107 protein-coding genes and 2 pseudogenes (1 of these 109 cut by a window edge) are annotated in these 115343 nt (G+C 38.6%); 26 read left to right on the top strand and 83 right to left on the bottom strand.

What is annotated here, in order from left to right; translation table 11 throughout:
- The 4 genes in view from DOK79_RS08940 to DOK79_RS08925 are tightly spaced (at most 22 nt apart) and all read right to left on the bottom strand, a layout consistent with a single transcriptional unit that may run on beyond the window.
- Nucleotides 1–82, bottom strand: partial view of a hypothetical protein gene (locus DOK79_RS08940; protein WP_206855545.1) — the 5' end (the start) only. 1433 nt of this gene lie to the left of the window's left edge; 82 of the gene's 1515 nt are visible here — the first part of the coding sequence; its start codon is at nucleotides 80–82; the stop codon falls past the left edge of the window.
- Nucleotides 66–1325 (bottom strand): ATP-binding cassette domain-containing protein, encoded by a 1260-nt coding sequence (locus tag DOK79_RS08935; RefSeq protein WP_206855540.1) that lies wholly within the window; start codon nucleotides 1323–1325, stop codon nucleotides 66–68. Before DOK79_RS08935 ends, DOK79_RS08940 begins: the two co-directional genes overlap by 17 nt.
- A 22-nt stretch (nucleotides 1326–1347) precedes the next feature.
- On the bottom strand, nucleotides 1348–3180 hold the full coding sequence (locus DOK79_RS08930; protein ID WP_206855538.1) for an ABC transporter ATP-binding protein: 1833 nt from the start codon (nucleotides 3178–3180) through the stop codon (nucleotides 1348–1350).
- Nucleotides 3161–4903, bottom strand: a complete 1743-nt coding sequence (locus DOK79_RS08925) for an ABC transporter transmembrane domain-containing protein (protein ID WP_206855536.1) — start codon at nucleotides 4901–4903, stop codon at nucleotides 3161–3163. Before DOK79_RS08925 ends, DOK79_RS08930 begins: the two co-directional genes overlap by 20 nt.
- A 415-nt stretch (nucleotides 4904–5318) precedes the next feature.
- Between DOK79_RS08925 and DOK79_RS08920 the strand changes: the two genes are divergently transcribed.
- Nucleotides 5319–5972: a hypothetical protein gene (locus DOK79_RS08920; protein ID WP_206855534.1), complete on the top strand. Its 654-nt coding sequence runs from the start codon at nucleotides 5319–5321 to the stop codon at nucleotides 5970–5972.
- A gap of 179 nt (nucleotides 5973–6151) precedes the next feature.
- Here the strand turns inward: DOK79_RS08920 and ssb are convergent, their stop codons facing one another.
- The 3 genes from ssb to DOK79_RS08905 are packed head-to-tail and all read right to left on the bottom strand — an operon-like array spanning nucleotide 6152 to nucleotide 8142.
- Nucleotides 6152–6634, bottom strand: a complete 483-nt coding sequence (gene ssb / locus DOK79_RS08915) for a single-stranded DNA-binding protein (RefSeq protein ID WP_206855533.1) — start codon at nucleotides 6632–6634, stop codon at nucleotides 6152–6154.
- 44 nt (nucleotides 6635–6678) lie between these two features.
- Nucleotides 6679–7536, bottom strand: coding sequence for a nucleotidyl transferase AbiEii/AbiGii toxin family protein (locus DOK79_RS08910; RefSeq protein WP_206855531.1), 858 nt, complete (start codon nucleotides 7534–7536; stop codon nucleotides 6679–6681).
- Nucleotides 7537–7548: 12 nt separating this feature from the next.
- Nucleotides 7549–8142 carry a type IV toxin-antitoxin system AbiEi family antitoxin domain-containing protein gene (locus tag DOK79_RS08905; RefSeq protein ID WP_206855529.1) on the bottom strand — a complete coding sequence of 198 codons (594 nt, stop codon included), beginning with the start codon at nucleotides 8140–8142 and terminating at the stop codon, nucleotides 7549–7551.
- Nucleotides 8143–8815: 673 nt separating this feature from the next.
- On the opposite strand from DOK79_RS08905, the gene DOK79_RS08900 reads away from it, so the two are divergent.
- The 4 genes from DOK79_RS08900 (at nucleotide 8816) to DOK79_RS08885 (ending at nucleotide 12028) form a co-directional block, all read left to right on the top strand.
- Nucleotides 8816–9289 carry a YbaK/EbsC family protein gene (locus DOK79_RS08900; protein WP_206855527.1) on the top strand — a complete coding sequence of 158 codons (474 nt, stop codon included), beginning with the start codon at nucleotides 8816–8818 and terminating at the stop codon, nucleotides 9287–9289.
- Between the two features lie 2 nt (nucleotides 9290–9291).
- The gene (locus DOK79_RS08895) at nucleotides 9292–9744 is read left to right on the top strand and encodes a MarR family winged helix-turn-helix transcriptional regulator (protein ID WP_206855524.1); all 453 of its coding nucleotides are present in this window, start codon (nucleotides 9292–9294) and stop codon (nucleotides 9742–9744) included.
- Between the two features lie 481 nt (nucleotides 9745–10225).
- Nucleotides 10226–10900: an ABC transporter ATP-binding protein gene (locus DOK79_RS08890; protein WP_206855521.1), complete on the top strand. Its 675-nt coding sequence runs from the start codon at nucleotides 10226–10228 to the stop codon at nucleotides 10898–10900.
- Nucleotides 10901–10903: 3 nt separating this feature from the next.
- Entirely contained in the window at nucleotides 10904–12028 is a 1125-nt protein-coding gene (locus DOK79_RS08885; RefSeq protein WP_206855518.1) for an ABC transporter permease, read from the top strand.
- Nucleotides 12029–12303: 275 nt separating this feature from the next.
- Here DOK79_RS08885 and DOK79_RS08880 read toward each other — a convergent pair whose 3' ends face one another.
- From DOK79_RS08880 to DOK79_RS08865, 4 genes are all read right to left on the bottom strand, one after another.
- Nucleotides 12304–12900: a hypothetical protein gene (locus DOK79_RS08880; protein ID WP_206855515.1), complete on the bottom strand. Its 597-nt coding sequence runs from the start codon at nucleotides 12898–12900 to the stop codon at nucleotides 12304–12306.
- A 412-nt stretch (nucleotides 12901–13312) separates the two neighbouring features.
- Nucleotides 13313–13690: an LPXTG cell wall anchor domain-containing protein gene (locus tag DOK79_RS08875; RefSeq protein WP_206855513.1), complete on the bottom strand. Its 378-nt coding sequence runs from the start codon at nucleotides 13688–13690 to the stop codon at nucleotides 13313–13315.
- A gap of 37 nt (nucleotides 13691–13727) precedes the next feature.
- Nucleotides 13728–14228, bottom strand: coding sequence for a hypothetical protein (locus tag DOK79_RS08870; RefSeq protein ID WP_206855510.1), 501 nt, complete (start codon nucleotides 14226–14228; stop codon nucleotides 13728–13730).
- A 58-nt stretch (nucleotides 14229–14286) separates the two neighbouring features.
- On the bottom strand, nucleotides 14287–17193 hold the full coding sequence (locus DOK79_RS08865) for a BspA family leucine-rich repeat surface protein (RefSeq protein WP_206855507.1): 2907 nt from the start codon (nucleotides 17191–17193) through the stop codon (nucleotides 14287–14289).
- Between the two features lie 789 nt (nucleotides 17194–17982).
- Here DOK79_RS08865 and DOK79_RS08860 point away from each other — a divergent pair.
- The 4 genes from DOK79_RS08860 (at nucleotide 17983) to DOK79_RS08845 (ending at nucleotide 21022) form a co-directional block, all read left to right on the top strand.
- Complete coding sequence (locus DOK79_RS08860) at nucleotides 17983–18111, top strand: hypothetical protein (RefSeq protein ID WP_277989372.1); 129 nt, start codon at nucleotides 17983–17985, stop codon at nucleotides 18109–18111.
- Between the two features lie 952 nt (nucleotides 18112–19063).
- Nucleotides 19064–19432 carry a GntR family transcriptional regulator gene (locus DOK79_RS08855; RefSeq protein WP_206855505.1) on the top strand — a complete coding sequence of 123 codons (369 nt, stop codon included), beginning with the start codon at nucleotides 19064–19066 and terminating at the stop codon, nucleotides 19430–19432.
- Nucleotides 19429–20283, top strand: a complete 855-nt coding sequence (locus tag DOK79_RS08850) for an ABC transporter ATP-binding protein (RefSeq protein ID WP_206855503.1) — start codon at nucleotides 19429–19431, stop codon at nucleotides 20281–20283. The genes DOK79_RS08855 and DOK79_RS08850 overlap by 4 nt, the downstream gene beginning before the upstream one ends.
- A 4-nt stretch (nucleotides 20284–20287) precedes the next feature.
- Nucleotides 20288–21022, top strand: a complete 735-nt coding sequence (locus DOK79_RS08845) for a hypothetical protein (RefSeq protein WP_206855501.1) — start codon at nucleotides 20288–20290, stop codon at nucleotides 21020–21022.
- A 223-nt stretch (nucleotides 21023–21245) separates the two neighbouring features.
- Here the strand turns inward: DOK79_RS08845 and DOK79_RS08840 are convergent, their stop codons facing one another.
- The 3 genes from DOK79_RS08840 to DOK79_RS08830 are packed head-to-tail and all read right to left on the bottom strand — an operon-like array spanning nucleotide 21246 to nucleotide 25399.
- Nucleotides 21246–22691 (bottom strand): glycoside hydrolase family 1 protein, encoded by a 1446-nt coding sequence (locus DOK79_RS08840; RefSeq protein ID WP_206855500.1) that lies wholly within the window; start codon nucleotides 22689–22691, stop codon nucleotides 21246–21248.
- A gap of 16 nt (nucleotides 22692–22707) precedes the next feature.
- Nucleotides 22708–24552, bottom strand: a complete 1845-nt coding sequence (locus DOK79_RS08835; protein WP_206855499.1) for a beta-glucoside-specific PTS transporter subunit IIABC — start codon at nucleotides 24550–24552, stop codon at nucleotides 22708–22710.
- Between the two features lie 4 nt (nucleotides 24553–24556).
- On the bottom strand, nucleotides 24557–25399 hold the full coding sequence (locus DOK79_RS08830; RefSeq protein WP_206855498.1) for a PRD domain-containing protein: 843 nt from the start codon (nucleotides 25397–25399) through the stop codon (nucleotides 24557–24559).
- Nucleotides 25400–25667: 268 nt separating this feature from the next.
- Between DOK79_RS08830 and DOK79_RS08825 the strand changes: the two genes are divergently transcribed.
- Together DOK79_RS08825 and DOK79_RS08820 are read left to right on the top strand one after the other, a co-directional pair.
- Nucleotides 25668–26462, top strand: coding sequence for a DUF6597 domain-containing transcriptional factor (locus DOK79_RS08825; protein WP_206855496.1), 795 nt, complete (start codon nucleotides 25668–25670; stop codon nucleotides 26460–26462).
- Between the two features lie 97 nt (nucleotides 26463–26559).
- A complete protein-coding gene (locus tag DOK79_RS08820) occupies nucleotides 26560–27066 on the top strand; it encodes a VOC family protein (protein ID WP_206855494.1) in 507 nt (168 codons plus the stop codon).
- Between the two features lie 259 nt (nucleotides 27067–27325).
- Here the strand turns inward: DOK79_RS08820 and DOK79_RS08815 are convergent, their stop codons facing one another.
- The 3 genes from DOK79_RS08815 to DOK79_RS08805 all read right to left on the bottom strand — a co-directional run bounded on the left by DOK79_RS08815 (nucleotide 27326) and on the right by DOK79_RS08805 (nucleotide 30272).
- Nucleotides 27326–27922: a YitT family protein gene (locus tag DOK79_RS08815; protein ID WP_206855492.1), complete on the bottom strand. Its 597-nt coding sequence runs from the start codon at nucleotides 27920–27922 to the stop codon at nucleotides 27326–27328.
- Nucleotides 27923–28309: 387 nt separating this feature from the next.
- A complete protein-coding gene (fghA, locus tag DOK79_RS08810) occupies nucleotides 28310–29152 on the bottom strand; it encodes an S-formylglutathione hydrolase (RefSeq protein WP_206855491.1) in 843 nt (280 codons plus the stop codon).
- Nucleotides 29133–30272: an S-(hydroxymethyl)glutathione dehydrogenase/class III alcohol dehydrogenase gene (locus DOK79_RS08805; RefSeq protein ID WP_206855488.1), complete on the bottom strand. Its 1140-nt coding sequence runs from the start codon at nucleotides 30270–30272 to the stop codon at nucleotides 29133–29135. The genes fghA and DOK79_RS08805 overlap by 20 nt, the downstream gene beginning before the upstream one ends.
- A 204-nt stretch (nucleotides 30273–30476) precedes the next feature.
- On the opposite strand from DOK79_RS08805, the gene DOK79_RS08800 reads away from it, so the two are divergent.
- Complete coding sequence (locus tag DOK79_RS08800; protein ID WP_206855486.1) at nucleotides 30477–30833, top strand: winged helix-turn-helix transcriptional regulator; 357 nt, start codon at nucleotides 30477–30479, stop codon at nucleotides 30831–30833.
- Nucleotides 30834–30982: 149 nt separating this feature from the next.
- Here DOK79_RS08800 and DOK79_RS08795 read toward each other — a convergent pair whose 3' ends face one another.
- Together DOK79_RS08795 and DOK79_RS08790 are read right to left on the bottom strand one after the other, a co-directional pair.
- The gene (locus DOK79_RS08795; protein WP_206855484.1) at nucleotides 30983–31264 is read right to left on the bottom strand and encodes a hypothetical protein; all 282 of its coding nucleotides are present in this window, start codon (nucleotides 31262–31264) and stop codon (nucleotides 30983–30985) included.
- A gap of 400 nt (nucleotides 31265–31664) precedes the next feature.
- Nucleotides 31665–33494, bottom strand: coding sequence for a glucose PTS transporter subunit IIA (locus DOK79_RS08790; protein ID WP_206855482.1), 1830 nt, complete (start codon nucleotides 33492–33494; stop codon nucleotides 31665–31667).
- Nucleotides 33495–34528: 1034 nt separating this feature from the next.
- Here DOK79_RS08790 and DOK79_RS08785 point away from each other — a divergent pair.
- Complete coding sequence (locus DOK79_RS08785; RefSeq protein WP_206855481.1) at nucleotides 34529–35728, top strand: enolase C-terminal domain-like protein; 1200 nt, start codon at nucleotides 34529–34531, stop codon at nucleotides 35726–35728.
- Between the two features lie 122 nt (nucleotides 35729–35850).
- Here the strand turns inward: DOK79_RS08785 and DOK79_RS15495 are convergent, their stop codons facing one another.
- The 8 genes from DOK79_RS15495 to DOK79_RS08755 all read right to left on the bottom strand — a co-directional run bounded on the left by DOK79_RS15495 (nucleotide 35851) and on the right by DOK79_RS08755 (nucleotide 40860).
- Nucleotides 35851–36060: a hypothetical protein gene (locus tag DOK79_RS15495; protein WP_422392100.1), complete on the bottom strand. Its 210-nt coding sequence runs from the start codon at nucleotides 36058–36060 to the stop codon at nucleotides 35851–35853.
- Nucleotides 36045–36188 carry a type II toxin-antitoxin system PemK/MazF family toxin gene (locus DOK79_RS15490; protein WP_206855478.1) on the bottom strand — a complete coding sequence of 48 codons (144 nt, stop codon included), beginning with the start codon at nucleotides 36186–36188 and terminating at the stop codon, nucleotides 36045–36047. The genes DOK79_RS15495 and DOK79_RS15490 overlap by 16 nt, the downstream gene beginning before the upstream one ends.
- Nucleotides 36181–36408 (bottom strand): type II toxin-antitoxin system PemI/MazE family antitoxin, encoded by a 228-nt coding sequence (gene mazE, locus DOK79_RS08780; RefSeq protein ID WP_242542572.1) that lies wholly within the window; start codon nucleotides 36406–36408, stop codon nucleotides 36181–36183. The genes DOK79_RS15490 and mazE overlap by 8 nt, the downstream gene beginning before the upstream one ends.
- 716 nt (nucleotides 36409–37124) lie before the next feature.
- Nucleotides 37125–37832 carry a GntR family transcriptional regulator gene (locus tag DOK79_RS08775; RefSeq protein ID WP_206855475.1) on the bottom strand — a complete coding sequence of 236 codons (708 nt, stop codon included), beginning with the start codon at nucleotides 37830–37832 and terminating at the stop codon, nucleotides 37125–37127.
- A 187-nt stretch (nucleotides 37833–38019) separates the two neighbouring features.
- A complete protein-coding gene (locus DOK79_RS08770) occupies nucleotides 38020–38919 on the bottom strand; it encodes a LysM peptidoglycan-binding domain-containing protein (RefSeq protein ID WP_206855473.1) in 900 nt (299 codons plus the stop codon).
- Between the two features lie 121 nt (nucleotides 38920–39040).
- Complete coding sequence (locus DOK79_RS08765) at nucleotides 39041–39211, bottom strand: hypothetical protein (protein ID WP_206855471.1); 171 nt, start codon at nucleotides 39209–39211, stop codon at nucleotides 39041–39043.
- Nucleotides 39208–39885 (bottom strand): NAD(P)H-dependent oxidoreductase, encoded by a 678-nt coding sequence (locus DOK79_RS08760; protein ID WP_206855467.1) that lies wholly within the window; start codon nucleotides 39883–39885, stop codon nucleotides 39208–39210. The genes DOK79_RS08765 and DOK79_RS08760 overlap by 4 nt, the downstream gene beginning before the upstream one ends.
- Nucleotides 39886–39954: 69 nt before the next feature.
- Nucleotides 39955–40860 carry an AraC family transcriptional regulator gene (locus DOK79_RS08755; protein WP_206855465.1) on the bottom strand — a complete coding sequence of 302 codons (906 nt, stop codon included), beginning with the start codon at nucleotides 40858–40860 and terminating at the stop codon, nucleotides 39955–39957.
- Nucleotides 40861–41098: 238 nt separating this feature from the next.
- On the opposite strand from DOK79_RS08755, the gene DOK79_RS08750 reads away from it, so the two are divergent.
- On the top strand, nucleotides 41099–42136 hold the full coding sequence (locus DOK79_RS08750) for an aldose epimerase family protein (protein WP_206855464.1): 1038 nt from the start codon (nucleotides 41099–41101) through the stop codon (nucleotides 42134–42136).
- Nucleotides 42136–43302: a galactokinase gene (locus DOK79_RS08745; protein ID WP_206855463.1), complete on the top strand. Its 1167-nt coding sequence runs from the start codon at nucleotides 42136–42138 to the stop codon at nucleotides 43300–43302. Before DOK79_RS08750 ends, DOK79_RS08745 begins: the two co-directional genes overlap by 1 nt.
- Nucleotides 43303–43411: 109 nt before the next feature.
- On the opposite strand, the gene DOK79_RS08740 is transcribed toward DOK79_RS08745, so the two are convergent.
- From DOK79_RS08740 to aroF, 10 genes and pseudogenes are all read right to left on the bottom strand, one after another.
- Nucleotides 43412–43738, bottom strand: coding sequence for an arsenic metallochaperone ArsD family protein (locus DOK79_RS08740; RefSeq protein ID WP_206855462.1), 327 nt, complete (start codon nucleotides 43736–43738; stop codon nucleotides 43412–43414).
- Nucleotides 43739–44082: 344 nt separating this feature from the next.
- On the bottom strand, nucleotides 44083–44592 hold the full coding sequence (locus tag DOK79_RS08735; RefSeq protein ID WP_206855461.1) for a type 1 glutamine amidotransferase domain-containing protein: 510 nt from the start codon (nucleotides 44590–44592) through the stop codon (nucleotides 44083–44085).
- Between the two features lie 125 nt (nucleotides 44593–44717).
- Nucleotides 44718–45172 (bottom strand): annotated as a pseudogene (locus tag DOK79_RS08730) (type II toxin-antitoxin system HicB family antitoxin).
- Nucleotides 45173–45463: 291 nt separating this feature from the next.
- On the bottom strand, nucleotides 45464–46330 hold the full coding sequence (gene pheA, locus DOK79_RS08725) for a prephenate dehydratase (RefSeq protein WP_206855460.1): 867 nt from the start codon (nucleotides 46328–46330) through the stop codon (nucleotides 45464–45466).
- Nucleotides 46327–46833: a shikimate kinase gene (locus DOK79_RS08720; protein ID WP_206855459.1), complete on the bottom strand. Its 507-nt coding sequence runs from the start codon at nucleotides 46831–46833 to the stop codon at nucleotides 46327–46329. The genes pheA and DOK79_RS08720 overlap by 4 nt, the downstream gene beginning before the upstream one ends.
- Nucleotides 46833–48116: a 3-phosphoshikimate 1-carboxyvinyltransferase gene (gene aroA, locus DOK79_RS08715; RefSeq protein WP_206855458.1), complete on the bottom strand. Its 1284-nt coding sequence runs from the start codon at nucleotides 48114–48116 to the stop codon at nucleotides 46833–46835. The genes DOK79_RS08720 and aroA overlap by 1 nt, the downstream gene beginning before the upstream one ends.
- 4 nt (nucleotides 48117–48120) lie before the next feature.
- Complete coding sequence (locus tag DOK79_RS08710; protein WP_206855457.1) at nucleotides 48121–49200, bottom strand: prephenate dehydrogenase; 1080 nt, start codon at nucleotides 49198–49200, stop codon at nucleotides 48121–48123.
- 13 nt (nucleotides 49201–49213) lie between these two features.
- A complete protein-coding gene (aroC, locus tag DOK79_RS08705; RefSeq protein WP_206855454.1) occupies nucleotides 49214–50380 on the bottom strand; it encodes a chorismate synthase in 1167 nt (388 codons plus the stop codon).
- Nucleotides 50381–51445 carry a 3-dehydroquinate synthase gene (aroB, locus tag DOK79_RS08700; RefSeq protein WP_206855450.1) on the bottom strand — a complete coding sequence of 355 codons (1065 nt, stop codon included), beginning with the start codon at nucleotides 51443–51445 and terminating at the stop codon, nucleotides 50381–50383.
- 14 nt (nucleotides 51446–51459) lie between these two features.
- Nucleotides 51460–52479, bottom strand: a complete 1020-nt coding sequence (gene aroF, locus DOK79_RS08695) for a 3-deoxy-7-phosphoheptulonate synthase (protein ID WP_206855448.1) — start codon at nucleotides 52477–52479, stop codon at nucleotides 51460–51462.
- A 552-nt stretch (nucleotides 52480–53031) separates the two neighbouring features.
- Here aroF and DOK79_RS08690 point away from each other — a divergent pair.
- The 3 genes from DOK79_RS08690 to DOK79_RS08680 are packed head-to-tail and all read left to right on the top strand — an operon-like array spanning nucleotide 53032 to nucleotide 55151.
- Nucleotides 53032–54423, top strand: a complete 1392-nt coding sequence (locus tag DOK79_RS08690) for a Y-family DNA polymerase (protein WP_206855447.1) — start codon at nucleotides 53032–53034, stop codon at nucleotides 54421–54423.
- Nucleotides 54386–54895, top strand: coding sequence for a hypothetical protein (locus DOK79_RS08685; RefSeq protein WP_206855445.1), 510 nt, complete (start codon nucleotides 54386–54388; stop codon nucleotides 54893–54895). The genes DOK79_RS08690 and DOK79_RS08685 overlap by 38 nt, the downstream gene beginning before the upstream one ends.
- Before the next feature lie 16 nt (nucleotides 54896–54911).
- Entirely contained in the window at nucleotides 54912–55151 is a 240-nt protein-coding gene (locus tag DOK79_RS08680; protein ID WP_206855443.1) for a hypothetical protein, read from the top strand.
- A 118-nt stretch (nucleotides 55152–55269) separates the two neighbouring features.
- Here the strand turns inward: DOK79_RS08680 and DOK79_RS08675 are convergent, their stop codons facing one another.
- The 11 genes from DOK79_RS08675 to DOK79_RS08625 all read right to left on the bottom strand — a co-directional run bounded on the left by DOK79_RS08675 (nucleotide 55270) and on the right by DOK79_RS08625 (nucleotide 69055).
- The gene (locus tag DOK79_RS08675) at nucleotides 55270–56136 is read right to left on the bottom strand and encodes an RsiV family protein (protein WP_206855441.1); all 867 of its coding nucleotides are present in this window, start codon (nucleotides 56134–56136) and stop codon (nucleotides 55270–55272) included.
- Nucleotides 56137–56154: 18 nt separating this feature from the next.
- Nucleotides 56155–56676 (bottom strand): sigma-70 family RNA polymerase sigma factor, encoded by a 522-nt coding sequence (locus tag DOK79_RS08670; protein ID WP_206855439.1) that lies wholly within the window; start codon nucleotides 56674–56676, stop codon nucleotides 56155–56157.
- Between the two features lie 708 nt (nucleotides 56677–57384).
- Nucleotides 57385–57870, bottom strand: coding sequence for a glycosyl-4,4'-diaponeurosporenoate acyltransferase (locus DOK79_RS08665; RefSeq protein ID WP_206855436.1), 486 nt, complete (start codon nucleotides 57868–57870; stop codon nucleotides 57385–57387).
- A gap of 9 nt (nucleotides 57871–57879) precedes the next feature.
- Entirely contained in the window at nucleotides 57880–58959 is a 1080-nt protein-coding gene (locus tag DOK79_RS08660; RefSeq protein ID WP_206855434.1) for a glycosyltransferase, read from the bottom strand.
- Between the two features lie 15 nt (nucleotides 58960–58974).
- Nucleotides 58975–60471 (bottom strand): phytoene desaturase family protein, encoded by a 1497-nt coding sequence (locus tag DOK79_RS08655; protein WP_206855431.1) that lies wholly within the window; start codon nucleotides 60469–60471, stop codon nucleotides 58975–58977.
- 258 nt (nucleotides 60472–60729) lie between these two features.
- Nucleotides 60730–62259 (bottom strand): cardiolipin synthase, encoded by a 1530-nt coding sequence (gene cls, locus DOK79_RS08650; protein WP_206855430.1) that lies wholly within the window; start codon nucleotides 62257–62259, stop codon nucleotides 60730–60732.
- A gap of 349 nt (nucleotides 62260–62608) precedes the next feature.
- Complete coding sequence (locus DOK79_RS08645; protein WP_206855429.1) at nucleotides 62609–64891, bottom strand: WxL domain-containing protein; 2283 nt, start codon at nucleotides 64889–64891, stop codon at nucleotides 62609–62611.
- A 24-nt stretch (nucleotides 64892–64915) separates the two neighbouring features.
- Nucleotides 64916–65968, bottom strand: coding sequence for a DUF916 and DUF3324 domain-containing protein (locus DOK79_RS08640; RefSeq protein WP_206855428.1), 1053 nt, complete (start codon nucleotides 65966–65968; stop codon nucleotides 64916–64918).
- Nucleotides 65969–66074: 106 nt separating this feature from the next.
- Nucleotides 66075–66953, bottom strand: a complete 879-nt coding sequence (locus DOK79_RS08635) for a WxL domain-containing protein (protein ID WP_206855427.1) — start codon at nucleotides 66951–66953, stop codon at nucleotides 66075–66077.
- 4 nt (nucleotides 66954–66957) lie between these two features.
- The gene (locus DOK79_RS08630) at nucleotides 66958–67326 is read right to left on the bottom strand and encodes an LPXTG cell wall anchor domain-containing protein (protein ID WP_206855426.1); all 369 of its coding nucleotides are present in this window, start codon (nucleotides 67324–67326) and stop codon (nucleotides 66958–66960) included.
- Between the two features lie 250 nt (nucleotides 67327–67576).
- On the bottom strand, nucleotides 67577–69055 hold the full coding sequence (locus DOK79_RS08625) for a helix-turn-helix domain-containing protein (protein ID WP_206855425.1): 1479 nt from the start codon (nucleotides 69053–69055) through the stop codon (nucleotides 67577–67579).
- Between the two features lie 804 nt (nucleotides 69056–69859).
- Here DOK79_RS08625 and DOK79_RS08620 point away from each other — a divergent pair.
- On the top strand, nucleotides 69860–71230 hold the full coding sequence (locus DOK79_RS08620; protein ID WP_206855424.1) for an aldehyde dehydrogenase: 1371 nt from the start codon (nucleotides 69860–69862) through the stop codon (nucleotides 71228–71230).
- Between the two features lie 261 nt (nucleotides 71231–71491).
- Here DOK79_RS08620 and DOK79_RS08615 read toward each other — a convergent pair whose 3' ends face one another.
- The 15 genes from DOK79_RS08615 to pfkB form a co-directional block, all read right to left on the bottom strand.
- The gene (locus DOK79_RS08615; protein ID WP_242543259.1) at nucleotides 71492–72253 is read right to left on the bottom strand and encodes a tyrosine-protein phosphatase; all 762 of its coding nucleotides are present in this window, start codon (nucleotides 72251–72253) and stop codon (nucleotides 71492–71494) included.
- Between the two features lie 40 nt (nucleotides 72254–72293).
- Nucleotides 72294–73262 carry a dimethylarginine dimethylaminohydrolase family protein gene (locus DOK79_RS08610; protein ID WP_206855421.1) on the bottom strand — a complete coding sequence of 323 codons (969 nt, stop codon included), beginning with the start codon at nucleotides 73260–73262 and terminating at the stop codon, nucleotides 72294–72296.
- A 33-nt stretch (nucleotides 73263–73295) separates the two neighbouring features.
- A complete protein-coding gene (locus DOK79_RS08605) occupies nucleotides 73296–73580 on the bottom strand; it encodes a hypothetical protein (RefSeq protein WP_206855418.1) in 285 nt (94 codons plus the stop codon).
- Nucleotides 73581–73870: 290 nt separating this feature from the next.
- Nucleotides 73871–75301: a glycoside hydrolase family 1 protein gene (locus DOK79_RS08600; RefSeq protein ID WP_206855415.1), complete on the bottom strand. Its 1431-nt coding sequence runs from the start codon at nucleotides 75299–75301 to the stop codon at nucleotides 73871–73873.
- 177 nt (nucleotides 75302–75478) lie between these two features.
- Nucleotides 75479–75880 carry a PTS sugar transporter subunit IIA gene (locus tag DOK79_RS08595; RefSeq protein WP_206855412.1) on the bottom strand — a complete coding sequence of 134 codons (402 nt, stop codon included), beginning with the start codon at nucleotides 75878–75880 and terminating at the stop codon, nucleotides 75479–75481.
- Between the two features lie 13 nt (nucleotides 75881–75893).
- The gene (locus tag DOK79_RS08590) at nucleotides 75894–76703 is read right to left on the bottom strand and encodes a PTS system mannose/fructose/sorbose family transporter subunit IID (protein ID WP_206855409.1); all 810 of its coding nucleotides are present in this window, start codon (nucleotides 76701–76703) and stop codon (nucleotides 75894–75896) included.
- Nucleotides 76690–77580 (bottom strand): PTS mannose/fructose/sorbose/N-acetylgalactosamine transporter subunit IIC, encoded by an 891-nt coding sequence (locus DOK79_RS08585; protein ID WP_206855406.1) that lies wholly within the window; start codon nucleotides 77578–77580, stop codon nucleotides 76690–76692. Before DOK79_RS08585 ends, DOK79_RS08590 begins: the two co-directional genes overlap by 14 nt.
- A 14-nt stretch (nucleotides 77581–77594) precedes the next feature.
- Nucleotides 77595–78074 carry a PTS system mannose/fructose/N-acetylgalactosamine-transporter subunit IIB gene (locus tag DOK79_RS08580; protein WP_206855402.1) on the bottom strand — a complete coding sequence of 160 codons (480 nt, stop codon included), beginning with the start codon at nucleotides 78072–78074 and terminating at the stop codon, nucleotides 77595–77597.
- Between the two features lie 55 nt (nucleotides 78075–78129).
- A complete protein-coding gene (lacD, locus tag DOK79_RS08575; RefSeq protein ID WP_206855399.1) occupies nucleotides 78130–79110 on the bottom strand; it encodes a tagatose-bisphosphate aldolase in 981 nt (326 codons plus the stop codon).
- A gap of 18 nt (nucleotides 79111–79128) precedes the next feature.
- Entirely contained in the window at nucleotides 79129–80310 is a 1182-nt protein-coding gene (locus DOK79_RS08570; protein WP_206855395.1) for an SIS domain-containing protein, read from the bottom strand.
- A 3-nt stretch (nucleotides 80311–80313) separates the two neighbouring features.
- Nucleotides 80314–81057, bottom strand: a complete 744-nt coding sequence (locus DOK79_RS08565) for a GntR family transcriptional regulator (RefSeq protein ID WP_206855392.1) — start codon at nucleotides 81055–81057, stop codon at nucleotides 80314–80316.
- Nucleotides 81058–81432: 375 nt separating this feature from the next.
- Nucleotides 81433–82416: a tagatose-bisphosphate aldolase gene (lacD, locus tag DOK79_RS08560; protein WP_206855389.1), complete on the bottom strand. Its 984-nt coding sequence runs from the start codon at nucleotides 82414–82416 to the stop codon at nucleotides 81433–81435.
- Complete coding sequence (locus DOK79_RS08555) at nucleotides 82413–82868, bottom strand: fructose PTS transporter subunit IIA (protein ID WP_206855386.1); 456 nt, start codon at nucleotides 82866–82868, stop codon at nucleotides 82413–82415. Before DOK79_RS08555 ends, lacD (DOK79_RS08560) begins: the two co-directional genes overlap by 4 nt.
- A 19-nt stretch (nucleotides 82869–82887) precedes the next feature.
- On the bottom strand, nucleotides 82888–84273 hold the full coding sequence (locus DOK79_RS08550) for a PTS fructose transporter subunit IIC (protein WP_206855383.1): 1386 nt from the start codon (nucleotides 84271–84273) through the stop codon (nucleotides 82888–82890).
- Nucleotides 84273–85205, bottom strand: coding sequence for a 1-phosphofructokinase (gene pfkB, locus DOK79_RS08545; RefSeq protein WP_206855379.1), 933 nt, complete (start codon nucleotides 85203–85205; stop codon nucleotides 84273–84275). The genes DOK79_RS08550 and pfkB overlap by 1 nt, the downstream gene beginning before the upstream one ends.
- Nucleotides 85206–85368: 163 nt before the next feature.
- On the opposite strand from pfkB, the gene DOK79_RS08540 reads away from it, so the two are divergent.
- Nucleotides 85369–86121, top strand: coding sequence for a MurR/RpiR family transcriptional regulator (locus DOK79_RS08540; protein WP_206855377.1), 753 nt, complete (start codon nucleotides 85369–85371; stop codon nucleotides 86119–86121).
- An 89-nt stretch (nucleotides 86122–86210) separates the two neighbouring features.
- Here the strand turns inward: DOK79_RS08540 and DOK79_RS08535 are convergent, their stop codons facing one another.
- The 13 genes from DOK79_RS08535 to lysA form a co-directional block, all read right to left on the bottom strand.
- Nucleotides 86211–87038, bottom strand: coding sequence for a dihydrodipicolinate synthase family protein (locus DOK79_RS08535; protein ID WP_206855375.1), 828 nt, complete (start codon nucleotides 87036–87038; stop codon nucleotides 86211–86213).
- A 322-nt stretch (nucleotides 87039–87360) separates the two neighbouring features.
- Nucleotides 87361–87630, bottom strand: a complete 270-nt coding sequence (locus DOK79_RS08530; RefSeq protein ID WP_206855373.1) for a hypothetical protein — start codon at nucleotides 87628–87630, stop codon at nucleotides 87361–87363.
- Between the two features lie 240 nt (nucleotides 87631–87870).
- On the bottom strand, nucleotides 87871–88152 hold the full coding sequence (locus DOK79_RS08525) for a hypothetical protein (RefSeq protein WP_206855371.1): 282 nt from the start codon (nucleotides 88150–88152) through the stop codon (nucleotides 87871–87873).
- 290 nt (nucleotides 88153–88442) lie between these two features.
- Nucleotides 88443–89822 carry an FAD-dependent oxidoreductase gene (locus DOK79_RS08520; protein ID WP_206855369.1) on the bottom strand — a complete coding sequence of 460 codons (1380 nt, stop codon included), beginning with the start codon at nucleotides 89820–89822 and terminating at the stop codon, nucleotides 88443–88445.
- Between the two features lie 121 nt (nucleotides 89823–89943).
- Entirely contained in the window at nucleotides 89944–91116 is a 1173-nt protein-coding gene (locus DOK79_RS08515) for a pyridoxal phosphate-dependent aminotransferase (protein WP_206855367.1), read from the bottom strand.
- Nucleotides 91117–91151: 35 nt separating this feature from the next.
- Nucleotides 91152–92246: a M20 metallopeptidase family protein gene (locus tag DOK79_RS08510; RefSeq protein WP_206855365.1), complete on the bottom strand. Its 1095-nt coding sequence runs from the start codon at nucleotides 92244–92246 to the stop codon at nucleotides 91152–91154.
- Nucleotides 92206–93555: an aspartate kinase gene (locus DOK79_RS08505; RefSeq protein ID WP_206855363.1), complete on the bottom strand. Its 1350-nt coding sequence runs from the start codon at nucleotides 93553–93555 to the stop codon at nucleotides 92206–92208. The genes DOK79_RS08510 and DOK79_RS08505 overlap by 41 nt, the downstream gene beginning before the upstream one ends.
- Nucleotides 93552–94547, bottom strand: coding sequence for an aspartate-semialdehyde dehydrogenase (locus DOK79_RS08500; protein ID WP_206855360.1), 996 nt, complete (start codon nucleotides 94545–94547; stop codon nucleotides 93552–93554). The genes DOK79_RS08505 and DOK79_RS08500 overlap by 4 nt, the downstream gene beginning before the upstream one ends.
- A 20-nt stretch (nucleotides 94548–94567) precedes the next feature.
- Nucleotides 94568–95263 carry a 2,3,4,5-tetrahydropyridine-2,6-dicarboxylate N-acetyltransferase gene (gene dapD, locus DOK79_RS08495; protein WP_206855344.1) on the bottom strand — a complete coding sequence of 232 codons (696 nt, stop codon included), beginning with the start codon at nucleotides 95261–95263 and terminating at the stop codon, nucleotides 94568–94570.
- 1 nt (nucleotide 95264) lies between these two features.
- Nucleotides 95265–95984: a 4-hydroxy-tetrahydrodipicolinate reductase gene (dapB, locus tag DOK79_RS08490; protein WP_206855339.1), complete on the bottom strand. Its 720-nt coding sequence runs from the start codon at nucleotides 95982–95984 to the stop codon at nucleotides 95265–95267.
- Entirely contained in the window at nucleotides 95981–96862 is an 882-nt protein-coding gene (dapA, locus tag DOK79_RS08485; protein ID WP_206855336.1) for a 4-hydroxy-tetrahydrodipicolinate synthase, read from the bottom strand. Before dapA ends, dapB begins: the two co-directional genes overlap by 4 nt.
- On the bottom strand, nucleotides 96859–97665 hold the full coding sequence (dapF, locus tag DOK79_RS08480) for a diaminopimelate epimerase (protein ID WP_206855333.1): 807 nt from the start codon (nucleotides 97663–97665) through the stop codon (nucleotides 96859–96861). The genes dapA and dapF overlap by 4 nt, the downstream gene beginning before the upstream one ends.
- On the bottom strand, nucleotides 97652–98908 hold the full coding sequence (lysA, locus tag DOK79_RS08475) for a diaminopimelate decarboxylase (RefSeq protein ID WP_206855331.1): 1257 nt from the start codon (nucleotides 98906–98908) through the stop codon (nucleotides 97652–97654). Before lysA ends, dapF begins: the two co-directional genes overlap by 14 nt.
- A 334-nt stretch (nucleotides 98909–99242) precedes the next feature.
- On the opposite strand from lysA, the pseudogene DOK79_RS08470 reads away from it, so the two are divergent.
- Nucleotides 99243–100677, top strand: a pseudogene (locus DOK79_RS08470) (IS1182 family transposase).
- Between the two features lie 65 nt (nucleotides 100678–100742).
- Here the strand turns inward: DOK79_RS08470 and trhA are convergent.
- The 6 genes from trhA to DOK79_RS08440 form a co-directional block, all read right to left on the bottom strand.
- Nucleotides 100743–101384: a PAQR family membrane homeostasis protein TrhA gene (trhA, locus tag DOK79_RS08465; protein ID WP_206856717.1), complete on the bottom strand. Its 642-nt coding sequence runs from the start codon at nucleotides 101382–101384 to the stop codon at nucleotides 100743–100745.
- A 91-nt stretch (nucleotides 101385–101475) separates the two neighbouring features.
- Nucleotides 101476–102321, bottom strand: coding sequence for a class C sortase (locus tag DOK79_RS08460; RefSeq protein ID WP_206856718.1), 846 nt, complete (start codon nucleotides 102319–102321; stop codon nucleotides 101476–101478).
- A 39-nt stretch (nucleotides 102322–102360) separates the two neighbouring features.
- A complete protein-coding gene (locus DOK79_RS08455) occupies nucleotides 102361–104226 on the bottom strand; it encodes a SpaA isopeptide-forming pilin-related protein (RefSeq protein WP_206856720.1) in 1866 nt (621 codons plus the stop codon).
- A complete protein-coding gene (locus DOK79_RS08450; protein WP_206856728.1) occupies nucleotides 104216–105007 on the bottom strand; it encodes a SpaA isopeptide-forming pilin-related protein in 792 nt (263 codons plus the stop codon). The genes DOK79_RS08455 and DOK79_RS08450 overlap by 11 nt, the downstream gene beginning before the upstream one ends.
- A 47-nt stretch (nucleotides 105008–105054) precedes the next feature.
- On the bottom strand, nucleotides 105055–105570 hold the full coding sequence (locus DOK79_RS08445) for a pilin N-terminal domain-containing protein (RefSeq protein WP_206856729.1): 516 nt from the start codon (nucleotides 105568–105570) through the stop codon (nucleotides 105055–105057).
- Nucleotides 105563–109012: a vWA domain-containing protein gene (locus DOK79_RS08440; protein ID WP_206856734.1), complete on the bottom strand. Its 3450-nt coding sequence runs from the start codon at nucleotides 109010–109012 to the stop codon at nucleotides 105563–105565. The genes DOK79_RS08445 and DOK79_RS08440 overlap by 8 nt, the downstream gene beginning before the upstream one ends.
- Before the next feature lie 353 nt (nucleotides 109013–109365).
- Here DOK79_RS08440 and DOK79_RS08435 point away from each other — a divergent pair, with 353 nt between their 5' ends.
- Nucleotides 109366–110862 (top strand): helix-turn-helix domain-containing protein, encoded by a 1497-nt coding sequence (locus DOK79_RS08435; RefSeq protein ID WP_206856735.1) that lies wholly within the window; start codon nucleotides 109366–109368, stop codon nucleotides 110860–110862.
- A 60-nt stretch (nucleotides 110863–110922) separates the two neighbouring features.
- Here DOK79_RS08435 and efp read toward each other — a convergent pair whose 3' ends face one another.
- Complete coding sequence (efp, locus tag DOK79_RS08430; RefSeq protein WP_206856737.1) at nucleotides 110923–111483, bottom strand: elongation factor P; 561 nt, start codon at nucleotides 111481–111483, stop codon at nucleotides 110923–110925.
- A 374-nt stretch (nucleotides 111484–111857) separates the two neighbouring features.
- Between efp and DOK79_RS08425 the strand changes: the two genes are divergently transcribed.
- The 4 genes from DOK79_RS08425 to DOK79_RS08410 all read left to right on the top strand — a co-directional run bounded on the left by DOK79_RS08425 (nucleotide 111858) and on the right by DOK79_RS08410 (nucleotide 115267).
- Nucleotides 111858–112775, top strand: coding sequence for a pyridoxal-phosphate dependent enzyme (locus DOK79_RS08425; RefSeq protein WP_206856740.1), 918 nt, complete (start codon nucleotides 111858–111860; stop codon nucleotides 112773–112775).
- Nucleotides 112776–112823: 48 nt separating this feature from the next.
- Nucleotides 112824–113972: a cystathionine gamma-synthase gene (locus DOK79_RS08420; RefSeq protein WP_206856742.1), complete on the top strand. Its 1149-nt coding sequence runs from the start codon at nucleotides 112824–112826 to the stop codon at nucleotides 113970–113972.
- A 151-nt stretch (nucleotides 113973–114123) separates the two neighbouring features.
- The gene (locus tag DOK79_RS08415; RefSeq protein WP_206856743.1) at nucleotides 114124–114582 is read left to right on the top strand and encodes an S-ribosylhomocysteine lyase; all 459 of its coding nucleotides are present in this window, start codon (nucleotides 114124–114126) and stop codon (nucleotides 114580–114582) included.
- A gap of 214 nt (nucleotides 114583–114796) precedes the next feature.
- Nucleotides 114797–115267 (top strand): glutathione peroxidase, encoded by a 471-nt coding sequence (locus DOK79_RS08410; protein ID WP_206856744.1) that lies wholly within the window; start codon nucleotides 114797–114799, stop codon nucleotides 115265–115267.
- The last annotated feature ends 76 nt before the right edge of the window (nucleotides 115268–115343 follow it).

Below are 115343 nucleotides of genomic sequence, written 5' to 3'. Positions count from 1 at the left end.
AGCCTAAAAATGTCAAAAGCATCATTGGCCAGATACGTTTCATTTGTTCTTTCATTAACGGCGTACTAATTACGGACTTCATCCAATGCCCCCTCTGTTTCGTAGATAAAGATTTCTTCTAGTGTCATTGGTACAAGTTCATAGACCAATGGTTCAAAGCTTTCGATATGTTGAGCGATTTCTTCCTCTTTCCCGCGTACGACTAATAGATCGGTACTGCCAAGCTCTTCCATATAAAGAACCTCTAAGCCGTCATAAGGATAATGATTCATCATAAAGTCTTGTGGAAATGCTACTTGGATCTTATGGGTATTTGCCTTTAGCTCATCCAATTCTCTTTCAATGACCAATTGGCCATTTTTGATGATCCCGATCGTATCACACAAGCCATCCATTTCTCGCATATTATGCGAAGTGATCAACACCGTCATTTCTCGATTCGCTACATCTTCAATGATCATTTTCACTACTTGTTTGCGAACCAATGGATCTAACCCATCGATGGTTTCATCTAACAGCAATACATCTGGCATTGTAGAAATATCAAAAATAAAGCCCACTTGTTTTTGCATGCCTCTTGAGAATGTGTTGATTTTTTTATTTTCATTTAGTTGGAACACTGCGACCAACTCTTGGTAGCGGTCATTATTCCAAGTTTGTTGGTATTTATTTTTAAAGAAACGCTGGAGCATTTTCATTGTATAGTCGGGCAAGAAATACATCTCCTCCGGCATATAACCGATCACCTTTTGATGTGCTTTATCATAGGCTGGTAACCCATCGATCCGAGCAATCCCACTATCCGGCCGCAAAAGCCCAGCTAAGTGCCTAAGTGTGGTTGTTTTACCTGAACCATTCGTTCCTACAAGTCCATAGATCGAACCTTTTTTGACATTCATGGTCAGCCCAGCTAACGCCATCGTATCGTCCATTTTCTTTTTCAACTGTTCTACCTGGATAAATGACTTTTGTCCCATCCCGATAAGTTGCTCGATTTCTTCTTTATTGCCACCATTTTCTAGCAACAATTGTAGATCGGCATGGATTCGACTATACAACGTTTTTATTGGTTCTTGATCCTTTTCTTCAGAGGACGTTCGAACAAACCATTCCGTTCCCCCTTCAGATTCAAAATAGCTCTGATTCTCTAGCTCTAAATAAGCTTTCAATACTGTATTCGGGTTAACCGTCAACATCTTAGCCAACTCAGAGGTACTAGGTACCTCTGAGCCAGGGCTAAGAACCCCTGTATCGATCAAACGCTTAAAATTATCTATTAGTTGATTGTATATTGCTTTACGATTTTTAAAATCGATTTGAAACATAATCGACACCTCCGCTTAATTTCTAAGAAGCAAACTGGCTATTGTAGATTTCACTGTACATACTGCCTTTTTGCAATAACGTTTTATGATCGCCAACTTCGACGACATTCCCTTCCTTCATGACTAAAATCACATCTGCGTTTTTGATCGTTGAAAGGCGATGCGCAATCACGAAGCTGGTTTTTCCTTTCATCAGATTATCCATTGCTTTTTGGATTTCTAATTCTGTTCTCGTATCGATACTCGACGTTGCTTCATCTAATAAAAGCATTGGCGGATTGGTCAATATCGCTCGTGCAATACATAGAAGCTGTTTTTCTCCTTGAGATAAAGACGCATTCTCATCATTCATGACCGTATCGTAGCCGTTTGGCAACGTGCGGATAAAGTGATCGGCACGTGCCATTCTTGCTGCATTCACGATCTCAGACTTCGAGGCACGATGACGCCCATAAGCAATATTCTCGCTGACTGTTCCTTCAAACATCCATGAATCTTGCAGAACCATGCCAAATAGTGAACGTAAATAATGACGACTCATTTTTTTGACGTCCACACCATCGACTTTGATTGCTCCTGCATTGGTTTCATAAAAGCGCATCAATAGGTTGATCATTGTTGTTTTCCCAGCTCCAGTTGGGCCAACGATTGCCACCTTTTGTCCAGCCTTCACTTCAAAATCGACACCATCCATCAATAGTTCTTTTCCATAGCCAAATTGGACATTTTCAAAAGAAATATTTCCTTTTGGTGCTTTGATTCTTCTGTTTGTTTGCGTATCTTCTTCCATTTCCTCTTCATCGATAATCTCAAACACTCGTTCCGCAGAAGCAATGGCAGATTGTAGCGAGTTGAATAAATACGAAGCTTCAGTCAAAGGCTCTTGAGACATTTGGATATACTGGAAAAACGATAAGATTTGTCCAACCGAGATTCTTCCTCGAATAACAAAACTAGCACCTAATCCAGCAATCACCACATACCCGATTTGGTTGAATAGTCGAATGATCGGCATGATCGCAAACATAATGAATTGCGCTTTTTTATCATCTTGATACAATTGATCAATTGAATTCTTCGTTTGCCCAATGACTTCTTTCTCTAAGTTAAAGGCTTTTATTTCTACCTGCCCTGAAAAATACTCTTCAATTTTCGTATTGAATATTCCTACAGAACGTTGACGATCTGTAAAAATCTCATTACTTTTTACCCCAACGAGCATAGTGATGACTAAACCGATCACTATCGCTCCGACACCAATCAATGTCAACGTTCGGTCAATGCGAATCATTAAAATAACCGCACCAACAATGGTGATTGCCGAAGTAAACAAGCGCATGATCGCATCTCTTAAAATTTCATTCACACGCTCCAAGTCGTTGGTTACGCGGCTTAAAACTTCACCTTTTTGATTTGTATCATAAAACTTCAACGGTACTTTTGTTAACTTTTCACTGATTTGTTCTCTTAAACTCAACACCAATTTTTGAGATACCGAAGCCATCGCATACTCTTGATAATAAGAGAAGACCGAACTTAATATATAAACCCCGATCAATAAGAGGATTGATTCAGCTAATCGACGAAAATCAATAGCAATCGCTGCTCCTTCGGTAAATGACAATTCAACACCTTCAAAAATGATATTGATGGCATCCGCAAATATATTCGGCGCCCATAGATTTAGCAAGACACCAAAGATAGCAAATAGAAAAGCGATCATCATTAGCCATTTTTGCGGCGCCAATGCTTTGATCAACCGTCCTAACGTTTTTTTACTATTTTTCGCATGTTCAACGGAGATGGCTCCTCCACCATCCATCACGTCATACGTATTATTGTTCTCTGAGCTCATTTGCTAGCTCCTCCTCACTCAGCTGAGATTTAGCAATCTCGAAATATGCACCGCAATTTTCTAATAACTCTCTGTGCGTTCCTTTACCAACAACCTTACCTTCATCTAAAACGATGATCTGATCTGCCTCTTTGATTGAAGTGATCCGTTGAGCGATCACAACCATCACCGATTTCTTTGTCGCATCCTTTAAAGACCGTCTTAATGCGGCATCTGTTTTATAATCCAATGCAGAGAAGCTATCATCAAACACATAGATCGCTGGTTTTTTCATGATCATTCGTGCAATGGACAACCTTTGTCTTTGACCACCTGAGAAATTCTTTCCTCCTTGCACAACTGTTGATTCATATTTTTCTGGAAGTTCATTGATAAAACTTTCTGCTTGAGCAATCGTTGCTGCCTGTTTCATATCTCTTAATGAAGCATGCGGATTGCCATGTTTTAAATTTTCTGCAATCGTACCACTGAATAAGAAGGCTTTTTGTGGCACAAATCCAATTTTGCTGCGTAATTCTTCTTGTGGTAAATCTTTGACATTCATCCCATTTAACGTGATTTTTCCACCAGAAGCCTCAAGTAATCGTGGAATCAATTTCGCCACCGTACTCTTACCCGAACCAGTTCCGCCAATGATTGCCGTCGTCGTACCTTGCTCACAAACAAAGTTTAAGTTTTGTAACACTGGATTTTCTGCATCGCGATAAGAAAAGCTAACGTTTTTAAATTCTAAACGTAAATCAGCACGTCCATTCAAGTGCGCCTCACCATCAGTGATCTCAGGACGATATTCTAAAACTTCAAGAATACGATTCGCACATACCTTTGCTCTTGGCAAGTTGATTGCTGAAAAGACAGCCATCAATAAATACATCAAAATATTCATTGCATACTCAATGATCGCCATGATATCACCGATCGCCATATTCCCTGAATCTACCCTCATACCACCAAACCACATAATTGCCACAGTAGAAAGAGACATGACCAACATAACGATCGGCATCATCACTGCGAATAATCGATTGATCTTGATATTCAAATTCGCAAAATCAATAAACGAAGCATCCATCCGCTCTTTCTCAAGCTTTGTCCGATTGAACGCTCGCACTACCCGAATCCCTGACAAATACTGCCCGACGATCCCATTGATCTTATCCAAGCCAACCTGTGTTTTCTCAAAAAGCGGAAAAATCTTCAAGGTAACCCAACCAAATACAATTGTGAAGATGACAGCTGTGATCAAGATGATCAACGCCATGTAACCATCTCTTATGTAGGCCAATATCAACCCAACAATCATGACAAAAGGCGCAGGGATCATCGTCTCAAAAAACATACTGATCGTCGATTGTAACTGTTCGATATCATTCGTTGCTCGTGTAATCAACGAAGACCCGCTAAAATGCTTGAAATCCTGGTATGACAACTTTTGTGTATGTTTGAACAAACGATCGCGGATATTTTTAGAAAAAGTCGTCGCCACCTCAGCGGAGTAGTACGTGGCTAAGATCGAGAAAATACCTGTCAGTATCGCCACCCCCCACATGATTGCTCCTGTCGTTTGTACATAATCCATATCTTGCATGACAACCCCTTCATTGATGATATCAGCCGTCAATGTAGGTAAATATAAAGTTCCCAACATTTGTAGTGTGATGAATAGGAGTAACAAACCTACTTTTACTTTACTTAAATGTGCCGTTTTAAATAGTTTTAGCACTGTGATCTCTCCTTTACTTCTTTCAATCTTTTTGTTTCAACTCAAAACTCATCTTCTTTTATCTATCTCATTTCTTAAACCTCTTATCTTTCTGGTGTTATAGCACATAAATAAGTATATAGTCTCCTATAATAGGAGGGTCAACAGTTATTTGAAATATTTTTTTCAGTGAGTAAAAGAATCTGGACGAAGAGGTTTTAGAGGTGATAACACTGTTATAAAACTAGGAAGACATGGTAGAATTTTTTTTAAGAATAAAAAAAGAACCAAAAGTAGATAACTACTTTTGATTCTCAGTTTATTATTTTAAATAAAGGGTTTTAGGTATCTATTTCAGAACACTTGAAATAAAAAATTAAACGTTATAATAAAGCGGAATTATACTATAATCTACATTTTAGGAGCTCACGGGAATATGAAAAACAAAGTAATTTTAGGGATTGTTAGCTTGTTTTTTTTATTGACATTAACAAGTTGCAAATCTGCAAGTAACACTGACAAAAACGTTACAGTAATAACTAGTACAGTAACCACTGATAATAAATCATCAGAATCATCCTCTGCCAAATCAGAACCAGAGAACGAATCATCAAATGACACTTCAACACTCCATGGACTAAACGATCCGGTCACAATCTACTTAGCCGGAAAACCAGCAGTTACGATCGAAATTCTTAATGCCAGCGCCCAACCAGATGAGGTCATTCGACAACAAGCCTACTTAGCTCAAAAATTAGACACTGTCATCAGACTTGATATTCGCATGACAAACCATTCATTTAATGATTTTAATGATGGTTCGCAGTTTTATAGAAACTTTGATTTAGTTACAGAAGATGGCATTAATGTATATCCTACGCTACAATACCAACCCAGCGGTCAGCCAGAAACGGCCCCTTTAAAATTAGGGACCACAGGCGTTGTCCAATCTTACTTTTTACTAGACGGAGATGTGAAAAATACTAACGTTCAAGAAATCAATATCGAGTACTATTACGTGCGTGATTTAGTCAACCAAAATAGTCAAGATTTTAGTTCAATAAAATTTAAGCTTCCAGTTACACATTAACTTTATCAATAAAATCTCACTTAAGTTAACAATTATAAAAATACTAAAGATCACTGGGTAAGATATTTGACGGAACATCTTACCCATTGATCTTAGTTTGTTTTAGTTGTTGACTGTAGAATGTTTTCAACTAGTTTATCGCATAAATTTTATTAAAAGCAACCACTAGATAACTTGGCTTAAAATGGTAGATCATCCTCGCTAATGTCAATTTTTTGCCCATCAAACGGATTTTGGGAAGCCTTAAACCCACTTTTGTTCGTAGTTGTCCCACGTTGTTCAAAAGTGCTTGTTCTTTGTTCAGCTTGAGATTGATTTTGATGCATACGGCTTTCTGTCGCTGCTTTACTTTCTAATAGTTGGAAGTTATCAGCCACAACTTCTGTCACATACACGCGTTGGCCTTGCTGGTTGTCATAACTTCGAGTTTGAATTCGTCCAACAACACCGATCAAACTACCTTTTTTAGCTAACGTGGCGATTGTTTCCGCTGATTTCCGCCAAATCACGCAATTGATAAAATCGGCTTCTCGATTGCCGTTTTGATTCGTGAAATTGCGGTTGACAGCTAGCGTAAAAGTGGCGACTGCGGTAGCACTAGCGGTATAACGTAAATCGGGATCTTTAGTTAATCGTCCTACTAAGGTTACATTATTGATCATCCTTCTCTCTCCAATTCCTGATTTATTTGTTGGAATCTTTTCAACTATTGTTTTCTTTCTTGATTTTCAATTTTAATCATGCTTTTCATTAGGTGATCGATTTCGTTGACTGTCTCTGTAAATGAAATAGATTTCGCAAACGTATTAACTGAGCGATATTTTTCCCATTGTTTTTCTAAATAGTCGTTTCCTCTGATTTTTTCCATTTCTCTTTCATAATAAAAGGACAAAGGTTTGGTATCTCCGCGTTTTGTGAATGTATTTCGAACACTTTTGTATAACTCTTTCGTAACAATATTTTCTAGTTTTGGAATCGTAAACAAGTCATAGTAATCTTTTGCTCTCGAATTATCTGTACCAAAACTGAACGTAGCACTTAGCTTTTCTGCAATGATTTGTTCTGTTGGATAAGCTGGGATCTCCACTTTTTTATCTTCAAACATTAATTGGTGATAGTGTGTATCTACTGCAGGATAAATAGAATCACCTGTTGTCACATCCATTTTAAATGGCACACGTACTTTTTCTAAATTAGCCACTAACTTAATCTGAAACCCAGGATAAAAATCCGCTTCTCTTGTTTCCTTCATTCCTTGAATAGAGAAAACGATCCCATCTTTCGTGGGTTTTCTAGTTAAATCATTAAGAATAATCTGCAATTTTTCTTCAGTTAATTTGCTATTTCTAAATGTCGTATCGATATCAATGGTTGTCCTTCTATCGATTCCATATTTTGATCCTAATAAAAAGCCACCCTTTAAAATAAAGTCATTTTTGTACTTTGATTCAGAAATTTGTTCAATTAAACGATCCATCATAAAATGCCGTTGCACTAACTGTGCATTCAATCCTGTACTCTTTGCTAAATTTCTGGTTTTTGCTGCAAATTGTGTTGGTGTCATTTTTTTCCTCCATCAATACAAGCTTTGCATATGGTATTTCATTTCTTTTTCTACATGTAGTTTTGTCATGTAATCTCTTAATTTACTTGGATTTCTCATTGGGTCTTGCATGTAATCTTTTAACGCTTCTAATTTCATTTCGTATTCAATTTCGTATCTCGGATTCCAAATATCACAAAGTGTACGCTCTTTATCATACATATTGATAGGATTCCCTTGAAAGGAAGTTCCCTCTACTTTTCCTAGCTCATAAAATTCTTTCTTCACAAAATGAAACTGTAACTGCTGTTCTCTTGTAATTGAACGATCCACGTTATAGCCATGGGGAAAAGTTAAATGAATGAATTTTGGCATATTCGTAGAAAGCTGGTAAATATCTAAGGTCGTTTCATGAGAAAAGATTCCTCTGGAAAATCTTTGCTGAAGCCAAAATAAATCATCTATTCCATGACCATCCTCTACATAATAACCACGATCAACTTTGATCAATTTTCTTTGATTCACCAATCTTTGTACAGTTGTTGCTGCGATTCCTAATTTTCTAGCTTCCTTCATCGATAAATTTCCATCCCGAATAGCCAGCAATTCTTTCAGTTTATCTTGCATTTACTTATCCCCCTTTGTTACAAATACACTACATCAAATATATCATGTTAGTGTATTTGTAACAAGATTGGGGTCTATTGAACGAATTCAATTTCTTTTTGAATCTGCTGTTGGATTTTCAATTACTATAGCCTTAACTTATTCACCCACACTTTCTCCTATTCTGAACGAATTTTTGCTTTTAGATCTTCGTTATTTTGTTCTTTATAAGTTGTATTTCTCATGATTATTCCTCCGTAAATGCTAATTAGTTTTGCGCTTCGTTTTTTCTTTTTTAATTAGTGGTCTTTTAAAATAACAATTGCTTCAAATTACAAATTTTTGGTCCTTCTCACTAGTTAGATTTCTCGAGAATCCTGAATGTTTCCGTCCAGCTCCATAACTGTGCGTTTCTTTTTTCCAGGATTCTTTTTAGACTAGTTTTTACTAATATACGCATTTTTCTTTCCATTTACTTCTCAATCCCCTCAAATTTAGTGCCAAAATCACCAAGCAGTTCTCAAGTGACACTCCTTGCCTCCAAAACGATAGAACGCGACTGCGTCTACTTTAGTTTCATTGCCTGATAAAACATTTATAATTTCCGGTGATATTTTTGTTGACTTTTCAACAAAGAACCTTTACTCTGGATGAAATTATAGAAAATTCAACAATTTAAATGGAGTGAGAAAATTTGATCAATCTAGAGGAAACATTTAAACATGCAAATATTGACTTTGAGTTATATCATCACCGAGCGATTTATACGAATGAGGATGCACTGGTTGTAAAAGCAGAACAAGGTTTCAATGGGACAGAGACAAAAAGTTTGTATTTAAAGAACAAACAAGACAATCACTATATCTTTTTGACGTTCACTACGAAAAGAAGTGATTTTAAAAAATTAAGTAAACTTGTAGGAAAAAGGCTTTCTGTTGTCTCCGCTGAAACGATGGAGGAAACAACTGGGCAAAAACCGGGAGCCGTCTCCCCTTTTGGCTATGAGACACAAGTGCCTGTGATAATTGATGAAGCGTTGCTTTCACATGAAAAGCTTGTGTTTGCGCCTGGTCGCCCAGATCAAACGATGGTTGTAAAAGTTGCTGATCTAGACAAAATTATTAAGACGCTTGATTTAGAAACTTATTTACTACCAATGGAGGAATAGCTATGTCTGAAATATTAAGAGAAATTGGTGTGATTTCGCGAGCATTGTCTTATATCAGCAATGTGGAATTTAAGGATATTCATCTTAATAAAGACCAATATTTGTACTTAACGAGGATCTACGAAAATCCAGGTATTATTAATGATTCTTTAGCTGAGTTAGTCAAACAAGATCGGACGACTGTTTCAAAGTCAGTGGGGAAGCTTGAGAAGGAAAAATTAATAAGAAAAGCAGTTGATCCCGACAACAAAAAAATTCGTAAGCTATATACAACAGATAAGGCAGAAGAGCTTTATAATTACTTGAAACGAGAAGAAACATATTCAGAAAAGGCCGCTTTAGCAGGATTATCCTTAGAAGAGAAAGAAATGTTGTTACAGACTTTAAGAAAAGTAAGCAAGAATGTTGATGATGAATGGCATGTTGTAAAAAATGGGGACAGACGGATTTATTAGAGGAAGAATAAAATTAGGCTAAACATAATGAATGAAACATACTTTAAAATCGTAAGCATTCAAGCAGAAGCATATCTACAATGACAAAAGCTCATAATGTATTAAAGAAACACTGTGTAAACATAATTAAAGTTTAGACATAAAATTATTTTTAGGCAACTATAGATAAGAGAGTAGGACAAGTATCAGATTTCTTCTGATTATTGTCCTACTCTCTTATCTATGGAAAAAAAGACATTATTCTAAGGAAAGCGAGCATAAGATTAACCCCATTATTCAGTTTCTTTCAAAGAAGCTAATAATCTATACTGTCGTTCATAATATAGACATAAAAAAATTGCGCTTTCTTATTACATTGATACAATAAGTTAAAAGGACGTATTATTTTATGAAGAGTTTTGAATCTATTATAACGAGGATCCGCCCTCGTTTTCACTACTATATGGCTCGAATAGCGGAGCGAGTCGAAAAGGAGGATTTTATGTCGGTTTTAATTGAGAATATGACTATAAAAAGAGGGAGAAAAAAAATAATTGATGGTCTAGGTTTGTCAATTATGGATGGCGAAATAGTCGCATTAGTTGCTCCAAATGGTACAGGTAAAACAACTTTATTAAACGGAATAGCACACTTATTACCAGTTACATATAGAAAACTAGAAATTAATAGCTTTTCACCTCATTCATTAAACTTTAACCGCTCGTTTTTCTATTTAGAGAGTTCCAATAATTTGTTTGAGCATTTAACTATTTTAGATCACTTATTATTGATTAAGAAAAATTGGCAGAGCAAAATTGCTATAGATGAAGTAATTAGTCTTTTAAAAATCCATAAGTATCAAACTCTTCCTATAAAAAAAATGTCTCTAGGTATGAAACAGCATGCATTATTAGCAACATATTTGATTAGTGATGCACCAGTTTTATTATTTGATGAACCTCTAAATGGTTTGGATCCTGGTAGTATAGAACTTACTAATACAATCATTCAAAATTTAGCATATAAAAAGAAAATAATTCTTTTTTCATCTCATGACATTGCTAATATTCAAGCAATCTGTAATAGAGTTCTATTTTTAAAAAACGGAAAAATAGCAAGAGATACGAAAAATATGAACGAAATATTGGCACTCTACAAACAATTATATGGAGGATAAAATATGAATGTACTTAAATTTGAATGTATAAATCTAATAAAGAATAAGATAAATTACTTACCATTTATAATTCTAACGCTCTTATTGTTGATACCTTTAATTTTTCATAGGGAAAGTCCCTGGAGTGAGGTAGATGAATTACAAGCAAATCAGTTAGCTAATGAGCAGACTATTGATGCAATAAAAGATGACGATACGGCCGTCGAAACTATAGAGGATCTAAAAATCGCGAACAAAAATATGGAAGCAGTAATCTCAGCGTTACAGTCACAAGACTCAAACAAGATTGTCGAAAGCAAATATACTTTTGAAAAAAAGAACTTGGAAGATATGTTATCCGGCAAATTAGTTGGAATACCTATTATTGAACAAAAAAAAGTCGTTTCTAAATTAGAATATTTACATAAAAATCGTTATCCGATTGTTTCCTTAGAAAGTACTAAGATACTTCCTTTAGCAAATTATTACGAACTTATTTTTTCTGGTGCAATCCCCAGTATCTTATATCTCTCAATTTCTGCCATCCTTATTGCAACAATCACTTCGTATGAGAAAAGAAAACAATACATTGCTTTAATTAATATACTGCCTAAAAAACCAGTTTCTAAAAATATGGCACGTCTTTTTTCTTATTTTCTATTTTCTTTATTGAGTGTTCTCTTACCTTTAGTAATGGTCTCTTTGATTGTTGCTATAAAAAATGGTATAGGTAACTTTGATTATCCAATCGCAACTATCATTAATAATGATGTAACTATATTACCCATATCCACCTTTTTCTATCAAAATATCATTTTTATTATTTTGTGGATTTTACTTTTGGTTTTAATTAGTTTCTTTTTATCTATATTCACGGGTAATTATTTGGTTAATGTGGGTGGTGTTTTGCTGTTTCTTTTAGTTACAAATTACAATATTTCACCGGAAGGAACAAATCAAAATAATTTAATACAATATTTCCCAACATCTTATGTTGATTTTCAACAAGTAATTTTAGGTGGAACAGGATTTGAACCATTAAAATCAGTAAATATAACTTTTATCAATGGAGTTGGGACACTTGTTACTGTTAATCTATTTCTGATGCTAATAACTGTTTTCATTTTGATTAAGAAAAAACACTATTAGAACACAGATACTTTATAAAAATAGAATTTGTTAGTCTTATTTTAAAAATAAAAAAAGGACAAGTGATACAAAGCCTGCTTATTTTAAAACATTTCAAAAAATCATTATTATATGTAAAAAGTAGGATGCTGTTGTTCAAACAATTGCATCCTACTTGCTAACTCATGTCTTCATGATTTACATAAGGTTAGATTTATTCTATTTTTTATCTATCTGTCTAAAAGCAACTCCCCTAGTTGATTTTAGTGTGGGTGATGGTTATTTACTGTTTTGCCTTACGGACTTGGTACAACCGCTTGGAATTGGAGAACCATATCAAATGTTGGTGTAATCACATCTGCCGTATTTGTATTTGGAATTGCAGTTCCCACAAAATTAAAGTTTCCTACTGGATTTGTTCCGCCAACAGCAGCATTTCTTGTTAATGACATAAATGCAGCAGAGTTGTTTAATGGTGCACCCGTTTCTACAATTGGCACCATGCTAGATTCTCCCCCTACATCTACTGATAATGCTAAGGAATCTAAACTTCGGAACTCTACAGGATTTGCTAGTTCAGTCACATTGATATTTACATCCCAAGCTGAATTGTTTGTCACAGTATAGTTTGGAGATTCAATTTCGGTATGCCTAGATGCTCCGGTTGTAAAGAAGACAGCCGATGTTGGCACTGTTACGTTGATCATTTCATCTGGATTTGTCGGCGGATTGACACCAGGATCTACAGTATTATCTAAACCAACTCTTCCTGTAACTGGTACTTCTCCAGTTGGTTGACCATTGAATGTCGTGGCTGCAACAGACATAGCCCCTGCTCCTAATAATGTGCCCATCATTGCAACTGTACTGAATAATTTAGTATATTTCTTCATTTTATTTTCTCCTCCATATTCCATTGTTTTATTTGCAAACAAGAAATCATCGTTCGCATCATGTAACAGCTACTACCCATTTATGCAGTTTTTTTCCTAACCATTAGAATTCTTTATCCGTCTAAGCAAAGTAATTTTATCTTGACCAACAGACACTAAGCTGTGGTATTTATGATGGGTACAGTCTTAGGATATTGATCAAATAGGTGATGCGTTGAAAAAACAAGACATTTTAGGCGGCTATTTTACTTAGTTTGTTAGAACTCTTCTGAGTAGATAGCAAACATTGTCAAAAAATTGGTAGAAGCTGCTAGATGATACGTACGATCATTTCAAGTTCATTGTTCTGAATTTGAATCCTTTTGTTTTAATATATAGATAATCATTTTCTTTCTAACTGTTCAAAACGGCTTTATCTCTGCGTCTCTTTCTTCAAAAAAAGGAATTTGATACTTAGTAAAACCAAAAGAATACCAGTTAACTGAACCCATAAATTACCTTCACTGCCTGTTTTCGGCAAATTTGCGAGTAAGCTTGGATTATTCTGTGTTCGATTCGGTAATCTAGATGTATCTACGACCAAAACATTGCTGTTATTTCCATTTATTCCATTATCTGCCTCTGGCCCAACACTTGTTTCCGACCCTGATTCTGGTAGTGTCTGGACACTTCCGACTTGCCCTTCCACGCGCTTGAAGAATGATCGATTTTCTGAAGCATGTACAAAATAGCTAGAACTTGTTAAAAAGATAACACCTACAATCAATAAAAATTGTTTTACTTTACGCATTAAATTCCTCCTTTCTTTCGATAAGCATTCGCAGTGTTTAATTTTGGATAGTGATAGAAATCTCTGCTTCTGTTATTCCTTGACGTTCATTCGTCTCTGGATCGTAGATATTGATACGTGCAATCCCTTGATACTCCCCTTTTTCCAGTGATTTATCTAGTTTGGCACCAACAATTTGCTGATTTGGGTAGATAGCGCCTGAAGAGTAAATGACTTCTCCTGTTTCCGCCAATGTGAGATCTACCGCGATTGGGTAGACATTGGTTCCAGGATTGACAATTTCGATCGATCCTTCTGATTCTCCATTTTCAAAAACAGCAAAAGGTGCGATTTGCAAAGTAAAATAGTTGGCATCTGCAATCTCTTGCGCTCTTTTTGCAATTTCAATGTCACTTGCATCTCTTAAGCCTGGCAACAAATCTGCACTGACAATTGGCACAGGTTCGTTTTCTTGATTATTGAAATATAAAACGATGCCACCAATAATCAAAAGAAGCAATCCCAATACTATCCACTTTTTTTGATGTTTTTTCCCCATATGTCTTTCTCCATTTCCCCGATAAGATTATTGTGCGATTTCTTTATAAATACTGTTGTTACAGGTTTGGTACAAAACGTAAAACCATGTTGAAGGTAGGTGTTATTTGACTTTCCTCTTCCGATAATTCTTCTGCTGTTCCTGTAAACGTGAAGACCTTAGCTTCTTCAGTTTCTAAGTCAAATAAACGGAAAGGATCTATATGATGGATATTCCCTTTATTGATCAATAAGTTTTCTTTCCCATCAGTAGCCACATTCAATTCTTCAATGATTTCCATGTTCGTCAATTCCGTAGGTGCTACCACATCAACAGAAACTGCAAAAGGTGACTTATTTTCGATTGCATAATCAGGCGCAACGATGTTCCTATGATGCGATTCTGAGGTCGTATTGAAGACTGCCGATGTTGGGATTCTTACGGTGATCAATGGATTTAATTCTTCAAAAACAGCCACCAATTTTGCATCTTCTTCTCCCATCGTAAAAGTAGTGGTTGATTGATCGGGATCTGCAATCGTCCCATCTCCGCTTTCGATGCACCAATGAGAAAAACGCCATCCTATTTCGGGTGTCGCGCGGATATCAATCATTTCTCCACGTTCAACACTTGTTGGTATATCAGGCAAGACTGTTCCATGACCTTCAATGTCAATGGTCAGGTTTGCGAAAATTCGAGGCTGCCAAACCCACGTATCTGCCATTGTCGCTCCATCATAGTTTGCCATCAATTGAGCGCTAGTAAATATAAAACTTCCTTTTGGTTCATCCACAGTTCCTTCTCCGACATTTTGCCAATTAGGATGATGCGTGGCTGAACCACTTAACGGAAGAAGTCCAGGGCTTCCATTAGCTAAATGAAAGATAAACTGGCTACCTAAAGTTAATTGTTCAAGCGGAACACCAATAAACATTGCTTGCATATTTGTTGCGTTACGTGTATCAAAATTAGAGAGATCTAGTTCTGTTAAGCTGCTCATCCCCATAAACATGAAGGATGTATCTGTGACATTCCTAGTATCGAAGCCGGACATATTTAATTTCGTTATACTATTCGCGTTATGAAACATAACCATCATATCTGTGACATTCCTGGTATCGAAGCCGGACATATTTAATTCTTGTACACTACTCACATTTTGGAACATAAAGGACATATTTGTGACATTTCTAGTATCGAAGCCGGACACATCTAATTCCGTTACACTACTCATACCGCCAAACATCATTTGCATGCTTGTGACATTTCTAGTATCAAAGCCAGACACATCTAGCTCTATTACATTTCTCACATTCTCAAACATACGGGACATAGTTACTATATTACTGGTATCGAAGCCGGACACATCTAATTCCTTTACACTGCTCACATTTCGAAACATTCCTTCCATACTTGTCACATTACGTGTATCAAAATTAGAAAGATCTAGTTCAGTCAAAGCGCTCATTTCCATAAACATAAAGGACATATTTGTGACATTTCTAGTATTGAAGCCGGATACATCTAATTTCGTTACACTAATGATACCGTCAAACATGCCGAACATATTCCTCACCTCACTTGTATCAAAGTGAGAGACATCTAATTCTGTTATACTTCTCACATTAAGAAACATGTGGTTCATGTTTACTACACTACTAGTGTCGAAACCGGACACATTTAGCTCTGTTACATTGTTCGCATTTCGAAACATTAATTGCATATCTGTTACACTGCTAGTATCGAAATCGGACACATCTAATTCTGTTACACTGCTCGCATAGTTAAACATAAATGACATGTCTGTTACTTTACTGGTATCAAAACCAGACACATCTAATTCTGTTATACTGCGCATACTATGAAACATACCTGCCATATCTGTTACTTTACTGGTATCAAAACCAGACACATCTAATTCTGTTATACTTCTCACATCTGCGAACATTGATCTCATGTCTGTTACATTACTTGTATCCAGACCAGACATGTCTAATTTCGTTAAATTTATTGTTCCTCTAAACATACCTGCCATATCTGTTACATTACTTGTATCAAATCCAGACACATCTAATTCTGCTATACTACTCACATCTGCGAACATTAATCTCATGTCTGTTACATTACTTGTATCCAGACCAGACATATCTAATTTCGTTAAATTTATTGTTCCTCTAAACATACGTGCCATGTACAATAAGTTACTTGTATCAAAACTAGAGACATCTAATTCTGTTACACTACTCATATTTTCGAACATCCCATGCATAGTCCATACATTTCTCGTATCTAGACTAGATACATCTAAGCTGGTCAATGCTGACATGTTCGCAAACATGTATGCCATTTCACTTAATTCACTGGTATCTAAAAACTCGATTCCTTCAATTTCTGTCACATTGGTCAAGTCGGTAAAAAAACCTCTGCGTATATCACCGTTCATATTCAAACTGCCGTTTCTACCACGCAATACGATTGGTCCAGTTAATTGCACGCGTGTAATCGCATGGCTATACATGGGATGATTGAAATAATCTGTCGCTGCATATCGTCCGCCGATATTGTTCGCCTCATCGAAAACACCAGATCCAAGGATCAGCGTCCCTTGACTATCAACCACCCAAGGAATGGAACCCAGCTGTCCGGAAAATAAAGTCCTTGCTTCTGGTGTTAACACTCGAGCAATCCCTTCATCCTGTACTTCCTCAAATATCACTTCTGTCATTAAACCGCTTTCTATTTTGGTTGGTTCGTCATCCAGTTGTGTACCATTCTCCTGTTGTTCCTTTTCTTCCACTTGTTTTTGTTCTTCTTGATCTTGTTCTAGCCCTGGTAATTCGATATATTCTTCTGTATCTAAAGTTTCATCTATCCATAGAGGATCATCTTCTACTTGTAGTTTCTTATCCTCTTCCAGAACTTTCGGAATATCCATTGAATCGATTGTCTCTCCAATATCAAATAACGAAATTTCATTTCCATCCAAGTATCTATCTTCTTCATATATGTTATTAGACATCAATTGTGCTGAAGTGGGAAAAACAGCTACGCCTCCTAATAAAACTATAATAGATAACATATTCACCAATCTTATTCGCCACATTAAATTCACCTCAATCTATATTTTTTTGGAAAAACCTTATAAAAAATCTTTTAAAACAGCGGATAATCGGGAAATCGTTGTATTTTTTTAATTATCAAAAATTATTTAAATGTGAATATCATAGCTAAAGTATAACACTAATCAAATTCTAATCAATTTATAATTTTTTCCTTTATCTGAAATTTTCTTGGACTGCGAGCCATTTATAAATTATTGCCACCTAATAAAATCATGGGGAATGTTTGGATTAAAATAACAAATAAACAAAAACGATTTTTTCTTGATATCTATAGAAACAAATTGATGATAAAATAAAAAATCCCTTTTCTAGAAAGAACGATCAACTATTTATTCCAAATCATTCAGCCTCTCTAAAAAACTTCAATAAAAAAACTGCATTTTTTTAAAGACACAGCGAATCGTTAATAAAATAACACGTAATATATCATAAACAAGCTAGTAGTATCAATAAATTCAGGAATCATATAATGTTTTAACAACACAAATCAGCAACAGTATTCTTTTTTTAGTTGACACAAAAGGATTTTACTTATATAGTTAGTTACATGAGCAGTTAACTAATCACGACAATAAAATACTAGGAGGGGCACCAATGAATATAATATCTCGAACAAAAAGTTGTAAGGTTCACCTTGGAGAACAAATGGAAAGTTGGATCGAGTAAAGACTGTAGTAGTTCAAGTAATAAGTACAGGATTTGGTAGCAACAAAATTACTCAAGCCGATTTTTATCCAGAATGGAGTGACGGTCTGATCGAGCAAAGGTACACTGCCGAATAATCTCAACTAGTGAATCTTCTTTACATCTAGCGGGAAATGTCTTAAAAAGTTCCATCGGTTATAGAGAATACTCTCTTAATAAAATGGATTCGCCATGCGAAAAAACATCTTACTGATCATTTGATTTTTTTAGGATTTATGAAGACTTTTATCTTTTTTTGATTGATTTATTGCTGACAAAATACTCAGTACATTTAACTTAGGTAAAAAAATCAGAACCTTGTTAATTGGTTAGCTTCACATTATAAAATCGGTTGCCGATTTTTGTTCCTTGTAAATCAAGTTTTCTTGATCATCCGTTTTATGGCTAAATATGATTGAACAAAAGAGAATGAACACCTTTTTAATCACCGATCATACCGATCAAAGACAGCCATAGATACCCGTCATTGTTGCATAATTGTTGCATATTTGTTTTCAGAAATACCACCTCTATTCGACCATGCTTCTTTTGAGTGAAAGAAATCAATACTTTTGAAACTTGCTAACATCATATTCTCTCTTCCTTTCTAACCTATCGACTACTCATTTTAAGAATCTAGCCAAACTGATCGAAAGTTACATAGAATCAAGTATCCTCACTCCTCGATTTCTTTCTATAAACAGAAGGTTCAAATAAATTTGCGAGAGAAAATCATTAAGTCAAACTTTGGTGATGTAGTAAAATTTTGGAATCACTCTTCCGTCTTTCCATCGGTTTATCGAGTAAACCATAAAAAAATATCAGAACTTCTACATTACTCATGAGAAGTTCTGATATTTTTTCTACTATATATATAGATAAAAAATAGTTCTCTATTTAGCAGATTTTCACATCGTTAAAATGGTTAATCAAAGGGTTTAACAGTGGTAATTATTTTTCCACTTCCACTTATAACCTAAATTGACAGAGTAAGCACAAGCCTGTATAGTTAATTGAATAAGTAGTTAACAGGTGTAGTGAGGTGTAAACATGCAATTTGATTTTTCAGGAGACAAACCGTTATTTCAACAAGTTGCCAATCAAATTTCTGAGGGAATACTTAACAACTCTTATCCAGAAGGCACACAGATTCCTTCAACTACAGAAATCGCCAAAGTTTATCACCTAAACCCAGCAACTGTTCTAAAAGGTATGAACTTATTAGTAGCTGAACATTTGATTGAAAAGAAACGTGGTCTAGGTATGTTTGTTTTGCCTGGTGCACAAGAAAAAATTCGTCAACAGCGAAAAGAAGAATTTTTAAATAAAGAAGTTTCGGATTTGATTATAGAAGCAAAAAAAATCGGTATTAGTGCTGAACAACTAAAAGAGTTAATTGAAAGAGGGTATGATGAATGAGCTTAGTTGTCAAATCCATAAGTAAAAACCAGCAAAATGAAAGCGTTCTAGATAATGTTTCCATTCAATTTGAACAAGGAAAAATCTATGGTTTATTAGGAAGAAATGGTGCTGGAAAAAGCACACTATTGAACATTATCAATAATCGGAGTTTCGCTACATCAGGAGAAATCCTATTAGATGGTACATCTATCTCGGAGAGTGAAGCTTCGTTAAATCATCTATACTTGATGAGCGAAGATAATCTATTCCCCTCTTTTTTTAAAATAAAAGAACTATTTAAAATCACTGAGCGCTTTTATGGGACATTTGATTGGGCGCTTGCTAAAGAAATGCTACATAAATTCGGTTTAAAAGCCGATCAGAGATTCAAGAAGCTATCAACAGGTTACCGCACGATCACAAAATTGATCATCGCCCTATCCGTTCCTTGTGAATATATTTTTCTCGATGAACCCGTTTTAGGTCTGGATGCCACACATCGCGACTTATTTTATTCCTATTTGATCGAAGTTTATCAACAACGATTATGCACGTTCGTGATTTCAACTCATTTGATTGAAGAAATTGCTACTTTATTAGAAGAGGTTATTGTCTTACACGAAGGAAAATTGCTCCAAGCAGCTTCCGTCGAAACAATCCTGCAAAACGCTCGAACAGTCTCCGGACCAAAAGAAATAGTTGAACCATACATTACCCCCTTAGATGTTCTTGGTCAAAAATCACTAGGCGGTTCTCTTACTGCGTATGTTTATGGTCCGTTACCTGAAGAAAAAATAGAAGGTCTTTCTATCTTGACTTCGAACTTACAAGAATACTTTATTCAACTTACTAGTGGAAAGGAGGACTGATTGAATGAAGTTTCGTGCAGCATTTCTTTATCGGTTAAAACATCAATTCTTATCTTTGTCTGCATTCTTAGCACTATTCATCTTATTGGGGATCATCCTCCCGCTGATAGGTATTTTCTTACTCAGTGATTTTTCTCGTATGGTCCATTCAGACGGAATCATTGAATGTATGATCTACATGTTCTTCTTGTCTTATATTGGTATGAATTCAGATTTTAAGCTATTTATCCAAAACGGTGTATCCCGCGTTCATATTTTATTCACCCATATACTGACAAATGTGATTCTCGCAGTTGTTTTTTCATTGATCATGCTCCTACTTATCATGTTATTGAACTCGAATTTGATTGTACAACTCAAATGGGATGTTTTCTTATTTAGTCTTTATTCACGAGGTGATTTTTTAATTGATTGGTTCTTTTTTTCACTTCTATTGATTCTTCCTGGCTCAATCGGGCTTTTCTTATCCGCTTTAAATAGTCGTTTAAGCCGATCAATAAAATTTATCGTACTTCTTGTATTGCTCCTACTTCCTATTCCAATAAGTACATTTATGCAATCAAGTAGTTCCGCTTTCCAAACAAACACCCTTGATATGCTACAAAAAATGATTGGATATCAGTACGGTGAGTATTCTCTTTCGCCAGTGCTACTCACATTAACAGCGACTATCTTGTTCACTTTACTACTCACTTATCTACTGAATAGAAGACGGGAAATCAAAATATTAAATGTGTAAGATTTTCATTAGTTAGAAGAGACAAAAACCTAGGACAGGTACCAAAGAAAACTCCGGTATCGATCCTAGGTTTTTACTATCTATCTCACCACTATCTTATAGGTAAGGTTTGTCATTTAAAAAGAAAAGTGTCAATTCTAATTTAGGTTAACATGTACCAAAGACTAATAGTTTTTTCTGCTAAGCCTCTTAATTGCAAAACTGCTCTCTCCTTCATCTACATTTACACTTCCAACAAACTCGCCCCGTTCGTTGCAATCAACTTCTTATACCAATAAAAGCTGTCTTTCTTATAACGAGCTAAAGTTCCTGTGCCGTCATCGTATTTATCGACGAAGATCAAGCCATAACGTTTTTTCATTTCTCCTGTGGATGCACTGACGATATCCACTGCACTCCAAATTGTGTAACCAATCAAGTCTACGCCATCTGCCAACGCTTTTTCCATTTCAGCGATATGTTTTTGTAGATAATCGATGCGGTAAGAATCATGGACTTTCCCATCTGCGGTCAGATCTTCAGATACTCCGATACCATTCTCCACGATCATCATTGGAATTTGGTAGCGATCATAAATATCATTTAGCGTAATACGCAAACCAACCGGATCGATCATGGCATTCCATTCTGTTTGTTCCAAATATGGATTGTTCACTCCTGATCCGCCAATCATACTGTGACCATTTTTTTCTACATTATCATCGGCTGATACGCACAAGGTCAAGTAATAGCTGAATGTATAATAATCAACAGTGCCCTTTGCCAAAATCGCCTCGTCTTCTTTTGTACAGTTGATATTGATCCCTTGTTGTTCAAAATAGCTTTTGGCATAGTATGGGTATTTTCCTGTAACCTGAACATCCCCACAGAATTTTGAATGCATGTTTTCTTCTTGTTTCGCCAATAATACATCATTTGGATGACAAGTATAAGGATATCTTGGCATATATGAAATCATGCAGCCCATATGAAAATGGGGATACTTTTCTCGTGCCAAACTGACAACCTTCGCACTTGCAACAAACTGGTGATGCAATGCTTGATAACGTGCTTCGGGATCATCTGGCTGTTCAATGAATGCTGTTTCTCCTACTTGTAAACCTAAAGATAAAAAGTTCCCGATCGTTAATGTTGCTGTGTTGATTTCATTGAAAGTGATCCAGTATTTCACTTTGTTTTGATATCTTTCAAAGATCGTCTCTGCATAAATGGCATAAAAGTCAATAACTTCACGACTTGCCCATCCGTTATAATGCTTACTTAAATACGCAGGAACATCAAAGTGCGCAATCGTGACAACGGGTTCAATTCCATATTTTTGACATTCATCAAATACTTGATCGTAAAAAGCGAGTCCTTCTTCATTTGGTTCTTGATCCATGCCCTTTGGAAAAATCCGCGTCCAGTTGATTGATAAGCGAAATGCTTTAAATCCTGCTTCTGCAAATAATGCAATATCTTCTTTGTAATGATGATAAAAATCAGTTGCTTCATGACTGGGATAAAGTAAATCTTCTTTGATTTCTGAAGTGATCTGACGTGAAGTCGTATGGGTGCCTCCACTAATCAAGTCTGCACAGGCTAAGCCTTTTCCTCCGTCTTGATAGCCACCTTCATACTGATTGGCAGCGGAAGCGCCGCCCCATAAAAAATTTTTTGGAAAACTCATTTCCTTCATTCCTTTCTTAAAATACTGCTAAAAATTGTTCTTTTTCCTGAATTTCTTGATGTATAGTTGCAGGAACAACATCTAAATAGTCAGTGGTATTTGTAACAGTGATCATCACAGTATCATCGTATCCAGCTGCTTGGATTTTCTCTGAGTCAAAACGTAACAACACTTGTCCAAGTTCGATGCGCTCTCCTTCATTAACTTCCCGAACAAAGGATTCTCCTTGCATATTTACTGTATCGATACCGATATGGATCAATAGTTCGATTCCCTCATCACTCGTTAATCCAATTGCATGGTTGCCACCAAAGACTGCGGAAACTTTTCCAGAAAAAGGAGCAACTACTTTATCATTATTTGGTTTAATAGCCAGACCTTTGCCTAGCGCAAATGAAGCAAATGCTTGGTCATTCGTTTCGTTTAGAGGGATCACTTTACCTGATAACGGGGCCATGATCTTCGTTTCAACTGCTGATTTAAGCGGTGTGTCTACTTTTTCTTCCGATTCTTTTATCTGATCAACGGTTACTGTTTCATATGGAAAATCTTCCTCCTTGACCATGATCCATGTATAAGCAAAGGCAATCGCAAAGGTAATCAATGAACCAATCGTCGCATGCAATACACTACTATAAGAAGGTAAGGCTACGAATGAGGCGATAACTACTGGAGTATTGATATTCATCAAGCCAAAGTATAGCCCACCGACTGCACCGCCTAGGATCATCCCGATAATTGGCTTTTTCAACGGTAAAGTAACACCATACAATGCTGGTTCTGAAACACCCATTAGAGCTGTGATTGCAGAAGAGTAACTTAATTGTTTAAATTCAGTATTCTTGGCTTTTATGCCGGCTGCTAAACAAATCGCCGCTTCAGCAGCTAGACCTAAGAGCATGCCCGGCACGATAAGATTGTCATAGCCAAAAGTTGCCAAAGATGTTAATAAGATTGGTGTTAACGTCGTGTGCATCCCTGTCATCACAAGCAACTGAGCGAATGCTCCCATAAACAATACAGCTAGTGGACCAAAGTTGTTCGTCAAGTAGTTCAGAAATTCTGCTACATAATTCCCTACCATCACGCCTAACGGTCCTAAAAGTAACAACGCAAATGGTGTAATGACAATCACAGAAAGTAGTGGACGTAAAATAAATTTGACACTCTTAGGTAAAATCTTATCAACAAATTTATACACATAAGACATCAACCAAACACTTAACAATACAGGCAGTACGGAAGCATTGTAACTAACATTGGGCACGGCAAAGCCAAGTAATGAAACCCCACCTTCTTGACTAATAAGTTCAGTAAGCCCTGGCATAATAAAGATCGCTCCGATGTAGCTACCTAAAAAAGGATCAATATTCAAGCGTTTAGCTACTGAGTTCCCTAAAAATACTGGAATGAAAAAGAAAGCAGCTTGGGAAACTTGGTATAACACAAGATAAGTATTATCTGTTTCTGCCAATAAACCGGAAAGTTGCAATAAAGATAGTAGGACTTGCAACATTCCACCAGCTGCGATAATTGCAATCATCGGTGTAAAACAGCCCGCAATGAAGTCTAATAAACGAGAAATGACTGATTGCTCTTTCTTCTCGGTCGCAGTCGCTGCTCCTGTCCCTGGCAATTGTGCATAGACACTAGAAACATCCGGTCCGATGATTACTTGAAATTGTCCATTTCCTTCAACCAATCCTGTGACGCCTTTCAATTGTTTGATCCCTTGACTATCTGCTTTTTTCTCATCCGCTAATGTAAAACGTAATCTAGTCGCACAATGTGTCACATGTTGTATATTTTCAGCTCCGCCGACTTTCTGATAGATATCAGAAGCTAATTGTTTATAATCCATCTGTTTACTCCTTTTCGATTTGCTCCGTTAATTTTTGAATATGCAAGGTTAGATAAATTTCTTCGTTTTCAGAAATTGTGATACCATACGTATTCTCAATATAAATTTTGATTTTTTGTACACAGTGAAATGCTTGAGGATACATTTTTTCTACTTGCTGATATAGATCCGTTTGTTCATAACTTGGCATCGTATGATTAATGACATTCTGTGCAAAATAATGTAAATGCGTGACAAAACGAGAAAAGTGAAAACTATTTTCATCAAACTTTTGTTTATATTCATAACGGACGATCGTTAGAACATCTTCAATAAATTTAGTGATTTTGTTCGTCACAGTCATATCTCGTTTTTTCGATTGGATATTCACAAAATGTAGCGCAATTGAAATCGCTTCTTCCGTAGGAATCGCTAGTTTAAGTTCACGTTCCAATAACTGGACTGCATACACTCCGATAGCATATTCATCTGGATAAAATCGGCGGACTTCATATTGCAATGGACTTTTAAATGTCATATTTTCTTTCAACCGATGAATCGTGAAATCAATATGATCGAGTAACGTCAGATAAATATAATCATTGATCCCTAAGTGATAATTTTGTTTGGCATATTCTACGATCTGCGTAACTAATTGAACGTATTTTGGATCACATTTACTTAACTGATAGCTGAAATGTTCCAACATTGCATGTGTATCTAATACAAAGATCTTTTCAAAGTCCTCTTCCTCCACATCATCTCCTACTTTTTTCTTGAAGCTGATGCCTGATGAAAACCCGATGATCTCATTACTGCCTTTTTTCAGTAATACGACATTATTATTTAGAAATTTTTTGATTTTCATTTTACCCTCCATTTTAGACACTAAAAAACCTCATACTCCACCCTTTGGTAAAGTATGAGGTTTGCCTTCTCACAGTAACACGCCTCATGGTCACAGCACATCTGTAACCGTTATCTATTTATAGACATATCATAGCACATAAAAAAATAGTGTCAATATTTTTTATACTTTTACAGAAACTGTTGAATGTTCCAGTTGCACCACTAGGACATTCACATGGCATGCTATAATTGATAAAAAGACCCAATCATAAACAAGTAGGTGAGCTATGTATTCTCCAATCCAAGTACCTTACATCGTAAACCCGATCTACCAGAAATATTTTAAATATACAGCAACTACGATCCCCTCATTACAAGACTTTGTGATTTGCCTATGGGAGCATCAGCCATTGACTCAAGAACCTTATGAGGTGAATGATTTGATCATTCCAGACGGATGCGTCGATCTTTTCATCGATTTCAAAAATCAATCGATTGAATTTTCAGGTGTTAGTAAAACAGAATATGATTTTTATAGCCATACGTCTGAATCTTACTTGTCAGCTACATTGAAACCTGGCGCGTTTGAGCAACTCACTGGACGACCAACAACTGAGGTAATGGATTCTTTTCTTTCTATCAGTGAGATTGACATTCCTTTCAATCTCGATTATTTCTTCTCTTTATCCTATGCTCAACAAAAAAAGTATTTTATCGATTACCTCCATCAATTAGTTGAGGGGCATACCCCAAACCGGTTCGTCAAGTTGATTGACCGTTTCAGCCAAATCCCTGCTTCTACGACTGAACATTTATGCAAAGAGCTAGGTGTCGGGCTTCGGCAATGTCAACGGCTATTTATGAAGCATTATGGTATTTCACCGAAACTGATGTTGATCACCTTACGTTTCCAGTACTGCTTAAAAATACTGACCAACGCTCACACGACTGAAAAAGATTTACTTGATTTGCATTACTACGATCAATCTCATTTGATCAAAGATTTCAAAAAACATATCGGCTTCACACCACTCGAATTTGTCCAGCTTTGTAAAGAGATCAAAGCACAACCTTTTGATTAAATGGTACATCGTGAGCGAAGTGAGATGTCGTGTTTTTACAATACAGTCCAAAATCCTCATGCTATAGTGTGTCTATCAAGTGAAGGGAGATGAACTTATGAATACAATCAAATGGCAAGGGTTCTTACTTACGACTGCTGATATCAAGCGATCCAGAGATTTCTATGAAAATGTTTTAGGTCTAGAAGTGATTAGTGCAGTGGAAGACATGATCGAATTTGAAGACGGCTTTACGCTGTATGATAAAGATGCCTATATTAAAATCGTTGCTGGCGATCAAGCAGAAAGAGCTACTGGTAGGCATCTGAAAGTAACATCTCAACCAAACAATTTCCAATTATACTTTGAAGTAGAAAACTTAGAGGATTGGGTGAAAAAAATCACTTCTGATCCAGGAATCGAAGTGATCCATGATGCGTTGGAATATGACTGGGGGCAAAAAGTTTTTCGTTTTTATGATTATGACAAACATATTGTTGAAGTTTCAGAAAGCATCCAGAGTGTCTTCGATCGTCTCTATGCGCAAGGATTGAGCCTTTCAGAAATCGCTGAACGCTTCGGGGACTCAATAGAAACGATTCAAAAGCAGTTTCTGAAACAGTAAACGGTCAAACATTCGAATAAAAGATAACTCAACTAGGCAATCCAATCACTTTATATGCGAGTTGTTGGATTGCTATTTTCCCACGTTCATCTAACCGAATGGTGTCCAGCTACATTTCAGCTACTCACTGTTTCAAACAGCTCGCATACCATTTCACCGAAACGGATGTTGATTACCTTACGTTTTCAGTACTAATTAAAAGTTGTCAAAGAACTGCACAGCGTCCCCTAAGCCCCAATAATAACCAAAATATCTATCTCTAAGAAGTTTGTCTATTCTCAATCGATTTATAGGAAATCTTAGAGAATAGATTCATCACTAGGAAAACTAGAATATTCGAGGACAACGCAAGTAAAAATTGATCGAAACCAAAAATACTCCAGTTCAGTAGTATGACTATCCCATCTATGAAAAATAAGCCTGTAGAGAGTTTTATATTAAAATATTTTTTTAAAATGATTGGTGGAATCGAAGTTCCTCCACTAGAAGAATTTTGTGAATAAACAATGGACATCCCTATAGAAAAAATCAAACTACCCAAAACGATCGATGCAATTTTATTTTCAGTAAACATTATTTTAGGTACATAGGTTAATAATAACGGTAGAACTAAACTACCATATAAAACTTTTATAAATAATTTTTTTCCTAAATAAATGATTGCTAATAGCAACATAAGTGAATTTAAAGCAAGTACTATAAGTGAACGATCCACTTGAATAAGGTATTCAAGTAAAATTCCTAGACCGCTTGTCCCTCCAGCAGCAATGTAATGTGGGCCAAAAAACATATTTATACTAATTGAAAGTAGTAATAGCCCCAAAGTGATCGTTAAATATTTGAATAGATTTTTCATATAAGCCTCCTAATATTTTTAATGTAAGAACACAAAAAGGGATTAGATAAGAATATTCTTATCTAATCCCTTTGGATCCTCCGAAACTTTAATTAAGTTAACACATCTATTCTAAAAAGTAAACCTGTTAATTTTATTTTTTAATTTTGAATCACAGAATTACATCCATAGAAACAATTGAAACTAGTTTTTTATCCGGCAAAACTACTTTTGCTGATTGGCTTTCGTGGTTTGGTACACGATATGATCAAACTAAATAGGTATCTCTCCAATAAAATTTCGCGTTTCACTGCTTATTGCTTATAGTTGCATCTTTCTGTCTTCTTCTGATTTTTCAGTTAGTTGCTCGTTCACCTAACGGGTATTTTTTCTCTTACAATGAGCTCTTTACTGTTTCAAATAACTTGCATGAAAAGCGATATGTTGTTCCACAAACGTAGCAATGGTGAAATAGCTATGATCATAACCATCTTCTTTTTGATACATAACTTCATGTTTCGCTGATTCTGCCGCCGTTAAAAATGCGTCTTCGTTGAGTTGTACTTCATAAAATGGATCAGCTGTTCCTTGTGTGATCAAGATCGGTGGATAACTAACTCTTTCATTTTTAATCAATTCCGTTGCATCCCATTCCCGCCATGTCGCTCGGTCAGTACCAAGATACGCAGTAAATGCTTTTTGTCCCCATGGTACGTTTGAAGGGTTTGAGATTGGCGCAAAAGCAGAGATTGAAGTAAAGCGTGCTGGATTTTTTAGACCGATCACCAACGAACCATGCCCGCCCATCGAATGCCCCATGATACTTTCTTTCCCAGAAAGGTTTGGGATTAAAGAGTAGATGATCTCGGACAGCTCTTTTGTAAGATAGTCGTACATTTGGAAGTCTTTTTTCCACGGTTCTTGTGTCGCATTCAAGTAAAAACCCGCTCCTTGACCGAGATCCCAATCCTCACTGTCAGCAGCATCTCCTCGTGGTGATGTGTCCGGCATGACGAATGCAATCTGTTGTTCGGCAGCATATCGTTGGAACCCACCTTTGATACTGAAGTTATCATCTGTACTTGTTAAACCTGCTAACCACCAAATAAGTGGGATTTTTTGATTTTCATCAGTCGTTTCTGGTACATACACACTAAATGTCATCTCACAATGTAGTGTTTTTGACACATGACGGTATTTGATTTGCTGTCCGCCAAATGACCGATGTGCCTCAATTTTCTGTAGTTCCATCTGTGTCACCTCCATAAGTGAGCATCGTTCGAATCGATTCTCCACGATGCAATAGCTCAAGTGATTCATTGATTTGTGTGAAATCTAAACGATGGGTGATGAATGAATCTAAATCGATCTCCCCGTTCAAGTACTCTTCCACCATAGCTGGTAATTGGCTTCGTCCTTTGACTCCACCAAAAGCAGAACCACGCCAAACACGACCAGTTACCAGTTGGAATGGACGCGTGTGGATTTCTTTTCCAGCGCCCGCCACACCGATAATGATACTTTCGCCCCAACCTTTATGACAGGCTTCAAGTGCGGCACGCATGACTTCCACATTTCCGATACACTCAAAACTATAATCCACGCCGCCTTGCGTCATTTCGACGATGACTTCTTGGATCGGACGATCATGTGTCTTAGGATCAATGAAGTCTGTTGCGCCCATTTTTTGCGCTAACGGCCATTTTTCAGGATTCATATCGATGGCAATGATCCGTTTGGCATTGGCTTTTTTCAGTCCTTGGATCACCGCTAAACCAATCGCTCCTAGACCAAAAACAGCTGTAACAGCCCCTTCTTCAACCTTCGCAGTGTTTTCTACAGCACCTAATCCGGTTGTGACGCCACACCCTAATAATGGCACTGTATCGAGTGGTGCATCTTCTGTGATTTTTACCAGATTGATTTCATTGACGACGGTATACTCACTAAATGTACTCGTACCCATATAGTGATAAACTGGTTCGCCTTTGTAAGAAAAACGAGTCGTACCATCTGGCATCAGACCTTTTCCTTGCGTTTCACGGACAGCAGAGCATAAATTAGTTTTTCCTGACAAACAAAATTCGCATTTGCCACATTCAGGTGTATACAAAGGAATGACATGATCCCCTACTTTAACGGATGACACCTCTTCGCCGACTTTGACAACGATCCCTGCTCCTTCATGACCTAACACAGCAGGAAACACTCCTTCTGGATCTTCTCCTGATAACGTGAACGCATCGGTATGACAGACCGAAGTGTACAAAATTTTCACCATGACTTCTGTCGGTTTCGGATCAGCAACATCGATTTCAACGATTTCTAACGGTTTTCCAGGTTCAAATGCTACAGCAGCTCTACTTTTCAATTTTCTTCCTTCTTTCTTGTCTTGCTCCGATGGTTCTTAGCCATCAAGCGAATCCACGATCTTTCTCCCTCATCGTATCATAGGCTGTAGTTGGAAACAAAACTGACAAACTTGTCAGTATCCTCAATTTCTTTACTTCCCTTGATGAGCTTTGTATAATAGCAACTATTGCTGTCGAATAATTTATAAAAAGTGAGGATCACGATGTATCAATATAATGAAAAAGAGTTTACCAATACAAAAGATTTAGCTATGCACGTGCTTAGTGGAAAATACAAGATCGTCTTGATCTGGTGTTTTTTGCAACAACCGATTTTACGACTAAGCGAGATTGAGAAAATGTTACCAGAAGTCAACCAACGCATGTTGATCCGTCAATTAAGAGAATTAGAAGGGGATCATTTACTTACTCGTAAAGTCTATCCTGTAGTCCCACCAAAAGTAGAGTATCAATTGACAGAAATCGGTCGTGAGCTTTCAACGATCGTTCAGCATATCTGTGATTGGGGCGATCATTATTATGAAGTCGTTGAAGGTCTTTCGGCGGATAAAGCGGATTGATTCTGTAAATGATGGAAAGATGATCTTTCTATCACAGTAGAGGCAGTTCTTGAGACAATAAAAATCCCATATAGTTGATAGCAGAATGAATGTCTTCTCTTATCGACTGTATGGGAAAGTGGGGAAGTATGTTTAAAAAGTCAGCTCAATCAAAACTCGAAGGTTGTCGCTTCTAAAAGGGTCACTTCATCTTGTAGATTTTTGTTGATTTTATAAGTCACTAATTTTTCACTCTGAGTGGGGCCAAGCATGTTGACTTTGCACAAGATCCAATAGTTTTTCCCAGCAACTACTTGTGTCCCTAATAGCGCAAAAGGTGTCGCTTCACTACTGTCCATTAACGTTTTACGGGCTTCTTCTACCAATTTCTTGTGTTCATCAGTGATCATTGGTGATTCCGGGATTGTGATCCCTCCGTCTACATTAGTCATACCTATCGCCTCCTAAGCTTATTTTTAAAGCGCTTACCGCTTCTTAAAATAAGCTTAATTAATTTTTAAAAAAACATCAAATAAAACAACTCAAGGAGTCCATACACTGAATGAATATTTTCACCCTTTTCCTATCCCCACCTATTCACCATATCATTCCCCACTACATTAAAAACCATTAAAATTCATATTATTCTAAAATACAGCTGATAAATAAGTATCATCAAAGTCCCAAAAACCTAATGAACCATAAAATCTCATCATGTTTTATTCGATCAATTAAATAACTTTAATACAAAATATAGATAACAATAGATACAAAAATAATAGAATTGCCAACAAAAAAACATACGCCAATCTTTGAAGACGGCGTATGCTCTCTTGGTCATACGATATTCATTTACCCATTCAATAATGCGCGTTCCAAGATTGCTCCAGCTTGATGTTGCCCTTCTAAGTTTCTTTCACCAGAGAATTTTGCGATGCGGTCCATGTTTGTAATGACAACAATGACCATACTCTTTTTTCCTTGACTATGGATATAAGGTAAATCCATTTGAGCGATTTTAGTGTCCACAGTCACTTGGTCACCAAGCTTTACAAGTACATCGAAACCTTCGCCATTCAAATTGATGGTATCGATCCCCATATGGACTAATACTTCTACCCCATTATTTGTTTTGATTCCTAACGCGTGCTTAGAAGGAAAAATCGTAGTGACTTTTCCGCTGACAGGTGCAAAAATCGCGCCATCGATTGATTCGATTGCAAAACCATCACCCATCATTTTTGTTGAAAAAACTTCGTCTGGCACATCTTCTAAAGGAATATATTCTCCCTTAGCCACTGCGTGTAGATTGACTTCGTTTGTATATTCGGCGTCTTCTTCCTGTACGTTTGGAACTAAGAAATAAGTGAGGACAAAAGAAGATACTAAGGCAATCACGATGCCAAGTACTGCAAAAACAAAATACTGACCAATATAAGCTGGTAAGCTAAAAATACTTGATAAAATATAGCCGTAGATTCGAACACCGAAGAAACTGATAAATGCCGAAGCAACCGAACTACCGACTGTTGCGGCGATAAACGCCTTCTTGTATTTTGATAAGATCCCGAAAAGCGCAGGTTCAGTGATCCCCAGTAGACCAGACACAGCAGAAGATAATACTAATGATTTTTCTTCTTTTGATTTCACTTTCAAGTAAATAGCCGCTGTCGCACCAGTGATCGCCATGTTTGCCATAAACATCATCGGCATCAACATGTCATACCCTTGATTGGCAAAGTTTTGTAAAGCGATCGGTGTCATTGCATGGTGTAAGCCAGTAAAGATTGCGATTGGGCGAATAGCTCCTACCACGATGCCCGCTAAAACTGGCGAAATAGAGAATAACCACGCCACACCAGTTGCCAATAAATTACCTAGATGGATACTGATTGGTCCAATCACCGTTAACGTCAATAATCCTGCCACGAATAATGAAATTGTTGGTGTAAACACTGTTCGCAACACTTGTGGTAATAGCTTATCCACCCAACGGTAAATATAGCTGAGCGCTAGTACTGCAAATATGATTGGGATAACTGTCCCAGCGTAGTTGAAGACAGGGACTGGAATAATACCAAATAATTGAAAAGCAGAAATCGATCCTTCCGCAACCGCAGTCGTCATTGTTGGAAATTGCAAGGTTGCAGCAATCGCAATCGCTAAATACGGATTTGTTTTGAAGATTCGAGCGGCAGAAGCTGCGACGAAGAATGGCAAGAAAGTAAAGACGCCACTTGCAATCATGTCAATGATCAAATAGGTATCGGTCTGGTTCGAAATGACATTCAACGCCACTAGACCTGCCATCAATCCTTTGATCATTCCAGCACCAGCAATCGCTGGCACGATTGGTCCGAAAACACCTGAAACAGTATCCATAAATAAAGATACTACCCCTTTTTTCTCGCCTTCGTTTTGCTCTCTTGTTTCATCTAATCCTAATTCTTTCGCAATTGGTGCAAAGTAATCAGCCACTTCTGTCCCGATCACAACTTGTAGTTGTTCACTTTGATATTTTGTTCCCACCACTTTTGGTGTTTTTTCCAATGCAGCATAGTCTACTTTTTTCTCATCTTTTAAATCAAACCGTAAACGTGTCATACAATGCCACGCGTTGTTGATATTACTTGCTCCACCTACGTGTTGTATGATTTGTTTTGCTATTTCTTCATGCTTCACTTGTTCTCCGTTGCCAAAAATCTATAAATATTTCTAACCAACTATAAAAGTTGCCAGATCAATGTTTATTTCCTGTTTCTCCGTGTCCGATTTCGCTATGCTCTTGCTACTCTCGTTTGGTCCAACACTCCACAGGCGTCAATTCGGATACAACGAATCCTATCATTCTACGTTTTTTATTTGATTAAAAACTCATAGATAAAGTACGTTAAGCCGCTAAAGTCAGGCTGCTTTTTACCATCTTGTTCTGTTGTATAAATCCATAGAACTTTCACTACTAATTTGGCTAAATGCTTATCTTTAATCATTATCCCTATATCCAATGTTTCTACCATAATTTTCGATCGTTTGGTTTTCGCGATCTCTATCGTTGTTGAATGGACATAGTTCTGACAAAGAATTGCTAGTTTTCGCTGTATCTGTCGATTTTTTTCTAATTTATAGATGTTACATGTTTTGACAAATCGAATTCCCTCCTTATACCTCTCTTATTTTGAGAAAATTTGCGCTGTAACCGACGCAAAAGCGCTCAACCTTCTTATTTTTTATTTCCGTTTAGTCAATGTTTTTGTAGATACTACCATTCGATACAGCTGATAAAGCTTTGATTCCAAGATTGATTTATGGCAAAAGAAATTCATGAATCAGTATTTTTTATCTTCATTGATAGTTGTTCAACTAAATCAATCGCCGTTTTTCTCTTTTCAAAACTAAAATACGCCATATCTAGCAGTTTAACGCTAATTTTATAAAGTTAATTGTTATTCTCCCCCTTATTCTCAAAAAACAATCATTCTTGTTTCCGCTTTCACCCAAATAGTAGCATGAGGAACACTTCTTGTAAAACCAGTCCTTTTTATATAAAAACAACATAAAATACTTATATATCAACGTTTTAAAACAAATAACGAGAAAATTGGACTGGTTTTTACTTAGTTAGGATGTTTTTATTAGACCAAATTGACAGGATGTTCTTTCCCATGTTTCAATGAGGATGCACATGATTCATATTTATGTATATTGGAGTGAAAAAAATGACACCAACGATCATTACAAATATAAAAAGTTACGCTATCAAGCCAGATCGTCATAACTTGTTAGTCGTAAAAGTTGAAACAGATAAAGGCGTGACTGGTTTCGGTTGTGGCACTTTTCAATTTCGTCCTTTAGCTGTCCAAACCGTCGTAGAAGAATACTTAAAGCCTTTATTGATTGGGCGCGACGCGAATCAAATCGAGGACCTTTGGCAAGTCATGAATGTCAATTCATACTGGCGGAATGGTCCAATCACGAACAACGCCATTTCCGGTGTCGATATGGCGCTCTGGGATATTAAAGGAAAAATCGCTGATATGCCATTGTACCAGTTATTCGGTGGGAAAGCTCGAACAGCAATCCCTGCGTATACACACGCTGTCGCAGATAATTTAGAAGACCTTGATCGTGAAATCGAGACATTTCTCGCACAAGGATACCGCTATATCCGATGTCAATTAGGTTTTTATGGAGGAAATCCAACGAATTTGGCTACACCTGACAACCCGCTTGCTGGTTCTTATTTTGATCAAGAAGACTACATGCAAACAACTTTGTCGATGTTTGAACACATCCAAAACAAATATGGGAATCGTTTCCAAATGTTGCATGATGTACACGAACGCTTGCATCCGAATCAAGCGATACGCTTTGCGAAAAAAGCAGAGAAGTATAATCTGTTCTTTTTAGAAGATATTTTACCGCCAAATCAAAATGAATGGTTAGCTCAATTGCGGAGTCAAGCGACGACACCGATTGCTACTGGAGAATTGTTCAATAATCCAATGGAATGGAAAGAATTAGTTCGCAATCGTCAGATCGACTATATGCGTGCGCATGTCTCACAAATCGGCGGCATCACGCCCGCCTTGAAATTGGCACACTTTTGCGAAGCAATGGGGATACGAATCGCTTGGCATACGCCATCGGATATCACGCCGATCGGCCTAGCAGTCAATACGCATTTGAATATCCACTTGCATAATGCGGCGATCCAGGAAAACATCGACGTTCCTGAAAACACAAAAAAACTTTTCGGGAATATTCCAGCGCCAGAAAAAGGCTTTTTCTACCCGATCGAACAAAGCGGAATCGGTGTCACATTCAATGAAGAACAAGCGGCAGAATTTCCAGTTGTCTATCGCCCACACGAATGGACGCAAAGCCGTACACCAGACGGCACGATCGTAACACCGTAATCCCAAAAAAGCTATCATTACACGAAACATGTAAGGATAGCTTTTTTGTCCGCTGTATTCCTATTATTACAATAATGAATACACGTGTACATCTTAGTAGCTTTTTATGTAAAACACAGTTTTTAAAAATCAATTTCTAAAGAATAATCTAAAATCTGTTTGACTTGGAGAAAATCGTCTCCTCTTAGACGGTCAATAAATTCATTACTAATAATCCGGTCAGTATCAAAGCTATGAATTTGAGTGGTATTCACTCTTCCACGTATCTTATAATCAATCAAAGAAACATACCCAGGAAAGTTGTGCCCCCCAGTCGTTACAGGACAGACAATAATATAGTTCGTTTTTTATTGTAAGCATTTGAGGAAACAACTAAAGGCGGGTGCTTCTCTCTTACTTCCCTGCCAAAAGAAGGCGTAAAATTAAGACAGATCAAATTACCTTGTTGAGGTTCATACATTTTTTTCAATCTCCTCTTTTGCTATTGTTTGCCATACTTCATCTTCATCCTTTGGAAATGGTTCATCCGATAAAAATGGATTTTCTATTTTGGGTGTGAATATTAATCCTCCATTCTTAGATTTATATACAACATATTCTGATCCAGCTTCAACATGATACTGTTTAGGAATTGAAATAGAAATAGAATTCCCTACTTTACAAGCTTTTACATTAATCATCATTTATCACTCCTTACAAAACAAATTTCAACATGTAAAACCTAATTTTACAACGTAAAAGATACTAGTATAAAAATAAATCAATAGAGTGTCTCAGACCTTCATAATCTTTCAATTAATGTCACGTTCTCATTAAAAATTTATTGAATATTGACTTAAAAAAGGCATATACTCAATTTAAATCACAATAATAATTTTAAGGAGAATGAACATCTATGCCGAATAAAACACAACCTGGGAGTAAACTTATTCAAGTTATTTGGTTGTTACAACTTTTAGCTTTGTATACTTTTTTCCTAACAACTAACGATCAATCATATCAGCTATCGAATCTGATCATAAAGTTACTTATCATGCTCTCTCTAGGTTTACAGAGTTTTTTTATACGCAGTAATAGGAACTATAAATTTGGTATTATCTTTACATATAATCAATCAATAATAGCTCAAATAGTTGAAAGACTCATTTGGTTACTACTTATTGTAAGTTATTTTTTTGTATTTTATATTTTCTATTTTAAATAACAATCATAACTTGCTCCACTTATCAAGCAGTTGTAATAAAGGCACTGATGATTTTGTTTTACGTCTCATCAGTGCTTTCTTCATACTTACTACCAACTAATTCCCTTTAATGTTTCCTTCCTTTACTTTTAAAAAATCTACATTTTTACAGGAGTTTTTTCCTTAAGCTATTTTTGACTTCTACTCAAAACCTCAATCAATCCTCGACCGATGAATCTCACGATCAAAGGGCCGGATGTAAGTCACTGAGTAGTCGATGGCAATGATACTGCTGTATTCATAGACTTGCCCATCTTCTAAGATGGCACGATTCGTGATTTGCATGGCTGGTGTGCCGCGTTTACATAGTAAGATTTTCGATTGGTCTTTGGAAGTCGTGATTGGGTCATAACTCGTGATATAGTGAGAGATTCGATAGCCTTTTTGTTCCACGTATTTTTGGATGGAATGTTCGACGACTTCTTGTGAAAGGTCTGGAAATAACGCTACCGGCATTTTTGAGATCTCTAACTGCTCGATTTTGTAGTCCACGATCCGGATACGTTCAAATGTCCAAACTTCAGCGCCTTCATCGAGTTGGAAAATTTTTTGTTCATCTGCTGTTGCTGCTGCTTTTTTTAACCCAATCATTTTTGAATCGATCCGATCATAAGGTGTGCGGGTCAAAGAATTGAAGATCAACGGATTCTTGACCCATTTTTCATGGATAAAGATACCGGAACCTTGAACAACACGAACAATACCGATTTCTTCTAGATTTTTGATTGCTTGTTGGATCGTAAAGCGAGAAACATGATAGATCTCTGCTAGTTTCCGTTGATTCGGTAATTTTCCATCTTTGAATTCTTCTTGATAGATCTTGCTTAATAAATCTTGAACGATGAATTCTCGTTTTTTCATGCGATTCTCCTTTACGGGTTACATTTACTTCTTTATCTTAACAAAATAATAGCTGATCACAAGCGGCTCATGAAGATTCAGCGGAGAACGAAAAGTATTTAGAGCAAAAAAGCCACAAAAATTGACAAAAAGAGCAATTTTTGTGACTTCATCTGATAAATTGAATGTGGTTCTCTTTTTTATCTGCTTAATTCAAGCGTAGTTCTTGACCAGGATTAAAAAAGAAGTCATCCATCGTCATGCCATTCAATGACAAGATTGTTTCGACTGGTACGCCAGTCCGTTGAGCAATTTGATTTGGCCCTTCGCCTTCACGTACAACTGTTGTAGCTGCTTGATTGGCTTGGTTGCTCGTATCTTCTGTTGATTGTGCCGTGTACTGATTGACTTGTGCCTCTGACGATTCTGTTGTTTCTGGTGTTGCTTCCGTCGACGGAGTTGTCTCTTCCGAGGAAGATTCACTGCTAGGAGTTGCTGCTTGAAGTTCTGCACTTGTCCGTAGATAAATATCAGAGATTCTAGCTACTTGTGCTGTATAGTTTGCAGACAACTGATTGATCATCGTATCTAAGTCAATGCCTTCTTTATTGGGCGCCTCTTGGTACATCCCGCGTAATTTGCTGATCCCTTCATCTGACAAAGCTTGAAGTTCTCTTGCTTTTTGATTAGCAATGACTGAAAGTCCATTGACACCGTCTTGATTGTTCTGGATCTCCGCTTGATACTCTTCAATCAATGCAGGTGTTCTTTCTTCAATTTTCTTTGAATAATCCGCAACGACTGCTTGTAGTTGTTCAGAAACAGATCCTGAAGGTTCTGTTGCTTCACTGCTTTCTTGGGTTGATTCAGTATCTGATGAAGCAGTTGTTGATGCTGTAGTCGATTGAGTCGTTTCGCTTGTCGATGCTGCCGAATTTTCACTGGCGTTATTTCTACTATGGAGATATAATCCAGTCCCTGCACCAACCAGTAGTAAGACTACTGCAACAGCTGCGCCGATTTTTATCATACGCATGCGTGACTCTTGTTTTTGTTGTTGTCTTCGAGCTGACCGAACATTCCCACGCTGTTCATTTTCTTCATTCATTTTTTGTTTCACCACCTGTTATTTATGCAAAAAAAATAGCGTTATCAATTTTCTTATATTCCTATTGTAGCAAATAATGTGTGTTATGAACATTTTTTATTATGTTATCGCTGAAGAAAAATCACCATTTTTGATGATTCCAAGATTCCCCGTCGATTTCTCCTTGCAACTGCTCGATCCGCTCATTGATTTCGACAAATAAGCGTGACATTTCATGAACTAACGCTTTTCCTTCATAATCAGCTTGTTGACTTAATTCGGCTAATTGTTCTGCCAGCCATTGATCCATCATAAGCTTCTTCCTTTCATCTCCTGTAAGATAAATGTGAGATCTTCAATATTTTCTTTTGCTTCTTCTAACATATCCCCAATCATTTGTTGCTTTGCGGGTTCTTTTTCCTTAATGATTTCGTTTTGCGCAAAACGTTCAATAAACCAATCGATCCGATTGATAAGTGAAGGTTTCTCAACTAACGATAGATATTGCTGATAGCTGATCAAGCGTTCAAATCTTTGTTCTTCAGTCAAGTACATGAACTGTGCCAAGACAAACGGAGGCAAAAAGGTCATCTGGAATTTATGGGCGATTCGCTGATAGGGACGTAAAAATTCAGAGATCGTATATTCTTCTTTCCCACCTGCTTGATATTCTTTTTCACTCACGCCAGTTGTCAAAACGATACCTAGTTCCTTGCCCAATAAGACTTTCGTTGCTGATTCTAATACTTGGTCTTGCCACATTTTCAAATGCGCTGGGGCGCTATACCAATAGAAAGGAAATTGGAAGATGATCCGATCATGCTCTTTCAATAAAGCAAGTTCAGTCTGAAGATCAATTTTCCCATCTGGATAGCAAGCTTCTAAATGATGCCAAGTAGCAGATAAATGAATGGAAGCTTCTTTAAAAAATTGTTGGTTCAACGATGTTTCAATTGTCGGATGACTGACAATAATCAATGTTTTCATGACTTTCTCCTCCCGCTTTCTAGTCTAGCATATCCTTAGAAAAACCCAGTAAACGATGCCCTTGCTTCTTTAGGTTGCCCAAGAAATAATGGCTTGTTCCTCTAACTGCTTTTTCAATTGCTCTGCGGAAACCCCTTTTATCTTTTCATTATTCATTCGTTTCCGATAACTGGTAGCTGTCTCGCCAGTGAATTTCTTGAACATTCGGCTAAATACGACCAAACTATTGAAACCCACTTGATAAGCGATTGCTTCAACTGATTCTTCTGTCAACGACAAGAGAAATGCGGCTCGATTGATGCGAACGCCAATCATATACTCTTTGATACTGATACCTAATTGATTTTTGAACACCCGCGATAAATGACTGCGATTGACAGCCAAGTGTTGTGCGATTGCTTCAACTGTCAGACGTTTCGAATAGTGTTCTTCGATATACTGGATCGTGTCGATCGCTAATGAAGAATAGTTTTTCTGCTCGCCCAGACGTATGTGACCCCCATCTTCTAGAAGAAGCGCCAAAAGCTGATATGTCAAAGCAGTCAATTGTAATTCATCTGCTAAGTTTTCTGGCGAATAATTCATACATGCTAAAATAATCTCAACATATTTTGAAATTTCTGAGGAGACCATGGTGTATTGATCTTCTTTGAACAACGAATGATGGATGATTTTGTCTGCCACGGGTCCGCCAAAAGAAATCCAACTGTACACCCATGGCTCTTCTCCATCCGCTAAGTAAAAGGTTGCATCTCCTGGACGAATCAAAAATAAGTCACCTTTTTTCAACTGATATTGCCGATCCTTCACACGATAGATCCCTTTTCCTTCCATGACGATATGTAAAATATAATCATGACGGATGGCTGGGCCAAAGGAATGGAATGGAAGTGTTTTCGAAAATCCACAAAAATCAAAGTACAGCTCTTTGGACAATGGTTGATGTTTATTTTTTAAAAAAATTGCTTTTTCCAACTTACGCCACCTACTTTTTCAGAGTCTTCTGACTAAAGTCTACTACAGATGCAACAAAAAGTTAAATAGTACTCACAGAAATACCTGTTATCGTAAGCGATTTCTTGGTAAAGTAAGAGTACAAAAACATTTTCTATGTGATAATGTAAACGGTTTACTCAACCGCATATCATAGCGAACTCATTCTGTTAAAAAACAGCGAATATCTCAGCCTCATAAAGAAAGGAAGCTTGAAAAAATGAATATCACAGAAAAAACATTTGGATCTTCCGCTAAATTGATCACTTTAACCAATCAACATGGCACATCACTTGCGGTCACTGATTTAGGCGCACGGATCGTCAGTTTAAGATTCAATGACCGAGAATTAGTTCTGGGCTTTGATTCAGCAGAAGAATATCTCGAAAAAGACGCCTTTATCGGAGCAACGATCGGACGAACAGCTGGACGGATCGATGCAGGTAAATTCACTCTTGCAGGTCAGAACTACCAACTACCTGTCGATCCAGCAACTGGACATTCCTTACATGGTAGCACACCAAGCTTTGAAGAAAAAACATGGTCATACGAAATCCTTAATGGGGAACAAGAAGCCACTGTGATCTTTACCATGACAAGCCCTGACCAAGAGCATGGTTTTCCCGGGAACTTATCTGTAGAAGTCCACTATACGCTCACAGAAGATAATATTTGGCGTGTGACAACGAAAGCAGTCAGCGATCAACTGACACTTTTTAATCCAACAAATCATGTTTACTTCAACTTGAGTGGCGACGTGACGCAACCAATCGATGAACATACGCTATGGGTCAACAGCCATGCGTTTGCCGCTTTAAGACCAGACAGTATTCCGACAGGCGAACAAGTCGAAGTTACCGGAACACCGTTTGATTTCCAAACACCAAAAAAACTGTCGACTGTTTTCACCAGCGACTTTCCACAAAAAGAGTTATTTGATGGTATCGATCATCCCTTCTTCTTAAAGGAAACAGGGTTAGATAAAACTGTTGCTACGCTCTTGAGTCCGGATGAAACAATCCAAGTCAGTGTCCGTACTGATGCTCCAAGCATCGTCATTTTCACTGCTAACTTTGGGGAAGATACACCTGAAATGCGAGGCAAACGCCTAGCTGACCACGGTGGGATCACCTTTGAAACACAAATCGCTCCTGGGGCAGAACGTTATCCTTCCTTTGGCGATATGTCTTTGGCACCTCAAACACCATTTGAGACCATTACAGAATTCAAACTTAAAACAAGAGAGGAACAAAAATGATGAATAAACCAACACACTTAACGACAAAATTCAATGAATTATTTGGAGAAAAACCTACAACAAATTATTTTTCACCCGGCAGAATCAACTTGATCGGTGAACATACAGACTACAATGGTGGCCATGTCTTTCCTGCATCGATCACTTATGGCACTTACGGAGTTGCCGCTCGCCGTGAAGACAATAAGGTAGTCGTCTACTCAACAAACTTCGAAGAAATCGGTGTGATCGAGTTTACGCTTGATGATTTAACATTTGATAAAAAAGACAACTGGGCAAATTATGTCAAAGGAATGATCTTGAAATTAAAAGAAGCAGGTTATACCATCGATCAAGGATTTGAATTGGTGATTGAAGGAACGATCCCAAATGGTGCGGGGCTTTCTAGTAGCGCCTCATTAGAATTATTAGTTGGGATTGTTTTGGAAGATCTATTTGATTTAGCCATCGATCGTTTGACACTCGTTCAAACTGGTAAAAAAGTAGAAAATGAATTCATTGGTGTCAATTCAGGGATCATGGATCAATTTGCGATCGGTTTTGGTGAGGTCGATCAGGCAATCTTACTAGATACAAATACACTACACTATGAAATGGTGCCAGTTAAATTAGATGGTTATGCTGTGGTCATCATGAACACAAACAAACGACGTGAATTAGCGGATTCAAAATATAATGAACGTCGTAGCGAATGTGAGGAAGCCTTGAAACGTCTACAAACAAAACTAGCTATCAAAGCATTAGGTGAATTGGATGAAGCGACTTTCGAAGCCAACACTGACTTGATCGGTGATGATATCTTGATCCGTCGTGCACGTCATGCAGTCACTGAAAATCAACGAACACTAAAAGCAAAAGCTGAATTAGAGCAAGGAAACCTAGAAGCATTTGGTCAATTATTGAATGACTCTCATTACTCGCTCCGTCATGATTACGAAGTCACAGGTATTGAATTAGACACACTTGTAGATGCCGCACAAGCACAACCAGGTGTATTAGGCGCACGAATGACCGGAGCAGGCTTTGGCGGCTGTGCGATTGCTTTAGTCAAAGAAGAGGAGATCCCAGCCTTTAAAGAAAATGTTCATGCGCGTTATTTAGAGGTTGTAGGATATGAGCCAGAGTTCTATGTGGCACATATTGGAAGTGGTACGACGAAAATTTAAATAAAAACAAAGACACGCGTCTGGGTTTGGCAAACTACCAAACTCAGGCGCATATTTTATTCAAGCATGATTTTGAATCTCGTTTAAATAATCTATAAAAATGTAAAAATCAGCAATCGGTTCTCTGTATAGACATACCTATACCAGTTATTTCAGACAATTCATCCAAACTTAAGTAACTACCAGTTTTTACAATTTGGTTATCGATTTCAACGATCTGTAAACTTTTTATATCGCCCGTGCGCAATAAATTGAAAACTTGAGGATTCTCAATAAAAGGTAAAATCGAATAACTCAAAAAAAATAAATTTGTTTCTAGTTTCTTTCCCTTTGTATGACTATAAAACTCTTTTGTAGCCAAATCTTCATGTAATGATTTGAACACGTAGAGTTCTTCATCATCAACTTGCTCAAATACATAATATGAAATGATCATTCTTTTATTGCCACTCTCCTTCATTTTCTTATCAGGGCATCAACAACGGCACCTCCAAGGGGTTTATACGCATAATATACGATTCTTCAAAGATTTAATCAAAAGGCTGGCGGAAATGTATAGTAACGATATCTATCATTTCTACTATACTTCATTTTCTTAGCGTTGATCCGCACCATTGTATCATTAGCTAAAATACTTAGTCACTCGCAGAATAGCGAATTCTTTTTCACAAAAAAAGACAGAAAGAAGCTATATGCATTCTTTCTGTCCCAATCATTCTAAAATTTTTTTATTCCTCGTGTCACTATTCTGTCTTGCAACTCTACTAAGAGTTCAGTCGTTTATCCTAAGATCTCAACAATTGCTTTGTTGAATTCAGGCAAATCATCTGGTGTACGGCTAGTGACTAATTGATTATCGATCACTACTGCTTCGTCTTTGACATTTGCGCCAGCGTAAGCCACATCTGGACGTACCGTGTCGTAAGCAGTCATCGTTCTGCCTTCTGTTAGACCTGTTTGGATAAACAATTGTGGACCATGACAGATAGCAAATAACGGTTGGTCATTTTTCAAGAAGTAAGTAACGAAATCAACAAAACGTTGATCCTTACGTAATTGATCAGGTGAAAAACCTCCTGGGATCAAGAGCGCATCGAAATCTTCAGGAGAAACTTCATCAATGCTGCGATCGATCGTGAACTCGCCACCTTTTTTGCCTTTGATTGTTTGGTTTGCTTCAAAACCAATCGTTGTCACTTCATTCCCTGCATTTTCCAACGCTTCTTTTGGTGAAGTTAATTCAACATCTTCGACTAAATCAGTTACGATTGCTGCAATTTTTTTTGCCATTTTTCCTCTTCCTTTCTTATCGCTTGATTCTAGCCTAAAGGATTTCAGAAAAGTGTGCAAATCATCTGTTTATGATTTATAACTTATTTTATTTAAAAGAATAAATGCTACTTTCCCTTTTAAAGTTACGCACCTAATTTTTTTCGAACAATCGCTTCGGTCAATGTCTTTGAAAAATTCAGATGCATTTCTTTACCTAACTTATCTGCCCATTTTGGGATCGTTAATGTTTTTTTACAGGTTCCTCTGATCCTAAGTATTCTGATAAATCAACAGAGACCATTGAAATAAATGACTTTTCAGCATCATACTCTAATGTGAATTCGGCATCATTTTTAAAAGGATTATTCTCTATCAGTGACAATGAACTGATAAAAGATGGCGCAGGTAACGTTCGCTCTTCTTCTATCTCGTCCGCCAAAAGGATACCTAAATAATCAGATGCATTTTCGATTGCTTCAGAAATATCAGATCCGCTTGTACCAGCCATCTCCGAAAAATCTGGAAAGAAAACAGAAAATCCCGAGTCATAACCTTCACTTGTTTCTAAATAGAATAATGCCGGATATGAAACAAGCATGTTTTCCACCCCTCTCTTAAGAAGCAGAAACAGAGTTATTTTAACCCTACCTGCCTCAATATCGCTTTTTTTATCCCTTTAGTAGCTTGGAAGGAACAATGATTGATCGGTTTCCACTTTTACATGAGAGCCTATCCCACCTATGGAAATCAACCATTTCCTGTGGTATCACTGGCATTGTCATAAAACCCATTGATATGTCTATATTAGCACGTGTAACACGTAAACAATAAAGAAATTATTCGATAAAAAAATAAACCAAAGCAGCTAGCTACGTTTAGCTGCTTTGATTTATTTTCTGTGGATCTGTTGTCTATCCTCACGACTGCGATAAACTGGATATTTCCCAATCAACTGAACTGGAAATGCTCGCTGTTCCAGTAGTTTGATTGCTTCGTTCAAATTCGGGTCTGTTTTTTCGATTTCCACTTCAATCACGAAAAAGTATTCGCCTAATGAGGTTTTTTGCGGTCGCGATTCGATTTTAGTCAAATTAAGGTTTTTCTCTGCAAATACCGCAAGTACTTGATACAAAGCACCTGGTCGATTTTCTGGTAAATCTACAAATAAAGTTGCTTTATGTGCATTGACCGGTAACTTAGATGCAATCGGCGAGGAACCTAATAGCCAAAAACGGGTTTCATTGTTGCGGATCGATTGGATATCTTGTTGAACGATGGTCAAGCCAAACTGTTCAGCGGCTTCTTTAGGTCCGATTGCCGCTATTTTTTGTTCGGGATGCTCAGCAACTTGTTGGGCGCCTTGTGCGGTCGACCCCATTTGTTCGATTTCCACGTCAGGAAACTGTTGTTTCAAAAAGACTTGAGATTGTGCCAATGCTTGTGGATGACTACAGATTTTTGTTACTTCTTGCCACGTCTGTTGATGCTCAGGATGGACCATCAATTGTTGCTTGATCGGCAAAACGATTTCGCCTTGGATCGTTGGCAAAGTTTCGTAAACATGGTCCAACGTCGGTAAAACGGACCCTTCGATAGAATTTTCGATCGGGACCATCGCATAATCCACCTCATGTGCGATCTGCGCATCGATCAAATTCGTTAATGCTTGATAAGGAAACCAATCGCCTTCGTTGAAATAATTTTTTACGGCACTATATGTGAAGGAACCTTTTGGACCGAGATAACCAATTTTCATCGATTCATCACCTGCTTTATGATTTCTGAGACAACTTCTGCTGGTGATTTACCGGTTGTTTCTATCGTAAGATCTGCTACTGTTTCATAGTGTTTTTTTCGCGAGAAAAACAACTCTTTCAACTCTGCATCGTCTTTTTCAAGTGCCAATGGCCGGGCTTGTTTGTGGTCTTGGCGGATACGTTTGACCAAAAGATTGGGATCAGCTTTTAAGTAAACGACCAGATGATCTGCCAGTAAACGCTGATTTTCTTCTTGTAAAATCACGCCGCCACCTGTCGCAATGATCGCTTCTTCTTGCAATGATGTTTGCAACAGCTTCGTTTCTTCTTGTCTGAAGGCAGCTTCGCCATGTAATTCAAAATACTGACTGATCGAACAGCCAAATCCTTCGACTAGTTTTGTATCCATATCGATCAATGGTTTCTTTAGCTGCATTGATAGCTTTCGACTGATCGTTGTTTTACCGGCGCCCATAAAACCGATCAGTACAATTGCAGCCATTAGTTTTTCTCCTTGATCAGACTAGCTAGATCCGTAAAGAATTCGGGATAAGAAATATTTACCGCTTCCGGATGGTTCAATTCAACTGGTTCATCGGTCAATAATGCAGCAATCTGTAGCATCATGCCAATGCGATGATCGCCATGACTATCAACAGTTGCCCCATGTAGAGGTGTTGGACCATGAATGATCATGCCGTCTTCTGTTGTTTCAATAGATGCGCCCATTTTTATCAATTCTTCCGCTGTCGCATCGATGCGATTCGTTTCTTTGACTTTTAATTCTTGCGCATCTCCGATGATCGTCGTTCCTTGTGCTTGTGTCGCAGCTAATGCCAAAATTGGCAGTTCATCGATCAATCGAGGAATGATTTCTCCTTCGATCGTACATGCCTGTAATTTGGCAGAACGTACCATTAAGTCAGCGGCTTGATTTTGTTGATCAATCTGCATTTCTTGGATGGAAGCACCCATGTCGTTCAGCACATCTAAAATCCCTGTTCGTGTCGGATTGATCCCCACTTGTTTCAGTAGCACTTCGCTATTTGGCAAAATACTTGCAGCAACGAGATAAAAAGCTGCTGAAGAAATGTCACCAGGCACCGCCACGTTTTGTCCAACTAAGCGTTGTCCGCCAGAGATTGTGATCACTTTATCTTCTACCGTGATTTTTCCACCAAACTGTTTGATCATTTCTTCTGTATGATTCCGTGATTTTTCTTTTTCGATGATCGTTGTCTCGCCATCTGCTTGGAGTGCCGCAAATAAAATCGCTGATTTGACTTGCGCACTGGCAATTGGCATCTCATATTCAATTGGTTTCAAAGAAGCACCAGTCACTCGTAACGGTGGTAGATCGGGATGTTCGATGCCTTTAAGATCTGCACCCATTTCTCGTAAAGGATCCATCACTCTTCCCATTGGTCGACGATTCAATGAGTCGTCTCCAGACACTTCTGCTGAAACCTGACTGCCGGCTAAAATCCCTAAAAGCAAGCGGATCGTGGTCCCAGAATTACCTGCATCTAATCGCTCGGCTGGCGTTTGTAATCCCTCTACGCCATGACCATAGATATGGATTTGCTCTTCTTCTTCGACTATTTTTACTCCTAGTTGTTTGAATACGGAAATCGTACTCAAACAATCTTCTGCTTTTAAAAAGTTCGTCACCGTTGTTTTTCCGTGACTGATCGCACCGAACATGATACTGCGATGAGAAATCGACTTATCTGCTGGAACTGTTAGTTCTCCTTTGATCCCATGTGTTGCGTTAAGTAATTTCATTGTCTCAACTCCTGATCCAACAGTGAAAATTTTCCGCTTGAATCAATGCTTGTCCTTTTTCCAAATCTGCTTGATTTTTGAAGGATAATTCAAGGACTCCGAAAATATCTTCTCTAGTTTCTTGTATTTTTAAATTGATGATTGAAATATCTGCTTGACTTAATGCTGTAGTCACCTTGGCGACTGCACCGGAAATATCCGGGATATCGACATATAGATCATAAAATGCCGGAATCGTTCCTTGCCGTTTCTTCGGCAACTGGTCTCTTGTTTGCTTGGCTTGTGCAAAAAAACGATGGATCGCATACTCATCATTTTTTTCAAGTTGTGTTTTCAACGTTTCCATGGAGGATTGCCACTCTGCTAATAAGGACAGCATGATTTCTTGATTCGTCAGTAAGATATCTGTCCACATTTTAGGGTCCGAAGAAGCAATTCGAGTAATATCCCGAAAGCCTCCCGCTGCAAGTTGCGATGCTCTTGGATGTTTTTGATTGAGCGCATCGCTTGTTTGTACCAACCCAGCAGCCACGATATGGGGCAGATGGCTCAAGACACCGACGATTTCGTCATGATTTGTTGCTTCCATCAAAACAAATTTTGCTCGCGTCGGTTCCAGTAGTTCCATCAATTCATCCACGCGGTCACTCTCATGATCATTGGTCAATATATAGTAGGCTTCCTCAAACAAATTGGGATTGCCGGCTTTGACTCCTGATTTATGTGAGCCTGCCATTGGATGACCACCAATAAAAGTAAAAGGTAATTCTTTAGCCGCAGTCATGATTGCCGCTTTCGTACTGCCCGTATCACTGACCAATACAGATTCCTTTAACGGAAGTGTCGCTAAGCGTTGCAAATAATCCAAACTAACTTGTACAGGGACCGCGAGTAAAATGACATCCATTTGACTCGCTTCTTCGATCCCAGACACGAGATGATCGACTAGTTGGACTTCCTCTGCAATTTTTCTTGTTTCTTCAGAATGATCCCATCCGTAAAGCGTCACATTTGATCCTTTGATTGCCCGACAAAGCGAAGCACCAATCAGACCTAAACCTAAGACAAATACCTTTTTCTTCATAGGGTCACCTCTTCTAAAAGTCTTGGATCATCTGCCGATGACTGGCAACAGATTTTTGTAGTTCATGCATGTTATCTGCTGGAAAGTGTTCAAGTATTTCCATAGCAAGGGCCGTTGCAATCACATGCTCAGCAACGACAGAAGCTGCTGGAACAGCCGTACTATCTGAACGTTCAACACTTGCTTTATACGCTTCCTTCGTGTCGATATCAACACTCATCAATGGCTTGTAAAGTGTCGGGATCGGCTTCATCACACCGCGAACGATGATTTGTTCGCCATTCGTCATCCCACCTTCAAAACCACCTAAATGATTCGTCGTACGGCGGTATCCATGTTCTTGATCCCATGTGATCTCATCCATGACTTTCGAACCTGGTAAAGTGGCTGCGTCAAATCCGATACCAAATTCCACTCCTTTGAACGCATTGATACTAAGCATCGCTTGTGCTAATTTGCCATCTAATTTTTTATCCCATTGGACGTAACTACCTAATCCAGCGGGTACATTTTCAACACGAACTTCGACGACACCACCTAAGGTATCCCCTGCTTTTTTAGTATCATCGATCAATGTTTTGACTTGTTCTTCGATTTCAAGATCGACCATATTGACTTCAGAGATCGTTGTTTTTTCCTTGATGACTGCCACAGGAAGCTCTTCAGGGATCGTTGCTTTGATTCCTCCAAGAACCGCTACATGACTGGCAATTTCGATATCTAGTGCCGCTAGGATCTGTTTTGCTAAAGAACCGATCGCTACACGCATCGTCGTTTCTCTCGCTGAAGATCGCTCTAACACATTTCTAAGATCTTGGTGTTGGTATTTCATCCCGCCAACGAGATCCGCATGTCCTGGACGAGGTTTCGCTACGCGACGACGTGTGACATGTTTTTCTTCGATGGGTTCGACTGACATCACTGTCTGCCAATTTTTCCAATCTTTGTTTTCCACGATCATCGTGATAGGCGAACCAAGCGTTTTACCATGGCGAATACCTGATGTGATCTGTACACGATCTTTTTCGATCTTCATTCTGCCCCCACGACCGTAACCGCCTTGTCGTCTCGCAAGGTCTTCATTGATTTTTTCAAGTGAAACTTCTAAACCTGCCGGAACACCTTCAATAATGGCAGTAAGTTGTGGTCCATGTGATTCTCCTGCTGTTAAAAAACGCATCTAATTCGCCTCCTCTAAATAGTCTTTCACAGATTCAAGCGGGATTTCTTGAATCCTTGCTTGTCCGATCTTATCTAATAAAATGATTTTCAATGTCTTCCCACGCGCCTTCTTATCGTGGGTAATCGCATCATAAAGGGACTGTTCTTCCCAAGGTTGATAGTTGATTGGCAACTGATATTTTTCAATCATTGCAATCAATTGATCTGTGATTCCAACCGGTGATTGTCCCATTTTCTCAGCTTGTTTGGTGATTTGCACCATCCCGATCGCTACGGCTTCACCATGACTGATTTGGCCATAACCAGCAGTATTTTCAATCGCATGGCCAATCGTATGCCCAAAATTCAACAACAAACGGCTTCCGTTATCAAATTGGTCTTCTTCTACGACTTTTTTCTTCACTCGCAAGGCTTTTTCAATGACTTTTTCGCTATTCGCTAGTAGATCGGCAACTCCTGTTAAACTTGCCAGATCTTGCCACAACGTTTCATCACTGATCGCCCCACATTTGATGATTTCTGCGATTCCCTCTTGGATTCTGCGCTCTGATAAAGTCGTTAACGTTTCTGGATCGATCAACACACCGTCTGGCTGGGCAAATGTCCCGATCATGTTTTTCGCCATAGGGGCATTGATCGCTGTTTTTCCGCCAATACTTGAATCGACTTGTGCCAGTAAAGAAGTTGGGATTTGCACAAAAGAAATGCCTCGCATGTAAGTAGAAGCAACGAAGCTCGCTAAATCGCCAATCACTCCTCCACCAAGCGCAATGACTGCATCACTGCGCGTAAATTGTTCTTTTGCTAAAAACGCATAGAGTTCCGCTGCCATGTCGAATGATTTGCTGTTTTCTCCAGCTGGAACTACATAATGGACGACTTCGTAGCTGGTTCGCAATTGTTGACAGACTTTCTCGCCATAGATCGGAAAAACATTCGTGTCACTGATGACTGCGATTTTTTTATTTTTCCAGATTCCTTCAAGCCACTCAGATACATGGTCAAGTGCGTTTCGTTCAATGATGATCTCATAGCTTTTTTCTGGTAAGACAACTTCTAACATGTCGCTCCTCTTTTCTATAAGGCTTTGATTTTATTCATCGCTTCAACTAAAATCTCTACTTCTGCCATCATTCTTAGGTAGTTCTTTTCATTCAATGACTGCTGTCCATCTGACCATGCGTGGATTGGGTCAGGATGGATCTCTACGATCATTCCATCTGCGCCACTAGCAACTCCTGCTCGAGCCATTGGTGAGACAAGGTCCCAGACTCCTGTGCCGTGACTAGGGTCAACGATGATCGGGAAGTGACTTAATTTTTTGATGATCGGTACAGCACTTAGATCGAAGGTATTACGTGTGGCTGTTTCGTACGTACGGATGCCACGTTCGATAAAAATGATGTTTGGATTGTTTTGTACCGCAATGTATTCCGCCGCATTCAGCCATTCTTCGATCGTTCCTGAAATCCCACGTTTCAAGCCAATTGGTTTGCCAGTTTTACCAACCGCTTCTAGTAAACGGAAATTTTGCATGTTTCTAGCACCGATCTGGATGATATCTGCGTATTCGCAAACCACGTCAATGTGCGCTTCATCCATCACTTCAGTAATGACTTTCAAACCGTAATGATCCGCAGCTTTACGCATCATTTTCAACCCTTCTTCTCCTAATCCTTGGAAAGCGTATGGTGATGTTCTAGGTTTGTAAGCTCCACCACGTAGGATCGTTGCGCCACCCGCTTTTGCCATACGAGCAGTTTCCATGATTTGTTCTTCACCTTCTACTGAACAAGGGCCAGCCATCGTCACAAAACTGCCATCACCGATTTTCACACCATCTACATCAACGACTGTATCTTGAGGATGAAATTCTCTAGAAGTTAGTTTGTACGTATTGGAGATTTTTACAGCACGTTCTACCATATCGTATCTTTCGAATGGCACATCTTGGATGATTTTAGGATCACCGATCAATCCTAAAACAAGGCGATCTTTGCCTTGGTTGATTTGGACTTCTAAGCCCTCTTCTTTGATACGTGAAAGTACTGGTTCTAATTGGTCTACTTCAATTCCTGGTTTAATAATCAAAATCATAAGATAACATCCTTTTTATTTTTATTTTTTTTAACACTGTTTAAGCACTCGATCGACAGTGGAAAATCGTTTTTTTGTTTTCTTAAAATAACTCGTTGAAAAATGAACTACTGTGTTTCTCCTTTCGTTAGGTATAAAAAAAGCCCGCCGTAGACAAATCTACAGTGGGCCTGAAAAATTCTAACAAAAAAGCCACTATAGATTTTCATCTATGTGGCGGACAAGTCATCTCAAACATCCTTAGCCATCATAGATACAAACGTTGTGTTTGCACCCATGAGTCTCATGAATACAAACCTATCTAAAATAGCTAAAGTAATACGTATTCAGTTGTGAATTCAATGTGATTTTCATAAGAAATCGCTCCAAACTGATTTAAGATTGGTTTAAGTATAGATTTCTTTCTGAAATAAGTCAACTACTTTTTCAAATCTTTTTTCTTTTTGTCTCACTGCCGTTTTCGACGAAAGATATTTTTTAATGCCCTTAATGATTTTTCCGTTGACAAAAAATGCGAACATGTGTTCTAATCAAGTGGAAGAGGTGACTGTTATGTTTAAAAATCAAAATCCCGTATTTGACTATCAGAAAGAACCTTCTAGAGATATTTTATGTATTGATTGTAAGTCCTTCTATGCTTCTGTCGAATGTGTCGAACGAGGATTAAATCCGTTAGAAGCAAAGCTTGTCGTGATGTCCTATCCTTCAAATTCTTGGGAAGAACGAGGAAGCGGGTTGATTTTAGCTTCAAGTCCGGAAGCAAAAAAAGCGTACGGTATTACGAATATCAGTCGTGCGCGAGATCTCCCCTTTCCTTACCCAAAAGATTTGCACATTGCGCCACCACGCATGGCTTATTACATGGAGAAAAATAAAGAAATCAATGCAATCTATAAAAAATATGCAGATGAAGCCAATCACCATGTCTATTCGGTCGATGAAAGTTTTTTAGATATCACGAACAGTTTGAACTTATTTGGTGTAAAAACAGCAAAAGAACTTGCACAAATGATCCAACAAGACGTAGTGGATCGCACTGGCATCTACACCACTGTCGGTATTGGTGACAATCCATTATTGGCAAAACTAGCACTAGACAATGCCTCAAAAGATTCGCCAGATCGGATTGCAGAATGGCGCTATGAAGAGGTCAAAACTACCGTTTGGCAGATTCCCAAGCTGACTGACTTTTGGGGGATCGGTCGGAAAATGGCCGTACGCTTGAATAACTTAGGGATCGATACTGTCTACGACTTAGCTCACGCAGACTACTATCGCCTAAAAAGTACGCTTGGCGTGATCGGTACACAACTTTATGCCCACGCTTGGGGGATCGATCGTAGTTTTTTAGGCGAAAAATACACACCGAAATCAAAAAGTATGGGAAATAGTCAAATATTGAACAGAGATTATACTCGACGATCAGAAATCGAAATCGTCATCAAGGAAATGGCGGATCAATTAGGAACTCGCTTACGGCGTGCCGAAACAAAAGCCCAAGTGATCAGCCTTTGGGTCGGTTTTTCACTAGGATATATCGATCCTTCTGGCAAAAGAGGCTTTCATCAACAATTGAAAATCCCGGCGACCAATTCGAGCCATGAGCTAGCCGAGGCTTTACTCCGCATATTTGACCAGCATTACAAACGGCAGGACATTCGCAGCATTGGCGTCAATTGCTCACAACTCGTTTATTCTGCTGGACTACAATTGAATCTTTTTGATGATCCGAAAGAACAAATGAATCATGCGAAAGTGGACTTTATCGTGGATAAAATACGACAAAAATACGGATTCAAAGCGATCGTCCATGCCCATAGTTTACTGGAAGGTGGTCGAGCAATCGCCCGTAGCTCGCTTGTCGGCGGTCATGCAGGCGGAATGGCTGGTATTGAAGGTGAAGGACATGCGACGCACGAAAAAAGAATTTCTCGATTACAATGAATACCGCGATCGCCCCTTTGGCTTGAAATGGGGGACCGCTTTTGCTATGGATGAATTAGTCAAAGGGATCGATGAAAACGCAGAAGACGCCCTAAAAGACCTCCCTCCTCAATCGCAGATGAAGAGAGAAGAAATCGATCAAGTCCTGTTACAGTCCTTTCTCTATCGTCAAAAAGTGACTATCCAATTAAATACAAAAGATGAATTTGGCAGGTATTTAGAAAATATTGAAGGCGTATTTTTTGGTGAAAGTGATGAAGAATATATGACAATTGACCAGTACCAGATTCTTTGGGAGGACATTCGTCACGTTGGTTTAAAACAAGAAACAAAATGGTTTGACGTTAGTGACAACAAGACACATGACAAACAAAGTTTTCGCCCCATCGATTGGAACAATCCAAAGCAACAAGTTGAACTGCAATTGATCAAAGATGAATTTTATCAAGCTTTTGAAGAGGAAAATGAGTAAAATGGAGGTGCTGCCGATGACAATGGTAAAGAAACATTTCGAGACTGTCATAATCACTGCTTATATTGCCAAGCAAGAAATTACGATCCAAACAAAAAACGGACAAAACCATAGAGGAGCGATTCAAAAAAAGATGACAGAAGACGGTTTTTACGTAAACGGGGGCTTCATCGCTTGGGATGAACTTGATTCAATCGATTTGGAAGAAGAATATTTTCATTTTTGGAAAAACATCGTCAAACAAGCAATTAACTAGTTCATCCACCTATTGGACACCTCGTCCATCATTGAACGTTCCTTTCTTTCAGCCTAAAAAGCGTCAACCGATAAAAAATACAAACGGTTGACGCTTCTATCAGTAAAGCTAGAAAGCTTCAGTTCAAATAGTTTGGATCAGACAATAAAGGTTTTATTTTATTTGTATCGATAATAAATTCTTGGGTTCCCATAGCACCAGGTGCTACCTCATATTTATCAAAGAAGATGACCAACTGATGTTCTTTATTGATATAAAAATTTGGATCTTTTGTTAATAAAAATGAGCCATTATCCTCCAGAGCAAAGTAAGTTGATTCTGGATTTTTTTCTATCCGTCTTCTCATCTGTTCTTCAATTTCTTTTGAAAGAGCACTGAGATAATCATCACTTTTAAATAATAAAGGCAAGGACAAAACTACTTTATTTTGTTTATCTAGCGTATCAAATTGATTTTTCGTTTGTGTACTTGCTATGGTCTGCTCGATTGAACGATCAATCACTAAAAATCGTTCATCATTGACCAATAGGTGATATCCACCTGTTGTATCGATTTGTTGCCCGTTTTTCTTGAGTTCTTTTATTCCTTCCTCATAAGCCTGTTGGCCCTCTGCAAGATATTTTTGATTCAGCTGATCATGGATTTCTTCTTTCCCCATTATTCTAGGAATAGCAATCGTGACACCTGATTTCTCTTCTTGGAATGAATAGGTTTTCCCAGTAATGATAGAAACCAATTCTCCTAGAATAGGAATTTCTGTCGCCCATACGCGAAAGTCTCTATTTTGAACACCTGCAAACAAAATAAATATTGAGCAGACGATACCCAAACTGATACGACTAACATTTTTCACTTGTCGTTTCACGCTCACTTTTTTCTTTGCGATCATAAAACGCTTGAAAAGCTCTTCTTCTAATTGTTCAGGTATTTCATTTGCATGATACGCCTGATCCATCATGCTTATTTTTTTCTTTGCTCCTCCCATTTCGCTACCCACTCTCCTTTATTTTAAAATTTCTTTGTAATTATCTAGCGAGCGATACATTTTTGTTTTCACAGTACTCTCATTTAAATTTAAAATCTGAGCAATTTCTTTCAATGTAAATCCCTCAAAAAATTTCAAGATAATGATCTCACGTTCCGGACTGGGTGTTTGGCTCAACAATTCTCGTAATTCCATATAAGAAACATCATTTTGAAAATCGATGAATTCAAGACCTTGATAATCTTCCAATTCAAAATTTAATGGAATTCGTTTATTCTTACGCCAATGGTCAATTGCTGTTCGAACTAGGATTTTATAAAACCAAGCTTGAAAATGATCGATTTTCTTTACCTTTGAGAAATCCATCAATGCTTTTTGAAAGCTATCTTGGATAACATCCAACGCATCTTCTGAACTGTGCGTATAACTATAAGCGATTCGGTACATTTTTTGATATTGTGTTTCAATCAACTGTTCTAACTGAGATTCATAATATTTGACTCGCTGCTTTTTTGCTATCCGATTGAAAATATTAGACACCTCCCTATCTCATAAAAAAACAATTTGCATTGATTTTTTATCTCAAATAATAAATATAACCTAGAGCTTTTGTAAAATCTTTGTTTGCTTCCTGACTTGTTCGCGCATCTTCCCTTCTCTGTGACTCATTTATCTCTATCTCCCGTTGCTTTTCTTCTCGGATCGAAAATGTATCCATTGAATACATCAATAAAAAAAGGCTAGTAAACAGGAACAATAAGATTAAGAAAATTAGCTCTATCGTTAAAAATGAATAGTTTTTTTCATGTTTCATCCGCTCACTCCACTTTCTTTTTTTATACTTAATTAGACGATCGTTTTCTAAGAAAAGTTTCAAAAAGATTAACTTTATTTTGAACATTCCTATATTTTAAATTACTATTTCCACACAAAAGACAGGTTTGTGAGATTCTGATACAAGTATTAAGCTCCGATAAAAAGCACCAAAACCCAACAATTATTCATCAATGGATTTTGGTGCTTATTTATGTAGTATTCCACTTCTAGAAAACTATTTATTCGTTTTTAGCAAGAGATAGAACGAATGACCAGATCTTTTCAACTTAACATTGTATAAACGCTGCGAATCGAAGAAACCTTTGTTGACATAGAGAGAAACCCACAAAAATTTGAAAAGCAATCTTGTAGGTTCCTCCTTATTTCTCTGGGCTGAACATATTGCGCCCACAACTAACTGCTAGTTCTCTATCAGTTTTTGATTTTTTTTAGGACTCGTTCTAACCGTGGTCGATTATATCGTTGGATCATGATAAATGGAAGATTAACAACAAGCGCATAAATCACCATTACCCATCCTGCCCATGCAGGATTCCATAGAAAAAAGAGAAAAGCAGGTGGAATCAAAAACCAATGAGTCAATTCTGCTCGTTGTGTCTCAATCACAAATTGTTTCAGAGATTCAATATTATTGTTCGCTAGTTTTGACTTGTCAAAACCATTTTTAGCAATGACGGTCCCATCAGGTAAGCGGTCTTTCCACGCTTTTATTCGAAATTTTTTTTGCCAGAAGTCACCGCTTTTCTCAAATGAAAAAGGGCGGAACCATCGCTTATTTCTTTCAAAAAAGCCATCGTCTACCTGACGAAGTAAGTAAGAGATCCCTAAATGGATAACCAACCACGCCAAGATATCAACGAGAATCAGGCGGAAAGGAGTAAAGTAAATCAGCGGCATAAAAACCTCCTAAAATTTGATTTTTCTTCCTTTCCAAGTCACTGATTTCAAAAGATACGTTTGGATCAACGACCATAAAAACAAGAAAAGGAAAAAGAGAAAAAAGATCGGGAAAAACAACAAGAAAGCAGGGGTGAAATTCCCCACACGTTTGGCAAAGATGATGCATTGGCATACATACAGACAGTAGATGACTAGCGCAAAATGCCATTGATCCGTACGAAAAGCCAATACAGAGCCAACTCCACCAGCTATCCATAATATGGTCCCGAACAAAATAAAGGGATTGGTGGCTTTTGAAGCTGTTGCAAAATCCTTTGTCCACCCTTGGATCAGTTGCTTGAACCCTTCTGGATACATGCGAAAAGCAATCAACTCTTTTCCGCCGTATAAATGGATGGGAAGATCTTTCTTTAGGAAGCGCTTAGCTAAAGCCATGTCATCTAAAATCCCACTAGGCATATCATTATGCCCATCCACCTGAAAATAATCTATTCTTGAACACAAGATACACGGACCGAATGCCCCCGCTGCTTTTACTTTTTCCCCAAACACAGAAAAAGTATTCAATCCTACTAGAATGATCACATTAAAAATAAAAGAAAACTGTTCATAAAAGCGAACGGTCTGATGAAAAGGTTGTAGCGACATTAGTCCACGCTTTCCTCTTTTTTCGTATTCAGCCAATAATCTTTCCAAGCTATTCTCGGTTTGGAAGAATGTGTCCGCATCTAAAAATAAGAAAGTCTCACTTTTAGCATGCGTTGCACCTAACCAACAGGCAGCCGCCTTTCCATGCTGTTCACGATCATTTGAAAAAACTACTGCCCCTAAGCGTTTGGCGATTTCAGCTGTACCGTCAGTGGAAGCATCATCTACTACGATGATCTCTTGTGGTTGGATCGTCTGCTTCTGGATTGATCGAATCAATTTTGGAATCGTGTTAACCTCATTACGTACAGGAATAATGATTGAAACACTTGTTGCATGGCGAGTCGTTGGTGCTGTTTTCGCGAGAAATGGCAATCGATAAAAGATACACCAACCTGCAAGCCAAGCGACGAAAAGGACGATCATGATCAGTAACAAAATATCCCTTCCTTCCTATCCATTCGCTTCTCTTTGCACGATCTTATCACTTACTTGTTGCCCACTCAAAGTAACCATTGGCATACCAGCTCCAGGATTGACCGTTCCACCGACAAAGTATAAATTGTCATAGCGCTCACTATGTTTCCCATGTTTGAACCCATGATTTTTTTTGCGATCTGAGACAGTACCGTAGATTGCTCCCCGATGTGATAAATAATTTTTTTGGATATCTTCTGGGGTCCAACGATTTTCATAGACAATATGTTTTCTCAAATCCGTTAGCCCCATCGTTTCCAATTTGATCAAAATACGTTCACGAAAAGCATCATATTCTGCTTCTGTAAATGGTTGATCTTGTAGATAAGGGATATGAGGTAAAATCTTGATATTCTCATGTCCTTCAATCGTTTGGGAAGGATCAGTCTTATTCACATTGACCAAATAGATCGTTGGGTCTTCTGGCAACTGGTGCTGATGGAAGTTTTGATCAAAATTTTCTTTCTCCGCATTTGAAAAGAAAAAATTATGATGTGCTAATTGCGGATATTCTTTATTAACACCTAAATGCAAGACAAACCCTGAACTTGCTGGTTCAAATTTCTTTTCTAACTTCTCAGTAAACGCTGGTTTTTCATCTAATAACTGTTCATAAGCCGGGATGACTTCCATATTCGAAACAAAATAGTCTGCTTCGATCACCGTGCCATCTGCCAATCGCGCAGAACGGATCTGATCATTCTCTATATTTAATTTTTCAACATAAACGCCGGTATGGAACGTCACACCGATCTCTTTCCCAAGTTTCACGATCCCTTCCGCAATCTTGTGCATCCCACCTGGCACATACCAAATCCCTTGCGCATGTTGCATATAGATCATCATATTCAAAACCGCTGGTGCATCATAAGGAGACGAACCAACGTACTTACTGAAATAACCAAGTATCTCTTGCATTTTAGGATGACTCACTCGTTTTGCGATTCCATCATGCATCGAAGAAAAATAATCAAATCCTTTCAACGCTTTGATCACACCATGTTCTTTTAAAATCTCCATCGTTGAATCAAGCCCTTTGTCAAAATAACCGACTTCTGTATAATCGTAGATTTCTTTTGCGTAGTCTAAAAATGCTTGATACTCTGCCATATCGGTTGCAGACAACATTGGATTTTCTTGCGCCATTTTCGTTAGATCGCTGTATAAATCAATCGATGTATGGTCAGGAAAAAAAGAGCGCCACTGCAAATCCAACCGTTCAATCGGAATGTAATCTGCCATCTGTTTGCCACTTGCAATAAACAACTTTTCAAAGATTTGAGGCATCGTCAAAATCGATGGCCCTAGATCGAACCCAAATCCATTCGCTTCTAAACGGTTTAATTTACCGCCTAGATGATCATTCTTTTCATATAAAGTAACCTTGAATCCTGCTTGTGCCAAAGACACTGCTGCAGATAAGCCCCCAAGGCCTCCACCAAGAATAATGACTGATTTTTGTTTGTTTTCCATAACAGTACCTCTTGCTTTCTAAGTCTCAAAGTAAATTTTTACAGCTGGGCATTTTATATGAATCAACTGTAAAAAAACACTTCATATCTATATCTATAGTAGCATATCTGTAAAAAATCTTATTTCATTGCGCATTGTATTGTTATAAAACAATAAGAAAACATAAAATGAAAAACAGAGTAGACAAAACCAAAAAATCGTTTTGTCTACTCTGTCTCAGGCTAACCATTGCTTTTATAATCCATTTATTCTCCACAATCAAAGAATCGGGACAAATAAACCACTGATTTTCTCTTTGACTTTCGTCCATCCACTTCGCCGTTGCCATTCTTCTTTTTTGACTCTTTTCGCATGGGCTAAATCTTCCGCAAAATGATCATTCAATTCATCGATTGTTCTTGATGGTCCATAAATGAACATCGATAACTCATGATTGAGATAAAAACTGCGAATATCAAAATTAGTCGAGCCAATTGTTGCCACTACATCATCGACGATCATATATTTACAATGGATAAATGCGGTCGTATCATAAATAAACACTTCGACCCCCGCCGATAATAAGTCATCAATAAACGAGTTCGTCCCATGGAATGAAATGCCACGATCCCCTTTTCCCGGTATGACCAATTGTACCTTGATCCCACAACGTGCTGCTCGTCTAAGTGCGCCCAATGTTTCTTCATCCGGGATAAAATAAGGCATAGCGATTTTGATCGAATCGACTGCTTTACCAATCAAGTCATTAAAAGAATCTTTGATGATTCGTTCTTGATCATAAGGACCGCCATAAATGACCTGTACGATTTCCGAGCCTTTGGGTGTATCCGTCTTTAATGGAAAATACGCAGCTTGATGTTTGATAAAATGACCGATCGTTTCCGTTCCTTCATCAAGGAACAACCAATCATAAACGAAACATTCTTGTACCTCTAATACAGAAGGCCCTTCGATCCGAACATTCGTATCTCGCCAATAAGAGAACTTATTACCGCGACCACTATACTCATTTCCGATATTCATACCGCCAGTATGTGCGATTTTGCCATCGATCACAACGATTTTTCGATGGTTTCGCCAATTGGCTTTGTTACTCAACCACGGTGAATTCAAAAGATCATAAGTCCGTACTTCCACACCATTTTCTCGCAGCGCATCTAATAACCGATTCGGAAAAGCAATCGATCCAACACTGTCATACATAAAACGGACTTCGATTCCCTGTCGTGCTTTTTCGATCAAGACAGCCGTCAGTTCTTCGCCGGTTTCATCTCCTTTTACAATATAGTAAAAAAGATGAACATGATGCGTTGCCTGCTTGATATCTTGCAACAATGCTGTAAAGGCTTCCGCTCCTTCTTTTAACAATGTCAGTTGATTGTCTTTCGTTGGATACTTTTCTGAAAGATGGAAAATCTCGTTAGACAGATCGTGCTTGGCATGGATGATCTCTGAATGTTCCTGAAGGATCTTTGAAACAGTTTGTTGTACGTTTCGCTCATTCGCTACTTGCTGTTTCGGCAACTTCCGTAAACGAGGCTCACGACCAATCAAATAATACAAGATGATCCCAACGATCGGCAGAAATAATAAGGCTAAAATCCAAGCAATCTTAGATGTTGCTTCTCTTTGATCAAAAATCACTAAGTACCCACAAAGAAGAAACGCATAAATCTCCACGATCAACCACGCATAAATGATTTGATTCAAAAAAACAATCAGTGAAACCGCTACAAAAATCAATAAAATCAATAATATTTTGTATTGTTGCAATTTATTCTTTATCATCGTTTTCTCCATGTTTGCATGCTTTATTTTGTCGTTGATTCTTTTTTTTGAGACAGTCAACGATGTTGGTTACAGCACACCTTATTTAGATTATATACGTTATAGTCGCTCTAATGTAAAGGATTTTCTCCTTCCTTACATCTTTTATAGAAACTTTTCTTCTATATAATAGTCATTGTTTTTCACTCCGTATTAAGAAGAGAAAAAAAGCGCTATGATATTCGTCATCTCACAGTCTCTAAAACTGAGTAAATAGTATTCCAAAAATAAGCCAGAAACCCCAATAATTTTCGGGTTTTCTGGCTTATTTCTTAGAATTGTATACTACTGTCAACACTCTATTTCTTTATCAATTTCCCGGAACACTACTTAATTCCCAAGTAAGTGTCGTTGAATATTCTTTGGCTTCTGGATTCGTTCCTTTTGGGACATACAAACCAACACTTTTACCTGCTGTCTCTGCATCCCCAAAACGATAGATCCATGTTCCTGTTCCAGATTCTTCATCTGCTTGTAATAAGATTCTTTTAGTATTTGGTATGATTCTTTGGACGGTTTCTTCTTGTAACGTAGGCGCTGTTCCACCTTGTGCCGTCACTAGTTCTTGATTGAGTAAATGGATCTCAGAACCAAGCAACTCATGGCCGTTTTGATTGCTGAATTGTCCATTTTGCGTAACCGATAATTGCCAACCACTTCGCTCATTGTCCGGTCGGCGATCACTGATTTGGATAAAGTTCGGTCGTTCTTGTGTTTCGTTGACCGTGCCCTCTTCGTTCAGTAAACGTTGGGGTTGTGCATAGTAGGTTTGATTTTTTACTGAAATGTTCTGTTGTCCAAAATTGAATGACGACGCGAAGTCAATACTTAACAATCCTTGGTTTTCAGGTAATTCAGGTAAGTTTTCAGGATCAACCTCGTTTTCAGGAGCCAACGGGTCTACAGGTTTTGGTGTCAAAGTTCTAATTTTAGTATAAGCTATATTAGATTCTCCATTGTAATTTTGATCATCAAAACCTTTGTCCCAGTATTCAATTTGAACTTTTGTTTCAATTTCGCCGCTCACATAATCACTTTTAACTCTTCCATTAAAGTTTAGATCAACTGATTTGCCCTTATCTACAGTAACATCAGGTTTTATTATTAATTTATTTTTTAAAATTTCTATTTGATCAGATTGGATATTCCTTCCATCCAATTGAATGCTTTCTTTGATTATTTCGAGATTCTCAATTCCCAATATTTTTATTTCAAGTCTATCCGAAGGTACACCACCAGTATTTTCAATGTTGATATTGTAGGTCAGTTCCTCTCCTGCTTGAGCAATTTCTTTATTGACTTGATTAGTGACAACTAACCTTGATTGCTCTGCAAAATGAATATTATCGATTAAATTTCCTGTTGTTAACACTCCATTACTCGTGCTGACAGCTTCAAAACCAAAATATGTTACCAACTGATCTTCTGGAACTCTGTAAGTTCCACTGTGTAATGTCCACAAGCCTCTCCCAGAGGACAGTTCTTGAATTGAATTAGGATTATCTGGAGCTCCGATTCGCAGTCTCATTACATCAATACCGAATCTTCCGGCATGGTGCAGATACCATCGTAAAATTGTTCCTGGTTCATAGTTGACAAGTTGATACAACATTGATGGTTCATTAGCATTTAATTCAGCAAACTGACGCCCAGAGGCAGCTCCAGAAATATTATGAGCTGGTCCAAGACCAAGCTCAATTTTTTTATCACTAGCAGTTGTACTCCAGCCGGGTACATCAGATTCATTTAAAAATTCAACATTTCTTGTAATAACCGGTTCTTCAAAATCGGAATTTACTAACTCATCATTAACCTGTACATATTCATAGTTAACAACTATTGTACCTCCATCAATTATTCCATTAACGTTATCTGGCTTTTCAAATGGATAATAATTAGGTATTTCTTTTGGAGTAGTGGCATACTCCTCTCCTACTTTTCCAGAAATAGCTTCTGATTTAGATAACTGGTTTCCATTTATATCTACATAGTTGATAATTACACTCCCTAGTTGATTCGTCTCCTCAAAAGACTCTTCGGGATAATTATCGTGACTCTGAATGTGTGACTCATTTTCATCCATCTCCTCACTTGTTGAAGGCAATGATTCCAAGTCGCCTTTGTCGATTATAGTAATCTGGAGAGTTGAACCCTCTACTGAAATTTCCTGAATCCCCTCCGTGCTAAATACTACCGGCAAACTAAATTGGGATTGACTGCGTTCAGACCGAATGATCCAATTATTAGGTTTATCGAGTGACTGGATTGAAATTTCTGCTGGAAGTAATTCTTCAACTATTTTTGACATTTCAGGTAAAACTACATTTACCTCTAAAACCTCTTGATCCGCTAAAAAAGAAATTTGTATGGGTTCATTTGTCCTACCTGACATGCTTGATTTTTCAAAAGAAAAAATAGGTTCTATCTCTTTTTTTTCTATAGTGTTTTTTTTAGCCGGATTGACCTCGTGGTTTAGTCTATCTTGACTAGTTTCAGTTTCTGCATAAATCATGCCAAATGGCACAGAGATAACCTGTATGAATAGCATAGTAGTGCTTATTGTAAATAATGCTCTTTTCAAGCTTATGCTCATGAAGTTCCATCTCCTTTACTGCTCTTAAGCATTTTTCACTTTTATTTTTTTCTTGAAAATTAGATAAAGATTCATAATAATTAGAAGAATGATCAGTACCACAGCACCTATCAACCATAAGTTCCATTTTGAGCTAATAGTGACATCTTGTTGGTTCAATGCACGAGCTTCATCTGCATCGATCGTAAACTTCCGTTCCCATTCCCATTCCTCTTCTCCTGAGGTGGCTTTTAGTTTCAACAGATACTCCCCACTACGAAAACGATCACCTTCTAAGGAAATTGGAAAATTGAAATTGGAGTTTGGTGCCATTTGCATTTGTTCTTGACTTGCTTGGTATAAAATATCCTCTTCGCCAACTCTTTGCACCGTTGCTTCAACTTCTAAGCGATTCACAAATGTCGGAGTAAAATTTTGGAGATTGGCACTGATGACATTGCGATAGTTGAGTTGATCGGCAAAGACATCCAACAAATCTAAATCAGGTTGCACGGCGTCTTGGTTATTACTCACCACCACACCGATGATATACGCAAATTCGTTTTGGATGGCGACCCCTTCTTCATCGCTTGTTTCTTCAGTTGTGTCTTCTTTGACTTCTTCGATTCGTAAGCCACCCGCTAAGAAGCCTTCGAAGGCTTCTTTTGGCATCTTCAGATCAAGCGTCACAGTTTTCGTTTCATTACCACCAAGCTCGATGATTTCGGGTTGCTCGATCAAATCATCCAGTGAATGCTGGAGTGTTGGATCTGCTTCTTCCGCATCTTGTCCGTATTCCACTACACCCATCACGTTGGTATACGCGGTATGTGGGGTGATCTTGATTTTCTTTGCTTCTGCGTTTGCATTTTGTAGTCTCAATGTTAGTTTTTCTGTCTTATCTGGTGCAAGATTCAACTGGAAGTAACGCTCATTTCCTTCTTTTTGATTTTCTGTAAACTCCGGTGTCACATAAAAATTTAATGTTCCTTCTTCTGCACCCACGGACATTGGCACTAACAAATTAACCAATAGCAGAAGCACTACGAGACCCACTTGTTGGATTTTATTTTTTCGATATGTAATTGCTTTTTTCATTCTTTGACCCCTTCCTTTAAAGAAAGTAGCGCTACAAAATTGTAACGCTACATCATTCATTTCTATGCCCTAAAACAGCTTACTTTCCGGCGCTTTCGAATCTGGATTAAGCTTCGTCATTTTCTTCTGGTTGCCCGTCATCTTCTCCGCCTACTCCATTACTACCAGGCGTATTGGATAATTCCCAAGTAAGTGTTGATTTGTATTGTGTCGCATCTTTTGCTGTAGAACCAGGAACAAACAATTGGATTGCATTATTTGTTACCACTTCAATCTTATCATCTGCTTCTTGTTTATCTAAATCTGCTTGATTTCCCCAAACGACTGAAGAAACACCTGCACCTTTATCTTTTTCTGCAGTCATCACTGAAACAGCAGAAGCGTTTGGCATCAACTTCAAATAATTGACTTCATCTGTATTCGTAAATGGTGCGTTGAATGACGGCGCATTCTCAGGTGTACTTCCTTCATATTGGATTCTTGGATCCAACAATGAAATCTCTGCACCGAGCAATGTATCATTTACCGTTTCAGTCGTTGCTTTAAAGTCTGTCATACGTACTTGCAGATCCCAACCAGCATTCGTTCCTCGGACATCTTGTACTTGCGCAAAACTGACATAAGGAACTTTATTTTCTTCACCAGTCGTACCCTTTTTTTGTTGTTTTTCTGCAATCATGTTGTAGGTTTGATTTTGATTCGAGATGACTTGTGAACCGAAATTCATCGTGACAGCTTTCATGATCGATAAAGGTCCTGTTGTTCCTGGAACTTCAGGATCAATGTCAACTTCCGGTCCTTCTTCTGGCGGAACAACGACTAGTTCATCATCTCCATTTGCTGTAAATCCAATCGTTCCATCGGTTGTTACGTTACGTACTTCTTTTGATGTTTCTTCAGTGGTTTCTTCGGCGAAAGCTGTGATGCCTCCGGCAAAAATGGTGGATGTTAATGCTGCAATAGTTGCTAATCTAACGAATTTCATTTATCTAAGTCCTACTTTCTTTTTTTGTTTTCTTACTTTTGTGCTTCCAAGACCAAAAACTAAGTGTAACTACAATAATCAGTATTCCCAAAATTTTCCAAGCAATCATCCGACTATCGCTCGTTTTTGGTAGTCTTATATGATCGACTTGCACCACGTTTGACGGTGGTTGGGTGATTTCTTTTGGCAAGACGGGTTTAATCCCAACTTCTGGTGCTGGATCTGGTGTTCCTGGTGTTTCATAGACGCCAGTAAAACTAACTGTTCCTTCTGTTTCTACTGAGCGAACTTCTGCTCCATAAACGATCAGCGGCATATAAATTTGAATAAATAACATACCTATACTCAGTATGTATCTTTTTTTAAATTTCATATCCCTCCCCCTGTAACCTTTCTCACATGAGAGTAATTATCATTACCCTCCGCATAAACAAGATTAACGTAGTAATAAAAGAAAATAAATTCATGATTTTCACTAATTAGCGAACACCCTTGTTACCGCTTTCACTATACATTTCTGATATATTCACTCTTCCAGCTACACAACAAAAAATCGACGAGGGACCACTGGGAGCAAATAATCCCTTTAGGTACTTCATCGATTGATATCATTTTTGGACTTCTTAAAACATATGATCGAATAAAGAATTCAAACTTGAAAAAATGTTGCCCCAGTCATTTATATCAGGAACTCGATTGATCAGCACGTATTCCTTATGCAACTGATAGTCCAACATATAAGGACGATAGTTGGTCACAATCAAATCTACATGTTCAAGATTCAAACGTTCTTCGGTCAATTCATGCAAAGGTACAAACAGCACATGATGCTGCTTTGACAACAATTGGCTAGCTTGGACTTGGATCCACTGAACAAGTAAGTGATTCCCTTCCAAAAGAAATAACACTGTTTTTTTTGGTGAATAATAAGTGAATAAAATTTCTGTATACATTGTTAAACTAGCTACGATGTCAGATAAATAATCTTCTGAAAAAGAAAATTTTTTTTGATTCCTGAGGATAAATTGCTTATTTTTTTCATAAGTTGCCTTATATAGATCTTGGATGATTCTATTCTCCTCGCTTAGTAACTTATTTAAAATTGGGCTGATTTCATTGTTGATTCTTCTGCCTAGAAAAAACGACTTTAAGAAGATTGGCAAGACTGAATTATTCTCCACATTGATACCAAATACTCGGAAATAGGATTCGACAACTTCAATAATTTCCGTCCATTGGTTATACTGATCGAAAAAAAAAGCCTCTTGTTCAACTCTGTCAATGGGTCTTTTACTCACGATAACAAAGAAAAGCCAGATCACTTCATCGGGATGCATGCTAATTCCGTATTTTTTTTCGATGAGCGGAACGAGTTCAGAAAGTAAGAGAAAATCTTCTGCATCTGAAATGTCTATCTCTTTGATACTCTGGGGAATAGAAATGATATGTCCTTGCTGATTTCTGATCATCGAAATATACAAAAAATAATAAAAAGCATTGACCATGATTCCTGTCCCCAATTTATACTTGCCAAGACGCTCCCCTAACTTAGCCAAAAACATTTGATGGATACTTTCCGGGGGATAGACCGTATAAGGGGTAGGTTCTCCTTCGTAAAAAAAATCAAAAAAAAACTTGCGGATATTGCCTTCTTTTCCCACAAGATCCACCGGTTTTAAGCTAAGTGAAAGCTGATATTCTTTTAGAGCCTCATTGATTTGAGCGACTGATCGTAACATCGTACTTTCAGAATAATTATAGCGATCAGCTAATTCTTCGATGGATACTAATTCTCCGTAAAAAATGTCACTGATGATCTCAAACCAAATCTCAGATTGTAATAATGCTTCTTTTTCCTCATGATACAGTCGTCGATTTTTTTCTTTAAAAAAATAGCCAGTGGTATTTGACTCAAAAATCGCACTCTCCTCAAAATAGTTTTTCAGTTCACTGACATCTTTTAGGATCGTACGTTTAGAAACACCTAGTTGCTGCGACAGTCCAACGATCGTAAACATATTTTGTTGTTCGATCACATTTAGGATACGCATCCACCTTTCCGTAATTGTGTTCGTAATAAACTTTAATTGTAATTCTCGCATTTGAGCACCCCGTTTGTTTTTTTTATCTATTCTTAAAAAATAGATTGTAAACATGTATAACAAAAATGATGGAGAAATACTAATAATAAATTCGCGGAAAATCTAAAAAATAACTTTATCAAAATTTCTGGTAGAAGCTATTTATAATCTTATTCCCCTTATTTCTATCTCTAGTCAGCTACTGCCTATGCATAACAAAAATCTACAATCTTTAGGCTTACATTTTATGTACTTTCGTTTAGTTATTATCAGTTTTTGGATTTTTAAAAATCAATTTCTATTATATGTATTTTTAATGAACATTCTTTCGTTATACCTGATTCTCTAACTATACTCACAAAAAAAGTATCTTTCACTTCAAAAAATATGAAAATTGAGATAATTAACCTATTTTACGAGTAGCTTATCTCCTTGCATAAAAAAACGAACATCCTATAGCCATCAAACTATTTAAAATAACGGATAAAATAATTATTGTCCATTTATTTATTTCTCTAAAATCAAGGGAATTTATTGATTTTATTTTCCAGAAGTAAGAATAAATACATTCAATCTAAAAATAAAACGATCCTCCCTAAGCGATAATATTGGATCAATATACAGCGTAAAAATGGTCACTATATCTTTAGTTTCTCCATAATTTTTGCTCGTTTCACGTTCTTCAACCAGCTCTCTGTCAATGCAAAGGAAATCGCTTCATACATTTACCGAACCAAAAACAAAACAATTTGACAAGTACAAATTTATACCCGTATGATTGAGCTATAGCAACGACTGCCAAATCAACCATAAAGGAGAATACAAGTGATCAATCAACTTTTAAGAGAGCAACAACACTTTTTCGCAACTGGGCAAACAAAATCGATCGACTTTCGCTTGGCGCAATTAGCGAAACTGAAACACGGAATGAAAGAAATCGAGATTGAATTAACGCAAGCATTGTACAAAGATTTACGAAAACCAGCACATGAAGCATACGTAACTGAAATTGGTGTCGTCTATCAAAGTATTTCTATGATGATCAAAAAATTAAAGAAATTCGCCAAACGTCAACCCGTTCATACACCGATCTATATGTGGGGGAAAAGCTATCTGGATTATGAGCCTTACGGACAAGTCTTGATCATCGCTCCTTTCAATTACCCTTTTCATTTAGCGATTGAGCCACTGATTGGGGCAATCGCTGCGGGAAATACGGTAATTTTGAAACCAAGTGAATTAGCGCCTAATGTGTCCAACGTTTTGACAAAACTGATCCGCTCCATTTTCCCCAAAGAATACATTACCACTGTTGAGGGTGGTGTGGATGTAACGACTGAATTACTTGCGCAACGCTTCGACTATATTTTCTTCACTGGTAGCGTACCTGTTGGGAAAATCGTGATGCAAGCAGCCGCCAAACACTTGACTCCTGTCACTTTAGAATTAGGTGGAAAAAGTCCGGTGGTCGTGGATGATACCGCGAATCTGAAATTAGCAGCCAAGCGTATCATTTGGGGGAAATTGCAGAACAACGGACAAACTTGTATTGCACCAGATTATGTTTTAGTGTCCCATAAACGAAAAGAGGCATTGATCAAAGAAATGACGGCCGCTATCAAAGAGTTTTATGGTGCTGATATCAGAAATAATACCGATTATGGTCGAATCATCAATGATCGGCATTTTGTGCGACTACACAAGTTGTTGGAAGCAGATCAGTCATTCGTTATCGCTGGTGGTGAAACGAATCGGGCGGACTTATTCATTGAACCGACTTTACTAGATCTTCCTTCTCATGAAGCAGTAAGCATGCAAGAAGAGATCTTTGGTCCGATTTTGCCCATCTTGTCATTCGATACCATCAACGATGCGATCGCCCAAATCAAACAGTATGAAAAACCTTTAGCGCTATATCTTTTTACAACTTCTACCATGAATAAAGAGAAAATCATGTCTGAAATTTCCTCAGGGAATGTCACTGTCAATGATGTTCTCAAGCATGTTGCCAACCATCATTTACCTTTCGGTGGAGTGGGGGAATCTGGTATTGGTAGTTATCATGGCAAGTATAGTTTCTTGACCTTCTCTCATAAAAAAGGAGTATATGAGAATAGAGCAAAATTCAATGTTCCTGGATTATTTCCGCCTTATAATGAGCGGACATTAAAATTACTGAAACGAATACTTAAATAGAAATTCGACTATTCTAGCACAAATTAAAGAGCAAACCAACAGCTTGCTCCTGTTGGTTTGCTCTTTTACGTAAGATGATTTAGTTTAAGAAATCTTTTTACTTGAACCATACCTTTATTATTTTAAAATAAGAGGTTTATTTTTTATATCCACAAAAAAACTGACCTAATTTTTAGGTCAGCAAATACAATAATATGTTCGCTTACAACTAATTCTCAAAAAGTAAGCTGTTCGTAGTTAGAAAGATTGCGAAACAAAGATTTACCCTTTAAGGAATTGATGATTGAAGGTGTCTAAACTTAGCTGATCCATACCAATGGCTTGCTTTAGGTATTTTTGGATCGATCCATACTCTTTTTCAACGACTTGATAAAAACGATCCAAGTAGCTGCTGTCAACGTTCAATGCAACTTCTAGAGCAGCTAGATTTTCTTCGTTCAAGTGGACTTTTTTAGCCTGTGCTAAGATCATGGCATTTTCTGCTTTACGTAATTCGTTCGTGCGTAGATAATCCACATAGATTGCTTTTCGTGGCACGTCTAATGACTCTAACAATAGCAAAGCCGCAATCCCTGTCCGATCTTTTCCGGCAAAACAATGGAATAAAAGACTTTCTTCTTGATCTAAAGTAAGAGCCTCATGGAAAAAACTGGCATAGCCTTTTTGAGAAGTCGGATTCAAGGCAATCTCTTCATATATTTTTGTCATGTAGTTCGCCGCTTTTTCTGGTGAGCCGATTTTTACAAAATCTTCCAGCCCAGCTCCTTCGTCTACTACATCTTTCATAATGTCGATATGGATATATTTCGTCTGAGGAACAGCTTTATCTGGTCGAGCTTGGATTTCATCTTCGCCACGCAGATCAACGATTTTACCTAATCGATACGTTGTTTCTAAACGTCTTGCGTCTTCTTCTGTCAGACTAGACAATTCACCTGAACGCAAGAAAACATTTGTTAATACTTCTTTTCCGTTTCTATTTTTGATGCCACCGATATCTCGAAAATTTGTGATTTTTACCATCTCTGCAATTGCCTGCCTTTTCTCATATTTTAGGTTTATCTTAATTTCTTAAAAGAGGTTGTGTACTGCATCTGAAAGAACCACCAAAGATCCTAGTCAGTTTATAATCCACATACTCGACGGTGATGCCTCGCTTCTCTAATTCTTCCCCAATAAATGTAAATTCTGGATCTGTGACATATGTCGTCTCGTTGATTGGTAATCCATTGGTTGCCAGTCGTGAGGCTTGTGCTAAAGATACATTGACACGATCCCATTTGCTTAATTGTTCTGGGATTCCATTGAGGAACGCTTCTTCACATACGATCATCAAACCATCTCTGACAAGGCTCAAGGCGCAGTCTAGGTGTAAGATCGTCGGATGAAGCGGTACCTCGATCACTTCATAGTCAAACCGTTTGACCAAATTTCTTAACCATTGAATACCACGCGTATTAGAAGCTAGACCTGAGTTGCCCGCAAAAATCGTTTTTCCTAGCACCAAGACATCCCCACCTTCTAAGAAAGGGCCTTGCTCAGAATCGATACCTTGCGAAATATCTGGCTTAGGGATCGAAAAATACAAGCACTCGTTTACATTCGATTCATTCACGAGAATCTCACGTATTGGTAGGATCTCGTTTCTGCGATGCGCTAATTTCAAAGAGCCTTCAATCAATAGATCACCGATCGTAAAAAAGGGATCTCGAGTGAAAAAGTTACTGTAACCATATTCATTTCCTAGTTCTTTTTCAATAGTGGTCAACTTTCTTGGAATCAGAACTTCTACCTCATACTTTTCTAATACTTTTTGTAGATTTTTTCGTTCAGCTTCCCAAGCTTTTTGTTGTTCTGGGAAAACTTCATTAAAGTCCTTCCCCATTACTTCAGGCCCACTAAATAACGCTTGGTTTTCTTCTGTCAAAAAATCGACTCCAGTTAATTCTTTCGTTGGAAAGCCAAATTCTGACTGCGCCAAAACCACTCGTTTTAGGGGGGCAAATTCGCTTTTCACAAAAATATGATCCATCGTTTCTGCTTCTCCTTGATTTTGTTCGAATTTTTACAAGAAATAGCATGCGAAACCGACCAAAAATACTAAAACAACCAAAGCAATCATGGGTTCGAGCCATGTTTTTTTCGAAGAAAGAAAGACACTTTTCTTATTTTTCACAAATCCCCAACCGTACTTTCTAGGGAGTTGTACTTCTAATAATATCCCCCCTGATAGAGGCAATAGTGCCACTTTATGTCTGGATTTTGCAAATAAGAACAATGACATAAAATAAAGACCGAATTGGATGATTTTGATGAATCGAATGATTTGGATATTTTTGATTTTTCTCACTATTTCTCTCCTTCTATCCTAGCGGTTATCACCTAACAATAACACCTTTTCTCTTATTCTTAGGATATTTTTTACTTATTTTGGTTAAAGGAGCGTGCTAATCCATTGCTTCTTCTCTCCAAAACCGAATGTACATCAGAAACAACTTTTTTTACTATAACATGAGTTTACTTCTGGTAGCTAAAACCAATCATAATCGTCGGGTTTGGACTCATAATCTGAAAGATCAGTCACTAAATAGCCCACATACGGTTGATTGTCTAATCGTATGTGGACTATTTTCGATCGTATTATTTCATTTCTACACTTTCACCATTTGTTGCGATCACTTTTTGATACCAGTAAAATGACTTTTTAGGGGAGCGGGCTAATGTGCCGTTGCCTTCGTCATCTCGATCAACATAGATAAAGCCATACCGTTTACTCATTTCTCCAGTTCCTGCACTGATCAAGTCAATACAGCCCCAAGAAGTATAGCCGATCAAATCCACGCCATCATCGATTGCTTTCCCCATTTCATGGATATGTTGGGCGAGATAGTCGATTCGGTAATCGTCATGGATCGAGCCGTCTGGTTCGATGTTGTCGACAGCCCCAAGTCCATTTTCTACTACCATCACTGGGATCTCATAGCGAGAATAAATTTGATTCAATGTATACCGTAGCCCTACAGCATCTACTTGCCAGCCCCACTCGCTCGTTTCAAGATACTCGTTAGCGACACCCCCAAATAAATTGCCGCCACTTTTATCCGATCGATCATTTAGATCATCTGCAATACAAGTACTCATGTAATAACTAAATGTATAGTAATCGACTACGCCTTCCTTCAAAAGGGCTAAGTCCTCTTCCGTAATCACCACGTCGATGTTTTCTTTTTCAAAGTAGCGTTTCATGTAATAAGGATACGCACCTTTGACTTGGACATCTCCACAAAAATAATTTAAACGATCATTCATTTGTTGCGTCTTTAAAACATCTAATGGATGACATGTTTTGGGATACATCGTGATATACGCCAACATACAGCCAATCTGAAAATCAGGATTGATTTTATGACCAGCAATCACCGCGCGAGCAGAAGCAAGAAAGACGTTATGCAAAGCTTGATACTTTTCTGTTTCGGTATATGTGCGATTGAACAGCCCGTTGATTTGTTTTCCATGCTCTAAGACACCGAAATTGATTTCATTGAAGGTCAACCAATATTTCACTTTATTTTTGTATCGTTCAAAAAGGGTTGTTGCATAGCGTTCATAAAATTCGATTGTCCGTTTATCTAAAAAGCCATCATACGTTTTCCCCAAATGAAACGGCAATTCAAAATGCGAGATCGTTACGATCGGTTCAATTCCATATTTATGTAGCTCATCGAAGATCTCATCATAGAATTTCAAGCCTTCTTCATTTGGTTGTTCTTCGTCCCCGTTTGGAAAAATCCGTGTCCACGCGATCGATAAGCGATAGGCTTTAAACCCCATTTCAGCAAACAATGCGATATCTTCTTTGTAGCGATGATAAAAATCGATGGCGGTATGACTCGGGTAGTAATGGTTGGTCTCATCGATCACTAAATCAAATGTGCGTCGTTTTCCCATCGTACGATTGCCAGCACGATTATGATCGCTGATCGAATCTCCTTTCCCATCTACATCCCATGCCCCTTCACATTGATTCGCCGCTGTCGCGCCACCCCATAAAAAATTCTTTGGAAAACTCATCAGTCATTGCTCCTTTTCAATTTGATCGATAGCCTTACCGCAGTTATTCTACTGTTGGGTATAAAAAAAGACCTAATCAACCACCTAAAAAGGCCGTTGATCAGGTCTAGCTTAACTGAATAATCACTATCCTATCTAAACGATACTATTTTTTGTAACCGTTGTCAAACACAGATTTTATTCATCCTCTTCTGCTAATACAGCAATCACTTGGTTCACATTCAAAATATTCTCTGCACCAGAACGAACATATTCAGGCTGTGTGCCAACCATTTGACTATTGATAAACTCGATGACCATCGGCATATTCATTCCTGCATACAGTTCGATCGATTCTCCTTCCATGATCAATTGGGCAATGCTGTTTGCTGGCGTCCCGCCCATCAAGTCACAAAAGACCACATAGTCTTCCAACGAAGAAACGGCCGAAAGAAATTTTTCTTTGAAGTCCTCTGTTCCTTCTTCTGGTAATAAAGGAACCGTGTGGATATGAGCTTGCGGTCCCATGATCATTTCAGTACTTGCCTTTAGTCCTTCGCAAAGTTGTCCATGACTGACAAGAACTAACTCTTTGCTCATTTACAACACTCTCCTATTTTGAGATCACACCTAGCGCAGATAAGACCACGCAGATGATCAAGACGATAAAAATCGCTCTTGTGGATGTCATATTCTTTTTACCTAATAACCAATACACCCCGCCAACGATGGCTGCTGGTAATAATTTAGGGAGGATCATATCGATATTATTTTGCATATTCATCGTTACATCACCGATACTTGGCGCCCAGGAAAATTTCACATTCACCATCGTAGCAACCAATGCGCCAACCATAAATACCCCCAGTAAGGTTGCGGCATCTGTTAAAGCGGTCAACCGTGATTGCATCGTCGTGACTAAAGAAATACCTTCCTTATAAGCAAACTGCAATTGTTTCCAACGAAAGATCATGACCGCGATTTGTGCGGCGATCCAAATAAAAATACCTGCGGGGTTACCATTGATCGCCATGTTAGCTGCTAATGCCCCAAAAATAGTTGGGATCAATGCGGCGAAAATGGAATCACCAATGGCGGCGAAAGGCCCCATCAATCCAGCTTTCATCCCAGAAACAGTTTCTTTTGAGGCGATGCCTTCTTTTTCTTCGATCGCTAAATCGATTCCTGTAATGATCGTATTGAAAAAGTTTGAAGTATTGAAAAACTGTGTATGTGTCTTCATGATTTCTTTTAATTCGGGTGTATCATCTCCATAAATTTTTCGCAGTTGCGGCAAAATCGTGTAAAGATACCCTGAACCTTGCATCCGTTCATAATTCCAGCCTAATTGGAAGGTCAATAGACTTCGCCGATTGATTTGTGTAAAATCTTCTTTCGTTAACTTGTAATTAGATTTCGTCATCTTCGATTTCTCCTTCCTCAGAGGTTGAATGTGGAGTTGCTACTTGCTGATTCTCTGTTCGTTGATTATTTTTATAACTGATCGCTGCCAACGAGAAGCCAATCATTGCCACTGCCAACATCGGTAGTGAGTTGAAGGCTGCTGGCAAATCTTTGACAACACTTGCGACACTCGTTCCAAGTAACTGGACATTTGAGAACAATGTAGCTAACAAGGCAGTGATCGTAAAACCTAAAATCAGATAAGGAAAATGTTTCTTGACTGGTAAATAACGTAGTAAAATAGCAAAACCGACTGCTGGTAAAACGGCTCCTGCGACAGATAAGCCATCCCCTAACCATTTCAAATCGCCGTTTAGCACAGCAACGACGTTTTCAACGAGTCCGCCACCAAATGCTAAAGCTAGAAAGACAGGGATCATACGTGATAATGACCATGGAAGAGCACCTAATAAATAATTGCGTTCAATTGCTTTATAATTCATTGTTTCTACATGTTGATCGATACGATGAGCGAAGTACGTATTCGCAAAGCGGGCTAAAATATCTAGCTGGATCATTAAACTAGCGACAGGAACGGCAATTGCTGCAATTGCCTGTTCTGGATTCATTCCTAATGATATAGAAAAAGCAGTTGCCAGTATCGTTCCTGAATTCGCATCGATTCTTGAAGCCCCACCAAATGTACCAACACCTAAGACGGTCAGTTGCATACTTCCTCCGATGATCAAGCCAGCTTGCAGATCACCCATGACTAAACCGGCGAACAATCCGGCAAAAACAGGGGCACTCATCGAGGAATAGATTTGTAGTTCATCTAAAATTTGATAACCTGCGTATAAAGACAATAATAAGATCTGCCACCATTGAATGGACATTTACTAATCCCTCCTTATTTATTCAAAAGACTCATGAAGTCTTCTGCCTTATCACTTGGCACCATTTGTGCGGTCAAATGGACCCCACGTGCATGTAACTGTTTAAAATCTTCAATATCTTTTTCGACCACATTGATCGATTTTGTGATTGATCTTGTTTCATTGGTTTGAGACATATTCCCCACATTGATTTCCTTGATCGGTACACCTAATTCAACAAGTTTCAATAATCGATCAGGTTTTTTCGCAACGATCAGTAAACGTTGGGAATCGTACTTCCCTGCCAAGATATTTTCTGCTGCTTTTTCAATTGGCAAAACACTCAACTTAACTCCTGCTGGCGTTGCTAATTTCAATCCGCTTTTTTCTACTGCATTCATTGCGACCTCATCATCCGCCACTAATATTCGAGTAATCGACAACTTCGTTACCCAAAGATTCGCGACTTGTCCATGGATCAAACGCCCATCGATTCTTACACCAATAATTGCCATTGTTCCTTCTCCTTTACAAATAAATTTCCTATCCCCAAAAACAAAGGTAACGCTTTCATTCTTTGCCTGATTTTTGATACCAAGGGGTTGCTGTCTGATTGATCACTTGATTCAAGGCTTCAATATTCTGTCTACCTTGTGTCCGCAGCCATTGGATAGCCCCTTCTTTTCCAGACTCTACATACGCTTTGACGCCGTCTTTCCAAGTCGCTCGCCCACACAAGACACCATTGAAGCTGGAACCTGACTCATGCGCAAAGATCAGTGTTTGTTGGAATAATTCAGCCGACACACCGGCACTTAGGAAAATAAATGGTAAATGGGTCGTCTCACTTTGTGCCTTAAAAAAGTCAGCTGCTTCTTTTTTACTATAAACGATTTCCTTTTCGCCAAAGCCTTCCACAAAGTTCATATTAACTGGTACTTCAACTTTCAAAACATCTACTTGGTATCTAGGTTTTGAAAATTCTTTCATCATTTCGATCACTTTATGCGGTTTGATCTTTGCATACTCTGGTGAAGCGTTATCATTTATTCCAGCATCATAAGAAAGTAGTTCTAAATAAAATGGGCGATCTTCTCCTGCACACTCGCTTCCCAGTCGCTCAATAAAGATATGTTTCAAATGATTGATTTTAGGATCTTCATCCACATCATAATAAAGTAAAAATTTGACTGCATCCGCCTGTTCTTCTTTCAATCTCAAGGAAGACCAATCACTTAACAGGTCTGGTAAACGTCCAGGCGTGGAGACATCATAACCTGTTTTTTCGTAGGCTAAAAGCAAACCAGCTTCTTGATCTCGAACTTTGGCAGCGGGTAATCCATATTCTGGATCTAACAAAATAGCTGAAGCATAAGGCGTCAACTCACTAGAAACCAACGCTTTGAATTCGATCAATTGTTCCTCTGTCGGCGTTTGCCCTAAGGCCGACAGCATTTTTTTCAATGCGCCTCGCTGATCGATTGCTAATGCACTGATGATGCCGTCTCTCGTTGCCAATTGCTCCATCGCTTTTTTCTTGTTTGGTGTCATCTTTTTTTGTTTCCTCCTTTATTCCGCATCGGGATATTCATGGATCGTCACGCCTTTGACTACTCGGTTCACGGTTCCTGTCGGTGAAGGCGTGTCAGGTGTATTACCAACTTTGATCGACATTTGCAAAGCAATGATTTGTGCGGTTAAAATCATGACTACAGATAAATACGCATCAGGTAATTCTAACGCTTCAGGTTCTAAGAAAAAGTTTGTCCCAGAAAAATCTCTGTTTGTTGATTGAGCGATTGCTAAAACATTGGCAGCAATACCGTTCTCATGGATTTCTTCTAAAATATCTATATCATAGTTGCGTGTATACTCTTGGTTCGTCACAAACCCGATCACTAATGTTTGATCATTGACAAAGGATTTTGGTCCGTGACGAAAGCCCATCGAAGAATCAAAGATCGTCGCGATTTTTCCGGCAGTCAACTCCAAGATTTTCAGCTGTGCTTCTCTTGTTGCTTGCGCTAAACTTCCAGAACCTAGATACGCCACTCGATCAAAAGGAATCGTTAAGAACCCTGCTAATTCTTGCTCTCTTTCAATCACAGCTCTACCAATACGGCTCAATGTGTGGAGATATTCTTGTTTCTTACCTGTATTCGTCGTATCAAAAAGCCAAAGTGCGCTCAATAACATACAAGTAAAGCTACCTGTCATGGCAAAGCCGGCATCATTTGACTTTTCTGGCATCAACAACAAGAAGTGTTGCGATTGCCCATGTCCGATTTTTGCTAGCTCGCCGTCTTTTGCACAGGTAATGGTCAAATGAAAAAGTGTGTTTACCACTTGATCCGCAATATTGACCGCCGCTAAACTTTCAGGACTGTTGCCACTTCTCGCAAAAGAAACGAGTAATGTAGGTTGATCAGGAAACAAATACTCTTTTGGAGAAGCCACGATATCTGTCGTACCAAAACTGTGAAAGGCAAAACGTTCCGTATCCCCATGTTCATTTAAGTAAGGAACGATCGTATCGCCGACATATTGAGAAGAACCCGCACCGGTAAAAATGACTTGGATTTGCTTACCGTTAGCTCTTTTGTCAAGTGCATCAAAGAACTGGGAGAGTTCATTTTGCTTTTCTCCCAAGATTTCTACAACCTCTTCCCAAAGATCGGGCTGCTGCTTGATTTCTTCTGTAGTGATCCTTGCACCTATTTTTTCTAATTCATCCTTTGACAGTTCAAACATTTTTCATTTACCCCCTAGATTACTCCGAACATGACGGATCTTATAATGGAATTGGTCTGCTCTTGCGATACTATCTGTGTATTCAATGATTTCGTTTTTGATATTGAACGTCGTCCGTTTCAAATGTAAGATTGGCGCACCATCACAGATGTGCAGCAATTCCGCATCTTTTGCATACACAATACTTGCGTAAAATTCTTCTTCTGCCACTTGGACATGTTGATCAAAATCTTCCAGAAAGACATCATACAAAGGCTTACTTTCCAATAATGATAAATCAAGACCAAGAAACAGTTTTGCTGGTAAATAGGATCGCTCCACCATTAAAGGCACATCGTCTGCTAAACGTAGCCGCTTGATCTTGAAGATCGCTTCGCCTAAATTGACATTCAAACATTCAGCCAACTGCTTGGTCGCTGCTAGTTTTTCAAATGCTAAAATACTCGTTTTCGGTGTACGTCCCAATGCTTGCATCTCTTCTGTGAAACTGTAAGCCCCCGCCAAACTGCCGGCTTGATTCGATAAGTCACTGACAAATGTTCCTTTTCCATGTTTCTTATAAATGTAACCAAGTGTTTCTAACTCCTGCAACGCTAGCCGAACCGTCGTCCGACTCACCCCATAGTACAGACATAATTCCCGCTCAGACAACAATTTATCATGAGGGATCATTTCTGCCTCGATATGTTTTTTTAGTGCATCAACTAGTTGATAATATAACGGCTTACCCTTACTAGAGTTTTCCATTTTTATACCCCTTCCAAACTGGTTATAACCACAAGACAATCGTAAGGCAAAAATAACCGTACGTCAACACGAAAAACATCGTAAAACATCTATATAACAACGTTTCCAATGAAAATATATAAATCACGTTTAAATACCTCGAAAATACCAGTTAAAATAAAAAAACATCATAATAATAGAAAAAATAAATAAAATCCTTATAATAAAAAAGTTTATTCACCTCATTTTTTATAAAATAACGAGTATAACCAACTCCTCTTTTTCTTATAATTAGCAAAATTCCAATAAAAAATAACATAAAAAAAGAAACACTCCATTTCGCACCGATAAGCACTTGAAGCGTTTCTTTTTCGTTATTTTAAAGATGCTAATAGACTAGCGAACAAGCTTTTCTTGCCAAGAAGAAGCTGTCTGCATCAAGACTTCATTTAACTCTTCGATGTTACTTCTTCCTTGTTCAGCTAACCATTTTTTTGCCGCTTGTGTCCCTTGTTCTGCAAAAGGTATCACGCCACCTGCCCACGTCGCCCGTCCGCATAAAACACCATTGAAAGAAGAACCTGCATTTTTAGCAAAACGCAACGTCTCTTGAAATTGTTCCGCACTGACACCTGCACTCAGAAAAATAAACGGTAAGTCAGTTGCTTGACTTTGCTCTTGGAACAAAGCGGTTGCTTCTTGCTTGGAATACATGATTTCTTCCCCAAACCCTTCGACAACATTCATATTGACCGGTACTTCTACTTTTAAGACATCTACATTGAACCTAGGATCAGAGAAAACCTTCATCATTTCAATGACCTTTTTCGGTTTTATTTTCGCATATTCCTTTGAGGTAGTATCAGCGATCGTTGCATCGTAGGACAATAATTCTAAAAAGAAGGGCAGATCTTCCGCTAGACATTCCGAACCAATTCTTTCCACGTATGCTTGTTTACGTTCATTGATCTCCTTACTTTCGTCAACGTCATAGTAAAGCAGGAATTTGCATCCGTCTGCTCCCGCTTCTTTTAATCTTTTGACTGACCAAAATGCTAAGGTATCCGGCAAACGTCCAGGTATCGTTGTATCATATCCGGTTTTCTCATAAGCCAATAACAAACCAGCTGTCTCGGCACGTTTTTCGGCAGCAGGCAACCCATATTCTGGATCTAAAAGAATGGATGAAGCGAAAGGGGTCAACTCTTCAGATACACTTTCTTTGAAAAGTATCAAATCCTCGACTTCCACCTTCTCTTTGTGTGTTGCTATCATTTTTTTCAACGCACCTCTTTGATCAATCGCTAAAGCCCCAATGATGCCTTCTGGATTACTCATCTTTACCAATGCCTGATATTTTTCCGCAGATACTTTTCTCATCTTTTCAACGTCCCTTCTAACCTAGAATCGATCAAACCAACAATTTCTTCTTGTGTGGAAGCCGCAATAAACGCCTGTTTAAAGCCATCATCCATCAACATCCGTGCCATTTGCGAAAGAAGTACCAAGTGGCTAGTCCCCGCTTCTGCGGCTGGAATAAACAAAGCAATCACATACTTGATCGGTTGACCGTCTAAACTATCCCATGCAACCGCATTCGTTAATTTCAAGATAATGATCGTTGGCTCTTGGATACTTTCACTTTTGGCATGAGGGATCGCAAAGCCATCCATCATACCAGTCGTTCCTTCTGCTTCTCGTAGCTTTAATCCATTTTTGACCGCTTGCTCGTCAGTCGCCTTTCCTACTTCAACGATTTTTGTTGAAAGAAAGTCAAACACCGCTTCACGAGTATTTGACACAACGTTGGTATAAACAAATAAGTTATTCATCAAAAGAATCCTTCTCCTTTCACACACGTAGTGACTTTCTTTTTTGAACTAAGCCCAGTAATACGCCGCCCACAACAGATCCAGCAAGAATCGCCAGAACCCACAGTAAACCATGTGTCACTACTGGTAAAACGAGAAACCCGCCATGTGGTGCCGGAACTTGTACCCTAAAGAAATAAGTCAAGACAGCAGCAATTGATGAACCAAGCATCATGATCGGCAACACACGAAGCGGATCTTTTGCCGCAAAAGGAATCGCCCCTTCCGTAATATGTGTTGATCCTAGAATAAAATTGACTAAACCAGCATTTTTTTCGTTTTTCTCGAAGTATTTGCCAAAAAGCAAGACAGCAAACCCAGTAATCAATGGTGGCGCTATACATGCTGCGGAAACACCTGCCATGAAGCTGGTATTCCCTTGCGCCAAAAGAGCCGTTCCAGTCACGTAGGCGGCTTTATTGATCGGGCCACCCATATCGAACGCACACATACAACCGACGATCACGCCTAAAACTAATGGACTTGAATTTTCAAACCCTGCCAGAAAATCCATCATGCCTTCATTGATACTCGCCATCGGTCCTGAAATGACTGTCATGAGCAATCCGGTAATCAATACACCTAGTACGGGATACAAGAAAATCGCTTTTAATCCATCCAAGGATTTAGGCAATGGTTTTAACGCTTTCATTAATCCCAACACGATATAGCCTGCCAAGAAACCGGAAATAATCCCTCCTAAGAAGCCCGTCCCACCATCTGAAGCAATCAGTCCGCCGACAAAGCCTACAACCAACCCAGGTCGCTTAGCAATTCCTTCAGCAATAAACGCGGAAAGAATCGGTACCATCATACTCATCGCAAAACCACCGATGCGATTCAGACTCGCCGCAAATTCATTGTATTGCGTATTCGCCGGATCAGCAGAATAGATTCCCCATAGAAAAGAAATTGCAATCAAGACCCCACCACTGACCACAAAAGGCAACATATGGGAAACCCCATTCATCAAATTCTTATAGATGCCGTGACCAATGCTTTGTTGCGCATGCTGTTTTTCATTATCTGTTGTTTTTACTTTTTCAGAAATCACTCCTGCTCCGCTTAAAGCCGCCGTAATCAGCTGTTCGGCTTCTTTGATTCCTTTAGAAACGGAAACATCAATGATTCTTTTTCCAGCAAACCGTTCAGATTGAACATCTTTATCCGCTGCAATAATCACTGCCTCTGCTTCAATGATTTCTTGTTCTGTCAGTCGATTTTCTACCCCCACTTGGCCATGCGTTTCCACCTTGATCGAAATCCCTTTTTTCTTCGCTGCCTGTTCCAGTGCTTCTTGTGCCATATACGTGTGGGCAATACCTGTCGGACAACCAGTTGCTGCAATTAATCGATACTTAGCCATTATCTGAATTCCTCCTTATGAATGGTGATTTCTTTTTTCAACTCTGCTACATCTGTAAAATCAGTTAATCCTTTTTGAAACGCAGTCGAGCTACCAGCAGCTAAACTGTCCGTGAAAAAATCTGTAGGATCTTCTCCTTTGATCATCCCTGCCAAAAAAGTCCCTAATAATGTATCACCGGCACAGGCAGTATTGACGACTTTTCCTTGCGGTGCATTTCCTGATAAACAATAATCTTTGTTCACGTAAATTCCACCAGCTTCACCTAATGACAACAACACATGTTGAGCTCCTGCGGCTAATAACTTCTGACAATAGTTGACGTATTGCGTTTCTGCGATTTCTTCCTCAAACCATTCTGCCAATTCCTGTTCATTCGGTTTCAGTAAAAACGGCTGATACTTTAAACATTGGGTAACGATCTTAGCACTTGTATCTAAAATCAAACGCACGCCATTCTCATGACAAATTTTACTGATTGCCACCAAGATCTCTTCTGGCACGCCTCTTGGCAAGCTCCCTGAAACACAAAGATAATCCCCTGCTGACAATTGCTTGATTTTCGCAAGTAATTCTTCGATCCCCTGTTGATCAATCTCTGGACCACGATTGACTAGCTTGTATTCATCGGCTTCCTCATTCACCTGAGTAAATACATTGATTCTAGTCATTCCCGGCACTGAAACAAAACGAGCTTCAATCCCTTCCTTGGTCAAACAGTCTTCGATATAAGCCCCGGTAAACCCTCCACTAAAACCGAGTGCAGTATTTGGTATGCCTAGTTTCTTTAAAATCAGTGAAACATTGACACCTTTCCCGTTTGCTTGGATGTCATCATCGATTGATCGATTCACGATATTCGGTTTAAGTTGTTCTACTTCGATAAACAGATCAATCGCCAGATTCATCGTACATGTATATACGTTAGCCATCTTTGCGCCTCCTAACTTTATCTACAGTATGACCTGTTTTTTGTTGTACATGTTTTCTAAATCAAGACAAATTTAGGGAAAACTTTACAAAACAGAATTTCACAAAAGTAAGGGGTTACATTCGTGGTAGAATAAAAAGATAAAAAATAAAGGGGTGAAATGGATGGAGCATAAGTTGAGTGAAGCAGAAAATTTTTTATGGGATTATATGATGAACCATATTCAGGAAATCCCGAATCTATCGATCATCAAGTTAAGCGAACGGGCAAATGTATCCACCACAACGATCGTTCGCACGATGAAGAAAAAAGGCTATGAAGGCTATACCTCGTTCAAGCATTATCTAAAAGAACAAAAGAATACAAAAATCAATTTTTCTACTGTAGATAAAGTGGATGGAGAAATAAAAAGCTCCATTCTAAAAAATGAGCAAGAAGTCGTGCGTACGATCAACATGTTAGATACAGGGGTGATCGAAGACGCCATCCAAAAAATCTGGAGTTCACAAAGAATCATTATCTTTGCCAGAGGATTTTCCGAAATGATCGGGGAAGAAATGCGAACAAAATTTCAGCTACTCGATAAATACTGTGTTCTTCATACCGATCCAAATATCATCAAAACAATCAGTCGCAAATTGCACAAAAAAGATGTCGTTCTTTTTATTTCCCTGAACGGTGAAACAGAAGAATTAGTAGCCGCTGCGGAAAATTGCTACCGTGAGGAAATCAGTTCAATCCTGATCACCGCCTCCCGGGAAAGTCGTTTGAACCACTTAGCAGAATTATCCTTGATCGGCTTTAAATCCGAAATCTCCTTTTTCCCTGAATATGAAGTCCGCTCTCGGTTACCACTTTCTGTGATTGCCCGAATCTTGTTGGATTCGTATGCGATCCGGGTGAAGAAGGGGGATTGAGGAGCATATAAAAAAAAGCACTGATAATCGAAAACATGAAGCTGCTTTCGGTTATTGGTGCTTCTTTATGAGGACGGCTTGATTTTGACTTATGACATCGTACCTAATGGACTGCGACAGCCGCCAAAGGTAATTTTTTCCTTTTCAGCGATTTCTTTTTTAATAAATGGCAAAACACTCTGCGCATAAAGTTCATCGATTTTTTCAACAAGCAAATGATCACTCGCCAATGTTTTCTTTTCTAGCAGTGCGTTAAACCATTGCTGGATCTCTTGTGGATACAAGTTGCCTGCAATCGAAGACAAGCAATTGAAACCTAAGTCGATCTTTCGTGCTAATTCTTTTTCTCCTCCTGCATAGATGTGCAGTTCCTTTGATGTTCGAGCAAGTAGCTCTTGGACAGTCGTTGGATCACCCGCCTCTTTGATACCGATGACTCGTTCCTCTTTCAATAGTTCAATGTAAGTTTCAAGAGCACAGCTAAAACCTGTGCGAAGCGGGTTATTGTAAATAATCGTTGGTTTGTTACTCAACAAGATCAGCTTCGAAGCATAAGCGAAAGCTTCCGCCTGACTAGGTAGCAGATATGGCGGGAAACCTAATAATATCCCCTTGATGATAGTTGATTGACTGATTTTTTCTGCAAGCAACTCCGCTTCTTTTTGACGAATACTCGCTAACCCAAAAATCAGCTCAAAGTCGTTAGCGACCTTCAATTTAGGAAGCTGTTCGATCATGGCTATTTTTTCTTGAACTGTTAGCGAATGTTGTTCGCCAGTAGAGCCGCACACCAAAACCGATTTTACACCTTTATTTGCTAAGTATTCGATATGAGCAAACGTTGCATCGATATTCAATGTTTCATCTGGATAAAAGGCTGTAGGAACAGCTATATGATAGTTTTGAGTAAGAGACATGCGAACACCTCAGTTTCTTTGATTTAGGAATAGTCTAACATACTTGACAGAAATATTTTGCAGTTAGGTGAAAAAACTATAAACAGTGATAACCATATAACGGAGGTCAGGACAGAAAAGGTAACTTCTGCTCCCGCCGTTTATTCAGTATTAAGGAATACAACAAAGATGAATGTTATGCTTGTCTCAGACATATCCTCCTCTACAAAAAAGAACCGATACTCCAAAGATAGTTTTGGAAAATCGATTCATTCGTTGATTGTTCTGTTTTTTAGCGCCTATAAATAGGACTAACCTTTTATGCTTTTCTGAGTTCCAACCCTTATCCTGTCGCCAAAACAAAACACAGAATTGCAACTAAAACCATCAAAACAAATTCGAACTTCATCTCCGTTCCATACGTTTGATTCGGTAGATAGATTGCTTTTCGTTTCGATTGATAAGGGATCTTAGGGCGGTTGGGTTGAGCAGACTCAATAAGTATCGATAATAAAATCAGTGTGAAGTAAATAGGATTTTGCTGTGCCGCAAAATAGATACTTGAAACTAATAAAATAAAACTAGTCCCTTTGAGTATTCTAGCGTAGGTCATTTTTATCTCTCCGTTCTATTCTTCTTTTATTTGTAGGTTTTCTGTCCTGATTATCTTGCTATTTTCTATTATTTTTATACCTCCACATGATGATCAACACAATCATCATCACTAGATAGGAGGTGAGAACAATTATTTGGCTCACTCATTTCACCTTCTCTAAAACTTTCATAGACTCGATACTTTTATGTATTCATTTTTATTACTAATATACAGACGTAGTTCAAATTATTATTGTTGCTAAAAATGATACAATTCTAATTCCAAAATGGAGCAAATCATAAGAACTAAAATCGTGGGAATCAGCGCAAACATCACTTCCGTTTTAGATGTTTGATTCGGTAGATAGATTGCCTTTTTTCCCGATTTGTAAGGAGTTTTAGGTTGGTCGGATTGGGTATATTCAATAAATAGTGATAGCATAATCAGTATGGTATAGATCGTATCTTTCATTGCAGCAAAATAGATGCTTAGCGCCAATAAAACCAGTTGGATGATTTTGATTATTCGAACGTAGGTCATCTTTCATCTCTCCATTCTATGTATAAATAGTAATCACTACTTCCCTACAACTATATGTACGCCAAATACTAAAATGTTACTTTAACAAATTAAAATAACTACTAATTTAATCATATCAAAAAATATAAAAACTTTTCATCTTGTTCCTAAAAAGCTGTTTTAACAGCATAATCGTCACTACATTCATTCGTCTAAATCAAAAAACTATAAACGAATAAAAAAACGGAACAACAGAATGGATGAATCCATCCACCTGTTATTCCGTATCTAATACTATTTAAAATCAGTTTCTACTCTACAAATGGCTCTTCACCTAGCGCTTGTTGTGCCGCTAAGTTTAGTAGGCTCCACTGACGGTCGTGTCCTGGTTGGAAGAAGAAGTCTGCTTCCGCCAAGTCTTCGATCGTTAATTTTTGTTGGATGGCTAAAGCCAAAACATTTCCTTGAGGAGTAATGTCTTTCGTTGATAATACTGCTCCACCTAGCAATTGGTGCGTAAATGGATCATACGCTAATTGTACGGCTGCTTTTGCATTGCCAAATTCTTCTGGTACGAATTTTGGACGGATCGTATCTTCATAGAAGGCTGTTTTGATTGCTACACCAGCGCGATCAGCTGTGAAGCTGTTCAAACCGCTTGCCGCAAAGTGATAGTCAAACACACGTAACGCAGATGAGCCGACTAAGCCGCCAAATGGTTTGCTTGGTGTTTGTTCAAATAAATGTTGGACCACATAGCGTGCTTCTCTACGTGCAACTGTTGCCAATGCGATCGGCACTTTTTTGCCTGCTGGGATCGAGTAAGCAAGTGTCGCATCCCCTACCGCATAAACATCAGGCAAGTTTGTTTGTAGATATTCGTCTGTGATGATCCAGCCACGTTCATCTAAGTCCACGATTCCTTGCAACCATTCAGTGTTCGGTTTGACACCGGCAGCTTGGATGATCAAATCAGTTTCGATCGTACCACTCTCTGTTTCGATTGCAGCTACTTTACCGTCACCAGTAAATGCTTTGATGTTCACACCAGTTTTGATGTTCATCCCTTTTTCTTTCAAGTGTGCTTCTAAGATATCTGTCATTTCCTTATCTAAGTAAGTACCTAAAGGACGATCGATCATATCTATTAATGTAACTTCTTTCCCTGCATTCAAGAAAACTTCTGCGGCTTCGATCCCGATGTAACCTGAACCGATAACAGCTACTTTTTTCACTGCTGGATCTGTCATGCGTTCTTTGATTTTCGTTGCCCAATTGTAGCCACGCATCAAATACACATTTTCCAAGTCTGTTCCTGGAACAGGTAGTGAGTTTGGTTTAACACCTGAACTCAAAATCAATTTATCATAAGCATACTCTTCTGTATGTCCATCTTCTTTACGTGTAACTGTTACTGTTTTTTTATCTGCATTGATTGTTTTTACTTCGTGGTTATTTAATATACCCACATTTGGTTGTGGAAAGTTTTCTGGTCTGAAGTTGCGGACGTCATTCACACTAGTGACTTGATCCTCTAAATATAACTCCATACCGCATGACATAAATGAAACATAGTCGCCTGCTTCAAACAAAGTGATATCAACATTTTCTCCGTATCTAGACAGTAATTCTAAAATGGATTGATGACCTCCATGTGATGCACCGACAATAATTACTTTCGTTTTTTCCATTGACAAGACCCTCCTCATAACAATTGTTTAGAAACATCCTAAACATTTTTACGATATCATTCATCTTCTAATAAAGCAAATGAAAAGGCTTGCCTAAAAAGTAAGTTATGTTATTTTAACATTATTTTTCCAGTTCAGTTAAAAATGCGCCAATGCGTCTACACGCTTCTTGCAGATCGTCCATACCACTTGCATAAGAGATCCGAATAAAGCCTTCGCCTGCTGGTCCAAAAGCAGAACCAGGGATACAGGCAACTTTGCCTTGTTCTGCGAGTGCTAAACAAAAGTTCCACGAATTCATCTGGATAGTTTCTGGTAAGCGGCAGAACAAATAAAACGCGCCGTCTGGTTGAGAGATTTGAAATCCTAATGCTGTAAGCTGAGGCAATAGATAATCCCGACGTTCAACGTAGCGGGCTTTCATTTTTTCGCCTTCATCCATACTTTTTGTCAGTGCTTCGATCGCCGCTTTTTGAGAAATCGTTGTGGCAGAAGTCACTAAATATTGATGGACTTTGATCAATTCATCGATCACCGGTTTTTGGGCAAAAAGGAAGCCAATCCGCCAGCCTGTCATGGCATGGGATTTAGATAGCCCGTTCACGACAATTGTTTGTTCTGGTAGATACGTTGCGATCGATACATGTTCCCCAACATAATTCAACTCGGCGTACACTTCATCACTGATGACAAAGACTGGATGTTGACTCAACACTTCCGCAAGCTTCTTCATTTGTTCAGCGGATAATAATGTCCCAGTCGGATTACTTGGATAGTTCAAGATCACTGCTTTGATCTCGTCTCCGTATTTGGCAAACGCTTCTTCTAGTTGCTCAGGTTGGCAAATAAAACCAGTTTCTGAGGTATCGATCGTAATCAATTCTGCGCCTGCTAGATCAACGATTGGTTGATAACCAGGATAAGCAGGTGCCGGGATCAACACTTTATCGCCTTCTTCTAAGACAGCTAATAAAGCGGTCGCAATCGCTTCTGTGGCGCCAATCGTTGTCAGTACTTCCGTTTGTGGATCATAGGAAAGACCGTAACGTTCTTTTTGGAAGAAACAAGCTGCCTCGCATAATTCTGGTAAACCTCTCATCCCTGTATAATGGGAATAGTTTTCTTTGATTGCTGTGATACCAGCTTCTTTCACTGCTTCAGGTGTTGAAAAGTCTGGCTCACCTAATGTCAATTTGATGATATCTGGAATACTTGAGATCTGTTGATCGAACATCCGGATCTGTGAGACTTCGACTTTAGCCAGCCTTGGATTAAAACGATGGTGTAAATTCATAGACTTCTCCCCTTTTGGTTACTATCCTTATTTTTTCAGAAAAGTTCCTTGGTGTAAAGGATTGTTTTGTACCATTCCAAGCCTTTTTCTAAAACGGACATATCAAAATCAAATGTCGCATCATGAAGTGCAGGTGTATCGCCTACACCTAGAAAGAAAAAGACACAAGGATAGTGTTCCGTATATACGCCGAAATCTTCTGCTTGTAAGACAGGCTCAGCTAATTCATGTAATAGTTCTGAATGAGCAAGTGCCGCGTACAACTTTTCATCATTGCGCACAGCAGGGTACCCGTCATTATAGCGAAAGGAGATCTTTGCTTGAGAAGTTTGTTGGAATTCTTCTGCTAGTCGTGCTAATTGCGCTTTTAAGTCTGTTTGTGTCTTGCGACTGTAAGAACGAATGCTTCCTGAGATCACGACTTCATTGGCTAAGACATTGCGGATCGTACCGCCTGTGATCTGGCCGAATTTTAAAAGATGTTCAAGATTTGCTGGCAAAGATTCGTCAAAATCATAGACTTCTTTCATAAAACGCACGGCTGCTTCTAAACTATCGATGCCTTGACTGCTGGATGCGACGTGTGCCGATCTGCCTTGGACAATGATATCCGTTTCGCTACTTTGCGCCAGCAATGCACCAGGGCGTGAGAATACTTTGCCTTCTGGTAAACCTGGCCATAAATGAAAGCCGAAGATTGCCTGGACATTGTAATGTTCCAGCAACCCAGAACGGATCACACTCTCTGCTCCACCAGCAATTTCTTCTGACGGTTGAAAGATCAAGACGATATTGTGTTGCATCTCTTGTCGATGCGTAGCAATATAGTCAGTCAGCCCTAAAAGCATCGCCATATGGCCATCGTGTCCGCATGCGTGCATGAATCCTGGATGTGTAGAAGCAAAAGGTAACCCTGTGGCTTCCGTGATCGGTAACGCATCGATGTCTGTCCGAAAAGCAATCGTGGTCGCTTGTTGCTGATCAAAATAGACCAACAAGCCTGTTGCATCGATTTCATGGATCACGCCACCACAGTTTTTGATTTGTTCGTAAAGGTATTCCTTCGTTTTAAATTCTTGAAACCCAAGTTCAGGAATTTGATGTAACGCCATTCGATGTGCTGCCAACATGTCGCTTCACCATCCCTTCATAGATTCCTTTTACCACGGTTTCATATTGCGCATTAGGTACGCCGATGATCAAATTCAACTCTTGCGCCCCTTGCGAAAGAATCGAGGTTCTGATTTCTAACTCGTTCAAAATCGACAACACTTTTCCAGAAAGTCCGATCGGTTCTTTATGAGGACCGCCTACAACCGAAATCAATGCGAGATCTTCAATCACCTCGATCTCTTCTACGCCTAATTCTTCACGCAATTCTTTCGTGATCAAAAATAATTTATCCATGATCAATTCAGCTGAAACGACGACACCGATATTGTCGATACCAGACGGGATATGTTCGATTGAAATCCCGTGTTTTGCAAAAATACTCATTGCTTTCCAAATAAACCCGATTTCATCTGACATGTGTCGTTTGAACAAGGTGATCGAAAGAAAATCTTTCCGCCCGGCGATCCCAGTCAAGCCATTTTCTTTTTCGACTTCATGATTGGAGATTTTTGTGCCATGGTCATTCGGGCGATTCGTGTTTTTGATTTGGATCGGGATATCAGCTTCTTGGACAGGAAAGACCGCTGATTCGTGCAAGACATTGGCGCCCATATACGCCATTTCTCGTAATTCCCGAAAAGAAATCTCTTCAATGACTTTTGGCGAGTCGATGATTCTGGGGTCTGCCATCATGATGCCAGAAACATCCGTCCAGTTTTCATAAAGGTCGGCGTGTAAGACACTTGCTAAAACAGAACCCGTAATATCGCTGCCGCCTCGGCCAAGTAATTTTTCTTTTCCTGCTGGATTGGCACCATAAAATCCTGGCACGATCAACTTTTGCTGTTTTTGATACATTTCACGTACGGCTTCTTCTGTACGTGTAAAATCGATGCCGCCTTCATAATCGAAGTAAATCAGTTCACCCGCATCGGCAAAGCCATACTCTAAATATTCCGCCATCAAGCGGGCAGTCAAATATTCCCCGCGACTGACGAGATAATCGATCGTCACTTTTTCTTCTTTCAATTGTCTTTCGATCGTCGCTAGCTCTTTTTCAATGGGAAAATCAAGGGCTAACAGATCTCTGACTTGAATAAAACGTTCCGTGATCCGTTCCCATAATGGAGTCCAATCGACATTGTGCTGGAGGTATGCATGGATCAAATAGAGTAAATCCGTCACTTTATCATCTTCATCCGTTCTTTTACCTAGAGCAGAAACCACAACGACTTCTCGGCTAGGATCAGCTAGAACGATCTCACGGACTTTACGGAATTGTTCTTCATGAGACATCGAGCTGCCCCCAAATTTTGCTACTTTCATGCAAGGACCCCCTCTTGAAGAAGTGCCCGGGCGATTTGAACAGCGTTAGCTGCCGCTCCTTTGCGGATATTGTCTGCCACTGTATAAAAAAGCAGCCCATTTTCAACTGACAAGTCGCGGCGAATACGCCCAACATACACTTGATCGGTATCTTTCGCCAACGTACTCGTAGGATATTGGTGTTCTTCTAAGTTGTCGACGACCAAGATCCCTGGAAACTGCTGGAAGCAAGCACGGATCTGTTCCAGTGAAAATTCCTTTTCTAATACTACGGCAATCGAAACACCGTGACCATTTTCAATCGGTACACGCACACAAGTCGCAGATACTGGTAAATCTGGCTGATGCAGGATTTTTTTCGTTTCATTGATCATTTTTTGTTCTTCTTTAGTATAGCCATTTTCCATGGGACGATCGATTTCAGGGATGACCGTTTGACTGATGTCATGAGGATAAAAAGTGGCTGGTTCACCATTTTTGGTCGCCTGTAGATCAGCGATCCCTTGTTGACCGGAACCCGATACAGCTTGATAGGTCGTGTAGTTGACACGTGCCACACCGAACGTATTTTGTAACGCTTTAAGCGGTAAGACGGACTGGATCGTCGAGCAATTTGGATTTGCGATCAACGGATCTAACGCATGGTCCTCTAAATTTACTTCAGGCACGATCAATGGGATCGCAGGATCTTCTCGCCATGCTGAAGAATTATCGATGACTACCAAGCCAGCTTGACGTGCAATGGGACCAAATGTTTGAGATACGGATGCTCCAGCTGAAAAAAGCGCTAAATCATACCCAGAAAAAGAAGTCTCCGTCAATTCTTCGACCACATATTCTTTCCCCTTAAACACAGACAGACTCCCCGCAGAGCGTTTGGATGCTAAAAGCTTGAGTTTTCCTACTGGAAAATCGTACTCCTCTAATACTCTTAACATAGTTTGACCGACTAATCCCGTCGCTCCGACAATACAGGTATCTATTTCGCGCATGTTTTTCATCCTTTCTTTGTCTACAATTCTCGTAATGCTTCAATCAAGGCGGTATTTTCTTTGGTTTGGTCATCCTTTATTTTCAACACACGTGCAGGTGTCCCACCAACGACCGTCTCAGGTGCTACATCTTCTAAAACGACAGCGCCTGCTGCGACGACTGCATTTTTACCGACACGGACACCTTCGACGATGACCGCGTTCGCACCAACTAATACACCGTCCTCGATGATTACTGGCTGCGCAGAAGCTGGCTCGATGACCCCAGCTAACACAGCACCTGCACCGATATGACAATTCTTGCCGACAGTCGCACGTCCGCCTAAGATCGCCCCCATATCGATCATGCTATGCTCTCCGATCTCAGCACCAATATTGATCACAGCGCCCATCATGATCACTGCTTGATCTCCGATGGTCACTTGGTCACGAATGACGGCACCTGGCTCGATCCGAGCGTTGATGTCTTTGATATCCAATAAAGGAACTGCACTATTTCTTGCTGTTTGTTCAAGTTCGATCGCTAAGATTTTCTCCGCTTCTTTTTCTAAGACTGGTGCAATGTCTTTGTAATCACCAAAAACGATCGGACTATGCGCTTCACCAAATACTTTCGCGTTCGGAAACTCGATAGGTTCTGATACATTTAAATAAACTTTGACTGGGGTCTTTTTTTCTGCTGTCTGAATAAAACGAATGATTTCTTGTGCGTTCAACTTAGGCTCCTCCTCTAGGTTCAAATAAATCTTCTAATTGATATAAACCGGCTGACTGTTCGGTCAACCAGATGCTTGCCTGGACTGCCCCTTCCGCAAAAATGCGATTGGAAAAGGCCTCGTGTTTCACTGAAAGGACTTCATCTTTCGTTGCAAAGATGACTTCATGTTCTCCAGGAAAAGAGCCTGCACGCAGGCTATGGACGCCGATTTGTTGGTCTTCGCGTGGTTGATCTGTCCACTGATAGACCGGTGTCAAGTCTCTGACAGATTGGAGTGTTTCCACTAATCGCTTCGCTGTGCCTGAAGGCGCATCTTTTTTTTGACTGTGGTGTTTTTCGATCAATTCGATTTGCCAAGTTACTAAGTCTTGAGCAGCTTGTTTGATCAAGCGGTTCATCACCATGATCCCTAGTGAAAAATTGGCACTGTAAAGGACAGGGATCGTTTGCGCAGCTTCAGCGATTTGAGCGAATTGCTCTTCGGTATAACCGGTTGTGCCAATCACCAATGGTACACCATGTGTTTGACTATATTGTAAGATTTTCTCCAAACCATCAGGATGAGAAAAATCAATGATGACCGCCGGTGTCTGCTCGAACGTCAACGTATCCGTTGCTTGTAAGGATTGAGACAACGTCAATGGCTGGTGCTGATATTCTTCGGTGACTTCTGCAATTCGTTTGCCCATTTTTCCATTTCCAATGATCCCTATATTCATCTATTTGCCCCTCCATTTTCTGCTAATAAGGCGATCAACTGTTGCTTCTTTTCCTCGCCTAATGCGGTCAACGGCAAACGTAACGGCCCAGCTGGTAAACCTAAATAGTTCATCGCGGCTTTCACTGGGATCGGATTCGTTTCACTGAATAAGGCGTTGATCAACGCTAAATGGGTCAATTGTTTTTCTTTCGCTGAATGACTGTTTCCATTCAAGTAATCATGGACTAATTCATGGACTACTTTTGGCTGGATATTTGCCCAAACACTGATCACGCCGATGCCACCAATACTCAATACAGGCAAGATCAGATCATCGTTGCCGCTGTAAAGCGCAAATGTTTCATCAATCAGTTGTGCGACTTCCATCGTATAGGACATGTCTCCAGAAGCTTCTTTGATCCCAATGATTTGTGGATGCTTCGCTAATTCCGCTAGTACAGGGAACGCAATCGTCATTCCTGTTCGTGACGGTACATTGTATAAGATGATGGGTAACGAGGAAGCATCAGCAATCGTTTGAAAATGAGCGAGTAATCCTACATCGCTCGTTTTATTGTAATAAGGAGTAATCACTAATAATTGGTCTGCCCCTAGTTCAGCAAAGCGTTGGACTTTCTTGACCGTTTTCGCCGTTGCATTTGATCCTGCACCAGCAATCACCGGAATACGTCCATTGACTTTTTCAACAGTGAATCGTAAAATCTCTTCCTCTTCTTCGTCAGAAAGTGTCGGTGATTCACCTGTTGTTCCAAGGACAAGTAACCCGTCTGTTTGTTCGTTAAGATGAAAAGCAATCAACTGCTCCAATCCTCGATAATCTACTGCTCCTGTTTCCGTCATCGGTGTCACTAATGCAACAATCGATCCTTTAATCATGCCTCTACCTCCAAATTTTTGTGCCATTCATATGTGGCCGGTCCCGCCATCGTGATCGTTTCATCGCCAGAAATCTGTAAATCGCCTTGTTCCAAATGGATCGTGGCTTGTGATCCTGAGAGATAGCCTTGATCTCTTGCGACGACGTAAGCTGCACAACAGCCTGTCCCGCAAGCAAGCGTCCAACCGACTCCTCGCTCATACGTACGAACGATCAATTCTTCTTCATTGACAAATTGGACAAAATTGACGTTTGTTTTCTCCTTGAACATGGGGTGATGACAAAGCTTCTCTCCCATATCTTTCGATAATTCAGCGATTGCATCGTCAACAAAAACAACCGTATGGATCGTTCCCATGAATACACTAGTCAGTACCACTTCTCGATTGTCGACCGTCAGTGTTTGTTTGATGATAGGATCTGCTTGCTCCACCGCTACCTTCTCTGGGCGATAATCTGGCTCTCCCATATCAACCGTGCAATAAAAAGGATCTCGTGAATGGATCGTCACATGGATCATCCCAGCAAGAGTTTTGACCGCAAATTGGGTATCTTCAACCAATCGTTGGTCACTGACATAGTTTGCAAAACAGCGAATACCGTTGCCACACATTGGCGCACGACTACCGTCTTTATTGTAATAGATCATTTCTAAAGGCGTTATTTTGACCGCGATTAAACCGTCGGTATCGTAAGCAGTCGGTGCGCATAATTGCTCCGCCAAACGACTATAGTCGATCGTTTCATCATAATCTAAGAGAATAAAGTCATTGCCACACCCGTTGTATTTATAAATCTGCATAGACTTCTCCTCTCAATAGATCTGCATAAGTTTGTCGACGAACGACTTCTCGTGACACGCCATCTTTGACAAAAACGACAGCTGGGCGAAGCGCACGATTGTAGTTGCTGCTCATTGAATACCCGTATGCTCCTGTCGCATATACTGCCAAAAGATCCCCTGGTTCTGCGGGAGGTAACTGCGTTTCTTGGATCACGACATCGCCTGATTCACACATTTTCCCTGCAACCGTTACTTTTTCCGTTTTTTCAACGTCAAGTTTATTTGCCAGATCACAGGTGTATTCTGCTTGATAAAGCGCCGGACGAATATTATCGGTCATCCCGCCATCGACGAAATAATATTTTTTGTGCGGCGTTTCTTTGATATAGCCAACTGTATAAAGTGTCGTTCCGGCTTCGCCCACGATACTTCGCCCCGGCTCGATCAATAAGCGATCGATCGTCAAATTTTTTTCAGCTAATGCCTTTTCTGTATGCGTCACAAGATGCTTGACTGATTCTGCAATAGGCAACGGCGTGTCCGCTTCGGTATAGCGGATACCAAAGCCACCGCCTAGATTTAAAGAAAGTGGTTGTTGGAAATCTGCCAGATAAGTCACTAATTGATCGATTTCAGCTAACCACGCAGTCATATCAAAGATTTGTGAACCGATATGTGCATGGAATCCTTCCAAAGTAAGAAAGTCACTTTGCTGGATATGTGTGATCGCTTGTTGGCAAACTTCGCTATCATACAACATACCGAATTTAGAATCGATATGCGCTGTAACGATATATTCATGTGTATGCGCTTCGATCCCCACGTTCAATCGCAACATGATCTGTAGATTTTTCTGGTATTCGCGACTTAATTCTTCCAAGACTTCGACTTCCATCCCGTTATCCGCCACAAAATGCAGAATGTCATTTTCAATGGCATACCTTAACTCGTCGATCGTCTTATTGTTGCCATGAAAGTAAATCTCCTCGACAGGAAACTTCGCTTGTAAGGCAGTGTAGATCTCTCCACCACTTACCACATCTAAACCTAGCCCTTGCTCAGCGATCATCCGCAGCAATTCGACTGTTTGAAAGGCTTTAGAGGCATATAAGACCTTTGTTTGAAAAGAATCAGAATCAAAGTTCAGCTTAAACGACTTTATCGTTTCTTCCATCTTTTTTTCATCATACACATATAGGGGTGTTTGATATTCTTTTGCTAGTTGACTCACTGGAATTTCGCCGATCATTAATTCTGTCATTCTCATTTCCCTCTTTTCAAAAAATATTTTCTCATCAAATTGACATATCGTTAGATTATAATTTGAATTTTATTTGAATAATATTAAACAAATTTGTTTGAATTGTCTAGTTTAAATCGCTATTTTCTGTAAAAATGTTTATTTTTTCAATTTTATTGTATAACTCGCAACCTAAATAAAAAAACAAGTATTATTTTCACATGATTTTCTTAGAATGCACAAAAAAACTGACTATTGGTTTAGTCAGTTTCAGATTGTAGACAAAGTACTTATTTATAGTGCTTTGTCTTTTTTTATACGTTAAAATAAAACTATGAATTGGAGGTGTAACCCGATGCTCTCAAAACAAGATATGAGTAAGCGTGCACAGATGGGCTTTTTTGCTCTTGAGGACTTAGTTCCCCAAGACCATTTATTACGACAAATGGATCAGTTTATTGATTTTTCTTTTATTTACGATTTGGTAAAAGATAAATATGATGAAACCCAAGGACGGCCAAGCTTAGATCCCGTTCTTCTGATTAAGTTACCGATGATTCAATACTTTTTTGGTATTAAAAGCATGAGACAAACCATCAAAGAAATTGAAGTGAACAACGCGTATCGATGGTTTTTGGGGTTAGGGTTAGAAGATGCAGTTCCTCATTTTTCTACATTTGGTAAAAACTATACGAGACGGTTCAAAGGAACCACTACGTTTGAACAAATCTTTTATGAGATTTTAGCACAATGTATGACGGAAGGAATCGTTGATACCTCTGAAATTTTTATTGATGGGACGCATATTAAAGCACATGCGAATCGAAACAAGAAAGAATCCGTCGAAGTGATGGATCAAGCCTTCTTTTATACGGAAAAATTGACAAAAGAAATTGAAAAAGATCGAGAAAAACGCCTAAAAAAGCCCTTAAAAGAAACAAACGCAGGAACTAAAATGGCCATGAAAAAAACAAGTACTACTGATCCCGAAAGTGGTTGGTTTCATAAAGGTGAGCATAAAGAAGTTTTTGCATATAGCGCACAAGTGGCATGTGATAAAAACGGCTGGATACTAGGTTATACGACCCACCCAGGAAACTTACATGATAGTCGTACGTTTATTTCTTTATTTAAAAAGCTCAAAGGAGCTTTTACTTTAGATAAATTGATTATGGATGCTGGGTATAAAACGCCAGCAATCGCACAATTACTTCTCGAAGAAAATCTGACCCCTGTTTTCCCTTATAAACGACCAATGACGAAAGCGGGCTATTTCAAGAAGAACGACTATGCCTACGATGAATACTATGATTGTTATATCTGTCCTAATGATAAGATCCTCTCTTATTCGACAACCAATCGAAAAGGATATTTAGAATACAAAAGTAATCCAGAAGAATGTAAAAATTGTCCTGTTCTATCTACTTGTACAAATTCAAAAAATCATACAAAAGTCATCACCAGACATATTTGGGCGAAAGCAATCGAACGATGTGAGGAAATACGTCATCAAAGAAGTTTTAAAGACCTATAGAAAAAGAAAAGAAACAATTGAACGAATTTTTGGTACAGCAAAGGAATTTCATGGATTACGTTATACGAATCAAATAGGAATAGAAAAAATGCACATGAAAATTGGGCTTACTTTTGCCTGTCTAAATATGAAAAAACTAATAAAAATCAAAAAAGGGCGAGCAGGAAAGGGGTGTTTTTCTTTAGAAAAACAAAGAAATTTCTCTTTTATTCTTAAAATCGTACATATAAAAAAGACAAACCTCATTTTTACATAAGGTTTGTCTACAATCTGAAACTGACTATTGGTTTAGTCAGTTTTTTTGTCGTCCTTTATTCAACATCAATTGCTTACATAAATGGCTAAAAACATCAACGCCGCACCTAACATGACAAATAAATGCCAAATCACATGAGTGAATCTTCTGCTTTTCATACTGTAAAAGAGTGAGCCTACAGAATAAGCGATTCCTCCAGCAACTAATAGTAGCAAGCCAGTCAAATCGATATTCTGATAAAGCTTAGGTAATACAACGATGATCGCCCAGCCCATCACATTGTAGATGATCGTTGAAACTTTCGATACTTTATTTGTTTTCGTTAACGTCAAACATTTATAAATAATCCCGATCACTGCGGTTGCCCAGATGATACTAAGTAAGATCAGACCCGTCGTTCCTTGTACGACTAGGAGACAAAATGGCGTATAGGTCCCTGCGATCAAGAGATAGATCGAACAATGATCAAATACTTGGAACACTTTCTTTGCCTTCGTAAAAATCAGGCTATGAAATAAGGTCGAGGAAAAGAAAAGCAGAAAAAGTGAACTACCATAAATCGCAAAAGCGACATAATCTAAGGTCGTATGGGCTCGATCCATCAGCAGATTAAAGCAAAGCAGACTTAATAAGGCTGCGATCCCATGTGTCACTGCATTTAATACTTCATTGACGATTTGGTACTTTCGACTAAATTCTATCTCCATCTTGATCCACTCCGTTTCATTTGTTCTATTTCATTATACACGATGGATTTGCTGTTTACAAAAACTTTTACATCTAGTTTCTAAAACTATATCATTTTTTAAACACTTTTGTAAAATATTTTATCAGCATCACCAAAAATAGCAACAAAAGCACACTGATCAAGGCATTCACCCGTAAAAAGTTCGACCTTTTTGCTTGTTTTACTTTTGCTAATGAAGCCACTATCTCTTCTTGTTCAACAGCGATTCTGTGTCCGCGCACCAATAAACGGTGACTATTGATCATGTAAGGCGTACAAGTAACGAGGGTCACTAAATCTTGATTCTCTTGGATTTGAAGTGCTTCTGTCTCAGTAGGTGCTACAGTTTTGATTTGATCGACTTGATACGCAAGATACTGTCCATTGATTTCAATAAAAAAGCGATCTCCGATTCGTAATCGAGGCAAATCGGTGAATAATTTTGCCTGTGGCAAGCCTCGGTGGCTAGAAAGTACCGCATGTGTCGATAAGCCTCCGATGGGATAAGAGGTGTTTTCAAGTAAACATGCGCCTTTTTCCAATAATTTCGATGTCGTTTGATCAAAAATCGGCAAGTTGACATTGATTTTGGGGATCGTCAAAACACCAACGGTATGTGACGCAATATAAGATTTCAGAGATTTTTGATCTTCTTCTTTTTTTGTAGAGAATGGCTCTGCTTCTGGTAAGACTTCCTTTGACGCTAGCTTTTTATTTTTTTCAAGCATCTCCTTTTGCAAATCGGCAATCACTGATGCATGTTCAGCTTTTGCCTTTTTCTGATAGTTTTTGATGACTTGTTGATCGAGATAATCATTCAGCGTATCACTGACGAAAGGATAAGCTAAGCTGAGGACGCCGATAAAAAATACCGAGAGCATGATCAGATCTAACATACGTCTTTTCTTTTGCTTCATTTTATTCCCCTCAGCTATCCGTTTATTCTTTGTTTGAGATTATTCCGCTTTTTGTCTTTTCATCCAATAGATACCTACTATCGTCAGTAACATGACACCTAAACCAATATACAATGAAATCCCTTTGCCACCAGTTTCTGGTAAGGTTCCTTTGTGTTTGTTTGGTACTTTTTCTGGCGTAATCAATTCACCTGCAACCGCATAGGATTGCTGATCTACCTTAAAAGCAATTCGTTCAGTTAATTTCACATAATTGTTTGGTGCTTTTGTTTCTTCTAGATAATAAGTTCCATAAGACAATCCTGTGATATCAACTAATCCATCACTTGTTGACGTAAAAATCGTAGCTTCTTCCTGTGAAGTCGTCCAGGTCACTGCTTTTGTTACTGGATCAATGACTAAATACTTCGCTGTCGTTGCATCTTGATCACGTACCACAAACGAAGCCTCTGCTAGTGGTTTTACATCAGCTACTGCTCCATCTACTTTAATGAATCGTTTGCCACCTGTCAGTACTTCAACCGTTGGTGGTGTTTGATCTGTCGTATGCCCCGTATCAACATTTGCTTTATTGTTATACCCTTGCGCTGGTTCCGCTAATTGATTCAAATACATATAATAGACAAAGCGCAACGTACCGCCTGGAGTCAATGAAGGGATATACGTTGGATTAATTGCCACTGTAAAGCCATTGGTTTGTTCGCTGATCTGATAATTTTTAGGTGCAATCAACTGGTCACCATCATATAGAGCATAGCTTGTCTCACCTGTCGACTGGTTCATAAATGTTAATGCTGAATCATGGGTATCAATCAATTGGAAGGTGGTATACTTATTATCTGAACCTTCTTTATCCGCAATCCCAACAGGTATATTGACCTTTATTTCATAATTGATCGGCTCACCGATTGCTACATCTTGCCCATCCAATTGTGGTGTCGTTTTTTCTACGTTCGTCGTATCGTTTTTCACTGTGAGTTCAACTGGTGTTTGATTGCCGGCAACGATTGTAAATGGTGTCGTCGTCTGCTCCGTGATCATCGCCGCATTTTCAGGTGCTTTTACTTCCTCTAGCACATAATTTCCGACCTCTAAGCTGGTGACGAGCAATTGCCCTTGCTCTGCCTCTTTTTCAACAAAATCTTCTTCACCTATTTCATAGCTTTTTCCACTGACAAAATGTTTCGCCTTTGATTTGTCTGTCGTCCATGTATACATCCCTTGTGCTACGCTTTGGATATATTTTTTTGCTCCTGACTCTTCTTTGACGAGAATAAATTCTGCCCCGTTCAATGCTTCTCCTTCAGCAGAACCGATTTTTTTAACGTTCAGTGTCCCATTATTTTCAACGATATTTTTAGGATATAAATGGATCGTCTCGAGCTCTTCTGTTCCGTATCGGTAAGAGCCGTCTGCTTGTTTGATCAATTCATAGACTGGAAAAGCCACTACCATGTTCGCACTAGCAGTCACTCCTGATTTGGCTTCTTCTTCAATCACATAGACCGCATCTTTTCCAGCTTGCTGTTTAGGCAAGGAGAAAGAAAGATCGCCATTCGCGTTTGTAGTACCTGAAACAAGCGCTGTACCAGAAGTCTGTGATTGCACCAAAGTTTTTGCTTCTTCAATCGATGCTCCGTTTTTTCTTGCTTCAGCAAATGCTTCGGTCACATCATACACATGGAATGTGATATCAGCTAGTCCTTGATATTCATTGAACTCAGCCATTTCTTTCCCTGTATTTTGGATGTTTTGTACGGGAAAATCTAACATTTTCTTTTTGTGTAGCACTACTTCTGCTTCAGTTCCTTCAGCAAATACATGCTGGATCGGAAACAACGCAACCAACGAAAGTACTGAAATAAAACATAGTAATAATGATTTAAGATTTTTGCTATTCTTCATTCTTCTTACTCCTGTTCTTTTGATAAATAATGAAACTCCCTATGATCAATACACCACCAAAAATACCAACACTGATTTTTTCTTCATTTGTTCTAGGAAATAAAAAGGGAGTTTCTTTTTTCTTATTGGTGATTTTCAAGGGTTCGCTCGGCTGTCCGTTGATTGCATAAGACATGTTTTTGACGGTAAATGAGACAGCAGACGGATTTTTTTCATACCCTTTTGGTGCTTTGATTTCTTCGAGCAAATATTCTCCGTCTTCTAAGCCAGAGATGGAAAACAAGCCATTGCGATCAGACGTCAATGTTAGTGCACCTCTGGCTCGTCTTTTCCAATCATATTTTCCATCTTTCACATGAAGGTATTCTTCTTGTTGATTTTTGACCAAGAATAGCGCATCTTCCAGCGCCTGATATTCCTGATCTGCTGTGATTTTTTGAAACCACTTTCCTCCGGTTCGAATGTAAGTGCTTTGTACTAATGATTCAGTTCCGATATCTAATGTGGCTTGGTTGATGATTGGTTGATCGGCGATTGCTCCATCTAGTAATCGCATTTGATAGTCGACCTTTACAGTTTTACCAGCTAGCTCTTGCAAGTCTTGACCACTAAAGGCAAGGCTGAATCCTTGGCTATGACTATGGAGCGTAAGTTTTTTCAATCGTTTATTTTCACTGTAGACCTCTAGAGTTTCAGACAATAACTCCAATTCTTTCGCGGCATTGTCAGTAACGACACACGTTTCTTCAATTGCTATCTCCTCAGGAAACTGGATTTCCAATCGATAGCAAATACGCTCGCCAATTGAATAATCATTTTTTTCTTCAATTAGTTTTTTTCAAAGTCGATCGTAGATGCTTCCTGACTCAGCTTAGGGTAAAGATGAACTTCTTTTTGTGGGTGATCATCTGAATCATAAAGCGGTAAAACAATCACTAAGTTTTGCGTTTCCATTAAAGCGTCTGAAAAACAAGTAGTTTCATTCACTAAATAAACATTCCCTGTTTGATTGGTAGACTCACACAGGTCGAAGATTACTATGTCTTCACCTTTGTCGCTTGTTTTTGTCTGCTTTTCCATTAGAAATGAGCCAGCCGAGGTTCCTTGTCGGGCAATGATTTGTTGCGTTTCTTCAACCGTGAAACCTTTATTTCGTAATTGATAAAATGCCTTTGTCACATCATAAACGGCAAAACTTGCTTTTTCGTTCGTTTGTTTGTCCGATACAAGGTCGGCAGTATGAACAATCAATTGAACCCTCTCTTCTGTTTGAGCAGTACTCTTTGCAGACCCAATAATCAATAGAAACGGAAGCATCAACAAAAGCCAATATTTTTTACTCACTTGATATGCCCCCTCGATTGTTCATCAAAAAGTAAATGATGAATGAACCGATGGCACTTAGGCTTAGTAAAAGGAAACCAAGTCGGCCAGCTCCTCCTGTTTCTGGCAAAGGGATCAACGCCTGATTGGTGATTGCCAAATGAATTTGGTTATTTTTACTGCCACTTTGTAGTTGAACTTCTGTTGGTTCGCCAGCTACCGTCACTTTTCCATCTGTTTGGATAACAATTTGCAAAGGTTTCTCCAAGCCTAAATAACCTTCTGGCGTTTTGATTTCCTCTAATGTGTACTCCCCAGGTTCAAGGTTCTTAAAAACAAACGTATCGATTGCTGTTTCATCACTTGGTAATTCGCTTTGTCCAGTTGGACCAGATAATCTGAAAACTGCCCCTTTTAAAGCTTGACCTGTATCTGTTTTCTTTAGAATCGTTAAATCAAACGGTTTGATTTGATTGTGATGCGTCAATGTCCAAACTGCTGACTCTTCCACATTTTCTTCGTCATATATAATCGTTCCATAAGGATCAACTTTAAATGTGTAATTTCCTGGAACGGTATCGTAGCCACTCGGTCCTGCCGTCTCTACTAAGCGATAGTCTCCTGCTTTTTGTATCATGAATTCTGCCAATCCTGAGGACGAGGTCACTTCCTCTTTTAAGGTTCGATAGCTTCCAGTATCTTCTTTTAGTTGTAATGCAAAAGTCGCTCCTGCCAAGTTTACTTTTTGCTGGTCTTTTTCGGTGTACTTTCTGATCGCTACCGGAAGCTCTGAAAATGGATTTTCGATCGTCAATTGAATCACTTGATCAACAACTGTTGCTTTTTGATCATCTACTGTTACTTCTCCGGTTTTAGAAATAGTAATCGCCCATGTTTGCTTTTCTGCTTTTTCATGTCCAGCGGGTGCGCTAACTTCTGTCAATGTATAGGATTTTTCTTTTTCCAATCGTATCTCTTCTGGCAATGAATAGGTGCCATCCTCATGGTCAAGCAACTGGATATCTTTTCCTTCAATCGTTATTCGGAATACTGCTCCTTTTAAGGGGTGATCATCTGAGGAAGATGTCTTAATGATTTTTAAATCTAACGGAACAAATTGTTTCGTATTTTTCCAAGTTGTTGCATTGACTTTTTCTGAGTCGTAGCCTGGTACGTTTAATTCGTTCACAGCCTCATAATGAAATTCTTGTCCTTGATTGTTGTATTTTGGTAAGCTGAGCGTTTCACGACTTGCTTTATCGGTTTCTAACAGTTTGGTGATGTTCTTTCGTTCCCAAACATTCGTGTCATCCTTTTCAGGCTGACGCAGTTGCACATAGCCACTTTCCCAGCTAGACGGGGTAGTGACCCCTGTCCGTTTGATTTCATAGATCACTTTTTCTGGTCGAGTCGTCGTATCTTGATCAAACTCTTCCCACTCTTTGAAGAAACCAAGGGTAACACTTGGCGCTTTCGCTGACGGAACACCAAATTTTGCAATGTCATCTGAGTCAGACTTCGGCTGAAAAGTTGTTAGGCCGTTCATCTGATACCACTTGTCCGGTTCGAATGTTTTGCTTTCCGTTTGGAGTCTGACTTGATAGTGTAGTTGGAGTTCTTGCCCTTTTTCCAAATAGATCTGTTCGACTTGGATCGTTTGATCCTCGATCGTGAGAATAGGTTCAACGGACAGTGGACTTGTTCCTACACTTTTAACAGAAGCACTTTCTATTTCATAGACGAATGGTTCAACGATTGGATCAGTGATTTTCCCGTTAACAACTGTTCCGGAAAGTTGGACAGCCTTTTTAGCTAAATAATCAGCAATATCCGTAGACTCATTTGCGGATTCATAATATAGCGTACCGTCTTCACCACTGGAAACCATCTTCCGCATCCGGTTTTCTACTTCCTCTTTCGTGATACCTTCTGTTTCATCTCCGTGTAGTTGGATACCTAGACCATGGATTTCGATCCCTCGTTGTTTCAGTGCCATGGCTTCACCGATCGTGGCTGTAAATGTCGAATTGATCCAACGCCATTGGAAATTTTGATCTTTGACTGGTACGAGATAAGGTAGGGAAATTTTTGAAGTATAGTCGGGGTGATCGACATGATCGGTAAAACTTGCGCCATAATAACTCCCGTCTTCTTCAGTCACCACACTGGCTACTTGATATGAACTTGTTGGAACACCGTCTGTTAGTAAAACGATTACTTTTTTATGGCCATTTTGCTCCGATAACATCTCACCTGCTTGACGTAGTCCATTTTGAGTAAACGTACCACCACTTGTTGTCGCTGGCGTTGCTGCTTTGATCTCTTCTTTAACAGAATCAAATCCTGCGATAGGGATCGAGCGGTTCGCGTACCCTTCACTGGAAAAACCAACGTATCCTAAATTGATCTTTTCCGTCACTCCACTTTCTGTTAACGTATCAACAAACCGGTCAATCCCATTTTTTACCTCAACAATACGGTTCTCCTCATTCATACTACCCGACCAGTCAACGACCAATACAACATCCATTGGAGTGATATTTTTTTGGGTATTTCCTCGAACATTCAGGTACAGATCAAATAACCCGGGTGTGGCTGTCTCGTTAGCAAATTTTCGGATAGCGTAATCGGCTTCTTCTTTTTCCCCACCGTATTCGATATAAGAATTGGTCAGATTCGTTGGATTGCCGTCCCATTTAGTCAGCCCATCCCATTGCGCTTGTCCTTGACGATTCCCTTGATGATTTCGGACATTCTCACTATTCTTAGGTTGCCACATCGCTTTCGGATAGGTTCCTTGCTCATCTGTGGTATATTCCGGTTCGATCGTCGGCAAACTTTTGCGATTACTTTCTCCATCAAATAATTGTGGTTGATCAAACGGCCGATATTCTTCTTTGGGTGCGGATGAATCATCTGTTGTATCTTGAATTGTAGAAGAGCTCACGGTTTCAGATGTATCTTCACTTGTTTGTGTAGTTTTCTGCTTCTCGCTATCTATAGAAAAAGAATAAGAAACTGCTTCGGCTAAAAGAAATTGACCTGTTTTTTCTTCAATCTGGATATTGAGTTGAAAATCTTTACTTGTATCCGGTAAATCGATCGTCCATTCTTTTTCAACCACGCCTTGTGAAAAAGCACTACCTACCCATATTTGTTGTTCTTCATCCTTATATTCTTGGTATTCCTGAGAAATAGAAGAAGTAAGCAAATTATTTTCAGGTACATCACTCGGATGTAATTGGAACAGAAAACGCCTTTCTTGATTTTGCTCATTCAGTCGATAAGAAATCGTCAGCTGTTGCCCAGATTGCTTGAGATTTACTTCTCCATATTCATTCTTCAGTACCTCTACCACTCCTTCTTCATTTGCTGCTGCAATCTTTACTTTTTGAGAATATAAATAGGCAATGAAGAATAACGATAAAAGAGTGCAAATGACAAGATATCGTCGCTTTTTCATTTATGGATACCTCCTTAGAAAAACTTTAAAATCCAATTAGATAATATAAAAAAAAGAAAAGATTCACTAATTTTTCCAGATCTCTTCTCTTCGGTTTCTAAATGTTCATTTATAGTTATTTTAAATCGATATCCCTTTTTTAAAATGATTGAACGAATAATGTCCATACGTTATTTAAATCCTTCCACTCTCTCTTTTCTCTCAAAAATCACACCTGTTGAATGATAAATTTGAGACAGCTCCACTTAAAAAATTTCTAAATCCTCTATTGTTTTTTTAGAAAATTGAGACAAGTATTTACAACCGAATTTAAATAAGGTATTAATATTAAAAACAAAAAAGAAGGTGACCAATTGATTGAAAAAATTTTATTAGATGATCATGCCAGAACAAAATTAAGTGTATACGGTAAGTTGATGACATTATCACCAGGTGAATATAGCATGGATGATGTGCGGGAAAACTTAGATTTTCATTTTAGTGCCGTTCGTTTTAAAAAAATCTTATTTGCCATACAAGAAGATTTAGAACAATTCACTGAAATCAAACTGTTACATAGTAAAAACAAGTTATCCATCAATGAACAACTTGTTCAATACACCCAGTATCAACACTACCTTTCTACAGAAAGCGTTCCTTATAAACTATTGATCAGTCTTCTGACAGAACAAGACAAAGACCTTGCTGATTTTTGTAATCGCCACTTTATCAGTCGTTCGACCTGTTTTCGGCAAACTAAAAAATTAGCTGAATATTTGAAAGAATATCAAATCAACTTGAACTTATCGAATCTTACCTTGTCCGGATCTGAGATGTTGATTCGTATCATCTTTTTTAATTTCTTTTGGTTTGTTTCATTAGGGGAAAGTTTGGACATCCTTCCCTTTAGTCAAGAAGTCACTGCGCTGATCTATAAGCATGAAGAAGATTACCATAAGAACAAGTTTGATCTTGGAAAGAAGCAAGCGAGTCTTCACTGTTTGATTTGTTTGACTAGGATCAAAAATAACCATTCGACTGACATTTATAAATTAACAAGAGATTCTTTTATTCCAAGCGGAACAAACATTGACTTCTTTTACGATTTCTTCAAGTTCGCAAATGTTCGTTTAGATATCTTAGAAGTAAACTCGTTGTTCTATTTGTTTTATTATTGGCCGTTCCTTACTTCCAACCAAGATATTCGAATGTCGATCATCCAACATTCCTATCACCAACCAAATAATGAAGTCAAGGATCTTTTAGAAGAGTTCCAGAACCATTGTCAGACATTTATTGGTACATTTCATTTTGAAAAGGAACCCGCTTTGTATTTGAATCTTTACCTTTCTATCGGTAATTTTAGTTTGTTTAGGCAAAAAATCCCTTTGACCACGTTATTTATCTCTTCTTATATTCAAGATAAGTATCCACTTTTACGTATCTTGACCATCAAAATCGAAGGCTTTTGGAAAAAAATTGCTCAACGAAAGAATTACACATGGCTGAAAGCATGTATCAGTGAATTAGCTTTTATCCAAGCGTGTTTACTTTATCCGTATTATTCAGAAATCGATGAGAATTATAAGTTGAACGTTGGTTTCATCAATGTTTCAGAGCATTTGATTTCCGCTGAGATCTTGAATCTAGGCAAAAAGATTCCCTTTGTCGATATCGAGCAGCTAACACTGCCGATCACTGAAGAATATGACTTTTTTATCTTCGGCTCCCCACTACTGATTCCTAAAGGGCTTGATCCTTCTAAATATACGGTCCTTGACTTTTGTCATTATAGTGACTTTGAGACAGAGCTGTATCAACGTCTACTAGAAGTCCATCATCTCAAGTTGCAAACGTTGTTCTCCGATTGATTTATCTATGTAAAAAAAGCTTTTAAGCACGATGCTTAAAAGCTTTTTGGCTATACTCGATTATTTCGCACGTTTTACGTATGAACCTTCTGCTGTATTGATTTCTAATAATTCATCCGTTTCGATGAAGTCAGGAACGTTGACTACTAAGCCTGTTTCCATTGTTGCAGGTTTACCAGAACCAGTAACTGTCGCACCTTTGATCGATGGTTGTGTATCAACAACACGCAACACAACAGTTGTTGGTAATTGAACACCGATTACTTCGCTACCGAAGAATTGGATTTTTACTTCCATGTTTTCTAAGATGAATTTCATTTCTTCAGCAACAGTTTCTACAGGGATCTCATATTGTTCATATGTTTCTAGATCCATAAAGAATGCTGTGTCATCCATTGTATATAAGTATTGGACTGGTTTTGTGTCGATGTGCGCTTTTTCGAATTTTTCATCTGGTCTTAAAGTTGTGTCATAAGTTGCGCCAGTACGAACATCTTTCAGTTTCATACGCATCACAGTATTTCCTTTACCAGGTTTGTGATGGCTTGCATCTATTACTTTGATCAATTTTCCGTCTTGGACAAATGTCATTCCGGCTTTTAAATCGCTTGCTGAGATCATTATTTTTGCTCCTTTTTATCTTAATCATAATCACCCTTATTGTATCAGACAAACGTTGATAAGACTAGAAAATTATTGTTTTTGAAATTTTACTCTTTGACTTTCTTGTTTATTCATGCTATTTTTAGTTAAATCACTATTGGAGGGATAAACATGGCGATCAATTACTCAAAACAATTGAAGTATTGTTGTTGTATGGTGTGTAAAAACAGCATACTGTTTGCCATGTCTATTAATTGCCCTTCATAGTTGAACGAAAGATCTCTTTCTGTCGTGAAAGTGTTTTCTTTCTTAGTCTTTCAATTTATGATCTTACAAGGAGCTGATTAATTAGTCAGCTCCTTTTTTATTTTACTTTTTGGAGGTTTGGATTCGTGATCATCTCATCAATTACTGAAGCAATCGGGCATACGCCCATCTATCAATTTACTGCAAAAGATTTTCCTATGCCCAAAGATTCTGTGATCTATGCAAAACTGGAATACTTGAATCCTGGCGGCAGTATCAAAGATCGTTTAGGTTTGTATTTACTATCCTCTGGGCTTGAAAGCGGAAAAATCGATCAAGATACAACGATTATCGAACCGACTGCCGGAAATACAGGAATCGGTTTAGGCCTGGCAGCTTTAAAATTCAAGCTAAAAACAATTTTTGTCGTACCAGAAAAATTTAGTATCGAAAAGCAAAAAATCATGCAAGCGCTAGGTGCAACGATCGTACACACACCTACCGAAGAAGGAATCGTTGGTGCTATTGAAAAAAGTAAACAATTAGCTTCTGAGATCCCAAATAGTTACGTACCCTTGCAATTTGAAAATCCAGACAATCCAGCAACCTATTATCAAACATTGGGACCCGAACTCATCGAAGAATTAGCTGGAAATATCGGCAGCTTTGTTGCTGGAATCGGCAGTGGTGGTACATTTGCGGGAACAGCAAAATTTCTAAAAGAACGTATCCCTGAACTTCGTTTGATCGGTGTGGAGCCAGAAGGATCGATCTTGAATGGCGGGCCTTCACATGGACATGAGATTGAAGGAATCGGTGTTGAATTTGTTCCACCGTTCCTCGATGATTTGCCAATTGATCAGTTTGAAACCATTTCTGACGCCGAAGGATTTGCTTACACCCGTCAACTTGCAAAAGAGCATGGCTTGTTAGTAGGCAGCTCAAGTGGTGCCGCTTTTGCAGCAGCCTTGAAAGAAGCGCAACGTCTACCAAATGGTCAGGCAATCCTCACCATTTTTCCAGATACATCAGACCGTTACTTATCGAAAAATATTTATCTGTGAGCAATCATCCAAACAATAAACTTAATGAAGAAATTGGAGGAAACATTTATGCATATTCAAACAAAACTTATCCATGGTGGTATTAGTGAAGATCCAACAACAGGAGCAGTCAGTGTGCCGATCTACCAAACATCGACTTATCGTCAAAATGCGGTAGGACAACCTAAAGAATACGAATATTCACGTTCAGGTAATCCAACACGTTTTGCTTTAGAAGAATTGATCGCAGATTTAGAAGGTGGCGTTCGTGGCTTTGCATTTGCCTCTGGCTTGGCAGGAATCCATGCCGTATTTTCTTTATTTCAATCAGGCGATCATATCCTTTTGGGTGATGATGTCTACGGAGGAACTTTCCGCTTATTTGACAATGTACTCACAAAAAATGGCTTACAGTATACTATTGTCGATACAAGTAATCTTGCACAGATTGAACAAGCGATCCAGGAAAACACAAAAGCATTGTACCTAGAAACCCCAAGTAATCCCCTACTAAAAATCACTGATTTGAAAGCAGGAGCAGAAATTGCAAAAAAACATGATCTATTAACGATCGTAGATAACACATTTGCTACACCTTACTTCCAGAAACCTTTAGAATTGGGCGCAGATATCGTTTTACACAGTGGAACGAAGTATCTAGGTGGGCATAGTGATGTCGTTGCTGGCTTAGTAACGACAAATGATCAAGCATTGGCGGACCAAATCGGCTACTATCAAAATGCAATCGGTAGTGTGTTAGGCCCACAAGATAGTTGGTTGATGCAACGTGGCATCAAAACGCTAAGTGTCCGAATGGAAGAACACCAAAAAAATGCCTTTGCAGTAGCTGAATTATTAGCGAACCATCCCGAAGTCGAAGCAGTCTATTATCCTGGACTAACTACTCATCATAATCACGAGATCGCCAAAGAACAGATGTCCGGCTATAGTGGAATGGTTTCATTTACTTTGAAAAACGATGCGGATGCTATTCCTTTTGTGGAATCATTGAGATTATTCATTTTAGCTGAGAGTCTAGGAGGGGTAGAAAGTTTAGTTGAAATCCCTTCTGTCATGACGCATTCTTCTGTTCCTAAAGAAAAGCGTGAAAAAGCTGGGATCAAGGATGGACTGATTCGTTTATCTGTTGGAATCGAGTATGCCCAAGATCTTTTAGATGATTTGACGCAAGCATTTGTACAAATGAAAAATCACTGATTCACCTTATCCAGAAAGAATCGAAAAAAATCAGTCAGTTTTATACACCTTCCCTTCAATTAGTGTTAGAATTTAAATAAATCAACTAATCTTTTTTGAGGATTTCTATTTTCCAAAAAAGAGACAATAAGTGAGTTAGGAGTAATTCAATATGAAAATGAATGTCGAAAGTTTTAATTTAGATCACCGTAAAGTGAAAGCACCTTATGTCCGTGTAGCCGACCGCAAAACAGGTGAACATGGCGATTTGATCATCAAATACGATGTGCGTTTCAAACAACCAAACAAAGAACATATGGATATGGCTGGTTTACATTCTTTAGAACATTTAACTGCCGAAAACATCCGTAATCATGCAGATTATATCGTCGACTGGTCACCAATGGGCTGCCAAACAGGTTTTTATCTAACTGTCATCAACCATGAAAATTATGACGAGATCTTAGACGTGTTAGAAAAAACGATGGAAGATGTGCTACAAGCAACAGAAGTTCCAGCAAGCAATGAGATCCAATGTGGCTGGGCTGCAAACCATACATTAGAAGGTGCGCAAGCTTTAGCTCGCGAATTTTTAGCAAAACGAGATGAATGGTCAGACGTTGGCGTATAAATAGACGCTTAGCTTATTTTAGAATAACGGAAATGAAGCCAAAAGAAGGCTACATTTTCTAGATATAAACCGTAAAAGCAACAAATAGCGTGGCCTATTTTTAGCTTTTGCGGTTTAAATTTAATCATTTTTATACTAATTTGAGTTTAGCAAGAAGCAAGCTACTGCTATCACTAGTTTACGAAGGAATAACGTTTAAAGGAGGAAATAATCGATGAATATTTACGATTTTGATGTCACATTAGAAGATGGTACAACTTACTCATTGGATAAATACAAGGGACAACCAATGATCATCGTCAATACTGCAACAAAATGTGGTTTAGCTCCACAGTTCGAACAGTTGGAGGAACTTTATCAGACCTATCAGGAAAAAGGCTTAGTCGTGTTGGGCTTTCCTTCGAATCAATTCAAACAGGAAGTCTTTTCTGCAAATGATGCTGCCGAGGCCTGTCGCACAACTTATGGCGTCACATTCCCTATGCATCAACTAACAGTGATCAATGGGGCGGATGCTGATCCTTTATTTGATTACTTAAAAGAACAAGCACCGGGGACCTTGACTCCAGCAATCAAATGGAATTTCACAAAATTCCTTATTGATAAAGATGGGCAAGTCATTGAACGTTTTGCGCCAAAAACTTCTCCCTTAAAAATGAAAGAATCAATCGAAGCGATTATTTAATCAATAATAGAGTGATCAACTTTTTCGGATTTAAAAAATAGCTTCATTTTCATTTTGAGAAACAACTACCATTAAC

The sequence above is a fragment of the Enterococcus sp. DIV1094 genome, assembly GCF_017316305.2.
Lineage (GTDB): Bacteria > Bacillota > Bacilli > Lactobacillales > Enterococcaceae > Enterococcus_B > Enterococcus_B mangumiae.
Note: the sequence above shows the minus strand (reverse complement) of the source record. Positions and strands in the feature narration are given on the sequence as shown.

Excerpts from the sequence above, each read along its gene's own strand:
- DOK79_RS08690 (WP_206855447.1), top strand. The coding sequence starts at position 53,032 with ATGTTTAAAAATCAAAATCCCGTATTTGACTATCAGAAAGAACCTTCT.
- DOK79_RS08935 (WP_206855540.1), bottom strand. The coding sequence starts at position 1,325 with ATGTTTCAAATCGATTTTAAAAATCGTAAAGCAATATACAATCAACTA.
- pheA (WP_206855460.1), bottom strand. The coding sequence starts at position 46,330 with ATGAAAATTGGTTATCTCGGTCCAAAAGGTTCCTTCACATATAGTGCC.
- DOK79_RS08830 (WP_206855498.1), bottom strand. The coding sequence starts at position 25,399 with ATGAAAATCAAAAAATTTCTAAATAATAATGTCGTATTACTGAAAAAA.
- DOK79_RS08870 (WP_206855510.1), bottom strand. The coding sequence starts at position 14,228 with ATGGGGAAAAAACATCAAAAAAAGTGGATAGTATTGGGATTGCTTCTT.
- DOK79_RS08595 (WP_206855412.1), bottom strand. The coding sequence starts at position 75,880 with ATGAGCAAAGAGTTAGTTCTTGTCAGTCATGGACAACTTTGCGAAGGA.
- DOK79_RS08410 (WP_206856744.1), top strand. The coding sequence starts at position 114,797 with ATGAATATTTACGATTTTGATGTCACATTAGAAGATGGTACAACTTAC.
- DOK79_RS08835 (WP_206855499.1), bottom strand. The coding sequence starts at position 24,552 with ATGGATTATAAACAATTAGCTTCTGATATCTATCAGAAAGTCGGCGGA.
- dapB (WP_206855339.1), bottom strand. The coding sequence starts at position 95,984 with ATGAATATAGGGATCATTGGAAATGGAAAAATGGGCAAACGAATTGCA.
- DOK79_RS08850 (WP_206855503.1), top strand. The coding sequence starts at position 19,429 with ATGAGCTTAGTTGTCAAATCCATAAGTAAAAACCAGCAAAATGAAAGC.
- lacD (WP_206855389.1), bottom strand. The coding sequence starts at position 82,416 with ATGAGAAAAGTATCTGCGGAAAAATATCAGGCATTGGTAAAGATGAGT.
- DOK79_RS08820 (WP_206855494.1), top strand. The coding sequence starts at position 26,560 with ATGAATACAATCAAATGGCAAGGGTTCTTACTTACGACTGCTGATATC.
- DOK79_RS08895 (WP_206855524.1), top strand. The coding sequence starts at position 9,292 with ATGTCTGAAATATTAAGAGAAATTGGTGTGATTTCGCGAGCATTGTCT.
- DOK79_RS08415 (WP_206856743.1), top strand. The coding sequence starts at position 114,124 with ATGAAAATGAATGTCGAAAGTTTTAATTTAGATCACCGTAAAGTGAAA.
- DOK79_RS08600 (WP_206855415.1), bottom strand. The coding sequence starts at position 75,301 with ATGAGTTTTCCAAAGAATTTTTTATGGGGTGGCGCGACAGCGGCGAAT.
- DOK79_RS08460 (WP_206856718.1), bottom strand. The coding sequence starts at position 102,321 with ATGAAGCAAAAGAAAAGACGTATGTTAGATCTGATCATGCTCTCGGTA.
- DOK79_RS08630 (WP_206855426.1), bottom strand. The coding sequence starts at position 67,326 with ATGAAATTTAAAAAAAGATACATACTGAGTATAGGTATGTTATTTATT.
- aroC (WP_206855454.1), bottom strand. The coding sequence starts at position 50,380 with ATGCGTTTTTTAACAGCAGGAGAATCACATGGACCACAACTTACTGCC.
- DOK79_RS08930 (WP_206855538.1), bottom strand. The coding sequence starts at position 3,180 with ATGAGCTCAGAGAACAATAATACGTATGACGTGATGGATGGTGGAGGA.
- DOK79_RS08765 (WP_206855471.1), bottom strand. The coding sequence starts at position 39,211 with ATGATGGATCAATGGCTGGCAGAACAATTAGCCGAATTAAGTCAACAA.
- DOK79_RS08580 (WP_206855402.1), bottom strand. The coding sequence starts at position 78,074 with ATGGCAATTATTGGTGTAAGAATCGATGGGCGTTTGATCCATGGACAA.
- DOK79_RS08535 (WP_206855375.1), bottom strand. The coding sequence starts at position 87,038 with ATGTCTCTTACTCAAAACTATCATATAGCTGTTCCTACAGCCTTTTAT.
- DOK79_RS08555 (WP_206855386.1), bottom strand. The coding sequence starts at position 82,868 with ATGAATAACTTATTTGTTTATACCAACGTTGTGTCAAATACTCGTGAA.
- DOK79_RS08685 (WP_206855445.1), top strand. The coding sequence starts at position 54,386 with ATGCGACGCACGAAAAAAGAATTTCTCGATTACAATGAATACCGCGAT.
- DOK79_RS08540 (WP_206855377.1), top strand. The coding sequence starts at position 85,369 with ATGGAGCATAAGTTGAGTGAAGCAGAAAATTTTTTATGGGATTATATG.
- pfkB (WP_206855379.1), bottom strand. The coding sequence starts at position 85,205 with ATGGCTAACGTATATACATGTACGATGAATCTGGCGATTGATCTGTTT.
- DOK79_RS08815 (WP_206855492.1), bottom strand. The coding sequence starts at position 27,922 with ATGAAAAATCTATTCAAATATTTAACGATCACTTTGGGGCTATTACTA.
- DOK79_RS08625 (WP_206855425.1), bottom strand. The coding sequence starts at position 69,055 with ATGCGAGAATTACAATTAAAGTTTATTACGAACACAATTACGGAAAGG.
- DOK79_RS08510 (WP_206855365.1), bottom strand. The coding sequence starts at position 92,246 with ATGTTGGCAGCACATCGAATGGCGTTACATCAAATTCCTGAACTTGGG.
- DOK79_RS08505 (WP_206855363.1), bottom strand. The coding sequence starts at position 93,555 with ATGAAAGTAGCAAAATTTGGGGGCAGCTCGATGTCTCATGAAGAACAA.
- DOK79_RS08920 (WP_206855534.1), top strand. The coding sequence starts at position 5,319 with ATGAAAAACAAAGTAATTTTAGGGATTGTTAGCTTGTTTTTTTTATTG.
- DOK79_RS08565 (WP_206855392.1), bottom strand. The coding sequence starts at position 81,057 with ATGGAAAACTCTAGTAAGGGTAAGCCGTTATATTATCAACTAGTTGAT.
- fghA (WP_206855491.1), bottom strand. The coding sequence starts at position 29,152 with ATGGAACTACAGAAAATTGAGGCACATCGGTCATTTGGCGGACAGCAA.
- DOK79_RS08745 (WP_206855463.1), top strand. The coding sequence starts at position 42,136 with ATGAATAAACCAACACACTTAACGACAAAATTCAATGAATTATTTGGA.
- dapA (WP_206855336.1), bottom strand. The coding sequence starts at position 96,862 with ATGATTAAAGGATCGATTGTTGCATTAGTGACACCGATGACGGAAACA.
- DOK79_RS08795 (WP_206855484.1), bottom strand. The coding sequence starts at position 31,264 with ATGACTAATGTAGACGGAGGGATCACAATCCCGGAATCACCAATGATC.
- DOK79_RS08885 (WP_206855518.1), top strand. The coding sequence starts at position 10,904 with ATGAATGTACTTAAATTTGAATGTATAAATCTAATAAAGAATAAGATA.
- DOK79_RS08855 (WP_206855505.1), top strand. The coding sequence starts at position 19,064 with ATGCAATTTGATTTTTCAGGAGACAAACCGTTATTTCAACAAGTTGCC.
- cls (WP_206855430.1), bottom strand. The coding sequence starts at position 62,259 with ATGATAAAGAATAAATTGCAACAATACAAAATATTATTGATTTTATTG.
- DOK79_RS08590 (WP_206855409.1), bottom strand. The coding sequence starts at position 76,703 with ATGACGAAATCTAATTACAAGTTAACGAAAGAAGATTTTACACAAATC.
- DOK79_RS08635 (WP_206855427.1), bottom strand. The coding sequence starts at position 66,953 with ATGAAATTCGTTAGATTAGCAACTATTGCAGCATTAACATCCACCATT.
- DOK79_RS08720 (WP_206855459.1), bottom strand. The coding sequence starts at position 46,833 with ATGGCTGCAATTGTACTGATCGGTTTTATGGGCGCCGGTAAAACAACG.
- DOK79_RS08825 (WP_206855496.1), top strand. The coding sequence starts at position 25,668 with ATGTATTCTCCAATCCAAGTACCTTACATCGTAAACCCGATCTACCAG.
- aroA (WP_206855458.1), bottom strand. The coding sequence starts at position 48,116 with ATGAAATTACTTAACGCAACACATGGGATCAAAGGAGAACTAACAGTT.
- DOK79_RS08910 (WP_206855531.1), bottom strand. The coding sequence starts at position 7,536 with ATGACACCAACACAATTTGCAGCAAAAACCAGAAATTTAGCAAAGAGT.
- DOK79_RS08455 (WP_206856720.1), bottom strand. The coding sequence starts at position 104,226 with ATGAAGAATAGCAAAAATCTTAAATCATTATTACTATGTTTTATTTCA.
- aroB (WP_206855450.1), bottom strand. The coding sequence starts at position 51,445 with ATGTTAGAAGTTGTCTTACCAGAAAAAAGCTATGAGATCATCATTGAA.
- DOK79_RS08420 (WP_206856742.1), top strand. The coding sequence starts at position 112,824 with ATGCATATTCAAACAAAACTTATCCATGGTGGTATTAGTGAAGATCCA.
- DOK79_RS08655 (WP_206855431.1), bottom strand. The coding sequence starts at position 60,471 with ATGGAAAACAAACAAAAATCAGTCATTATTCTTGGTGGAGGCCTTGGG.
- dapF (WP_206855333.1), bottom strand. The coding sequence starts at position 97,665 with ATGCAGATTTATAAATACAACGGGTGTGGCAATGACTTTATTCTCTTA.
- DOK79_RS08640 (WP_206855428.1), bottom strand. The coding sequence starts at position 65,968 with ATGAAAAAAGCAATTACATATCGAAAAAATAAAATCCAACAAGTGGGT.
- aroF (WP_206855448.1), bottom strand. The coding sequence starts at position 52,479 with ATGATTTTGATTATTAAACCAGGAATTGAAGTAGACCAATTAGAACCA.
- DOK79_RS08675 (WP_206855441.1), bottom strand. The coding sequence starts at position 56,136 with ATGGGAGGAGCAAAGAAAAAAATAAGCATGATGGATCAGGCGTATCAT.
- DOK79_RS08645 (WP_206855429.1), bottom strand. The coding sequence starts at position 64,891 with ATGAGCATAAGCTTGAAAAGAGCATTATTTACAATAAGCACTACTATG.
- DOK79_RS08520 (WP_206855369.1), bottom strand. The coding sequence starts at position 89,822 with ATGGAAAAAACGAAAGTAATTATTGTCGGTGCATCACATGGAGGTCAT.
- DOK79_RS08530 (WP_206855373.1), bottom strand. The coding sequence starts at position 87,630 with ATGACCTACGCTAGAATACTCAAAGGGACTAGTTTTATTTTATTAGTT.
- DOK79_RS08775 (WP_206855475.1), bottom strand. The coding sequence starts at position 37,832 with ATGAAAAAACGAGAATTCATCGTTCAAGATTTATTAAGCAAGATCTAT.
- DOK79_RS08515 (WP_206855367.1), bottom strand. The coding sequence starts at position 91,116 with ATGAATTTACACCATCGTTTTAATCCAAGGCTGGCTAAAGTCGAAGTC.
- DOK79_RS08785 (WP_206855481.1), top strand. The coding sequence starts at position 34,529 with ATGACACCAACGATCATTACAAATATAAAAAGTTACGCTATCAAGCCA.
- DOK79_RS08585 (WP_206855406.1), bottom strand. The coding sequence starts at position 77,580 with ATGTCCATTCAATGGTGGCAGATCTTATTATTGTCTTTATACGCAGGT.
- DOK79_RS08875 (WP_206855513.1), bottom strand. The coding sequence starts at position 13,690 with ATGCGTAAAGTAAAACAATTTTTATTGATTGTAGGTGTTATCTTTTTA.
- DOK79_RS08500 (WP_206855360.1), bottom strand. The coding sequence starts at position 94,547 with ATGCGCGAAATAGATACCTGTATTGTCGGAGCGACGGGATTAGTCGGT.
- DOK79_RS15490 (WP_206855478.1), bottom strand. The coding sequence starts at position 36,188 with ATGTATGAACCTCAACAAGGTAATTTGATCTGTCTTAATTTTACGCCT.
- DOK79_RS08840 (WP_206855500.1), bottom strand. The coding sequence starts at position 22,691 with ATGAGTTTTCCAAAAAATTTTTTATGGGGCGGCGCTTCCGCTGCCAAT.
- DOK79_RS08770 (WP_206855473.1), bottom strand. The coding sequence starts at position 38,919 with ATGAATGAAGAAAATGAACAGCGTGGGAATGTTCGGTCAGCTCGAAGA.
- mazE (WP_242542572.1), bottom strand. The coding sequence starts at position 36,408 with ATGATTAATGTAAAAGCTTGTAAAGTAGGGAATTCTATTTCTATTTCA.
- DOK79_RS08570 (WP_206855395.1), bottom strand. The coding sequence starts at position 80,310 with ATGTTTGAACTGTCAAAGGATGAATTAGAAAAAATAGGTGCAAGGATC.
- DOK79_RS08800 (WP_206855486.1), top strand. The coding sequence starts at position 30,477 with ATGTATCAATATAATGAAAAAGAGTTTACCAATACAAAAGATTTAGCT.
- DOK79_RS08710 (WP_206855457.1), bottom strand. The coding sequence starts at position 49,200 with ATGAAGAAAAAGGTATTTGTCTTAGGTTTAGGTCTGATTGGTGCTTCG.
- DOK79_RS08740 (WP_206855462.1), bottom strand. The coding sequence starts at position 43,738 with ATGATCATTTCATATTATGTATTTGAGCAAGTTGATGATGAAGAACTC.
- DOK79_RS08890 (WP_206855521.1), top strand. The coding sequence starts at position 10,226 with ATGTCGGTTTTAATTGAGAATATGACTATAAAAAGAGGGAGAAAAAAA.
- DOK79_RS08550 (WP_206855383.1), bottom strand. The coding sequence starts at position 84,273 with ATGGCTAAGTATCGATTAATTGCAGCAACTGGTTGTCCGACAGGTATT.
- ssb (WP_206855533.1), bottom strand. The coding sequence starts at position 6,634 with ATGATCAATAATGTAACCTTAGTAGGACGATTAACTAAAGATCCCGAT.
- DOK79_RS08880 (WP_206855515.1), bottom strand. The coding sequence starts at position 12,900 with ATGAAGAAATATACTAAATTATTCAGTACAGTTGCAATGATGGGCACA.
- DOK79_RS08665 (WP_206855436.1), bottom strand. The coding sequence starts at position 57,870 with ATGCCGCTGATTTACTTTACTCCTTTCCGCCTGATTCTCGTTGATATC.
- trhA (WP_206856717.1), bottom strand. The coding sequence starts at position 101,384 with ATGGAGATAGAATTTAGTCGAAAGTACCAAATCGTCAATGAAGTATTA.
- lacD (WP_206855399.1), bottom strand. The coding sequence starts at position 79,110 with ATGACACCAAACAAGAAAAAAGCGATGGAGCAATTGGCAACGAGAGAC.
- DOK79_RS08845 (WP_206855501.1), top strand. The coding sequence starts at position 20,288 with ATGAAGTTTCGTGCAGCATTTCTTTATCGGTTAAAACATCAATTCTTA.
- DOK79_RS08735 (WP_206855461.1), bottom strand. The coding sequence starts at position 44,592 with ATGGCAAAAAAAATTGCAGCAATCGTAACTGATTTAGTCGAAGATGTT.
- DOK79_RS08525 (WP_206855371.1), bottom strand. The coding sequence starts at position 88,152 with ATGACCTACGTTCGAATAATCAAAATCATCCAACTGGTTTTATTGGCG.
- efp (WP_206856737.1), bottom strand. The coding sequence starts at position 111,483 with ATGATCTCAGCAAGCGATTTAAAAGCCGGAATGACATTTGTCCAAGAC.
- DOK79_RS08615 (WP_242543259.1), bottom strand. The coding sequence starts at position 72,253 with ATGGTAAAAATCACAAATTTTCGAGATATCGGTGGCATCAAAAATAGA.
- DOK79_RS08760 (WP_206855467.1), bottom strand. The coding sequence starts at position 39,885 with ATGAAAACATTGATTATTGTCAGTCATCCGACAATTGAAACATCGTTG.
- DOK79_RS08610 (WP_206855421.1), bottom strand. The coding sequence starts at position 73,262 with ATGGATCATATTTTTGTGAAAAGCGAATTTGCCCCCCTAAAACGAGTG.
- DOK79_RS08905 (WP_206855529.1), bottom strand. The coding sequence starts at position 8,142 with ATGCAAGATAAACTGAAAGAATTGCTGGCTATTCGGGATGGAAATTTA.
- DOK79_RS08440 (WP_206856734.1), bottom strand. The coding sequence starts at position 109,012 with ATGAAAAAGCGACGATATCTTGTCATTTGCACTCTTTTATCGTTATTC.
- DOK79_RS08680 (WP_206855443.1), top strand. The coding sequence starts at position 54,912 with ATGACAATGGTAAAGAAACATTTCGAGACTGTCATAATCACTGCTTAT.
- lysA (WP_206855331.1), bottom strand. The coding sequence starts at position 98,908 with ATGACAGAATTAATGATCGGCGAAATTCCAGTGAGTCAACTAGCAAAA.
- DOK79_RS08750 (WP_206855464.1), top strand. The coding sequence starts at position 41,099 with ATGAATATCACAGAAAAAACATTTGGATCTTCCGCTAAATTGATCACT.